Source organism: Methylophilus aquaticus, assembly GCF_030769565.1.
In the GTDB taxonomy this organism is placed as follows: domain Bacteria; phylum Pseudomonadota; class Gammaproteobacteria; order Burkholderiales; family Methylophilaceae; genus Methylophilus; species Methylophilus aquaticus.
The window spans coordinates 1-115,343 of record NZ_JAVCAP010000004.1 but is presented as its reverse complement, the minus strand read 5'-3'; the positions used below and the strand labels follow the sequence as shown (position 1 = coordinate 115,343).

110 protein-coding genes and 2 tRNA genes (1 of these 112 running past the window's edge) are annotated in these 115,343 nt (G+C 50.6%); 49 read left to right on the top strand and 63 right to left on the bottom strand.

Annotated features, from left to right (window positions below; genetic code table 11):
• The 7 genes from Q9291_RS03445 to Q9291_RS03415 all read right to left on the bottom strand — a co-directional run.
• Positions 1-302, bottom strand: partial view of a type I secretion system permease/ATPase gene (locus tag Q9291_RS03445; protein ID WP_306388597.1) — the 5' end (the start) only. Its footprint begins 1,480 nt before the window's first position; the window shows 302 of its 1,782 coding nt (coding positions 1-302); the start codon lies at positions 300-302; its stop codon lies off the left edge, out of view.
• The gene (locus Q9291_RS03440) at positions 299-2,011 is read right to left on the bottom strand and encodes a type I secretion system permease/ATPase (RefSeq protein ID WP_306388596.1); all 1,713 of its coding nucleotides are present in this window, start codon (positions 2,009-2,011) and stop codon (positions 299-301) included. The genes Q9291_RS03445 and Q9291_RS03440 overlap by 4 nt, the downstream gene beginning before the upstream one ends.
• A gap of 65 nt (positions 2,012-2,076) precedes the next feature.
• Positions 2,077-4,260 carry a calcium-binding protein gene (locus Q9291_RS03435; protein WP_306388595.1) on the bottom strand — a complete coding sequence of 728 codons (2,184 nt, stop codon included), beginning with the start codon at positions 4,258-4,260 and terminating at the stop codon, positions 2,077-2,079.
• A 93-nt stretch (positions 4,261-4,353) separates the two neighbouring features.
• Positions 4,354-5,337, bottom strand: a complete 984-nt coding sequence (locus Q9291_RS03430; protein WP_306388594.1) for a hypothetical protein — start codon at positions 5,335-5,337, stop codon at positions 4,354-4,356.
• 237 nt (positions 5,338-5,574) lie between these two features.
• Entirely contained in the window at positions 5,575-9,096 is a 3,522-nt protein-coding gene (locus Q9291_RS03425) for a TonB-dependent receptor (RefSeq protein ID WP_306388593.1), read from the bottom strand.
• Positions 9,097-9,261: 165 nt separating this feature from the next.
• The gene (locus tag Q9291_RS03420) at positions 9,262-10,269 is read right to left on the bottom strand and encodes a FecR family protein (RefSeq protein WP_306388592.1); all 1,008 of its coding nucleotides are present in this window, start codon (positions 10,267-10,269) and stop codon (positions 9,262-9,264) included.
• A gap of 6 nt (positions 10,270-10,275) precedes the next feature.
• Complete coding sequence (locus Q9291_RS03415; RefSeq protein ID WP_306388591.1) at positions 10,276-10,773, bottom strand: RNA polymerase sigma factor; 498 nt, start codon at positions 10,771-10,773, stop codon at positions 10,276-10,278.
• 334 nt (positions 10,774-11,107) lie between these two features.
• On the opposite strand from Q9291_RS03415, the gene Q9291_RS03410 reads away from it, so the two are divergent.
• Positions 11,108-13,090 (top strand): tetratricopeptide repeat protein, encoded by a 1,983-nt coding sequence (locus Q9291_RS03410; RefSeq protein ID WP_306388590.1) that lies wholly within the window; start codon positions 11,108-11,110, stop codon positions 13,088-13,090.
• Between the two features lie 204 nt (positions 13,091-13,294).
• On the opposite strand, the gene Q9291_RS03405 is transcribed toward Q9291_RS03410, so the two are convergent.
• From Q9291_RS03405 to recA, 6 genes are all read right to left on the bottom strand, one after another.
• Positions 13,295-13,371 (bottom strand) — tRNA-Arg (locus Q9291_RS03405).
• 129 nt (positions 13,372-13,500) lie between these two features.
• Positions 13,501-13,594, bottom strand: a tRNA-Ser gene (locus Q9291_RS03400).
• Positions 13,595-13,721: 127 nt separating this feature from the next.
• On the bottom strand, positions 13,722-14,951 hold the full coding sequence (locus Q9291_RS03395) for an aspartate kinase (RefSeq protein WP_306388589.1): 1,230 nt from the start codon (positions 14,949-14,951) through the stop codon (positions 13,722-13,724).
• Between the two features lie 26 nt (positions 14,952-14,977).
• Positions 14,978-17,629, bottom strand: a complete 2,652-nt coding sequence (gene alaS, locus Q9291_RS03390) for an alanine--tRNA ligase (RefSeq protein ID WP_306388588.1) — start codon at positions 17,627-17,629, stop codon at positions 14,978-14,980.
• Positions 17,610-18,074, bottom strand: coding sequence for a recombination regulator RecX (gene recX, locus Q9291_RS03385; RefSeq protein WP_306388587.1), 465 nt, complete (start codon positions 18,072-18,074; stop codon positions 17,610-17,612). Before recX ends, alaS begins: the two co-directional genes overlap by 20 nt.
• 22 nt (positions 18,075-18,096) lie before the next feature.
• Positions 18,097-19,125 carry a recombinase RecA gene (recA, locus tag Q9291_RS03380; protein ID WP_306388586.1) on the bottom strand — a complete coding sequence of 343 codons (1,029 nt, stop codon included), beginning with the start codon at positions 19,123-19,125 and terminating at the stop codon, positions 18,097-18,099.
• A gap of 229 nt (positions 19,126-19,354) precedes the next feature.
• On the opposite strand from recA, the gene Q9291_RS03375 reads away from it, so the two are divergent.
• Entirely contained in the window at positions 19,355-19,753 is a 399-nt protein-coding gene (locus tag Q9291_RS03375) for a hypothetical protein (RefSeq protein WP_306388585.1), read from the top strand.
• Positions 19,754-19,775: 22 nt separating this feature from the next.
• On the opposite strand, the gene Q9291_RS03370 is transcribed toward Q9291_RS03375, so the two are convergent.
• The 5 genes from Q9291_RS03370 to mog are packed head-to-tail and all read right to left on the bottom strand — an operon-like array spanning position 19,776 to position 22,713.
• Positions 19,776-20,312 carry a CinA family protein gene (locus Q9291_RS03370; protein WP_306388584.1) on the bottom strand — a complete coding sequence of 179 codons (537 nt, stop codon included), beginning with the start codon at positions 20,310-20,312 and terminating at the stop codon, positions 19,776-19,778.
• Entirely contained in the window at positions 20,299-20,808 is a 510-nt protein-coding gene (locus tag Q9291_RS03365) for a phosphatidylglycerophosphatase A family protein (RefSeq protein ID WP_306388583.1), read from the bottom strand. Before Q9291_RS03365 ends, Q9291_RS03370 begins: the two co-directional genes overlap by 14 nt.
• A complete protein-coding gene (gene thiL, locus Q9291_RS03360; RefSeq protein WP_306388582.1) occupies positions 20,801-21,754 on the bottom strand; it encodes a thiamine-phosphate kinase in 954 nt (317 codons plus the stop codon). The genes Q9291_RS03365 and thiL overlap by 8 nt, the downstream gene beginning before the upstream one ends.
• A complete protein-coding gene (locus Q9291_RS03355) occupies positions 21,741-22,106 on the bottom strand; it encodes a VanZ family protein (RefSeq protein ID WP_306388581.1) in 366 nt (121 codons plus the stop codon). Before Q9291_RS03355 ends, thiL begins: the two co-directional genes overlap by 14 nt.
• Before the next feature lie 10 nt (positions 22,107-22,116).
• Positions 22,117-22,713 carry a molybdopterin adenylyltransferase gene (gene mog, locus Q9291_RS03350; RefSeq protein WP_306388580.1) on the bottom strand — a complete coding sequence of 199 codons (597 nt, stop codon included), beginning with the start codon at positions 22,711-22,713 and terminating at the stop codon, positions 22,117-22,119.
• Positions 22,714-22,786: 73 nt separating this feature from the next.
• Here mog and Q9291_RS03345 point away from each other — a divergent pair, with 73 nt between their 5' ends.
• Together Q9291_RS03345 and Q9291_RS03340 are read left to right on the top strand one after the other, a co-directional pair.
• Positions 22,787-23,560 (top strand): PDZ domain-containing protein, encoded by a 774-nt coding sequence (locus Q9291_RS03345; protein ID WP_306388579.1) that lies wholly within the window; start codon positions 22,787-22,789, stop codon positions 23,558-23,560.
• 56 nt (positions 23,561-23,616) lie between these two features.
• Entirely contained in the window at positions 23,617-25,587 is a 1,971-nt protein-coding gene (locus Q9291_RS03340) for a site-specific recombinase (protein WP_306388578.1), read from the top strand.
• A 78-nt stretch (positions 25,588-25,665) separates the two neighbouring features.
• Here Q9291_RS03340 and nhaD read toward each other — a convergent pair whose 3' ends face one another.
• The 4 genes from nhaD to yjgA form a co-directional block, all read right to left on the bottom strand.
• Positions 25,666-27,060, bottom strand: a complete 1,395-nt coding sequence (gene nhaD / locus Q9291_RS03335; RefSeq protein WP_306388577.1) for a sodium:proton antiporter NhaD — start codon at positions 27,058-27,060, stop codon at positions 25,666-25,668.
• Between the two features lie 12 nt (positions 27,061-27,072).
• The gene (locus Q9291_RS03330; RefSeq protein WP_306388576.1) at positions 27,073-28,413 is read right to left on the bottom strand and encodes a TIGR00341 family protein; all 1,341 of its coding nucleotides are present in this window, start codon (positions 28,411-28,413) and stop codon (positions 27,073-27,075) included.
• On the bottom strand, positions 28,400-28,651 hold the full coding sequence (locus Q9291_RS03325) for a sulfurtransferase TusA family protein (RefSeq protein ID WP_306388575.1): 252 nt from the start codon (positions 28,649-28,651) through the stop codon (positions 28,400-28,402). Before Q9291_RS03325 ends, Q9291_RS03330 begins: the two co-directional genes overlap by 14 nt.
• A gap of 147 nt (positions 28,652-28,798) precedes the next feature.
• On the bottom strand, positions 28,799-29,323 hold the full coding sequence (yjgA, locus tag Q9291_RS03320; RefSeq protein WP_306388657.1) for a ribosome biogenesis factor YjgA: 525 nt from the start codon (positions 29,321-29,323) through the stop codon (positions 28,799-28,801).
• A gap of 75 nt (positions 29,324-29,398) precedes the next feature.
• On the opposite strand from yjgA, the gene pmbA reads away from it, so the two are divergent.
• Complete coding sequence (pmbA, locus tag Q9291_RS03315; RefSeq protein ID WP_306388574.1) at positions 29,399-30,721, top strand: metalloprotease PmbA; 1,323 nt, start codon at positions 29,399-29,401, stop codon at positions 30,719-30,721.
• 72 nt (positions 30,722-30,793) lie between these two features.
• Here the strand turns inward: pmbA and Q9291_RS03310 are convergent, their stop codons facing one another.
• The 7 genes from Q9291_RS03310 to Q9291_RS03280 form a co-directional block, all read right to left on the bottom strand.
• Complete coding sequence (locus Q9291_RS03310) at positions 30,794-31,981, bottom strand: MlaA family lipoprotein (RefSeq protein ID WP_306388573.1); 1,188 nt, start codon at positions 31,979-31,981, stop codon at positions 30,794-30,796.
• A gap of 227 nt (positions 31,982-32,208) precedes the next feature.
• The gene (locus tag Q9291_RS03305) at positions 32,209-33,633 is read right to left on the bottom strand and encodes a cryptochrome/photolyase family protein (protein WP_306388572.1); all 1,425 of its coding nucleotides are present in this window, start codon (positions 33,631-33,633) and stop codon (positions 32,209-32,211) included.
• Positions 33,634-33,635: 2 nt separating this feature from the next.
• Positions 33,636-34,103, bottom strand: a complete 468-nt coding sequence (rlmH, locus tag Q9291_RS03300; RefSeq protein ID WP_306388571.1) for a 23S rRNA (pseudouridine(1915)-N(3))-methyltransferase RlmH — start codon at positions 34,101-34,103, stop codon at positions 33,636-33,638.
• Positions 34,104-34,127: 24 nt separating this feature from the next.
• A complete protein-coding gene (rsfS, locus tag Q9291_RS03295; RefSeq protein ID WP_306388570.1) occupies positions 34,128-34,478 on the bottom strand; it encodes a ribosome silencing factor in 351 nt (116 codons plus the stop codon).
• Positions 34,479-34,494: 16 nt separating this feature from the next.
• Positions 34,495-34,875: an aspartate 1-decarboxylase gene (gene panD, locus Q9291_RS03290; protein WP_306388569.1), complete on the bottom strand. Its 381-nt coding sequence runs from the start codon at positions 34,873-34,875 to the stop codon at positions 34,495-34,497.
• A 104-nt stretch (positions 34,876-34,979) separates the two neighbouring features.
• The gene (gene panC / locus Q9291_RS03285) at positions 34,980-35,837 is read right to left on the bottom strand and encodes a pantoate--beta-alanine ligase (protein ID WP_306388568.1); all 858 of its coding nucleotides are present in this window, start codon (positions 35,835-35,837) and stop codon (positions 34,980-34,982) included.
• Positions 35,838-36,021: 184 nt separating this feature from the next.
• Positions 36,022-36,444, bottom strand: coding sequence for a hypothetical protein (locus Q9291_RS03280; protein WP_306388567.1), 423 nt, complete (start codon positions 36,442-36,444; stop codon positions 36,022-36,024).
• A gap of 291 nt (positions 36,445-36,735) precedes the next feature.
• Between Q9291_RS03280 and mscL the strand changes: the two genes are divergently transcribed.
• On the top strand, positions 36,736-37,155 hold the full coding sequence (gene mscL / locus Q9291_RS03275; protein WP_306388566.1) for a large conductance mechanosensitive channel protein MscL: 420 nt from the start codon (positions 36,736-36,738) through the stop codon (positions 37,153-37,155).
• 44 nt (positions 37,156-37,199) lie between these two features.
• On the opposite strand, the gene Q9291_RS03270 is transcribed toward mscL, so the two are convergent.
• The 6 genes from Q9291_RS03270 to Q9291_RS03245 all read right to left on the bottom strand — a co-directional run bounded on the left by Q9291_RS03270 (position 37,200) and on the right by Q9291_RS03245 (position 42,126).
• Positions 37,200-37,592, bottom strand: coding sequence for a hypothetical protein (locus tag Q9291_RS03270; protein WP_306388565.1), 393 nt, complete (start codon positions 37,590-37,592; stop codon positions 37,200-37,202).
• A gap of 68 nt (positions 37,593-37,660) precedes the next feature.
• Positions 37,661-38,521 (bottom strand): CorC family transporter, encoded by an 861-nt coding sequence (locus Q9291_RS03265; RefSeq protein ID WP_306388564.1) that lies wholly within the window; start codon positions 38,519-38,521, stop codon positions 37,661-37,663.
• A gap of 175 nt (positions 38,522-38,696) precedes the next feature.
• Entirely contained in the window at positions 38,697-39,899 is a 1,203-nt protein-coding gene (locus tag Q9291_RS03260; RefSeq protein WP_306388563.1) for a tryptophan--tRNA ligase, read from the bottom strand.
• Between the two features lie 54 nt (positions 39,900-39,953).
• A complete protein-coding gene (locus Q9291_RS03255) occupies positions 39,954-40,592 on the bottom strand; it encodes a site-2 protease family protein (protein ID WP_306388562.1) in 639 nt (212 codons plus the stop codon).
• A 64-nt stretch (positions 40,593-40,656) separates the two neighbouring features.
• Complete coding sequence (locus Q9291_RS03250) at positions 40,657-41,268, bottom strand: L-threonylcarbamoyladenylate synthase (protein ID WP_306388561.1); 612 nt, start codon at positions 41,266-41,268, stop codon at positions 40,657-40,659.
• A gap of 6 nt (positions 41,269-41,274) precedes the next feature.
• Positions 41,275-42,126: a 3',5'-nucleoside bisphosphate phosphatase gene (locus Q9291_RS03245; RefSeq protein ID WP_306388560.1), complete on the bottom strand. Its 852-nt coding sequence runs from the start codon at positions 42,124-42,126 to the stop codon at positions 41,275-41,277.
• Positions 42,127-42,238: 112 nt separating this feature from the next.
• Between Q9291_RS03245 and Q9291_RS03240 the strand changes: the two genes are divergently transcribed.
• The 14 genes from Q9291_RS03240 (at position 42,239) to Q9291_RS03175 (ending at position 56,565) form a co-directional block, all read left to right on the top strand.
• Positions 42,239-42,784, top strand: a complete 546-nt coding sequence (locus tag Q9291_RS03240; RefSeq protein ID WP_306388559.1) for a septation protein A — start codon at positions 42,239-42,241, stop codon at positions 42,782-42,784.
• 16 nt (positions 42,785-42,800) lie between these two features.
• Positions 42,801-43,100 carry a YciI family protein gene (locus Q9291_RS03235; protein WP_306388558.1) on the top strand — a complete coding sequence of 100 codons (300 nt, stop codon included), beginning with the start codon at positions 42,801-42,803 and terminating at the stop codon, positions 43,098-43,100.
• Complete coding sequence (locus tag Q9291_RS03230; RefSeq protein WP_306388557.1) at positions 43,101-43,367, top strand: BolA family protein; 267 nt, start codon at positions 43,101-43,103, stop codon at positions 43,365-43,367.
• 56 nt (positions 43,368-43,423) lie between these two features.
• The gene (locus Q9291_RS03225) at positions 43,424-44,233 is read left to right on the top strand and encodes a peptidylprolyl isomerase (protein ID WP_306388556.1); all 810 of its coding nucleotides are present in this window, start codon (positions 43,424-43,426) and stop codon (positions 44,231-44,233) included.
• A gap of 139 nt (positions 44,234-44,372) precedes the next feature.
• Positions 44,373-44,624 carry a FeoA family protein gene (locus Q9291_RS03220; RefSeq protein ID WP_306388555.1) on the top strand — a complete coding sequence of 84 codons (252 nt, stop codon included), beginning with the start codon at positions 44,373-44,375 and terminating at the stop codon, positions 44,622-44,624.
• Positions 44,621-46,411: a ferrous iron transport protein B gene (feoB, locus tag Q9291_RS03215; RefSeq protein WP_306388554.1), complete on the top strand. Its 1,791-nt coding sequence runs from the start codon at positions 44,621-44,623 to the stop codon at positions 46,409-46,411. The genes Q9291_RS03220 and feoB overlap by 4 nt, the downstream gene beginning before the upstream one ends.
• A 261-nt stretch (positions 46,412-46,672) precedes the next feature.
• On the top strand, positions 46,673-47,182 hold the full coding sequence (locus tag Q9291_RS03210; protein ID WP_306388553.1) for a PepSY domain-containing protein: 510 nt from the start codon (positions 46,673-46,675) through the stop codon (positions 47,180-47,182).
• Positions 47,183-47,326: 144 nt separating this feature from the next.
• Positions 47,327-51,238, top strand: a complete 3,912-nt coding sequence (gene purL, locus Q9291_RS03205) for a phosphoribosylformylglycinamidine synthase (protein ID WP_306388552.1) — start codon at positions 47,327-47,329, stop codon at positions 51,236-51,238.
• A 72-nt stretch (positions 51,239-51,310) separates the two neighbouring features.
• The gene (locus tag Q9291_RS03200) at positions 51,311-51,796 is read left to right on the top strand and encodes an ankyrin repeat domain-containing protein (RefSeq protein WP_306388551.1); all 486 of its coding nucleotides are present in this window, start codon (positions 51,311-51,313) and stop codon (positions 51,794-51,796) included.
• A 198-nt stretch (positions 51,797-51,994) separates the two neighbouring features.
• The gene (locus Q9291_RS03195) at positions 51,995-52,345 is read left to right on the top strand and encodes a c-type cytochrome (RefSeq protein WP_306388550.1); all 351 of its coding nucleotides are present in this window, start codon (positions 51,995-51,997) and stop codon (positions 52,343-52,345) included.
• A complete protein-coding gene (locus tag Q9291_RS03190) occupies positions 52,345-53,634 on the top strand; it encodes an NAD(P)/FAD-dependent oxidoreductase (protein WP_306388549.1) in 1,290 nt (429 codons plus the stop codon). Before Q9291_RS03195 ends, Q9291_RS03190 begins: the two co-directional genes overlap by 1 nt.
• Positions 53,635-53,861: 227 nt before the next feature.
• A complete protein-coding gene (locus Q9291_RS03185; protein ID WP_306388548.1) occupies positions 53,862-55,043 on the top strand; it encodes a PQQ-dependent sugar dehydrogenase in 1,182 nt (393 codons plus the stop codon).
• A gap of 50 nt (positions 55,044-55,093) precedes the next feature.
• Positions 55,094-55,678, top strand: coding sequence for a hypothetical protein (locus Q9291_RS03180; protein ID WP_306388547.1), 585 nt, complete (start codon positions 55,094-55,096; stop codon positions 55,676-55,678).
• Positions 55,679-55,686: 8 nt separating this feature from the next.
• Positions 55,687-56,565 (top strand): SMP-30/gluconolactonase/LRE family protein, encoded by an 879-nt coding sequence (locus Q9291_RS03175; protein ID WP_306388546.1) that lies wholly within the window; start codon positions 55,687-55,689, stop codon positions 56,563-56,565.
• A gap of 125 nt (positions 56,566-56,690) precedes the next feature.
• Here Q9291_RS03175 and Q9291_RS03170 read toward each other — a convergent pair whose 3' ends face one another.
• On the bottom strand, positions 56,691-56,876 hold the full coding sequence (locus tag Q9291_RS03170) for a hypothetical protein (RefSeq protein WP_306388545.1): 186 nt from the start codon (positions 56,874-56,876) through the stop codon (positions 56,691-56,693).
• A 184-nt stretch (positions 56,877-57,060) separates the two neighbouring features.
• On the opposite strand from Q9291_RS03170, the gene Q9291_RS03165 reads away from it, so the two are divergent.
• Genes Q9291_RS03165 through Q9291_RS03155 form a run of 3 tightly spaced genes read left to right on the top strand, consistent with a single transcriptional unit; the run spans position 57,061 to position 59,937 of the window.
• The gene (locus Q9291_RS03165) at positions 57,061-57,741 is read left to right on the top strand and encodes a response regulator (RefSeq protein ID WP_306388544.1); all 681 of its coding nucleotides are present in this window, start codon (positions 57,061-57,063) and stop codon (positions 57,739-57,741) included.
• Positions 57,738-59,198, top strand: coding sequence for a sensor histidine kinase (locus tag Q9291_RS03160; protein ID WP_306388543.1), 1,461 nt, complete (start codon positions 57,738-57,740; stop codon positions 59,196-59,198). Before Q9291_RS03165 ends, Q9291_RS03160 begins: the two co-directional genes overlap by 4 nt.
• The gene (locus Q9291_RS03155) at positions 59,131-59,937 is read left to right on the top strand and encodes a ferritin-like domain-containing protein (RefSeq protein ID WP_306388542.1); all 807 of its coding nucleotides are present in this window, start codon (positions 59,131-59,133) and stop codon (positions 59,935-59,937) included. Before Q9291_RS03160 ends, Q9291_RS03155 begins: the two co-directional genes overlap by 68 nt.
• Before the next feature lie 51 nt (positions 59,938-59,988).
• On the opposite strand, the gene infA is transcribed toward Q9291_RS03155, so the two are convergent.
• The 3 genes from infA to serB form a co-directional block, all read right to left on the bottom strand.
• Entirely contained in the window at positions 59,989-60,231 is a 243-nt protein-coding gene (gene infA, locus Q9291_RS03150) for a translation initiation factor IF-1 (protein ID WP_306388541.1), read from the bottom strand.
• A 90-nt stretch (positions 60,232-60,321) separates the two neighbouring features.
• Positions 60,322-60,528 carry a cold-shock protein gene (locus tag Q9291_RS03145; RefSeq protein ID WP_306388540.1) on the bottom strand — a complete coding sequence of 69 codons (207 nt, stop codon included), beginning with the start codon at positions 60,526-60,528 and terminating at the stop codon, positions 60,322-60,324.
• A 260-nt stretch (positions 60,529-60,788) separates the two neighbouring features.
• Complete coding sequence (gene serB, locus Q9291_RS03140; protein WP_306388656.1) at positions 60,789-61,628, bottom strand: phosphoserine phosphatase SerB; 840 nt, start codon at positions 61,626-61,628, stop codon at positions 60,789-60,791.
• Positions 61,629-61,785: 157 nt separating this feature from the next.
• Here serB and Q9291_RS03135 point away from each other — a divergent pair, with 157 nt between their 5' ends.
• Positions 61,786-62,556: an Aq_1264-related membrane protein gene (locus Q9291_RS03135; protein ID WP_306388539.1), complete on the top strand. Its 771-nt coding sequence runs from the start codon at positions 61,786-61,788 to the stop codon at positions 62,554-62,556.
• Positions 62,557-62,617: 61 nt separating this feature from the next.
• Here Q9291_RS03135 and Q9291_RS03130 read toward each other — a convergent pair whose 3' ends face one another.
• Together Q9291_RS03130 and Q9291_RS03125 are read right to left on the bottom strand one after the other, a co-directional pair.
• Positions 62,618-63,154 carry a response regulator transcription factor gene (locus tag Q9291_RS03130; RefSeq protein WP_306388538.1) on the bottom strand — a complete coding sequence of 179 codons (537 nt, stop codon included), beginning with the start codon at positions 63,152-63,154 and terminating at the stop codon, positions 62,618-62,620.
• Complete coding sequence (locus Q9291_RS03125; RefSeq protein ID WP_306388537.1) at positions 63,138-64,430, bottom strand: ATP-binding protein; 1,293 nt, start codon at positions 64,428-64,430, stop codon at positions 63,138-63,140. The genes Q9291_RS03130 and Q9291_RS03125 overlap by 17 nt, the downstream gene beginning before the upstream one ends.
• 154 nt (positions 64,431-64,584) lie before the next feature.
• Between Q9291_RS03125 and Q9291_RS03120 the strand changes: the two genes are divergently transcribed.
• The 10 genes from Q9291_RS03120 (at position 64,585) to Q9291_RS03075 (ending at position 74,079) form a co-directional block, all read left to right on the top strand.
• Positions 64,585-65,985 (top strand): c-type cytochrome, encoded by a 1,401-nt coding sequence (locus Q9291_RS03120; protein WP_306388536.1) that lies wholly within the window; start codon positions 64,585-64,587, stop codon positions 65,983-65,985.
• 24 nt (positions 65,986-66,009) lie between these two features.
• Positions 66,010-67,350 (top strand): c-type cytochrome, encoded by a 1,341-nt coding sequence (locus Q9291_RS03115; protein WP_306388535.1) that lies wholly within the window; start codon positions 66,010-66,012, stop codon positions 67,348-67,350.
• Between the two features lie 172 nt (positions 67,351-67,522).
• Positions 67,523-67,999 (top strand): DUF2244 domain-containing protein, encoded by a 477-nt coding sequence (locus Q9291_RS03110; protein ID WP_306388534.1) that lies wholly within the window; start codon positions 67,523-67,525, stop codon positions 67,997-67,999.
• 265 nt (positions 68,000-68,264) lie between these two features.
• Positions 68,265-69,434: an ADP-forming succinate--CoA ligase subunit beta gene (gene sucC / locus Q9291_RS03105; RefSeq protein WP_306388533.1), complete on the top strand. Its 1,170-nt coding sequence runs from the start codon at positions 68,265-68,267 to the stop codon at positions 69,432-69,434.
• Positions 69,435-69,436: 2 nt separating this feature from the next.
• Positions 69,437-70,318 carry a succinate--CoA ligase subunit alpha gene (gene sucD / locus Q9291_RS03100; RefSeq protein WP_306388532.1) on the top strand — a complete coding sequence of 294 codons (882 nt, stop codon included), beginning with the start codon at positions 69,437-69,439 and terminating at the stop codon, positions 70,316-70,318.
• A 13-nt stretch (positions 70,319-70,331) separates the two neighbouring features.
• The gene (locus Q9291_RS03095; RefSeq protein ID WP_370530732.1) at positions 70,332-71,342 is read left to right on the top strand and encodes an ankyrin repeat domain-containing protein; all 1,011 of its coding nucleotides are present in this window, start codon (positions 70,332-70,334) and stop codon (positions 71,340-71,342) included.
• A gap of 13 nt (positions 71,343-71,355) precedes the next feature.
• A complete protein-coding gene (locus tag Q9291_RS03090; protein ID WP_306388654.1) occupies positions 71,356-72,960 on the top strand; it encodes an NAD+ synthase in 1,605 nt (534 codons plus the stop codon).
• A gap of 50 nt (positions 72,961-73,010) precedes the next feature.
• The gene (locus tag Q9291_RS03085; RefSeq protein WP_306388531.1) at positions 73,011-73,349 is read left to right on the top strand and encodes a P-II family nitrogen regulator; all 339 of its coding nucleotides are present in this window, start codon (positions 73,011-73,013) and stop codon (positions 73,347-73,349) included.
• 65 nt (positions 73,350-73,414) lie between these two features.
• Entirely contained in the window at positions 73,415-73,759 is a 345-nt protein-coding gene (locus tag Q9291_RS03080) for a DMT family protein (protein ID WP_306388530.1), read from the top strand.
• Positions 73,760-73,857: 98 nt separating this feature from the next.
• Entirely contained in the window at positions 73,858-74,079 is a 222-nt protein-coding gene (locus Q9291_RS03075) for a PEP-CTERM sorting domain-containing protein (protein WP_306388529.1), read from the top strand.
• A 77-nt stretch (positions 74,080-74,156) separates the two neighbouring features.
• Here the strand turns inward: Q9291_RS03075 and kdsB are convergent, their stop codons facing one another.
• From kdsB to Q9291_RS03030, 9 genes are all read right to left on the bottom strand, one after another.
• Positions 74,157-74,897: a 3-deoxy-manno-octulosonate cytidylyltransferase gene (gene kdsB, locus Q9291_RS03070; RefSeq protein WP_306388528.1), complete on the bottom strand. Its 741-nt coding sequence runs from the start codon at positions 74,895-74,897 to the stop codon at positions 74,157-74,159.
• A gap of 2 nt (positions 74,898-74,899) precedes the next feature.
• Positions 74,900-75,082, bottom strand: a complete 183-nt coding sequence (locus Q9291_RS03065) for a Trm112 family protein (protein ID WP_306388527.1) — start codon at positions 75,080-75,082, stop codon at positions 74,900-74,902.
• The gene (lpxK, locus tag Q9291_RS03060; RefSeq protein WP_306388526.1) at positions 75,079-76,095 is read right to left on the bottom strand and encodes a tetraacyldisaccharide 4'-kinase; all 1,017 of its coding nucleotides are present in this window, start codon (positions 76,093-76,095) and stop codon (positions 75,079-75,081) included. The genes Q9291_RS03065 and lpxK overlap by 4 nt, the downstream gene beginning before the upstream one ends.
• A 2-nt stretch (positions 76,096-76,097) precedes the next feature.
• The gene (gene msbA, locus Q9291_RS03055) at positions 76,098-77,852 is read right to left on the bottom strand and encodes a lipid A export permease/ATP-binding protein MsbA (RefSeq protein WP_306388525.1); all 1,755 of its coding nucleotides are present in this window, start codon (positions 77,850-77,852) and stop codon (positions 76,098-76,100) included.
• Between the two features lie 83 nt (positions 77,853-77,935).
• Entirely contained in the window at positions 77,936-78,361 is a 426-nt protein-coding gene (locus Q9291_RS03050) for an ExbD/TolR family protein (RefSeq protein WP_306388524.1), read from the bottom strand.
• 40 nt (positions 78,362-78,401) lie between these two features.
• On the bottom strand, positions 78,402-79,004 hold the full coding sequence (locus tag Q9291_RS03045) for a MotA/TolQ/ExbB proton channel family protein (protein ID WP_306388523.1): 603 nt from the start codon (positions 79,002-79,004) through the stop codon (positions 78,402-78,404).
• A gap of 84 nt (positions 79,005-79,088) precedes the next feature.
• Entirely contained in the window at positions 79,089-81,494 is a 2,406-nt protein-coding gene (locus Q9291_RS03040) for a DNA internalization-related competence protein ComEC/Rec2 (RefSeq protein ID WP_306388522.1), read from the bottom strand.
• A gap of 12 nt (positions 81,495-81,506) precedes the next feature.
• Entirely contained in the window at positions 81,507-82,181 is a 675-nt protein-coding gene (gene lolD, locus Q9291_RS03035; protein WP_306388521.1) for a lipoprotein-releasing ABC transporter ATP-binding protein LolD, read from the bottom strand.
• Positions 82,174-83,481, bottom strand: coding sequence for a lipoprotein-releasing ABC transporter permease subunit (locus Q9291_RS03030; RefSeq protein WP_306388520.1), 1,308 nt, complete (start codon positions 83,479-83,481; stop codon positions 82,174-82,176). The genes lolD and Q9291_RS03030 overlap by 8 nt, the downstream gene beginning before the upstream one ends.
• 251 nt (positions 83,482-83,732) lie before the next feature.
• Between Q9291_RS03030 and Q9291_RS03025 the strand changes: the two genes are divergently transcribed.
• Positions 83,733-83,936 carry a CsbD family protein gene (locus Q9291_RS03025; protein WP_306388519.1) on the top strand — a complete coding sequence of 68 codons (204 nt, stop codon included), beginning with the start codon at positions 83,733-83,735 and terminating at the stop codon, positions 83,934-83,936.
• Between the two features lie 123 nt (positions 83,937-84,059).
• Here Q9291_RS03025 and ppc read toward each other — a convergent pair whose 3' ends face one another.
• On the bottom strand, positions 84,060-86,849 hold the full coding sequence (gene ppc / locus Q9291_RS03020) for a phosphoenolpyruvate carboxylase (protein ID WP_306388518.1): 2,790 nt from the start codon (positions 86,847-86,849) through the stop codon (positions 84,060-84,062).
• 395 nt (positions 86,850-87,244) lie between these two features.
• Between ppc and Q9291_RS03015 the strand changes: the two genes are divergently transcribed.
• Positions 87,245-87,550: a hypothetical protein gene (locus Q9291_RS03015; RefSeq protein WP_306388517.1), complete on the top strand. Its 306-nt coding sequence runs from the start codon at positions 87,245-87,247 to the stop codon at positions 87,548-87,550.
• A 30-nt stretch (positions 87,551-87,580) separates the two neighbouring features.
• Here Q9291_RS03015 and Q9291_RS03010 read toward each other — a convergent pair whose 3' ends face one another.
• From Q9291_RS03010 to rsmD, 5 genes are all read right to left on the bottom strand, one after another.
• On the bottom strand, positions 87,581-87,835 hold the full coding sequence (locus Q9291_RS03010; protein ID WP_306388516.1) for a hypothetical protein: 255 nt from the start codon (positions 87,833-87,835) through the stop codon (positions 87,581-87,583).
• A gap of 14 nt (positions 87,836-87,849) precedes the next feature.
• Entirely contained in the window at positions 87,850-88,251 is a 402-nt protein-coding gene (gene gloA, locus Q9291_RS03005; protein WP_306388515.1) for a lactoylglutathione lyase, read from the bottom strand.
• An 81-nt stretch (positions 88,252-88,332) separates the two neighbouring features.
• A complete protein-coding gene (locus Q9291_RS03000; RefSeq protein ID WP_306388514.1) occupies positions 88,333-88,581 on the bottom strand; it encodes a YfhL family 4Fe-4S dicluster ferredoxin in 249 nt (82 codons plus the stop codon).
• A 4-nt stretch (positions 88,582-88,585) separates the two neighbouring features.
• Positions 88,586-89,080: a pantetheine-phosphate adenylyltransferase gene (gene coaD, locus Q9291_RS02995; RefSeq protein ID WP_306388513.1), complete on the bottom strand. Its 495-nt coding sequence runs from the start codon at positions 89,078-89,080 to the stop codon at positions 88,586-88,588.
• 48 nt (positions 89,081-89,128) lie between these two features.
• Positions 89,129-89,677 (bottom strand): 16S rRNA (guanine(966)-N(2))-methyltransferase RsmD, encoded by a 549-nt coding sequence (rsmD, locus tag Q9291_RS02990; RefSeq protein ID WP_306388512.1) that lies wholly within the window; start codon positions 89,675-89,677, stop codon positions 89,129-89,131.
• 33 nt (positions 89,678-89,710) lie between these two features.
• Here rsmD and Q9291_RS02985 point away from each other — a divergent pair, with 33 nt between their 5' ends.
• The gene (locus Q9291_RS02985; protein ID WP_306388511.1) at positions 89,711-89,938 is read left to right on the top strand and encodes a hypothetical protein; all 228 of its coding nucleotides are present in this window, start codon (positions 89,711-89,713) and stop codon (positions 89,936-89,938) included.
• A gap of 65 nt (positions 89,939-90,003) precedes the next feature.
• Here the strand turns inward: Q9291_RS02985 and Q9291_RS02980 are convergent, their stop codons facing one another.
• Positions 90,004-91,317, bottom strand: coding sequence for a M16 family metallopeptidase (locus Q9291_RS02980; protein ID WP_306388510.1), 1,314 nt, complete (start codon positions 91,315-91,317; stop codon positions 90,004-90,006).
• A 122-nt stretch (positions 91,318-91,439) separates the two neighbouring features.
• A complete protein-coding gene (locus tag Q9291_RS02975; RefSeq protein ID WP_370530733.1) occupies positions 91,440-92,801 on the bottom strand; it encodes a M16 family metallopeptidase in 1,362 nt (453 codons plus the stop codon).
• 196 nt (positions 92,802-92,997) lie between these two features.
• On the opposite strand from Q9291_RS02975, the gene ftsY reads away from it, so the two are divergent.
• From ftsY to ftsX, 3 genes are read left to right on the top strand one after another with little or no spacing between them, the layout of a single operon-like run.
• Positions 92,998-94,014 carry a signal recognition particle-docking protein FtsY gene (ftsY, locus tag Q9291_RS02970; RefSeq protein WP_306388509.1) on the top strand — a complete coding sequence of 339 codons (1,017 nt, stop codon included), beginning with the start codon at positions 92,998-93,000 and terminating at the stop codon, positions 94,012-94,014.
• Between the two features lie 33 nt (positions 94,015-94,047).
• Entirely contained in the window at positions 94,048-94,725 is a 678-nt protein-coding gene (locus Q9291_RS02965; protein WP_306388652.1) for a cell division ATP-binding protein FtsE, read from the top strand.
• A gap of 10 nt (positions 94,726-94,735) precedes the next feature.
• Complete coding sequence (gene ftsX, locus Q9291_RS02960; RefSeq protein ID WP_306388508.1) at positions 94,736-95,626, top strand: permease-like cell division protein FtsX; 891 nt, start codon at positions 94,736-94,738, stop codon at positions 95,624-95,626.
• An 870-nt stretch (positions 95,627-96,496) separates the two neighbouring features.
• On the opposite strand, the gene Q9291_RS02955 is transcribed toward ftsX, so the two are convergent.
• On the bottom strand, positions 96,497-98,143 hold the full coding sequence (locus Q9291_RS02955; protein ID WP_306388507.1) for an electron transfer flavoprotein-ubiquinone oxidoreductase: 1,647 nt from the start codon (positions 98,141-98,143) through the stop codon (positions 96,497-96,499).
• Positions 98,144-98,172: 29 nt separating this feature from the next.
• The gene (locus tag Q9291_RS02950; RefSeq protein ID WP_306388506.1) at positions 98,173-99,111 is read right to left on the bottom strand and encodes a LysR family transcriptional regulator; all 939 of its coding nucleotides are present in this window, start codon (positions 99,109-99,111) and stop codon (positions 98,173-98,175) included.
• A gap of 118 nt (positions 99,112-99,229) precedes the next feature.
• On the opposite strand from Q9291_RS02950, the gene Q9291_RS02945 reads away from it, so the two are divergent.
• The 6 genes from Q9291_RS02945 (at position 99,230) to Q9291_RS02920 (ending at position 104,197) form a co-directional block, all read left to right on the top strand.
• On the top strand, positions 99,230-99,982 hold the full coding sequence (locus Q9291_RS02945; protein ID WP_306388505.1) for an electron transfer flavoprotein subunit beta/FixA family protein: 753 nt from the start codon (positions 99,230-99,232) through the stop codon (positions 99,980-99,982).
• Positions 99,979-100,908: an FAD-binding protein gene (locus Q9291_RS02940; RefSeq protein ID WP_306388504.1), complete on the top strand. Its 930-nt coding sequence runs from the start codon at positions 99,979-99,981 to the stop codon at positions 100,906-100,908. The genes Q9291_RS02945 and Q9291_RS02940 overlap by 4 nt, the downstream gene beginning before the upstream one ends.
• Before the next feature lie 16 nt (positions 100,909-100,924).
• Complete coding sequence (locus tag Q9291_RS02935) at positions 100,925-101,701, top strand: ferredoxin--NADP reductase (RefSeq protein ID WP_306388503.1); 777 nt, start codon at positions 100,925-100,927, stop codon at positions 101,699-101,701.
• A 128-nt stretch (positions 101,702-101,829) separates the two neighbouring features.
• Entirely contained in the window at positions 101,830-102,294 is a 465-nt protein-coding gene (locus Q9291_RS02930) for a GNAT family N-acetyltransferase (protein ID WP_306388502.1), read from the top strand.
• Between the two features lie 27 nt (positions 102,295-102,321).
• The gene (locus tag Q9291_RS02925; RefSeq protein WP_306388501.1) at positions 102,322-102,750 is read left to right on the top strand and encodes a YccF domain-containing protein; all 429 of its coding nucleotides are present in this window, start codon (positions 102,322-102,324) and stop codon (positions 102,748-102,750) included.
• Between the two features lie 124 nt (positions 102,751-102,874).
• Positions 102,875-104,197 (top strand): hemolysin family protein, encoded by a 1,323-nt coding sequence (locus Q9291_RS02920; protein ID WP_306388500.1) that lies wholly within the window; start codon positions 102,875-102,877, stop codon positions 104,195-104,197.
• A gap of 12 nt (positions 104,198-104,209) precedes the next feature.
• Here the strand turns inward: Q9291_RS02920 and Q9291_RS02915 are convergent, their stop codons facing one another.
• Positions 104,210-105,625, bottom strand: coding sequence for a DHA2 family efflux MFS transporter permease subunit (locus Q9291_RS02915; protein ID WP_306388651.1), 1,416 nt, complete (start codon positions 105,623-105,625; stop codon positions 104,210-104,212).
• Between the two features lie 318 nt (positions 105,626-105,943).
• Here Q9291_RS02915 and Q9291_RS02910 point away from each other — a divergent pair, with 318 nt between their 5' ends.
• Both Q9291_RS02910 and Q9291_RS02905 read left to right on the top strand, forming a co-directional pair.
• A complete protein-coding gene (locus tag Q9291_RS02910; RefSeq protein WP_306388499.1) occupies positions 105,944-106,594 on the top strand; it encodes a tetratricopeptide repeat protein in 651 nt (216 codons plus the stop codon).
• 19 nt (positions 106,595-106,613) lie between these two features.
• Complete coding sequence (locus Q9291_RS02905; RefSeq protein ID WP_306388498.1) at positions 106,614-107,168, top strand: porin family protein; 555 nt, start codon at positions 106,614-106,616, stop codon at positions 107,166-107,168.
• Between the two features lie 67 nt (positions 107,169-107,235).
• Here Q9291_RS02905 and Q9291_RS02900 read toward each other — a convergent pair whose 3' ends face one another.
• Both Q9291_RS02900 and Q9291_RS02895 read right to left on the bottom strand, forming a co-directional pair.
• Positions 107,236-108,168, bottom strand: coding sequence for a response regulator transcription factor (locus Q9291_RS02900; RefSeq protein ID WP_306388497.1), 933 nt, complete (start codon positions 108,166-108,168; stop codon positions 107,236-107,238).
• The gene (locus Q9291_RS02895) at positions 108,165-111,599 is read right to left on the bottom strand and encodes a hybrid sensor histidine kinase/response regulator (RefSeq protein WP_306388496.1); all 3,435 of its coding nucleotides are present in this window, start codon (positions 111,597-111,599) and stop codon (positions 108,165-108,167) included. Before Q9291_RS02895 ends, Q9291_RS02900 begins: the two co-directional genes overlap by 4 nt.
• A gap of 252 nt (positions 111,600-111,851) precedes the next feature.
• On the opposite strand from Q9291_RS02895, the gene cas13b reads away from it, so the two are divergent.
• Complete coding sequence (gene cas13b, locus Q9291_RS02890) at positions 111,852-115,127, top strand: type VI-B CRISPR-associated RNA-guided ribonuclease Cas13b (protein ID WP_306388495.1); 3,276 nt, start codon at positions 111,852-111,854, stop codon at positions 115,125-115,127.
• The last annotated feature ends 216 nt before the right edge of the window (positions 115,128-115,343 follow it).

Sequence of the window (115,343 nt, the reverse complement as noted above, 5' to 3'; positions counted from 1 at the left end):
TTGATCGCCACCGCACTGCGTATCCAGTCGGCCAGTGCCATAAACAACAACAATCCAATGGTCAGCAAGGTCACCGCCACCAGCGTCAGGGTATTGCGGCTCACCATGACCCGGTCATACAGCTGCAACATATACAACGTGGGCACCAGCATCAGCACATTGGTCAGCATGCTGAGCCAGGCCATCTGCAAAAAAGCACCGCGAAAAGGGGTCATCAATGCCAGCCACGCCGCGCGTGCAGGCAGTGGCATGCGGTCAGGGGTCGCTTTGTCCGCTGTGGAAGTGATGGCCGACACCGTCATTGATGCACCGCCTTTCCGGCATCCGCCTGAAAACTGGCCAGCACCTCTTTAGGTTTGCCATAACGCAACATCTGGCCTTGCGCCAGCACCAGCATCCAGTCAGCCACATTCAGCACATGCTGCAAATGGCTGATCACAACAAAGGTAGTCCCCTGCTGCTTCATGCGCATGATGGCTTGCAGCAAGGCACGTTCGGCAGCGCTATCCAGATTGGCATTCGGCTCGTCGAGCACCACAATGCGCGGCTTGCCATACAGGGCACGCGCCAGCCCCAGCAGTTGTTTTTCGCCCCCGGACAAGTACAGGCCCTCGCGGCCCAACAGGGTGTGCAAGCCCTGCGGCAACTGATCCACCCAGTCATGCATGCCCAGTAGCGCAATCACCTCGTCCAGCGCATCCGGGTCCGGCGTGGCAAACCGGCAAATATTCTCGCGCAGGCTACCGTCAAACACATCGACCTCTTGGGCCAGATACCCAACATAAGGCCCCAGCTGGGTTTTATCCCAGCCATAGACATCCACACCGTCATAGCGCACACGGCCACTGGTCGGCGCCAGCAGCCCCACCAGCAGTTTGGCCAAGGTGCTTTTGCCGGAAGCTGAAGCCCCAGCCACCACCAGCACCTGACCGGCAGACAGCTTGAACTGCACCTGGCGAATAAACGCCTCCTGCGTGGCTTTGCCGGGTTGCGGAATGGCATACGCCAGTTGCTCCACACTGATTTCACCGGTGGGCGGAGGCAACACCAGCCCGCTACGCGGACGCGCAGGCACCGCCAGCAGGCTTTCAATACGGCCATACGCCACCCAAGCCTGCTCAAAAGTTTTCCAGTGGCCGACCAGTTGTACCAGCGGAGAGAGTGCACGTGCAGCCAGAATCGAAGCCACAATCATCATGGCCCCGCCTTGCGCCAGCTCACCACCAATCACCAAGTAACAGGCCAGCCCCAGAATCAGACTGGTTTGCAGGGTTTGCAACAAGCGTGACAGCGCAGCATGTTTGCCCGCCAGCTCGGAAGCCTGTGCCTGTTGCCACAAAAAACCGTGCTGACTGTGCAACCAGCGCTGCTCAATCGGTGCCAGCATCTGCATGGCACTCACCACTTCATGATGGCGACTGACGCTGGAAAAATACCGCTGGGACTCCATCGCATGCTGGTTGGCCGCCTGCATCAGCGGCGTCACACCGGCCTGGTTATGCATGGTCAACACCAGCTGCACGGCCAGCCCCAGCAAGGTCAGCATGCCCAGCGCGGGGTGTATCCAGAACACGGCAAACAGGAATATCAAACAGAAAGGGGCATCGATCAGGCCCAGAAATGCTGAAGAATGCAAGGTATTCTTCAGCACCGAAAAATCAGAAAATACCTGCTGTGCAGGAAACTCATGCATGGAAAGTTTGGAGGCAAACGTGCGCTCAAACACGCGTTGCTGCAACAGCTGCTCAAAGCGCTGTGCGCCACGCTGCAACAAAGTCCTGCGCTGCCACTCGAGGGCTTCCATCACCAGGTAAGCGAATACCGCCAGCAATGTCAGCATGAATAAAGTAGAAAGATTGCGGCTGTTAATGACGCGGTCATACACTTCCAGCATGTACCACGAAGGCACCAGCACCAGCAAATGGGTGACAACACCAAACAACCACACTTTGCGCCAGACAGGCCAAAGCGCAGGCAACGCCTGTTTAATGGTTTCAACTTGGGACAACATACTCACGACAAAAAATTCAGCATAGGAATATGGCAAGCGGGGTTAGCCGCTTGCCAATATCGTGATTAGACGATCACAAAGTCAGAAGTAGACAATGTATTCACACCAGTCAGAATGGCAATATCTACCTTCGCACCGCCACCATTACCATCAGCGTCATAGCTGAGTGTTTTAGTAGTTGTGTTGTAAACCAGGTAGTCATTGGCATCTGTCGGTGTACCCGTTGAGTTCACACGCAGCATGCTGCTGTTAAACCCTGCCAACTGACTGTACTGATCCAGGTGCAATTCGATTTTGTCGTTGCCACGGCTGAAGTCAGTGATGGTATCTACACCAGTCAGGTTGAATGCAGTGTCTGTGTAAGTCTGCACAGTGGTTGAAGAACCGGTGACCACTTCCTCATACACTTTACCGAAGACAAACGTATCCTTACCGCCACCGCCAGTCAACGTATCGTTACCGCCATTGCCCACAAACACATCAGCTTTGGTGGTACCAATAAAAGTCTGCTGGTTCGCATTGCCTTCAAAACGCAGACCATTGGTGGTCACGCCAGAAGCATCAACGACTACATTGTTGATGGTGCCGCTGTTGTTACCCAGGGTGTTGGAAAGATCCGATACAGTGCCATTAGCTTTAAAGTAGTAGTGATCGTTCAACAATTGCAAGTCTGTATTTTCTACATTCAAGCGACCCACCGTACCGCCCACTTGCACGACTTCCATAGATTGGAAGTTGTCATTGTTGAGCACCACAGTCCCGTTAGCTTTGGTGTTAGCGCCAATGCCGGTAGTAATACGCAAAGTATCCACGCCGTCACCACCCACGATTACATCGTGTGTAGCGCCAGTCGCGATCCACTCTTTGTTACCGTCATCTGCTTTAGATGTCGTACCTTGCACACCACTGCCAAACCCGCCGATCACAAAAATGTCATCGCCTTCGCCACCATCCAGATAATCAGCACCGCCATGACCAATCAGCAAGTCATTGCCGCCGTTGCCGTAGACTGTGTCATCACCTAAACGCATGGTCGCGTAATCCACGCCTTCGCTACCCAATACGATTTCATGCGCATCGCTGCCTTCGTTAGCGCCGTCAATGCGAGTGAAGCTACCTTCTTCACCTTCTGAAGCATCGTAGATAATGTCTACATTGTGGAACAGATTTGCAACTGAGTAATCGTCAAATTCGATGGATGCTTTGTCATACTCAACTTCCACAGCACCTACAATAGTATCGCTAGGCTCAAACTCTGCCTCCTCAAACTCAAGCTCAATGGTGACAGACTCGCTTGGACCACCAGCAACACCATAAATATGGGTACCTGGATTCAAGAAGCCTAAACTGAGTGACTCACCGTTTGCTTCCAATTGCTCAGCAGACAGTGTGATATTGACACCACTTGCCAACTCGATACGCTCAATACCTGTAAATGCAAGCCCCTCAAATTCACCCGACTTAGTAAACTCAAGTGTATCAACTGCGTTGTATCCAGCAATCGTTGTGGCAAACGTGCTAATTGCTGAAGACCCTGGGCGAGTAACAATATTCAAGCGAACATCAGTTTCTGCCTCTTCAGACATCTCCTGATCTTCAATTTCGACAAATTGATTTGTTACTGTATCAAAACCGAAGAGCGCACCCTCTTCTTCGCCGCCTTCCTCTTCTTCCTCTTCTTCTTCACTCAAATCTACATAGCGAGCAGCCTCGCCATTATTATCCAAGCCTGATACACCACCTACAATAAGTATTGACTCAGACTCTTCTTCATCACCAATGACAAAGCTATCGTTGCCGCTTCCTCCAACCAAAATATCGTTTGAAGTGGCAAAGTAAATATTTCCATCAACATCTTCATCACCCAATGTCGATCCTTGACCTTCAATATAATCAAAACCTTCACCTCCGATCAAAATATCATCACCATCACCAGCAAAGATTACATCGTCACCATTGCCTCCACTGATAATGTCATTTCCATCCCCGGTTTGAATATAGTCAATTCCATCTCCACCAGAAACTGCATTATTGCCGTTCCCCGCAACGATGATGTCATCACCTGCTTGACCAAGTATCACGTCATCACCATCTGAGGTAATAACGGTGTCATTACCAGCTCCAGCAAGAATCACGTTTGTACCGCCAAGATCAGTGATAGTGTTGTCTAACTCATTACCAATAATCACATCATTTCCTGCGCCACCCTCATATGAAATATCAGTTGCATTAAAAACTTTAATAGCCATTTCATGACTCCTTAATTAATTAAATACCCAAAGTATTATTTGGCTGGATAAAGCAACATCACTTTATCCAGCTGATTTAGTTAATTACCAATGTTAATAAGGTGATGTTGGTGTTGGAGTTACAGCCCCATTCGGAGGCACAAAACCAGTTACAGGCACCTCAATAAAGCGTTGATTCGCCGCTGGATTGGCGCCATCAGTACTTTGTTCTTGGAAGGTTTGGCGTAAACGGATCGCATTTGCTACTGCTGTGGGTGCCGCTGATGAACAAGAAGTTTTCACATAAAACATTGCAGAACTTGCCGTTGTAGACCCATCATCGTCACGAGCATTAACATCAGTTGTAAACTCTACCCAATTAGAGTTTAGATCAGCTTGCTGTTGAGCAGCGCTAGCTGAACCAGGCCAAGAATCTAGACCATTAATTGAAGGGCTAGAACCCAAACCCGTTAAAGGTTGTGCTACATCTCCAGGGCGATGTTGGACTGAGGTGAATGTGCGGCCTGCACGATAAACAACATCAGCTGTACTAGATGAACGAGAGTATGCTACCTCCACTGTTCTTGCGGTACTCGTAGATGTATCAACAAAACCACCACGCGCAATGCCATTTGCTTCAAAATATTGATTGCCAGCATTACCAGTATTGTAATCTGTTGTATTGGCAGTAAATTTCATGCCATAGATGCATTCTGTTTGTGCAGCATTCCGCCAGACAACATCAAGTAAAGTGCCAATATTTTTATTCGTATTACCTGAGTAGGTATTGTTCAATGTTACCTGGCGATTTGCAGTACTCACTAGACTAAATCCAGAAATTGGTGCAGTTAAATCCGTCGTTGGAGCAGGACTGATGTAGCAGGCATTATCTGGAGACGTCGTCGGATTCTTTACACTTGCGCCACTACCAGAACCTGAACCGAAATCTCCGGTAGGATTACAAATAATATAAGCTGTCGTCCCTCCAGAAATGGTAATTGGCGTGGTGGTTGGAATTGATTCAAATCCTGCCATGGCTTGCGAATAAACAACACCAAAAATGCCCAAAACCGCTAACCTTAATGTAGAAGCTTTCATTGTTATCTCCTAAAGAGTTAAAATAAGCGGGCATTTGTGGCTGCCCGACACCAATTCACCACAACTCTTTTAGTTCCTTGTAAGCGCTAAGTCAGTTGCAGTCGAATTCTTGTATTAATACATTAGTGTGGCTAACCACAAATGCACCATTTACTACCATTCGTTAATTTCTTTGTTCACCTAAGAGTTTGGTAACGTTAAATAAACTAAGCCAAAGTTTCATCAGGACTTTTCCCGCTATTGTTTATCCGGCACAAAGTGCCAGTTCAAGCTAAACCAAATACCTCTTGGCGCGCCTGGAGCAACAAAATTGGTAGTTAACCAGTCGCCGGAATTGTGGTTATATCCGTCAGGTCCAATGGCACCATTAATACTTGGTGAAAATGGGTTCACCCCTAAACGGCCTGCACTGAAATACTCTCGATTAAATAGATTGTTGATGAGTAAGTTTGCTGTCCACTCTTTACTCAGTTTGTAACTAGTTTGAAAATTGAATACTGCATACCCAGGGATTTTTCCGGGATTAGTAGTTGGCTGGCGATACGCTGTCTGGAAACTGTTAAAAGTCCCATCGGGATTAAATGTCCTTATGATTACTGGTCTTGCCACACCTTCGCGATGTTCATTATTTTCATTACCTCGCAGATAAGACCAAGAATGCAGCACAGCGCCTAAACCAACCGTCCATTCTGGAGTAACATCAAAACTAAAGTTTGCATTAAGGTTATGTAAAGGTACACCAGGGATACGGTCGCCAGGCTCGACCTCAATAAGCCCTCCTAAAACATCTCCACCGGAAACGAACTGAGGAGTTGCAGCACTATTCGAGGCGCTACCCGTGATGAACGAGCTACGAAATTTCGCATCAGTCATTGAGTAATTTAAACTGAAGCGCGCTCTACCCAAGTCGCCTTTAAGTCCCATCTCAACCCCTTGGCGACGCGTCTTACCAATGCTGTCAAAAAAGTTTTGGTTGGTGTTGTAAGTCACCAGGTAAATATCGTCTTTGAGTTCGGTACGGTAGTAACCCAAGTTCCATTCAAATTTATCAGCTAAACGGCCACGTGCGCCAAAATCGAATGTTTCAGCTTTTACTTGTGGCAAGTAAGGGTCGCCTGCCAATGTGCTTGGTAATTGACAGGAGCGTCCCAACGCAACACTTCGAGGAATAGTCAAGCCACTATCGGTGGTATAAGGTGTTTTATCAAGAGCACAACCAAGTTCAATGACACTTGGTGTTCGTGTACCTTGAGACCAATTTGCATATAAATTTAAATTTTCCTGGGCTTGCCAAGTTGCACCTAGTGATGGGTTTAAAGAGTAGTAAGAAAACCTCTCGGTTTCGGGTGGAAGAATATTATCTACAAATGGCGTGCGATAACCTGTTGGGATGCTGACCAAACAATCTGCTATTGACATCCCAACTGGGCACACATCGAATTCATTTGGTGCGTTTAGGAATCCAGAAAGATTAATTTCCGATTGGCCATAATCTCTTGCTGCGAGTGTATTGCGTACTTGCGTTTCGTTATAACGCATAGCTCCTGTCACATGAACAGTGTCAATTGGTGTCCAGGTTTCGCTTGCATATAAACTTTTGGTGATTGAAGTGCCATCAAAATTATTATTTCTGATTGGGACATCCGCAGCTGCGTAAATATCTAATGCACGATCGGGATCAAGTGTGCCATTACGCTGTGCATCAAAGAAGCCCAGCTGTTGGGAATTATTATATTCTGCATAATTTTTATCAATCGAAGCACCCATCATGAATTTGTGCTTTTCGAGATTCCAGTTTAACTGGAAAGACGCACCATCGACCTTTTGGTTGATACGACTATCTGTAATGACAGCTGTGGGTACTCCCTCAACATATCCACTTTTTCCATCATAAAGACCATCCACCGCTACCGGCTTATTGGTAACGGGATCCAGTAAAAGGTTGTAGGCAATACCAACATTCGCATTCGCATTTAATTGAGTATTTTGGCAGTTGGTTCCATTGATTGCCTGTTTAAAAGCAATAACGTGCTTGGCACCATCTGGGGTGTAATAGTAAGTGTTCGCGATACCCGTAAAGATACCGTAGTCAACGCCAAAACCCGCCATATCAGAAACAGCATTGTTATATCCAAACTGAACTGTATTGATCAGGTAGGAAACTTCAAAATTAGAATAGGATTCTTCAGGCCCATTAAACTCATTAAATGTGGGAAATTTATTTTGATAAACATATTGAGTTGTATTTGCATTGTAAGCAAACTGGTCTTTTGCTAGAGCCTCAATATAATCTGGTAAATCTTGATCCCCTAACAACGAATAATCTGCATTTCCATTATTGAACAACTCTGCCAAAAAAGGACTGGAACTAAAATCATTAGGATTGGGGATATCAATAACAATATAGTCCGGAATACCATATTGATTGTTACTTTCAAATAAGCACGTGTATTGATCTCCAGCGGCAAAGTTCTGACTGACCGCCTGATTACCATAGTCAGTGTAAACATCGGCGTTATTTTGATGGCGCTTACTATTTCTGCGATAAACCTGCCCCGTTACAGTAAAGGTGTCGTTTACAAAGTAGCTTCCCGATAGCTGAAACTGTGACAGTCGGTTTTTTGTCTCGTCTGGACTTGTAAAATTACTTCGTCGATCCTGCTCATAAAAGTTAGTCGGGACTAAACCATTCCCAGTCAAGTCAGTACCAACCCATAAGGTACTTAAATTAAGATCAAGCTTATCTCCACGATAACTTGCCTTACCGAAAAACTGATTTACCTTACTTGGAGAATTATTACGCCAGCCATCCTCCATAAAGAAATTACCTGCGCCGAACAACCCTACTGTACCGTTATTCCAGCCCGCCTCTGCCTGCAGATACTTACGTCCATAAGAACCCGTCAATACTTCCGCATCTGCACCAGCATTGTTAAACCCATCCTTAGTCTTCATGGCAAATGCACCGCCCAAAGTATTCAAACCAAAAATAGGATTTGAACCAGGAAACACATCAACACCAGCAAGCGCATTCATTGGGATCATGTCCCAGTTCACAACATCACCAAACGGTTCGTTCATACGAATCCCGTCCAAGAATACGCTTAAGCCTTGCGGAGTACCAATTTGCGGACCTGCCGTAAAACCACGATATTGCACATCCATTTGGAATGGGTTGCCTTGGTAGTCATTGACCGTCACTGATTGCAGCTTGCGGTTCATCAAGTCAGTAATGCTTAACGAATGCGCCTCTTTGATTTCTTTAGCTGAAATACTCTGTACGTTGCCAGGGATTTCATCTTTAGTGAGCGCCAAACCAGGCAGCGGGCCAATCTCATAAAACCGCTTGGCGCGTACTTCAACCTTTTCAACATTCACACTTTTATCCTCAACCTTTGGAGGAGCCTTTTGAATGTAGACGTTCTCGCCTTCAATTTTTGGCACTAGTCCACTGGTATCAAGAAGCCGTTGCAAAGCCTCTTTACGGGACATGCGACCACGCACTTCGGGCGCGGTTTTACCGGATACCAGATCATTAGGGAATGAAATGCTCATGCCTGCAGCTTTCCCAAGCGCGTGCAGCGAGGTTGCCAAAGGCTGTTTTGGGATATCCACATTAATCGGAACACTGAATGATTCCTCCTGCTGTTTTGGTATCGCGGTATTGAGCGTATCTGCAACACTTTCCATTGCAGATATCACCCCCATTGCGGCAATTGCATAGTGCATTGCCTGTCTATTTATTTTTTTTATACGCATCACTTTCTCCTCCATGCTGACTCATCGAGGAGAGAGGCAAAACCCTGATGTCGATTACAAATATTTACATAACTCAGTGATAGAGGGGCGCGACTGAGCAAGCGATTCATATGGGGAGGTTGAGTGCGTGGCGCTGGCGCCAGCACGTGTGGCGACCAGCGTTAGTTAGCGTTGGCTATTCAGCAAGGTGTATTGCGGGGTTTCTTGCACTTGTACGGCTGCGATATTGGGCAGGCCATGCAGAAACTGATCAATATTGTGAATATTGATATCGGCAGAGATATTACGGATTTGTCTGCCTTGTGACTGCACCGGCTTGAGGCGATAACGTGAAACGGTGCTGGCAATTTCACCCAGATCTGCGCGGTCAAACACGAGACGTCCGGTGAGGAACGCAAAGGCATCGGCAGCAGGGCGATTGACCAGCACGGTGGCGTGATTGGGATAGACTTCTACCACCTGGCCGTTGGTAATTTCGCGTGACTCTAAAGGGGCCTCTGTTGCAGTAGCCTTGCTCGGCGCGGCCAGCTTGGGCGCGACTTTTACTCGGCCATGGTCAACACTCACCCGGACCAGTTGGTCTAGCCGGTTCACGGCAAAGCGTGTGCCCAATACAGTGACGACTGCGGTATCGGTTTCGACCACAAATGGGCGCTCGGGGTCTTTTTCAACGTCAAACACCGCCTCACCTTCTTTGAGTAATACGTGGCGTTCGTGGCGATAGTAAGTCACTTCCATTTCGCTCTTGGCGCTCAAGGTCACTTTGGTGCCGTCATCCAGTGTTTTAATCGCGATTTGACCAACCGGGTTGAGCGCAGCCATTTGCATGACTGGCGCAGCTTGCCACACCTGATATTGCTGATGGGTAAAATAGCCGATCACACAGAACATGCCAATGACCATCAGTTGCCCGACACGACGCTGTTTAAGCTTGCGCTTGCTTTCCTGAGCCATAAAGGCTTGCTGCTCGGCGGCATCAGCCAAACTGGACAGTGCCTCTTTGGAATCGAGCTGACGCATGAGCCCTGCAATACTTTCGTATTCAGCCGCATGACGCGCATCAAGTGATAGCCATTGCTCAAACTCGCGACGCTCAGGAGCATCCTGCTTGGTATGCCGCATGCGGATATACCAGCGGGCAGCCAGTTCACTGAGGGTGAGCGGTTTGCGCATGACTCTTTATTGGGTTTGTTGAAAAGCGCGAATATCGAGCATGGCGCGGATCAGGTGTTTTTCCACCATATTAGTGCTGATGCCGAGATGGTCAGCAATTTCACGCTGTTTCATATCATCGACATGAAACAGCCAGAAGACCTGGCGGCATTTGATAGGGAGTTGATCCACAATCCGTTGCAGGTGAAACAGCTTTTGCCGGGTTTCGTACAATTGCTCGGGCGAGCATTCAAGCGCCATGGCCGATTCGTCGATTTGCTCTTCATCGACAAAGCGATTCAGGTAGCGGAACTCGTCCACCAGCAGGTGGTTCACAATGCCGTTAAGATAGGCTTGCGGAGATTCTTCGCGCGCAGGATGGCTGGACACGGCAAAAAACACCAGGGCATCATGCAGAATATCTTTGGCACGATGTATACAGGCCGTTCGGCGACCAATGCGCCGGAGGACATCGGAATATGCCCAGTTTAAATCGATACCGCACCACGCCAGAGAATCATTCATACCGCACCACCAACATCTTGATAGACTTGGTAATGGTTGCAAAACATGTGCCATGATGGTGCGTAAGCTATAAGCGATTGATTCTCAATTATAAAAAATTAGACCAGTGAATTTTTCCCGAAATAATATTGGTTTATATCAACCGCTTTGGATAATTATGGTTTATTTAAACCAACCAAAAGCCTAAAAATGGCCTTTATCTTGTAGCGGTTTATTTCCAGAAGTCCATGCCAGGGTCATCTGCTCATGCTTGGTATTTAGCATCAAAGCCGCTATATTCCCCCATCAACAGACCCGTTTCTTCATGTTCAGTCCAAGGCTCAGAGGAGATCAAATGAAGGATTTACAGCAAGAAGTTCAATTTAAACAAGCGTTAAAGCTCCATCAAGTTGGCAGCTTGACAGAGGCAAGGGGCTTATACCTCGATTTATTGAACGCTTATTCCAATCACCCACGTCTTTTAAACAATTTGGCCATGATCGAATTCCAACTTGGCCAGTTCCTGATGGGATTGGAGTACATAGAAAAATCAATAGACATTGACCCAACCCAATTTTCTGCTTACGGCAATCGAGGCGCCGCCTTATTTGCGCTTAACCGGTTTGAGGAGGCATTCAGTGACTATAATCAAGCAATTAGCTTGAATAAAAACTATGCTGAAGCGTATTACAACCGTGCAATCATAAACGAGAAATTTGGCAATCTGGCTGATGCACTTAAAGACTATGATCAAGCAGTAGCATTAAAACCAAACTATGCCAACGCATACAATAATCGAGGCAACCTACTCAAAGAGCTGAGAAGATATGATCAAGCAATATTGAGTTACGCGCATGCACTCAAGTCCAACCCGCGGCATGCAGAAGCATATTTTAACCGTGGTGTAATATTAAAAGAGCTAAAAAAATATCCAGAAGCCATCTCTGACTTTGATCAGGCGATCAGCTTAAAAAGCAATTATGTGGATGCTTACAATAATTGTGGCAATGCGCTTATTGAACTCAGAAAGTTTGAAGATGCATTAAGTTATTTTCAGAAAGCAATACAACTTAATCCAGATTATGCGTATGCCTATAACGGACAAGGCAATGTATTGATGGAGCTTAAAAGGTTTGATGAGGCGCTGTTAAGTTACGAGAAAGCGATTGCACTAAACACAAACTCCTCAGATGCACTTAACGGTAAAAGCAACGCACTACAAGCATTGAATCGGTTTGATGACGCGATAACTGGCTATGAAGAGGCCATCGCATTAGATCCCGCCTCCGCTGACACGTATGCAAACCGTGGCTTGGCTTTGCAAAGCCTGGAAAAACTAGATGAGGCAATTCAAAGCTTTGATAAAGCCATTGCATTGAACCCAGAAATCGCTGACCCGTATTGGAATAAAGCGCTACTCAAAATACTAATGGGAGAGTATGAAGAAGGTTGGAGGTTGTATGAATACCGCCGCCACAGAAAGGGACAAAAAGAAGCTTACCCAGTGTATGAGCAACCTTTATGGCTGGGTCAGGTACCGCTACATAATAAAGTTCTATATATTTATCCAGAGCAAGGCTTAGGAGATTTTATTCAGTTTTGCCGCTATGTACCTTTAGTAGAAAAGCTTGGCGGGAAAGTCATTCTGAGTGTGCCAGCACCATTATACTCAATAGTCAAAGCCATGGGACTCAATGCCAAGATTGTCAAGAAAGATGAAAAGATTGATGCATTTGATTTGCACTGCCCGATAATGAGCTTACCTCTGGCATTTAAAACTTCATTAGAAAACGTTCCCAATGCAGTTCCATATTTTTATGCTGACCAAGCAAAAAAGCGTGATTGGGAGCAGAAATGTCCGGTAACATCCAAAACGCTTCAAGTGGGATTGGTATGGTCAGGTTCAGCAGCACATAAAAAAGATCATGACCGCAGCATTCCGTTAGAAAAATTACAGCCTTTATTTAGCCTGCCAATAGCATTCTATTCCTTGCAAAAAGAGGTTAAAGAACAGGACATGGCGGGACTACACGGACTAAAACAACTGCACCAATATCAAGATGAATTCGTAGACTTTTCTGATACCGCAGCACTGGTAGATTGTTTAGATTTAATAATAACGGTTGATACCTCGGTAGCGCATTTGGCGGGTGCCATGGCTAAAAAAGTCTGGATACTGATTTCATATTTACCAGATTATCGTTGGATGTTGAATAGAGATGATAGCCCATGGTACCCAACTGCGACATTGTTTAGACAGCAAAATGTAGGAGATTGGGATCGCGTTATCAACGAGGTTAAACATGCATTAGAGAAACTATTGATAACAAAAACTTAATGGTCAGCAATTTTCTTGAAGCATCAAAACAAACGCAAAAAATAATTGCTCAATTACGATACTCATGGGTGATCGGTACCGTTTCTATCATGATAAGTGCGAAACTTGGCTATTCAGATGATCAACTAAAACCTCAAGTGATACCCACCAAAGAAAAAACCGGTTAAGCTTTGAAGCCTAACCGGTTGATCTAATTGCTAAATTTGGCGCGCCCGGAGCGATTCGAACGCCCGACCCTTTGGTTCGTAGCCAAATACTCTATCCAACTGAGCTACGGGCGCTAGGGTAGTTACAACCGTGTTGCAACAAGACCAGCATTATAACACCATTTTAAGATTTGTGGCATGGAACCAAGGTTCTGATTCATCCATTTTCCAATATTATGCAATGCTTTTTGCATTAAACAATATTGGCGGTGAGCGAGGGATTCGAACCCTCGATACAGGTTTAAGCCCATATGCTTCCTTAGCAGGGAAGTGCCTTCGACCACTCGGCCAGCTCACCGTTTTACAACCTTATCGCAGTGCTAACTGCTGTTCAACACCGCACTGAGTACTGCATTGAAGGGCGCCATACTACGCGAAAACCCTTCAAAAATCAACGCAAAATTAAAGAATGTTTTATGTGCTTTTTAAGCGTTTTCAAGATCAAACGCTTTGTGCAGAACACGCACTGCCAGCTCCATATATTTCTCTTCAATCACGACTGCGATTTTAATCTCGCTGGTCGAGATCATCTGGATATTGATGCCTTCTTCGGCCAATGTGCGGAACATCTGGCTGGCAATGCCGACATGTGAACGCATGCCTACACCAACCACTGAGACCTTGGCAATTTTGTCGTCGCCATGAATCTCGCGCGCCTGAATATGTCCCTGCACTTTTTCACGCAGAATACTGAGCGCCTTGTTCATTTCATTTTTGTGTACGGTAAAGGTAAAGTCAGTGGTGCCGTCTGCCCCTACGTTCTGGATAATCATATCGACATCGATATTGGCATCGGCCACCGGGCCTAAAATCTGATAGGCAATGCCTGGTTTGTCAGGCACGCCTGCGACAGTGATTTTCGCCTCATCGCGATTAAATGCGATCCCGGAGATGATTGGATTTTCCATGCTTCCCTCATTTTCTTCGAATGTGATCAGTGTGCCATCGCCTTCTTCTTCAAAGCTGGAAAGCACACGTAATTTGACTTTGTATTTACCGGCAAACTCGACTGAGCGAATCTGCAACACCTTGGAGCCTTGCGAGGCCAGCTCCAGCATTTCTTCAAAGGTGATTTTATCCAGACGGCGCGCCTCGGGCACAACACGCGGATCAGTGGTATACACGCCATCGACATCCGTGTAAATCTGGCATTCATCAGCGCCCAGTGCCGCCGCCAGTGCGACGCCCGTGGTATCTGAACCACCGCGACCCAAGGTCGTGATATTGCCGTTGGCATCGACCCCTTGAAAACCGGCCACCACACAGACGTAACCGGCATCCAGATCTTTTTTCAGGTTGTGTTGGTCAATATCCAGAATCCGCGCCTTGGTGAAGGCATCATCGGTCAGAATTTTGACCTGGCTACCGGTATAACTTTTGGCCTTAATGCCTAACTCCAGCAGGGCCAGTGCCGTCATGCCGATGGTGACCTGCTCACCCGTAGAGACCATGACATCCAGTTCACGTGGATCGGGGTCCGGCATGATTTCTTTAGCCAGGCCAATCAGGCGATTGGTTTCACCAGACATCGCCGATACCACCACCACTACCTGATGGCCCAAGGCCTTGTAGCGCGCGACGCGATTAGCCACATTGCGGATACGTTCGGGGTTAGCCACCGAGGTACCACCATATTTTTGTACGATTAATGCCATTATTCCGCTCTTGAAAACAATATAGATTAATTAAGTTTTTGCCCAACCCACTCAGCCACACCCGTCAGTGCTTGTGGTAGCTTGCTGGCATCTGTGCCACCCGCCATCGCCATGTCTGGCTTACCACCACCCTTGCCCCCTACTTGACCCGCCACATGGTTGACCAGTTCACCCGCCTTCACTTTGGCGATCAAATCGGCAGTGACGCCAGCAGCAAGGCTGACTTTACCGTCAGCAACACTCGCCAACACAATGACGGCAGATTTGAGCTTGTCCTTGAGCTTATCCATGGTTTCGCGCAGGGTATTGGCATCCGCACCTTCCAGTGTGGCCGCCAGCACTTTGACGCCGTGGACATCCTGCGCCTGGTTAAGTAATTCATCGCCTTGCGCACTGGCCAGTTTAGATTTCAGCCTGGCCAGTTCTTTTTCAAGGCTACGGCTGGCGTCAACCAGTTGTGTCACGCGCTCGGCAGCTTCAGCCGGCGTGGCTTTTACGGCGGCGGCAATCGCCTGCAGGTTTTTCTCGGTTTCACCGATATACGCGAGCGCACCCGTACCAGTCGTCGCCTCGACGCGACGTACCCCGGCAGCCACACCGCTTTCAGCTGTAATCTTGAACAGACCAATGTCGCCGGTACGACTGACATGCGTGCCACCGCACAATTCACGTGAGGAGCCAATGTCCAGCACGCGCACTTCGTCGCCATACTTTTCACCAAACAGCATCATGGCGCCAGTCTTTTGCGCGGATTCAATATCCATGACACGCGCCTGCGTGGCCTGATTGGCCAGCACTTCAGCATTCACCAAAGCCTCAACCTGCGCAATTTCGGCATCGGTCATTGGGGCATTATGTACAAAGTCAAAGCGGGTTTTTTCGGTATCGACCAGACTGCCTTTTTGCTGCACATGCGCACCCAGCACCTCACGCAAGGCTTTGTGCATCAAATGGGTAGCCGAATGATTGCGCATGGTGCTCGCGCGTGCCAGCAGATCGACCCTGGCCGTTAATGCATCGCCGACCGACAAGCTGCCCGTTTTAAGTACGCCATGGTGACCAAATACCGCCGCCTGAATTTTTTGCGTATCTTCTACAGCAAAAATACCGTTGGCAGACTTGAGTTCGCCGCTATCACCAATCTGGCCGCCGGATTCGGCGTAGAAAGGCGTGTCATCCAGCACCACCACACCCAAGTCGCCTTCACTCAGGGTATTGACCGGGCTACCATCTCTGTACAAAGCCAACACCTTGGCGGCTGTTTCAAGCTTTTCGTAACCGTGGAATGTGGTCGCAGCACCTTCATATTCCAGATTGAGCGCCATTTTAAATTTACCAGCCGCACGCGCCTGCTCTTTCTGGCGCGCCATGGCGGCATCAAAACCAGCAGTATCCACCGCCACACCACGTTCACGGCAGATGTCGGCGGTCAAATCCAGCGGGAAACCAAAGGTATCGTGCAGCTTGAAGGCCAGATCGCCGTTGAATACGACTGGCTTGGTTGCCAGTTCAGCTTCCAGAATCTGCATACCGTTTTCAATGGTTTCAAAGAAACGGTCTTCTTCCTGCTTGAGCGTGTCGGCAACGCGTGTTTGATTGCTGGCAAGCTCAGAATAGGCCTCGCCCATCTCAGCGACCAGATCAGGTACCAGCTTGTGGAAGAAGGCAGCGCGACAGCCCAGTTTGTAGCCATGACGAATGGCGCGGCGGATAATGCGGCGCAGCACATAGCCACGGCCTTCATTACCGGGGATCACACCATCGGCAATCAGGAAAGAGCAGGCACGAATATGGTCAGCCAGCACCTTGAGGGATGGACTGTCCAGATCGGCGGTATGGGTTTCACGCGCGGCCGCTTTAATCAATGCCTGGAACAAATCGATTTCGTAATTGGCATGCACGCCCTGCAGCACCGCAGAAATACGCTCCAGGCCCATACCGGTATCGACCGAAGGTTTTGGCAGCGGATGCATGACACCGGCTTCATCGCGGTTGAACTGCATGAACACGTTGTTCCAGATTTCGATAAACCGGTCGCCGTCTTCGTCTGGAGAGCCTGGAGGGCCACCGGGAATATGGTCGCCATGGTCATAAAAAATTTCGGTACAGGGACCACAAGGACCCGTGTCGCCCATCATCCAGAAGTTATCAGAAGCGTAGCGCGCACCTTTATTGTCACCAATACGTACAATCTTATCAGCCGGTACGCCGACCTCTTTATTCCAGATATCGTAGGCTTCATCATCTTCGGCATACACGGTGACCATCAGCCGCTCTTTGGGCAGTGCATACACCTCTGTCAGCAACTCCCAGGCGAACTGAATGGCATCACGCTTGAAATAATCGCCAAAGCTGAAGTTACCCAACATTTCGAAAAAAGTATGGTGACGTGCGGTATAACCGACGTTTTCCAGATCGTTGTGTTTACCTCCGGCCCGGACACATTTCTGGCTGCTCGTAGCACGGGTGTAAGCGCGTTTATCAAACCCGAGAAAGACGTCTTTAAACTGGTTCATGCCCGCGTTGGTAAATAGCAAGGTGGGGTCACCGTGCGGCACCAGCGAACTGGAAGCAACAATCTGGTGGCCTTTGGAGGCAAAAAAGTCTAAAAACGCCTGACGAATCTGTTTGCTGCTGGGTTTGCTGCCGTAACTAACTTTAGTCTTCTGGGCTGTCATCTTCTGCGTGTCTATTCAAAATTTTTTTAATTACATCAAACGTAAATCCGCGACTTTGCAAAAAGCGGGCCTGTTTGGCCCATTCTTCGCGGGTGGCCGCGGCCACTTTAAACTTTTTGCGCCAGACTTCTCTGGCGCGTTCAAACTCATTGCCCTGCAACTGCTCGACGGCCTCCGCAATCAGGCCATCATCGATGCCTTTTTCACGCAGTTCTTGTGCCACGCGCGCACTGCCAAATTTGGCTTGTCGCGCATGCACCATTTGCTCAGTATAGCGCGCATCACTTAACCAGCCACGCTGCTTGAAATCGGCCAGCAAGGCGGGAATATCATCCGTTTCACTGGCATACCCCTTGAGCTTTTGTCCGAGTTCGGCAAACGAATATTCACGCTTGCTTAAATACTCCAGCGCACGCTGGCGCAGAGATTTTTCAGGCTGCGCCATAATGCTTCAGACGAGGCCGGAATTAATCATCCTCACCACGGGGCGCCGCCATGACATCAGCCAGCACTTTGGCGTTATCACGGATGCGGGTTTCGATTTCACCTGCAATTTCCGGATGCTCACGCAGAAACTCCTTGGCGTTTTCTTTGCCCTGGCCGATCTTTTCACCATTGTAGCTGTACCATGCACCGGCTTTTTCAACCATTTTCAGGTTGGACCCCAACTCGATGATTTCGCCCAGCCGTGAAATACCTTCGCCGTACATAATGTCAAATTCGGCTTGCTTGAAAGGCGGCGCGACTTTGTTTTTAATCACTTTTACACGGGTTTCAGAGCCAGTGACTTCATCCCCTTTTTTAATCGCACCCGTGCGGCGGATATCGAGACGGACAGAGGCATAAAACTTCAATGCGTTACCGCCGGTGGTGGTTTCCGGGTTGCCAAACATGACGCCGATTTTCATCCGGATCTGGTTAATAAAAATCACCAGGGTATTGGTACGTTTAATATTACCGGTCAATTTACGCAGGGCTTGTGACATCAGGCGGGCTTGCAGGCCCATGTGACTATCACCCATTTCACCTTCAATCTCGGCACGCGGTGTCAACGCTGCTACTGAGTCCACCACCACGATATCGACAGAGCCTGAACGCACCAGCATATCGGCAATCTCAAGCGCTTGCTCGCCTGTGTCTGGCTGCGAAATCAGCAACTCGGGCACATTTACCCCAAGTTTAGCGGCATATTGTGGATCCAGTGCATGCTCGGCATCAATAAACGCGGCCGTCCCACCCAGCTTTTGCATTTCGGCAATCACTGACAGCGTCAATGTGGTTTTACCTGATGATTCCGGGCCGTAAATTTCGACGATACGGCCACGTGGCAAGCCACCTACCCCCAAGGCGATATCCAGCCCGAGCGAGCCAGTGGAAACCACCTGCAAGTCCTCACCAATGTCGGCGTCGCCCATGCGCATAATGGACCCTTTGCCGAATTGTTTTTCAATTTGTGAAAGAGCGGCGGCGAGTGCTTTGCTTTTGTTGTCATCCATGCTGGGTGCCTTTTTTAAATACCGTTGGGTGGGTAAAATGCGTTTAATCTGTAAACGCTATATAATCAAATAAATAACTGCTAATTATTTCATAAATCGACCATCAAGTGAAATGGCAAAGCCATGTTTTGTAGCATGCTACTTTCAACCCGTTGAGTGTCAACCAGTTGACTGCAACAACGTTAATGGTTAAGGGAGTATGATTTTGTTCCGCGAGAGGAGAGATTCAGTGAAATCAATTAAATGGATATCAACCGCAGCACTTGGTGTTTTGGCTGCCGCCAGTGCTTTTATGGCGTCCAATGCACAAGCGCATGACAATAACTGGTCAGTCGGAGTGGTGGTCGGAAATCCTTACCCACCTCCAGTCACGTATTACGCTGCACCGCCAGTATACTACGGACCGCCACCAGTCACGATTTATCGTCACCCGCACAGTACCCGCTATTATGGCCCTGCAGCTTACGGTCAGCCGATATATGCGGCACCAGTGATGGCTTATCCGCCTGCAATGCCGGGTGTGATTCAGTTTTCATATGGCAGCGGCGGCTACCGCAACTACGCGCCTGCCCCGCGCGGATATGGCAATGGCTGGGGGCATGGTCATGGCGGTCACCATCACCGCTAATCTGAAATTCGCTTAGCCGTAGTCAAGGCGACTGTTTTGACAGCCGCAGCAAACCGGCCAGCAGCGTGCTGGCCGCCTGCTGACGCACCAGCGCCCTATCCCCTGCAAAATGGCAGGTTTCCACGATCACTTTAACTGGTTTACCGGTTGACTCATGCATTGCCCAGGCGAAACACACCATGCCCACCGGCTTGAGCGGTGAGCCGCCGCCGGGCCCAGCCACACCTGTAATTGCCCCACTGAGTTGCGCCACACTGCGTGACAATGCACCGCGCGCCATGGCCTCAGCCACCGCCTCACTCACTGCGCCATGGGTATCAACCAGCGAGGCAGGCACCGCCAGCATGTCAACTTTTGCGGCATTACTATAAGTCACAAACCCGCGATCAAACCAGGCTGAACTGCCTGCAATGGCCGTAACCGCCTGCGCCACCATGCCACCAGTACACGATTCCGCCAACGCCAGTTGCCAGCCACGGGCCTGTAACGCCGGCCCCAACTGCAGGGACAACGTCTCCATTGGCAACGCTTCAGGACGCAGGCTTTCAGGGGAGGCCATCAAAATAACCTTTCGCCACTTGCAGGACGGCAATGGCCATGGCTGCCGCCAGCACATCATCCAGCATCACGCCCAGCCCCCCTTTCACACGCGCATCCACCCACGCAATCGGAAACGGTTTCCAGATATCAAACAGTCGAAACAAGCCAAAAGCTGCCAGCCCCCAAGCCAGACCGACCGGCACACTGACCAGCACCCAGGCCATTGCAACCACTTCGTCCCAGACAATCGCGCCATGGTCACTCACGCCCAGTGCTTTGCCAGTGACATGGCAACACCAAATACCCAGCAAGAACAACACCAGTAAACTGGCGTGCTGCTGCCACACGGGCAAGCCCATGAGTAACCAGAACAATGGAAAGCCAAGCAAGCTACCCACCGTACCAGGGGCTGTTGGCGCAAGACCGGTACCCATCCCCAGGCTCAAGAAATGCAGCGGATGTGACCACAATAAACACCAGTCAGGTGCGCGCAGCGTTGCGTTTTTGTTAGCCAAAATGATTGTAGCCTTTCTGCTGCAAGGGCATCTGTTTATCACCATCAAACACACTCAGTTCTGCTGCTGCCGTGACCACGCCAATGCGCGTTAATGGTAACGCCAGTGTCTGTGAAAGCGTGCTCAAGCGTGCTCGTTGATGCAATGGTGCAGTAAAACATAGTTCGTAGTCGTCCCCCCCCGCCAGCACCACTGAAGAAATCAAGGCTGGGGCAAGGGCGTCACCTGTGAGAACCGGTTTGGGAAGCGCCTGCCAATCCAATTGCGCACCCAGTTTAGATGCACGCAGAATATGTCCCAAATCTGCCAGCAATCCATCCGAAATATCCAGCGCAGCGTGCGCCAGATCACGCAGCGCCAGACCAAGCGCCACTCGCGGTTGCGGGTGATGCATCGCGATTGCGAAGCGACGCGCATCCTCTGCAGACAGTTGCATTGTTCCTAAACGCGACTGCAACCAGAGCGCGGCCTGGCCAAGCGTGCCGCTAACCCAAATATCATCCCCCGCTTGCGCAGCATCGCGCCGCAATGCCTTACCGGTCGGCACTTCCCCCATAATAGTAATCGCAATATTCAGCGGGCCGCGCGTCGTATCTCCGCCAATCAGGCTGACACCATACGCATCAGCGCAGGCAAACAAGCCGCGACTGAAGCCATGCAACCAGTCATGGTCGATTTCAGGCAGTGCAATCGACAGCGTTGCCCAGCGGGGGTCTGCGCCCATGGCCGCCATATCACTGATATTGACGGCCATGCTTTTCCAGCCAATCGCTTCAGGGTCAGCATCCGCAAAAAAGTGAGTACCGCACACCGACATGTCGGCAGACACGGCCAGCTGATAGCCGGCACGCACGCTGAGCAAGGCAGCGTCATCGCCTACACCGACGGCTACTGAAGGCGGTGCAGGACGCGTGAAATAGCGCGCAATCACATCAAATTCGGCCACTGCGTGTCTTCCACCATCGTTTCAGGATTGCCGCCAGCCACCAGGCGAGCAAGATGCCAACAATATCAGCCAACCAGTCAAACACACTGGGCTGGCGTGTGACGGTCAGCAGCCCTTGCAGCACCTCCATCAAGCCACCAAACAGGATCAACCCGACGAGCACCCATCGCTGGTAGTTGGCAAAAGCCCACACACCCCAAAACGCCACTCCGCCAAATGCCACAATATGCTGAAGTTTATCTTTATAGAGTGACGCATGCGGCGCAGGTGCCATTTCAATCAGCAGCAGATAGGTGAGCAGCACAAAACAGGCCAGAAAGATGCATTTGAATAATGTGTTATAAGCGGTCATCACTGGTCCATTAACGCGCAGCTGACTTGGGTCTGAATGCTTTGACCACACTGTCGACTGTTTCAAGATAAGGCATGGTTTGCTCGGGCGTTGCCAGCAAATCCAGGCAATAAGGCACCGCCGCAAAAATACCTGGGACGAGCACCTTGCCGGCCTCATCTTTTAGCCCTTCCAGCGTTTCCTGTATCGCTTTCGGTTGTCCTGGCAAATTAATGATCAAGCATTGCTTGCGCACCACAGCTACCTGACGCGACAAAATTGCAGTAGGCACAAAGCGCAGACTGATTTGACGCATTTGCTCACCGAAGCCCGGCATTTCACGGTCGGCAATCGCCAGTGTCGCCTCTGGGGTTACATCGCGCAAGGCAGGTCCAGTGCCCCCCGTGGTCAAAATCAAATGGCAGTCTGCTTCATCCACAAGTTGCCGCAAGGTGTCAGCAATCTTGGCCTGGTCATCGGCAATCAACCGACGCTCGACTTCGAAAGGTGATGCAATGGCTTTTTGTAACCATTCCTGCAATGAAGGCAGGCCTTTATCGGGATAAATACCTTGAGAAGCGCGGTCACTGATGGACACTAATCCTATGCGAGTGAATTGTTTTTGCATAACTCTGTCTGTGTTAATGTAGCAATACATCATAACACTACAAACAAAAATTATTTATCACGGAGAGCACTTCATGACACGCACCTGGGCACCCCTAGTTTCACGCATACCCGCAGTTTCAAGCGTATGTTTAATGATTGCTACATGCCTGACCAGCGCAATTTTGCATGCAGAAGACAATCCTTACACTACAAATTACCAGTCGCAAAATCAAGGCAATCTGCGTTCCATGCAATCCGAGCCCATCCCGCAATTATTCAGTGGCAAAAACCGTGATGACGACAATATCAGCATGCTTGAAAATGGCTTTGATCTGATGGGCTTTAGCAACTTTGAATCTGAAGAAGTTTCGCCGGACCTGGCACTGGCCCATGGCAAAGTTATACAGTCAGACGCAATTCTGGTGTACGTCAAGAAAGCACCTAACGCCTCCCCTTCGGCCAGAATGGAAGTTATCAAAGAAGCGGCCAAAAAAGGCAAAGCATTGACCGAAAAAGATGTTGCAGCACCCGGAAAATTTCGTTACTACGCCAGTTACTGGGCCAAACTGCCCGCCCCTGTACTCGGGGTGCATGTGATTAAATTGGTCCCTCGCAATGCGCTCGATGAGGATGAAAAAACAGAAGCGAAAACAGATGCAGAGGGCGTTAGACTGATTGCAGTGATTCATGACTCGGCCGCTGAAAAAGCAGGGCTGCAACGGGGCGATCAACTGCTCACGATCAATCGCGAAAAAGTGGAGGATGCCGCAGGACTTTCCAGCCTGGTCAGACGCTATCGTGGCAATGCAGTCAGCCTGCAAATCAAGCGCCGCGGCGAGCCCATGCAACTGGATGTACAACTTTAAATTGCGTCATCTCTATTTTCCGTCAACAATAAGAGCACTTCCCAACGGAGAGTAGCGTGTTTCAAACCGTATTTGAACAACAGGCCGCGCAAGAAGCGGCCGGAAAAATAGATGACGTTGCCTTTCTGAAAGCGTTATTTGATCATATCAGACCGCAGAAAAGCGACAATATTGAAGAAGCCGGCAAGGCGATTCAGGCACTGTGTTTCTTACTGCAGCAATACCCGGCATTTGCGGTCGCCTTGCGCAACAGCATATTGCGGCTGCTGGATGAGAAGAGTGTCATTTCGCTGTATTCGGACCATGGCATTCAATCGGACCTCGGCTTTTTCACCGAAATTTACCGGCGTATTTCGCGAAAACTGCTGCCTGACGTACCCGATCCCAAGTATCTCAAAGATGTGTTTGGCCAGATTTTCTACCGGGTAGATGACGCTGAGTGGGTGAGCGGCGTGCCAGACATTGTCTGGCGAGATTTCATGTATACGCTGGCATTACACGAGGGTGCACAGACATTACAGTTGGCGTGCGTTCAGGAACTCAAAGATGCGTTGCAAGTATTGTCTTATCGATTATCCGCCTCCGGCTTCGACCCGGAGCTGATATTACAGCATGAAGATCTGGAAAATAATGACTCCCCTTTCATTACCCAGAATATCGAAATCCAGAAGTTTTTATCGCTGGCAACACCCAATGCGCAAGACATCCAGCATTTATATGATGTGCTCAAACGCTGCGAGCAACTGACGCAGCAGATCCGCAAGGCGAACGCAAAAACCGGTACCAGCATTTCGCTGACCGCGCTGATGCAAAGAATGCTCCAGCAGATTGAGCGCATGCAGTTGCTGATTGATATTTTGCATGGCCTTCTGCTTAAACATGATGTCACGGATGCCATCACGCGGTTGCTCAAACGCCTGGTCTATGCCGAATGCAAGAAAAATAATTTAGCTGAGTATCTGCGCCATAATACCGAGTTGCTCGCCTTGCGTGTCACAGAGAATGCCAGCCACACCGGCGAACATTACATCGCACAGCACCGCAAAGAGTATTACAAACTCATGGGCTCGGCGATGGGCGCAGGCATCATTATCGCCTTCATGGCCATGTTCAAAGTCATGATTGCCAGCCAGCATCTGGCACCACTGACAGAAGCTATTTTGTTCAGTCTTAACTATGGATTGGGCTTTGTGATTATTCACATGCTGCACTTTACGGTGGCCACCAAACAACCTGCGATGACGGCTGCGACCATTGCTGCCAGTATGGATGACCACGGACATGACAGTAAAAACATCGGCAATCTGGTGAATATTGTGGCGCAAACCACCAGCAGCCAAACCATCGCCATTCTGGGCAATGTGCTGGTCGTGATTCCGGTGACCATGCTGATCGACTGGCTGATTGTGCAATACACTGGCCAGCATTTTATAGGGGTGGAAAAAGCGCACAGCTTGCTCGATAGCAACAATCCGCTGATCAGCCTGAGCCTGTTTTATGCTGCAGTCGCTGGCATCTGTTTATTCTTGTCCGGGCTGATTGCCGGTTATCACGACAATCTGGCCGCTTACAACCGCATTCCGGAGCGGATTGCACATTTATCATGGTTGCAACGACTGCTGGGCAAAGAGCGGCTGACGCGGGTTGCCGAATATATTCGTAATAACCTGGGAGCGCTGGCAGGAAACTTCTATTTTGGCTGCCTGCTGGGCTTTGCTTCAGGTCTGGGGGTTATGCTGGGCTTGCCACTGGACATACGTCATGTCACGTTTGTAGCTGCATTTTCCGGATACGCATTCTCTGCACTGGACTTTCAAGCCAGCTATGCCTTGATTGGCTATGCAGCATTGGGCATTTTCCTGGTAGCTACCATCAATTTGCTGACCAGCTTTGGGTTGGCCATTTATGTCGCCATGAAATCGCGTCAGGTGCGTTACCGCCACTGGAAGGCATTTGCCAAAGAGTTACTTGGCGCGGTGTATCACCAGCCGGGCAGATTTTTGCTCCCCCCAAAAAAATCACCCTGATCTGATGACACCCGAAGATGCGCTGGCAGGCAGTTTGCCCACCAGCGCCTGTCGCTGTTTTAAAACTGGCCTGCTTTTTTAAAATAGCCCATGGTTTAACCACATATGAGCCAGAATACTGGCAACGTACCCCAAGGCAATCGCAGGCATCCAGCGCAAATGTCCAAAAAACGTATAGCTGCCATGGGCCTGCCCCATCAGGGCCACACCGGCTGCGGAGCCAATCGATAGTAATGAGCCGCCGACGCCAGCTGTCAGGGTGACCAGCAGCCACTGCCCGACACTCATGTCAGGCATCATGCTCAATACAGCGAACATGACAGGAATATTATCCACCACAGAGGAAATTAGCCCGACAGCAATATTGGCAGTGGTTGCCCCCAAATCACCGTAAATGGTATGTGATAACAGGGAAAGATACCCAATAAAGCCCAGCCCTCCCACACACAGAATTACCCCATAAAAGAAAAACAGAGTGTCCCACTCGGCTTGCGCCACACGATTGTAAATATCATAGGGAACGGGATTACTCAGGTCACCCGATTTTTCACCTGTCATTTGCAGGTAATAAGAGAACAACTGTAACAAGCCCAGCCCTGACAGCATTCCGAGCACTGGCGGCAAATCGAGCAGGCTATGCGCCATGACAGCCAGTGCGATGGTCAATAGAAACAATCCAAGAATCACCAGCGCACCCCGTCGCATGGGCAACTGCACACTACTACCCTTGGGCTTATCTCGTGGCAAGGCAACATGCATGCATAGCGCGGGCACCAGCCAGTTTACAAGCGCTGGCAAAAACAGACTGAAGAAACTGGAGAACCCAACCACACCATTTGACGCATGTATATTTTTTTGCCAAACCATGAGGGTGGTGATATCGCCAAATGGGCTAAAAGCGCCACCGGCATTAGCAGCAACAACCAGATTGATACAACACAACAGCACAAATTGCTTGTGGCTACCACCCACAGCCAACACTACCGCGCCCATCAACAAGGCGGTGGTCAGGTTATCTGCAATCGGCGAGATCAGAAAAGCGAGCAAGCCGGTCACCCAGAACAAGCCACGATAACTCAGTCCCATACGAATCAGCCAGGTTCTTAATGCCTCAAACACTTGTCGCTCATTCAAAGCATTAATGTAGGTCATGGCTACAATCAGAAACAGCATCAACTCCGCGTATTCGAGCAAATTGTGTCTAAATGCTTCCGCCACGACGTGAGGCATCTGCTGTGACTGATAATAACAGGCGATTAAAGCCCATATTAGCCCGGCGGCCAGAATGACAGGTTTGGATTTTCTGAGATGAATAAATTCCTCGGCCATGACCAGCACATAGGCCACCAGAAAAATCACCAATGCTGCCACACCGGTCTGCGTACTGGCCAAGTCCAGTGCATGCACTGCCTCGGCATGCACTGAGCCTGAAAATACACTTAATACACACAGCCACATGAAACGGGTAAACATAGTCAAACTCACTTAATTGGTTGTCACAATCACTCTGACTTTCCCGGTCTTGGTTCTGACCTTCAGCCAATTTACAATTTGTTGCTGATGCCCTTGGTCCAGCGGCTGACTGCGCATAATAATCGCCACCAGCACCGGCGACTCTGCGGCAGAAGCACCCACCACTTCACCCAGCGAAACTTCTCCGAGATCAGGATACTGCACATGCAACTCCTCAATAGCATCCCGCCATATCTGATATCTGGCGGCCATCGCCAAAGATATTTTCTTCTGCTCCAGGGCCGCATCCGGGACCTGGGCTTTGGTGATCCGGTGATAGAGGTCGCTCAATATGGAGTCTCGGACCGCCGCCTCATTCATCACCTTGGATTTATTCTGATGTATAAGCAGGCGGCTATCGACATCCAATGCTTTCAACCTTTCCTGAATCTGTGCGATCGTAGCATCGTCCATTTCTTCACCGATCAAGGTCAAATCCACCACATGCTGACGATTGTCAATTTTGCTCGAGACGATGATATTGTTTTTAAGCAAAGGCTCTTGTGCCAAAAACTGGGTGACTCGGTTTTGATACACCTCCTCTTGCACCAGTTTGGTCGCCAGATAAATGCTGGGCGCAATGGTGAGCACAAGCACAGTGGAAAGAATATTTTTAATTCGTCTATGCTGCCGGGGATCGCTGTATTTTTTATGTGCCGGGTTCAGCACGCGAATAATCAGCATGGTCGACACTGCAATGTAGACGGTATTCACCGCAAACAGATAAAAAGCACCGAGAAAAAATCGCCAGTCCAGATTGGCCAGGCCATAGCCTGCAGTACATAAGGGTGGCATCAATGCCGTGGCAATCGCTACCCCGGGAATGACGTTTGACTTTTCTACGCGCGTCACACCGATGATGCCAGCCAACCCGCCAAAAAAGGCAATCAAGACATCCCAAATCGTCGGCGTTGTCCTGGCCAGCAATTCAGAGTGCGCATCTGATAACGGTGTCACCAGAAAGTATAAGGTTGACACCAGCAAGCTGATTCCTGCAGCAATCAGCAAATTGCGAAACGACTTGCGCAACAACTCGGTATCATCAATCCCCACCGCATAGCCAATGCCCATGATAGGCCCCATCAACGGTGAAATCAGCATGGCACCAATGATAACAGCAGCAGAATTGACATTCAGACCAATCGACGCCACTACGATGGCAAACATCAATACCCAAAGATTGGTACCTCTGAGTTCAACCCCGGCACGAATGGTGGTATCAATATGTTCGTCGGAGGCTTTATCCTCAGTCAGACTAAAGCGATGTGTAAACTCTTTTAACCAGTGCACAAGACCCGTGTCACTGCTGCTCATGCATCGCATCCTTCTCAATCACAAAGTGAAACACGCCATTTTCTTTGTTGAGTGACAACAAGGTGACAGGGTGATTGTCGATCAGATTACGAATATTCTGTTCACTGCCCACAGATGTGGTTTTCACCAACACAGTTTGCCCTGGTGCCATCGCATCAATGGTTTCTTTGGTTTTCAACATCGGCACCGGGCTGTCCAATCCGGTTAAGTCCAGTTCCATATCAATTTTTTTGTGCATGCTACCCTCCTAATAGTATGCGCCTTGATGACGTCTCTAAAGTGATGTCACTTAATCGCATTTATTTTAAATTTTTTTGGTTGTGAAACCCATGTGCGTTTTCACACAGTATGTTTTTGTACAACGCATACCCTAAAACTTTATGACTTATTGTTGTAAGCGGCTTACAGCCTCGGGCTTCTCCATAATCTCACGGATCATTTTAAATAGCTCACGACTGCTTTTTGGGGGCTTATTTGCCAAATGCTCTTTTTGCGCATTGCGAATCAATGTTCGCAGGCGCTGCACTTCCACTTGTGGATACATTTGAACAAACTCTTCCAAGGCTTTCGCATCTTCCAGCATTCTGGTACGCCAACGCTCCATATGGTGAAAACGGGCATTTTCCTCCTGATGTTTGCCCTCCCATTTTTGCAACTGCTCAACAATTGGCGCTAAATCTGTGTCACGCATCAAGCGACCAATATATTGTAATTGTCGGCGAATAGCGCCATTCGCAGTTAAGCGTTTTGCCTCAGCAATCGCATCACGCAATGACTCTTCCAGTGGTAATTTGTTAAGTTTATCTTTAGGCAACTCGACCAGTTTGCGGCCAACCTCCTGTGCAGCATCCGCCTCGGCTTTCAGCTTGGTTTTACTGGGTTGGGAATCTTCAAAGTCTTCAGTTGTCATGTTAAAAGCAATCTCTGCCAAATCACGGTATGATACCAGCTTTACCTGCCAACCAAAAAACAAGCCCCGTACAGCATGCAACCAGAACAACTTAAACAGATCGCGCAAGATATCATCCAATTGACAAAAGCTGCTGGTGCCAGCAGCGCCGAAGCAGAGGTCAGCTTTGGCACTGGACAAAATGTTTCAGTCCGCCAGGGAGAAACAGAAAATATCGAATACAACCGTGATAAAGGCTGCTCGGTCACCGTTTATTTTGGTCAACGCAAAGGCTATGCCAGCACATCTGACTTAGGATTACAGGCACTTAAAGATACTGTTGAGGCCGCATGCAATATCGCAAAATACACTGCCGATGACCCCTATTGCGGCTTAGCTGAAGCAGCACTGATGGCGACTGAGTTTCCAGACTTGTCACTGCATCATCCCTGGCAGATTGATGTGGATGAAGCATTAGCACTGGCCAAGCGTTGCGAGGCGGCTGCCCTGGCGGTAGACAGCACCATTACCAATAGTGAGGGCGCCAATGTTTACAGCCACAGTGGTGCATTTGCCTATGCTAACAGTCATGGGTTTATTGGCGGCTATCCGAGTTCGCGTCACAGCCTCAGTTGCTCGGTCATTGCCGAAAACTATGGCACCATGCAGCGTGATTACTGGTACTCCAGTGCGCGCGATGCCAACGACTTAAGTTCACCCGAGCAAGTCGGCCAGATAGCAGGTGAACGCACTGTCAAACGTCTGGGCTCACGCCCAATTAAAACAGGGCAATACCCTGTACTTTTCGAAGCACCATTGGCGAGCGGCTTGATCAACACTTTGATCAGTGCCATCTCTGGCGGCAACCTTTATCGAAAGTCCTCATTCTTGCTCGACAGCTTGGGGCAATCAATCGCAAGCCCTAAGCTGCACATTGAGGAAGATCCTTTTATTCTGAAAGGTGCAGCCAGTAGCGCCTTCGATAGCGAAGGGGTGGCATGCAAAGCGCGCACGCTGATAGATAACGGCGTGCTGCAAGGCTACCTACTTGGCAGCTACTCCGCGCGCAAACTCGGCATGCAATCAACTGGCAATGCTGGCGGTGCACATAACCTGCTTGTGCGTAGTACAGGGCAAGACTTCAAGCAGTTACTGCACACGATGCGGACCGGCCTGCTGGTCACTGAGTTATTGGGGCATGGCATTAATATGGTGAGTGGCGATTACTCACGCGGTGCGGCTGGTTACTGGGTTGAAAATGGCGTCATCATGCATCCAGTGGAGGAAGTCACGATAGCAAGCAATATGAAAGAAATGTTGCAGCATATCATCGCCATTGGCACGGACAGCATCCCGAACAGCTCAAAGCTCACCGGCTCTATTTTGATAGAACGCATGACGGTAGCCTCTTCAGATTAAATTTGCCTGAACAGTAAAAAACAAAAAGGCTTTGCAATGCAAAGCCTTTTTTACAATCATCAATACCGTCTGTTACTCTGTTGCTTCGAGCACCAGCAAAGTTTCATCAATAGCAGCCACCATGGCGGCCTCTGTCTCATCCATCGTGTTATTGCCAAGCTTGACGGACAATTCAGCAGATTGGACATTCAACACATCACCACTGGCGGAAGGTGTCGGCACATCATCTTGATGCACAGGCTCTTCTGCTGGTAGTTGCAATTCACCAGCCACATCAGCAGGCATCACGGACGTCGTCGCTTCAACCGCAGAGGATGTTGACTGATCATCTGGCACCACAGCGAGGGCATCCGTTGAAGCTGGGGCAGCCTCCTCTATAGCGGTCATGCCGATAGATAAAGCATCCTCACTCTGAGAGAGGGATGGTTGCTGTTCAGACACGACCTCATCAGCGATTGGACTGTCAGACTGCAGCAGCACGACAGCAGGCATATCCGCAGTGTCCTCCTGTGACTGGGCAGGCTGATCTGCTGGCTCATCATCGGCAGGTTCAAAATCATCTTGCAGTAACTCTTTAGGTACCAGTCCATCCTGCACCAGGCTTGCACGGCGTTGCAGATAGGCGTCACGCATAAAGGCGTATGGATCAATAGAGGCATTGTCAACCAGATCGGTTGCATCCAGCAACTGCGTCCTTCTGTCCAGCAACTGCACCGCACGCACCTGATTGTAGGTTCGCACCTCACCAATATTATGCAGATAGGTAATGGGGTCAGAGGTGGATACATCAACGACCAGACCACCTGCATCTCTCACTGTGCTAGGCCCCAAAATTGGCAACACAAGATAAGCGCCTGGACCCACGCCCCAGTGGCCGAGCGTTTGACCAAAATCTTCGTTGTGCTTCTCGATTTTATCCATGCTGGCAACATCAATAAATCCTGCCAGGCCGAAAGTTGAATTGATGACGAAACGTCCAGCGTCAGTGAATGCCTGTGCGAACTTGAGTTGCAACAAATCATTCACCACTGTGGTTAACGTGCCCAGGTTGCTGAAAAAATTGCTGATACCCGTGCGTACCGGTGAAGGTGCCACCGTTTTATAGGCTTTGGCAACCGGTTGCATGGCATAACGGTCAGCCACGTCATTGAATTTGTAAATCCCCCTGTTGATGCCTTCCAACGGGTCTTTATTGGCTGTTGCACAACCAGTGAGACCACACATCACAAGCATTACAGTAATGGCCTTAATTTTTTTCATATTAGTCATTTGTTAGATTACTCGTGCCAGGCACACTCGAAAGTACTGCATTAAATCCAGCCATAAAGCGCATACAAGCATAAATCAGCTGATACACACTTAGCAATTATTTTTATCGGAGCGAACACGACAAAATTGAGGCCCCCCGCATTATTGCTACCCTAACCACAACCTGTGACCGCCCGCTTGCTGGCGTTCAGTTAAATGTGATTATTTTACAACAAATGTCATTTTTGATTCACATTATTTTTGTAAAGCGACAATGCCAGCGCCCTTTGCCTAGCGTGATCAACCAATGGCAATGGATAGTCACCCACCTTGGGAGCAAATAACCGATCGCCCTTAAGTTGCCATGGCGCATGAATCGCCTTGTTATCCAGCGCCATCAATTCCGGCACATATTTACGAATAAACTTGCCTTGTGGATCAAATTTTTCTGACTGTGATTGCGGATTGAAAATGCGGAAATAGGGCTGCGCATCACAGCCGGTAGAGGCTGCCCATTGCCAGCCACCATTATTGGCTGCGAAGTCAAAATCAATCAGCCTCTCCGCAAAATAACGTTCCCCCCAGCGCCAGTCAATCAGCAAGTCTTTCACCAGAAAACTGGCAACCACCATACGCAACCGGTTATGCATGTACCCGGTCTGATTCAGTTGACGCATGGCTGCATCCACAATCGGGAATCCGGTACGCCCCTCGCACCAGGCCGCAAACCAGTCAGCATTATTGGCAAAGGGCAATTGATTATAGTCGGCTTTGTACGCCGACCCCTGTTGCAGGTCCGGGCGGTGGTACACAATCTGAAAATAAAAATCTCGCCAGATCAACTCACTCAACCAGGTAGCAGCGCCCGCATTGCCAGTCTTCATTAACTGAAATGCTGCACGCGCTAATTGACGGATAGAGATCGTCCCGAAGCGCAGGTGCACAGACAAATAGGAGACGCCTTTGACTGCAGGAAAATTACGCGCCTCATGATACTCGTCGATACGTTGCAGGAAGTCATTAAATAGCTGCTGTGCCCCTGCGAGCCCAACCGGCAAGCGCATTTCATGTAAATTGGTGCGCGAGAACCCCATCGATTCAAGCGCTGGCATTGGCTCAGGCGCACACCGGGCCAGGGAAGCGAAATATTTTTTTACCGGATACGCTCGCAGATAAAATGCATTCAGCTTGGCGAGGTGGGCATTTTTATAAGGCGTGAACACACCGTAAGGCTTGCCTGCTTGTGTCAGCACTTCATCTTGCTCAAACAGCACCTGATCTTTAAACAAATGCAGTGTTTTACCAGTGCTGGCCAGGAGCTCGGCCACTTGCGCATCACGTGCAATCGCAACCGGCTCATAATCGCGGTTGGCATAGACATCCGAAGCATGCAATTGCACGGCCAGCCGCGGAATCTCCTCTGCGGCACACCCATACCGCACCAGCACATCGCCTCCGGCCTGTTGCAAAACAGCTTTCAGGGCACGCACACTTTCCCAGATAAACTCGACACGACGATCCTGTTTGTCAGTCAAGCGGTTCAGAATGTCGGTATCAAATACAAAGGCGACACTGACGTGCTGATGTTGCCTGAGGGCGTAATAGAGGGCAGCATGGTCATCAGCGCGTAAATCGCGACGCAACCAGACCAGAGCGTTAGACATGATTATTCCCGGTGATAAGGATGTCCGCTTAGAACCGTGTGGGCACGATAAAGTTGCTCGGCCAGCATCACGCGCGCCATGCCATGTGGCATAGTCAGTTTGGACAGGCTGAACAGCCATTGCGCCTGCGCCTTAAGTGCCGCATGCAGACCGTCCGCACCGCCAATCACCAGCGAGACATCGCGCCCCATTCCCTGCCAGGATTTAAGTTTTTCCGCCAGCTGCAGGGTAGTCACTGCCTCTCCGCGCTCGTCCAGCGCCACCAGATAATCACGCCCAACGACTTCCAAGATGCGCTTGGCTTCTGCCTCTTGTACCACTTCGCTGTTTTTACCTGCGGCGCGCTTATCAGGCTTAATTTCAATGATGCGGCTTTCGAGCTCGCGAGGCATGCGTTTGAGGTATTCAGTGCAGGCTGATTCTACCCAGTCAGGCATTTTATGCCCAACCGAGATGATATTCAGCTTCATGCGCGAAGAGAAGTATAGGGAGAATTAAGCAGCAGAGGCAGCACGGCGCGTTTGTGACTCGCTCCACAGCTGTTCCAGATTGTAATAGGCACGCGTGGTTGGCACCATCACATGGACCACAATATCTTCGAGGTCAACCAGTACCCACTCGCCCTCTTTTCCACCTTCCACACCACGTGCCTCTACCCCTTTTTCCTTGAGTTTTTCGCGCACGTTATCGGCAATGGCTTTGCATTGGCGGGTAGAGTTACCACTGGCCACAATCATGTAGTTAGTGACCGAGGTCATTTTCCGCACGTCCATCACAGTGATATCAAAAGCTTTAATATCTTCCAGCGCGTCAATGACGGCCAATTTCATCTCTTCAAGTTGCATAGGTCAATTCTTATGATTAGGCGGCTTGGGCCGGAATATGGTTTTTCTGTTCGACGATACGGTTTTGCGCATCGACATAGACCAGTTGCGGATGATAATTACTGAGTTCAGCCTCTGTATATTGCGAGTAACTAGCAATGATAATCAGGTCATCGGGGTCGGCTTTGTGCGCCGCCGCGCCATTGACTGAAATCACACCGGAATGACGCTCAGCACGAATGGCGTAGGTGGTAAAGCGCTCACCATTGTTGATGTTGTAAATCTGAATCTGCTCGTATTCATGAATATTGGCAGCTTCCAGCAAGGCCTCATCAATGGCGCAACTACCTTCGTAGTGCAGCTCACTGTGCGTCACCCGCACCCGATGCAGCTTGGATTTCAACATGGCTCTTTGCATTGCGTCCCTTCGACTGAAGTTCCCGCCAAGGCGGAAAAGTTCGTAATTATAAGGTTATCAATAGCTTAGCGCAAAATAAATTTACACAAAAGAGCCCAATCGGGTTAATCCAGCAGCACCTCGATATTGTCTATCAGGCGTGTATTGCCCAGCCTGGCTGCCGCCAGCACCACGCAACCTCGAGTCTCCGGTGCGGGCCGACTCAGGTCCTGTTGGGCGCGAATCTCTACATAATCCACCTGCCAACCCCATTGCTGCAAACGGGCGACTGCTTTTGCCGTGATGCCAACATAGTCGCGCTCACCCGCCAGCAAGGCACTTTTAATCTGTTGCAACTGTGCATACAACTGCGCCGCCTGCACTTTTTCATCTGCACTCAAATAGCCGTTGCGCGAACTCATGGCCAGCCCGGAAGCCTCGCGCAGTGTCTCGCCCGCCACGATCTCAATGTCAAAATTGAGCTGCCTGACCAGTGCCCGAATCACCAGCAACTGCTGATAATCCTTTTTGCCAAACACCGCCAGATGGGGCATGACTAGATGAAATAATTTGGTCACCACCGTTGCCACTCCGGCAAAATGCCCGGGACGGCTGGCACCGCACAACATATCAGCAAACGGCGGCGGCTGCACCAGCACCGTCTGTTTCAAGTCTGCCCCATCAAAATCCGGATACATCTCCTCAACCGCAGGCGCAAACACCACATCCGCCCCCACCTGCTCTAGCTGCGCGCAATCTACCTGCAAGGTCCGCGGATAGTTGCCAAAGTCTTCATTGGCACCAAACTGCAAGGGATTCACAAAAATACTGACCACCACAATATCAGCCTGTGCCTTGGCCAAACTGACCAATTGGCAATGCCCGGCATGCAAATTGCCCATGGTCGGCACAAAGCCGACCCTTTTACCGCACTGACTATCCAAAAACGCCCGCAACGCGCGCGTGGTGTGAAAAACATGCATGAGACTTACCTGCAACTTAGCAATAAAACCAGCGCGCACTATAGCATGGCATGATGTTGGCTAAACAGCTTGAACATTGTTTTGAAATGCGTTGACCATATAGCGTGCACTCGATGTAAGCGTAAACGATTACAGTGAGAAAACCACCTTGCCTCGCGAGACTTCAAACCATTCAGCCATGTACCTAAAGCATATGCTGAAACATCGCCAATCCAAGATACTTCGAGATGATGCGGATTCCAATCAAATTCAACACAGTTAATATCAATGCGCCTATATTGCCCATATTAAGCACATTTTTAACCGGTATAAACAATGAAAGAAAGATGAGAGGGATGGCAAGATACATCAATGCGGGCGCAGTTTGCATCATTTGTATAATAAACAATACACTTAATACCAAACAAATTGTGCCCAGCATTGCTGCTTTTAACACCTCTGAAAGAGTGACATCGACCTCTGCTAATTGAAGAGCAAGCACACTCGAAATAACAATCGCAGCAGTAGTTATCCCTATAGCCATCATCACCATTAATCCGGCTTCCAATGAATAGTTAAACACAATCGCCAGAACGCACATAAACACATACATCATTGAAATCAACAAAACAAACTCCCCAATCCCCTTAATGAACTTTAATACCATGATTAAAGATGGCTCGAATATCGATGACTAAATCGCTAAAAAGGAGTTTTGAAAAATCACGCATTTAACAAAATCCTAACAACTCCGCGTCTTTAGTGAGTATCACATCCAATACTGAGCGTTGAGAAAGTTTACATCATCCGCCAGCGCAAAGCCCAAAACGAGCCCTCAAGCCATTGACAAGCCGGTATAGCACCCCCTATAGTCTCCCTGCAATCGCAAAAAAACATTAAAAAAACAGGAGAAGAAAATATGAGCATGGCGTCTGAATTCAAGCAGTTCGCACTCAAGGGTAATGTGATGGATCTGGCAGTCGGCGTGATTATCGGCGGCGCATTTGGCAAGATTGTAGACTCGATGGTCAACGATATTATCATGCCGATTGTGGGCAAGATTTTTGGCGGGCTAGACTTCAGCAACATGTATCTTCCGCTCAATGGCCAGGCGGGAGACCTGGCGTTGGCAGAGGCCAAGAAACTGGGGGCTGTACTGGCTTACGGTAACTTTATTACCATTGTGCTCAACTTTATAATCCTGGCATTTATTATTTTCCAGATGGTCAAGTTCATGAACAGCCTGAAGAAAGAAGAACCGGCTGCACCTGCCGCACCCGCAGCTACACCAGAAGATATTGTATTGCTGCGTGAGATTCGCGACAGTCTGAAAAAGTAAGTCAAAAAGGGCGTTCATGCGCCCTTTTTAGTGCTTAATACATGCTAAATGTCTGCCGGATTGGGTGCAACTTCATAACTTTGCCCACTACTTGCATCGCTACCGTCATTATTTAAAAAGACGACGACACTGACCTGATCGTCAATAATATCCAGCTCAGTGGTCGGATAAAACGCACCTTGCGCATCTTTGTTAATATTGTGATAGTGCCAGATCGAAGCCACAATCCGGCCAGAATCCTTGAGCTTCACATCTTCGGCTCTGGCTGGCTCGCCGAGCAATGCGATTATTTGAGAGCGATTTAATTTACCAACCGCATCCACAAACCCCTGCTCATCCGCCGGTAGTGGTGCCGGGGACTCGCCTGACCAAACAGACAAACTGACTGTTGCGAAGCTTGCTGCCAAGACTGCTTTCAAACAAAAATTTGTTTTCATCACGTGCTCCTTTGCAGGTTGTTAGGCGACTCACACAGCATTTAGTTCACGCATGAACTAAATAATCATTACACAGATTCCACAGGGTAAACCTCTTCAGGCAACTGTTCGATCAACAACGCATGCACGCGACGACTGTCAGCGCGCACTACGGTAAAACTCAAGCGATCAATATGAATATGCTCACCCCGTTTTGGCATATGCCCAAACCGGTTCACAACTAACCCGCCCACTGTTGAAAACTCTTCGTCACTGAATGCAGTGCCTATCGCCTCATTCAATTCAGCAATTTCGGTAAGCGCCTTGACTCGATATTTTCCGGCAGACTGCTGGATAATATTATCCTCATCCTCATCGTAGTCATATTCATCTTCGATATCGCCGACAATTTGCTCCAGTACGTCTTCGATGGTCACCATGCCAGCCACACCGCCGTATTCATCGACCACAATGGCAATATGATTACGATTACTCCTAAACTCTTTGAGCAGCACATTCAGACGCTTGGATTCAGGAATAAATACCGCTGGGCGCAGCATATCGCGCAACTCGAATTCCTCGCCGGCGTAGTACCTTAGTAAATCCTTAGCAAGCAATATGCCAATCACATCATTTTTGTTATCTTCAATGACTGGAAAACGGGAGTGAGCCGTTTCGATGACAAACGGCAGAAAGCTTTCTGGTGGACGGGCAATGTCAATCACATCCATTTGCGAGCGTGGAATCATGACATCACGCACTTGCATCTCGCTGACTTGCAACACGCCTTCGATCATGGACAGCGAATCACTGTCCATCAGGCGGTTTTCATAAGCACTGTGCAACAAAGTAACCAGTTGCTCACGATCCTCAGGCTCACGTAACAAAAAGTGACTGAGTCGTTCTAAAAGGGAGGGTTTATGTACTAATTTATCCGGCTCAGAAGCCATAGACTATGCTGAAACAGCATCCTGTATAACGAGACAGCTTTAAGGATACCTCAATTTAAAAAAAAGTGTCACCCTATTCCAGCAGAAAAACCGGACAATATCGCTGGCCAAACGCACCAAAAATGGGCGCGCCAGGCCAGTTTATGGCACAAGCGCGAGGGCCGACCCGCGCGATTTACCCGTAATTCAACCCCATGACATCCCGTACTTCACGCATGGTTTCGCGCGCCAGTTTACGGGCTTTTTCACACCCTTCAGCGACGATGTTTTTAACCAATGTAGGATCTTCTGCATATTCTGCCGCGCGCGCCTGTATGGGGGTCAGTTCGGCGACCACTCCATCGATTACCGGCTGCTTGCATTGAATACATCCAATCCCCGCCGTACGGCAGCCTTCCTGCACCCAAGACTTGGTGATTTCATCTGAATACACTTCATGCAACTGCCAAACAGGGCATTTGGCCGGATCGCCAGGATCCGTGCGGCGGATACGGGCCGGATCAGTAGGCATGGTTTTAATTTTGCGGGTGACTTCGTCAATAGGTTCCCGCAATGAAATCGTGTTGTTATAGGACTTGGACATTTTCTGTCCATCCAGCCCATACATTTTGGAAGCCGGCGTGAGTTTGTAATCAGGCTCGACCAAGATAATTTTGCCGCCGCCTTCAAGGTAACCCAACAAACGTTCTTTATCACCCAGACTCAGGTTTTGCTGCTCTTCGATCATGGCACGTGCCGAGTCCAAGGCCTCATCATCACCGTTTTCCTGATACGCGGCACGCATTTCATCGTATAAGGCCGCACGCTTGGAACCCAGCTTTTTGATTGCCGCTTCGGCCTTTTCTTCAAAGCCTTTTTCGCGCCCGTAAATATGGTTGAAGCGCCGCGCAATTTCTCGGGTCAGCTCAATGTGCGGCACCTGATCTTCACCCACCGGCACCTGCGTCGCCTTATAAATCAGGATATCGGCACTTTGCAACAGCGGATACCCGAGAAAACCATAAGTGGAAAGGTCTTTGCTGCTGAGTTTTTCCTGCTGATCTTTATAAGTAGGCACACGCTCCAGCCAGCTCAATGGCGTCATCATACTGAGTAGGGTATGCAGCTCCGCGTGTTCAGGCACCCGTGACTGGATAAAAATAGTTGCGTTGGATGGGTCAATACCCGCCGCCAGCCAGTCAATTACCATATCCCAGACGCTGGCTTCAATAATCTCCGGCGTATCGTAATGCGTGGTCAGTGCATGCCAGTCTGCTACAAAAAAAAGGCACTCGCACTCGTGTTGCAATTTCAACCAGTTTTTGAGCACGCCATGATAATGGCCCAAATGTAATTGCCCGGTGGGGCGCATCCCCGATAAAACGCGTTCGACCGCCATAATAAGGTATTCCTAATCCCGAATAATTTTTTAAAAAGGTCAATACGCTGGCAATTACATCACCAGCGCATACAGTAATTGTTGAAAAAATCTTAACACAGGAGACAGGATCACACCCAGTATTCCGGTAAATAACAAGGCAATCAGGATAATCATGCCATAGCGCTCTATGCGCGCAAATTTTATGGCCGCCTGCATGGGAAGCAGACTCACCGCAATGCGGCCACCATCGAGCGGTGGCAGTGGAAACAGATTCAATACCAGCAACACCAGGTTGATCTGTATACCTGCCACACTCATTTGAGAAAGAAATTCCTGCGCAGATATTGGGAAAACCGCCACTCTAGTGAGCAATACGCCCCAGCATAAGGCCATGAAAAAATTGGAGGCGGGCCCCGCCAGTGCCACCCACAGCATATCCTGCTTTGGATGTCGCAGATTGGAGAAATTAACTGGTACGGGTTTGGCCCAGCCGAACAAAATTCCCCCAAGTAGCACACTGAGCGCCGGTAGCAAAATGGTGCCTATCGGGTCAATATGCTTGAGCGGGTTCAGTGTGATGCGCCCCAGACGCTCTGCAGTGAGGTCACCAAAATATTTGGCTGCATAGCCATGTGCAGCTTCATGCACAGTAATAGCAAACAGAATTGGCAGCGCATAAGCGGCCACTTTTTGTATCGCGGTTAGTTCCATTTCATACTTTCCAAAAAACTTACAGCTTTAAATACTGCGGCACCCAATCATGCATCGCAAAACGTCATGGCCATGGCGACACCCCGGAGCGCACAAGCTCGGGTGGCTCCTGTGTCAAATCAATCACAGTCGTCGCACCAACGTGAACGATGTCACTGTCTATGACAGCATCCAGGTGATGCTCCAGCGTTTCACGAATTTCCCAGCCGACCGAGAGTGGTACATCATCACCAGGCAATTGCAAGGTCATAGTGAGCAGTGGCGCACCCAGAGCCTCCAGCAAAGCCTGTGTGACGATATGTCTGGGAACGCGCAAACCGATGGTACTGCGTTTGGGATGATGCAAGCGCCGCGGGACTTCTCGGCTGGCTTCAAGCAAAAATGTATAAGGTCCAGGCGTATAGGCCTTCAACAAGCGGAATTGTGCATTGTTGACTTTGGCATAGGTGCCAATTTCTGCCAGATCACGACACACCAGCGTAAAAGGATGTTCATCATCGACCTGCCGAATACGACGGATACGGGTTTGCGCATCTTTATGATCCATCAGACAGGCCAGTGCATAACTCGAGTCTGTCGGACAAGCAATGACGCCGCCCTGCTGCAATAGCTGCACAGCCTGCTGAATCAGCCTTGACTGCGGGTTCTCCGCATGAATGACAAAATACTGCGCCATCAGGCATCAACCTAATACTGACGCCTCGGGCCAATCTTGCCAGACTGGCACACAGCCATCAGGCAAGTCAGGCAAACGCCCCATTTCCATATAAGACATGCCCGGACCATGATAGTCAGAGCCTTGCGAGGCTTTAAGATCAAACCGATGCGCCAATTTGGCAAACTGCTGATACTGCGGAGGCTGATGACTGCCAGTTACGACTTCAATCGCCGTGCCGCCATAACTTTTAAACTCATGCAACAGCAAATGCATATTAATAAAGCCCAAATCATAGCGGCCAGGATGCGCGAGCACTGCGACACCTTTACTTTCTGTAATCAAGCGCACCGCTTGCTGTAAGGACATCCACTGATAATCCACATAGCCAGGCTTGCCCTTGACCATATATCGTTTAAACACCGACTTCATGTTTCTGGCATGCCCGGCCTGCACAAGATGCTGTGCAAAATGACTTCTGGTCATAATCGCATCACCAGCCAGAGCTTTGGCACCTTCATAAGCGCCATGAATACCCGCTTTTGCAAGACCAAGTGCGATCTCTTTGGCACGCATCTCTCGCCCAGTACGAACAGCTTCAAGCGCTTGTTGCAGTTCCGCATGCTCGGGATCAATGTTTAAACCTACAATATGTAACGTCTGCCGCTTCCATGTCACAGAAACTTCCACACCATTGATAAAGTGAATACCTGCATTATTCGCAGCAGCGCGCGCCCGCGCAAGCCCGCCCAATTCATCATGGTCAGTCAGTGCCATCACTTTTACGCCCTTGCTAGCCGCATAGGCAATCAACTCTTCCGGGGTAAGCAACCCGTCAGAAATCGTGGAATGGCAATGTAAATCAATCAGTGCTGGCATAACAGACTAGGTTTGCTCTCAAGAAAATGCTGCAGAACTTTGCAATCATAGCTAAATCATAGCAAAATAGTGCTTTCGCTCCTAGCAGTGATTCAGACCACTGAACAAACGCATGCAAGTTATTACCGATTTACTACCCGTCATTCTTTTTTTTATCGCTTATAAAAAAGCTGGCATTTTCGTGGCCACCTCGGTCGCCATCCTCAGCACGCTGGCACTGATGCTGTACAGCTGGTTCAAGCATGGCAAGATCGAAAAAATGCTGATGATTAACGGGATTGTCATTACCGTGCTTGGCGGCATCACCCTGCTACTGCATGACAAAACCTATATCATGTGGAAACCTACGGCGATCTACTGGATTGCCGCATTGGGCTTGCTGATTAGCCGCTATGGCATGCAACGCAACCTGATTCAGAACATGTTGGGTAAAATGATGGCACCGCCTGCCCACCTTTGGGACAAGCTGAATCTTTACTGGGTTGCGTTTTTACTGGCACTGGGCGTGCTGAACCTGTATGTTGCTTTTCATTTCGAAGAGGCAGATTGGGTTAACTTTAAATTGTTTGGTGTCACCAGCCTGATGTTCGTTTTTATCATTGCACAGGTGTTTGCGCTAAAAGCTTACTGGATTGAGCAAAACTCACCACCCGCCTGACACTGGAGCTTAAAAAATGTTTTATATGATTTACGCCCAAGATACGCCAGACAGCCTTGCGCTTCGCCAGCAACACCGGCCACAACATCTGCAAAGATTACAAACATTGCAAAGCGCGGGAAAATTACTGTTGGCTGGCCCCCTGCCAGCGATAGATAGTCCAGACCCTGGCGACGCAGGATTTAGTGGCAGCCTGATTGTCGCAGAGTTTGAATCATTGGAAGCCGCCACTACCTGGGCCAATGACGACCCGTTTGTGCATGCCGGAGTGTATGCACAAGTGACAGTCAACCCTTTTAGAAAAACATTGCCCTGAATGGAATTGCGAGACGAAATCATTGCACGCTTGCAGCCACTGCAACCACTGCAACTGGACATTCAGGATGACAGTGCTTTGCATCGCGGTCATGCTGGTAACAACGGTGGCGGGCACTTTGAACTGACAGTCAAAAGCTCGCTATTTTCTGGAAAATCACAGATAATGCGCCATCGAATGGTGTATCAATATCTGCAAGATTTAATGCCTCATCGTATACATGCGCTCAGTATTAACGCGCTTTCTGCTGATGAGTCATCAGTTTGAAACAATCCTATTTTTTAATAACGCACCACTTTCCAAATCGTTTTAAAGGATATTGCATGAAATTTATTAAGTGTTTGTTGGCAATAGCTTGCTTAAGCGCATTACCACATGTTTACGCAGCTGACGCAGATGCGCTTGCCACGGTAAATGGCAAGCCTATCAAAAAATCGTGGGTAGAGTTTATTCTGCGCGATGCTGAAGCACGCAGTGGTCAAAAAGCCAACGACAACATGAAGGCTGCCGTCATTAACGAACTGGTCGGCTCCGAGCTTGCTTATCAGGAAGCGCAAAAAGCAGGGATTGACAAGTTACCAGATTTTGTTGCAAGCGAAGAATTGGCACGCCGCAAATTACTGGTGAATGCCTTCTTGGCCGACTTCATTAAGAAAAATCCGGTGACCGAGGCCGAGAAAAAAGAAGGCTACGAGCAGTACAAAAAAGAACTGGGCGACAAAGAATACAGTGCACGCCATATTCTGGTTAAAACCGATACCGAAGCCAAAGCTATTATTGCCGAACTGAAAAAAGGTGCAGACTTTGCCAAACTGGCGAAGGACAAGTCGCTGGATCCAGGCTCTAAAGACAAGGGCGGTGATTTAGGCTGGTTCTCCCCTGCTGGCATGGTCAAACCTTTTGCCGATGCGCTCACCACCCTGAAAAAAGGCGACACTACACCTGAACCAGTGCAATCACAGTTCGGTTGGCATATCATTAAATTGGTAGACACCCGCCCACTGCAAGCACCTGCTTACGACAAAGTGAAAGATGGCATTGAGCGCACACTTCAGCAACGTAAACTGGAAAAATACATGTTGAGCCTGAAAGACAAAGCTAAAATTGAAGTGACTGGCATAGAGAAAAAATAATCATTTAAATGCAAGTCCCGTTAAAGCCAGCGCAAGCTGGCTTTAACGCTTAATGCACCAATGCTAAGTATTTTTTACGCAAGGCCAACTTTCTAAGCTAAAATAAGAACTATTCTCATTCATATCATTCTATGCATTCATGCAACTGAACAGTCTCAACCCCGGTGAATCTGCTGTGATTGACAGCATCGAAGCTGACCAGGCACTTTATCAACGACTGAATGCATTAGGTTTCCGACCGGGAAAATATTTACAAGTGATCCGGCAAGCAGCGTTTAACGGTCCACTGCATGTCCGCATTGGTTCAACAGATGTCATCATCCGCACCCATGACGCACGTGCAATTCACTTACGTCCCTCACCACAACATCCCGAATCTCCAATTGTATGAAACGTGTTGCCCTCCTTGGCATGCCCAACACGGGCAAATCTACCCTGTTTAATCGCTTGAGCGGCGCCTCTGCACGCGTTGGCAACTGGCCGGGCATCACGGTAGACCTGATGAGCGCCAAGATACTGTTGGGAGGGCATATTGCAGAACTGGTCGACTTGCCTGGCCTATATGATTTACATGGATTTTCTGATGACGAGCACGTCGTCAGGCACTTCCTGAGCCACCACAAAGTGGATTTAGCCATGATCATTCTGAACGGTGCACAGATTGATCGGCAACTTTCATTGGCCCTGCAAATTCGCAGCCTGGGTTTACCCGCTATCTTGCTACTCAATATGGAAGATGAGGCAAAACGCGCTGGCATCACTATTGATACACAAGCCATGGGACGTCAACTGAACATGCCAGTCCTCGCCATCAGCGCAAAATATGGTAGCGGCTGCCAGCAGGCACTTCAGCTCGCCGCAAAGACGATTGCCGAGCACCCATCGCCATCACAACCACAGTTAATTGCCAGCAAACTGGAAGCAGATAACCAGATTGAACAGGAAATGCACCAGATTGTTGAAAGCACGGTACAGATGCCCTTGCAATTAAATGATGCGACCACAGACCGGATTGACCGAGTGTTGCTTCATCCATGGCTAGGGCTACCGCTATTCTTTGCGTCCATTTTTTTGCTATTTCAGTTTATTTTTACCATAGGCGCCCCGCTGCAAGAAGGCATGGCGTGGTTCTTTGACACCTTGCGAAGTGCAATACTTGAACCTGTGCTTGCCAGTTTACCTGCCTGGCTAAACGGCTTGCTGTTAGACGGCTTGTATACCGGCTTTAGTACCGTAGCGGCTTTTGTGCCTATTATTGTGCTGTTCTTTCTGGTCATGAGCATGGTCGAAGACAGTGGCTATCTGTCTCGTGCAGCCTTCCTGATGGACACCATCATGGCAAAAATGGGGCTGGATGGACGCGGCTTTGTCATGGTGCTGATGGGCTTTGGTTGCAATGTGCCAGCACTGATGGGCACACGCGTTATGCGCAGCCGCCCCATGCGTTTATTGACGATGCTGGTCATCCCGCTTTCACTGTGCTCGGCACGACTACAAGTGTTTTTATTTATGATTGCCATTCTGTTTGCCCCCTCGCAGGCCGCACTCGTCATGTTCTCGCTCTACATGGTCAGCTTTGGCACCATTTTTCTCACCGCTATCCTGTTCAAGGGAAAATTCAAAAGCCACGAACCTTTCGTACTTGAACTGCCGCCTTATCGCTTTCCGACCCCCAGACAAATCTGGCTGCGTGGCTGGCAAGAGGTGAAACATTTCCTGCAACGCGCCACCAAGTTTATCGTGATAGGGGTCGTCATGGTCTGGCTGCTGACCCACCTGCCCATGGATGCCGTACCCGCGAGCCCGGAAACATGGGCAGGCAGTATCGGACGCTTCTTTGCCCCCGTGCTTGATCCAATAGGCATCGATACACAATTGGCGATTGCACTGATTTTTGGCTTTGTTGCCAAAGAAATCGTCGTCGGTTCATTGGCGGTGATTTACGGATTGCAGGGTGATGCATTAACCCAGCAAATCGCCATGCACATCGATTGGGTGCAAGGCATGAGCTTTATGCTGTTCACACTGATTTACACACCCTGCCTGTCCACCATCGCCACACTCAAATCCGAAGGCAAGAGCGCAGGTTTTATGTGGCTCTCACTGATATGGTCGCTAGGATTGGCCTGGGTGATCAGTTTTATTTTCTATCAGACTGCACGTGCACTGGGATATTAAAAACACCCAATACCATCTTCTGCAATGCAGCACATTTAACAAGTACTAACGCATACAAACCTGGAGCACATAGCCAGCGCTCGATTTGCAAGCCGCCTGAAAAAGCATCACAGGTGCAGAGCCAGGCGACTGATCGAGAGGGATATTACTGCATGCCAAGCCGAGCCTACATGACACACTTGATGCTGCTCAAAAGCATTTATCGGGAATTTATGCCATTATAATAAGTGAGATATTCACAACCCGTCAGGAGATTATGTCATGCAAGCAAAACTACTGTTCATTGCAATCACCACGCTGTTAAGTACTGCTGCTCTTGCCAATAACCATGGCCACAATGGTCAGATGGAAAAATGCATGAACGCGGCGCTGGCCAAACATCCCGGCAAGGTCGTGTCACTGGAAGCCGAAATCGAAAAAGGGCGCGGAGCCATTTATGAGTTTGATATCGTGGGGACCGATGGTAAAGAATGGGAGGTCGAGTGTGAGGCCAAGACCGGAAAAGTATACGAAGAAGAACTCGATGTAGACCCCAATAGCGAGGAATTTAAATCCAAGGCCAAAGTCACCATGGAGCAAGCCAAGAAAACTGCACTGGACAAGTTTCCTGGCGACATTGAAAGCATAGAATACGAGCTTGAAAACGGTAATCCTGTTTACGAATTCGACATCAAACAAGCCAATGGCAAGGAAATCGAAGTCGAAGTGGATGCTGTGACAGGTAAAATAGGCGAGACCGAAGAAGAAGTATACGAAATTGGCAAAGACTGATTAATTCTAAAACTGGACAGCAGCTCAAGGGCTGCTGTTTTACTTTAGCCTTCATAGCACAGCTTCTGTAGAACAGCTAAGGCGTTTCACCTCGGTTTCTGCTAAAATAATGGTTTGAATTTTCATTAAAAATCCAATCGCCTCATGTCTAGTCAAGCCCATTTCCTCAGTCTGCGTGGCAGTGCCGCATTATCGCAATTCCGTTTAGACAAACTCTACAGCACCCTCAAACAAACGGCGCCCGATATCGCGCACATTGCGACTGAATTTGTGCACTTTGCTTTTAGCGAGCAGGCACTGGATAGCAGGACAAAAAATACGCTACAGCAAATTCTGACATACGGTCCCAAAACCGGTCATGAATCACCACAAGGTGAGTTGTTTTTGGTGATTCCGCGCATTGGGACGATTTCACCCTGGGCTTCTCGCGCGACGGATATTGCACACAATTGCGGGCTAGAAAATCTGTTGCGACTTGAACGCGGGATTGCTTATTATGTGACGACCCACAGCGGTCAACCGTTAAGCACGGCAGAAAAAAAGGCATTGCGCACAGCCATTCACGACCGCATGACAGAAACCATCGTCCCCGTTCTGGCTGACGCCGAAAAACTTTACCATCATGCGGATCCCAAGCCCTTGTCCAGCGTGGACATTCTGGCGGGTGGCAAAGCAGCACTGGAAGCCGCCAACAGTGACATGGGGCTGGCGCTCTCCCCGGACGAAGTCGATTATCTGCTGGAGAATTACGTCAAAATGGGCCGCAACCCGACCGACGTTGAGTTGATGATGTTTGCCCAGGCCAATTCTGAACACTGCCGCCACAAGATTTTTAATGCAGACTGGGTGATTGACGGCGTTCAGCAAGAGTTGTCGCTGTTCAATATGATCCGCAACACGCACAAGCTTAATCCAGGCACCACCGTAGTGGCGTACTCTGACAACAGTTCGATTGTGCAGGGCCAGAAAACCAAACGCTTTTACCCGGCGCCTGATCACAGCTACCAGTTTGTCGAAGACGACATGCATTACCTGATGAAGGTAGAAACACATAACCACCCGACGGCGATTTCACCGTTTGCCGGGGCGGCGACCGGTGCCGGTGGTGAAATCCGTGACGAAGGAGCGACCGGCATCGGCTCCAAGCCAAAAGCAGGCTTGACCGGTTTTTCGGTCTCCAACCTCAACCTGCCTGACTTTACACAACCCTGGGAAACCTCCTACGGTAAACCTGGCCGTATCGCCAGTCCGCTGCAAATCATGATTGACGGTCCACTGGGTGGCGCTGCCTATAACAACGAGTTTGGCCGCCCCAATATTGCCGGCTACTTCCGCACTTTTGAACTGGAAGCACCCGCAGCCGACGGCAACACCGAAGTGCGTGGCTACCACAAGCCGATCATGCTGGCAGGGGGTGTGGGCAATATTTCTGACAGCCACAGCTTTAAACACAGCATCCCGCCAGGTGCTGCCCTGATTCAACTGGGCGGCCCGGCCATGCTGATTGGCCTGGGTGGTGGTGCCGCCTCCAGTATGGACACTGGTGCCAATACCGAAAATCTGGACTTTGACTCGGTACAACGCGGCAACCCCGAACTGCAACGCCGGGCACAGGAGGTCATCGACCGCTGCTGGCAACTGGGCGACAAAAACCCAATCGTAAGCATCCATGACGTCGGCGCGGGCGGGATTTCCAACGCCTTCCCTGAACTGGTGAATGATGCCAAAGTCGGCGCCGTGTTCCAGTTGCGTGATGTGCATAACGAAGAACCGGGCATGAGCCCGCGTGAACTGTGGAGCAACGAAGCGCAAGAGCGTTACGTGCTCGCGGTGACACAAGACCAATTACCCTTGTTTGAAGCCATCTGTGCGCGTGAGCGCTGTCCGTTTGCAGTCGTCGGTATTGCGACCGAAGCGCGCCACCTGACCGTGGCCGATCGCCATTTTGAGAATCATCCGGTGGATATGGAGTTATCCGTCCTGCTGGGCAAACCGCCAAAAATGCTGCGTGATGTGAAATCTACCAGCAAACACTTGCAGGCGTTCGATTCCAGCAAGATTGATCTGCAGGATGCAGTCGCCCGCGTACTGCGCCTGCCAGGCGTCGCTGACAAGACCTTTTTAATCACGATTGGTGACCGCAGTGTGACCGGATTGATTGCGCGTGACCAGATGGTCGGGCCATGGCAAGTGCCAGTGAGTGATGTGGCCGTGACCTGTGCCGGTTTTGAAACCAATATCGGCGAAGCGTTTGCCATTGGCGAAAAAGCACCGCTGGCGCTGATTGATGCGCCCGCTTCTGGCCGCATGGCGATTGGCGAAGCGATCACCAATATTGCCGCAGCCCGCATCAGCGACATCGGTAATTTAAAACTCTCCGCCAACTGGATGGCCCCAGCGGGCCACCCCGGCGAAGATGCCGCCTTGTACGAAACAGTGAAAACCGTTGGCATGGAACTGTGCCCGGCACTGGGCATCAGCATCCCGGTCGGCAAAGACTCGATGAGCATGAAAACCGTCTGGCAGGAAAATGGCGAAAACAAGGCAGTGACAGCGCCCATTTCGCTAGTGATTTCAGCGTTTGCCAATACGCCGGATGTCCGTAAAACGCTCACGCCGCAATTACGCACGGACCTGGGCGACACCGAACTGATCCTGATTGATCTGGGCAACGGCCAAAACCGCATGGGCGGCTCATCGCTCGCTCAAGTCTACAGCCAGCTGGGCAATCAGGTGCCTGATGTAGACCAGCCAGCGCAACTCAAGGCCTTCTTCGCGGCGATACAACAGTTTAACAGCGAGGGCAAACTGCTGGCCTACCATGACCGTTCGGACGGCGGCTTGTTTGCCACGCTTGCAGAAATGGCGTTTTCTGGCCACTGCGGGCTGGATGTCGCGCTGACTTCCCTGTCCGGCGACACGCTTTCCGTGCTGTTCAATGAAGAGCTCGGTGCCGTCATTCAGGTACGCGCCAGTGATGCAGCGAACATTGCAGACGCACTGTCCACCACACTGGGGCCATGCGTCCACCGCATTGCCAAGGTCAATGATGGTCAGGACATTCACATCAGCCATGGCAACACCCGCTATCAGGCTTCACGCATCGCGTTGCATCGCCTATGGTCAGAAACCACTTACCGCATGCAAAGCCTGCGCGACAACCCGCTGTGCGCGCAACAGGAATATGACCGACTCCTGAATGCCGATGATACCGGCTTGCACGCCAAGCTGACATTTGACCTCAACGACAATATTGCAGCACCTTACATCAACTCGGGTAAACGTCCCAACATGGCAGTGTTACGCGAGCAGGGTGTCAACGGGCAAACCGAAATGGCGGCAGCGTTTGACCGCGCAGGCTTTAACAGTGTCGATGTCCATATGAGCGACATCATCAGTGGTCGCGTTTCGCTGCAGGACTTTGCAGGCCTGGTGGCTTGTGGTGGCTTCTCGTATGGCGACGTGCTAGGCGCTGGCGAAGGCTGGGCAAAATCCATTTTATTCAACAGCCGCGCACGTGATGCATTCAGCACATTCTTCAACCGCGCAGACACCTTTGCACTTGGCGTGTGTAATGGTTGCCAGATGATGAGCAACCTGCACAGCATCATTCCAGGCGCCGAACACTGGCCGCACTTTGTACGCAACAAGTCCGAGCAGTTCGAAGCGCGTGTCGCACTGGTTGAAATTTTGCCGTCTCCTTCGATCTTTTTTGAAGGCATGGCAGGTAGCCGTATGCCGATTGCAGTGGCCCATGGTGAAGGTTTTACGGAATTTACTGATGCTAATGCTGTCACAAGTGTGCTAAAACAGCAATTGGCTACAGTGCGGTATATTGATCATGCCTCAACACCTACTGAAGTGTACCCGTTTAACCCGAATGGTTCACCACAAGGGCTCACCGGATTCACCACGCAGGATGGCCGGTTCAGCATCATGATGCCGCACCCTGAACGGGTGTTCAGAGCGGTTCAGCATTCATGGCGACCAGACGACTGGCAAGAGGATGGTCCATGGATGCGTATGTTCCGCAACGCACGCAAGTTTGTCGCTTAAGATTTAAAACGAAACGATCCGGGCAAGATACACAAGTCCGGATAAAATTAAAATCAGGTGTTTGGAGAAATTATGAAATCGATTAAAGTTTTACTGGCCTTATTTTCCCTGTCATTCGCTTTACAGGCTTTTGCTCTGAGTGATGAGGATTACATGGAGTTTACCGAAGCACTGACAGGTGGCAATGTCAAAGTCGTTAAAAAGTTTGTAGAGGCAGAACCGTCACTGGTGAATCAGAAATTTTTCGCGTGGGAGCCACTGCAAATGGCAGCCTCCAAAGGGCGTCTGGATGTTGTGAAATATCTGATTTCCAAAGGCGCTGACAAAGACTATGTGCATCCTGCCAGCAACAACACCGCTTTTCATATGGCGGCGTTTATTGGCGACACGGCTACCATGAAATATCTGGCCTCCATTGGTGCTGATGTCAATAAAAAGCTGAAAGGTAACGTTTCTCTGATGCGTTACTTTAAAGAAGAGAAAAATCAGCCTATGGTGGATCTGTTGACACAACTGGGCACCAAAGATGATGGCTGCCAGGAAGAAAAATGCTTCTAAGCGTAGCTATCGAAGTGCACTGAATCAGAACGGTCATGCAATGCATGGCCGTTTTTTTATGTGAGGATCACAAGATGGTCACTTACAAAGCTCAAGCCAGTATTGTGTCCACTATGTAACGATGGTCACACACTTTTATCAAACCGGCTTTAAAATACAAACATCATTCAGGTTGGTTTACAACTTTCGGGGGAAGAGATGAAAAGTCACTTTAAAGCCACTGCATGGAGCCTTTTATGCATGCTGCTTGGCTCGAATATCTGTTACGCAATCGATCCAGCCATACCACTGGCAGCCTCCTGTGCTGCCTGCCACGGCCCACAAGGAAACAGCATGGGCGTCACCCCCACCCTGGCCGCGTTGAACCAGGATTATTTTATCCAGCGCATGCAAGGCTTTAAAGATGGATCTGTACCATCGACCGTGATGCACCATCATGCCAAAGGATTGACCAATGACGAGATTTCGGCATTGGCCTCCTATTTTGCAGCACAACCACGGCGCACACCAACTCCGTTGCCGCATCAAACCTTTCAGGGAGCACAATAATGCGTGAATTCCCGCAACATAATCTTTCCGCTGCATCCCGCAGACAATTTGTCCGCGCAGTGATTTATGGTGGACTGGCCTTTGCCGGACTCCCCGCCTTTGGTCGCGCAAGCAGGCCGCCACTGGGGCATGTGGTCGTGATTGGTGCAGGCTTTGCCGGATTGACTGCAGCCAAGTATCTGCGTGACTGGAGTGGTGGCAATATTGCTGTCACCCTCGTAGAACCCAATTCCCAATTCGTTTCCTGCCCGCAAAGCAACCTGGTACTGGGTGGCAGCAAAACACTGGATGACCTGAGTTTTTCGTACCAAACGGCTAGAAAGCGTCATGGGATAAACTGGGTAAAAGACAGCGCGATCGCCATTGACGTGCAGAACAGGCAATTACAATTAAGCCGGGGAACGCTGGCTTATGACAAACTGATCCTGGCGCCAGGCGTAGACTTTGATTACAGCCATATTCCTGGTATGGCGATACCAGTCGCGGATATTCCGCACGCATGGAAAGCAGGCAAGCAAACACTGCAACTGCGCCAGCAACTGGAAAGCATGCCTGATGGCGGCAATTTTGTCATGACCATTCCCAGAGGCCCTTACCGCTGCCCGCCCGGCCCTTATGAACGCGCTTGCCAGGTGGCACATTATTTCAAACAGGCAAAACCACGCAGCAAAGTGATTATTCTGGATGCCAATCCGGATATCACCTCAAAAAAAGGGCTGTTTCTGCAAAGCTTCAAAAATCAGTATGACGGCCTCATTGAGTACCACAATAACAGTGAAATTATCTTGCTGGATCCTGTCAAAAAGACAGTTAAAACAGATTTTGAACAGGTGCAGGCAGATGTGCTGAATGTGATTCCGCCGCAACTGGCTGGCAAAATTGCACAATCGGCAGGCTTAAACAATGTCGATCAGCGCTGGTGCGAGGTCGATTTTGTGACGTATGCTTCCAGTGCACATCCGGACATTCATATCATTGGTGACAGCATTTCCGCCGGGCTGCCCAAGTCTGCACACATGGCGACTTCACAGGCCAAAATCTGTGCCGCAGCCATTGTGGACATGCTGGCAGGACAATCGCCCAATCCGCTGCCCGTATTTGCCAACACCTGCTACAGCTTTGTCGATGACAAACAAGCCATCCATGTGGCAAATGTCTATCGCTATGATGCGCAGAAAAAAACCATGGTTTCAGCAGAGGGCGGGGGCGTATCTTTACAAGCCTCGGTGCAGGAAGGAGATTTTGCGCAAGCTTGGGCACAAAATATCTGGACAGATACGCTGAACTAATTGGTGATTACAAGCCTCGAAGTAAAGGGCACCTCTATTCATTCAAATTCCGTTGCGATACTGCGTTGCGCATAAAAATTTTCTCCTTACATATCCACTATATGCAGCGTCTAATTTTTTAATCGCGCCAAGGCTTGCTTAGCAATTTGAATGAATAGAGGCGCCCTAAACATAGATACTCCTCACAAGTTCGCATGCGTATAACAAAAGATGACTCAACATCGCACATGATCAAACTGTCAACACTAGTGGCAATGGTATGCACCAGTGTGATTTTTGCCGTCAGCTTGCATTATGTACGCGCCCAATCACCAGAGGTAGATGCATCTTTATCCAGCCTGCAAGTGCCGGATGGATTCAAATTAGAGCGGTTTGCAGATGTCAGCCAACACGGCATGCCGCGCATGATGATCTTCGATAAACAGGGCAATCTGTACGTCACGCTTGTCAATACCGGGCGTGTGTTACAGTTGGATACGGCAGGAAACAGTATCGTCATTGCGCAAGGATTAAACGCACCGAATGGGATTGACCTGCTGCAAGAGGATTTACTCGTCGCCGAACAAACTGGCATTGTCAGATTACATCGACACAATGATGGCTGGTCCGCACCTGTTCCATTCATACGCAACCTGCCTGCCGGCGGCCACGGCTTAAAGTCGGTAAAAGTTTCACCAACAGGCGATATATTTGTGAATGTAGGTTCCAGTTGCAATGTGTGTGTCGAAGACAACCCCATGCGGGCCACTTTGCTCAGGTTTACGCAGGATGGCCGTCCAGCAGGCGCTCTGCTGACCGTTGGTCGTCATACGCAAAGCGCCATCTGGGCGCATGGACTGCGTAATAGCCAGGGGCTGGCATGGCACCCGCAAACTGGCGAGATGTTTGCCACCAATGAAGGGGCTGATAACCGCAGTGCCGTGAAAAACGGGCAGATCAACGACGACACTCCTCCTGAACATTTAAATCGCATAGAGGCCGGTAAACACTATGGCTGGCCTTATTGCTGGGGCAATCTTGCGCAACCTGACAAGCTGTTTCAGGACCCTAATTTCACAAGTGATTCGAATACTTGTGCTGTCTCGCAAGCACCTGCACTGATGTTTCCAGCCCACAGCACGCCCATAGGCATCAGTTTTTTACACAACAGTAAATTTCCAGCGGATTACCAACCAGATGCCATAGTTGCACTGCATGGATCATGGAATCGTAAACAGCCCAGTGGTTATGCGCTGCTACGTGTACAATTCAGGAACCAGCAACCAGTGGCAGCCTTTCCTTTTGTGACAGGTTGGCTGCAAGGCACCCAAGCCTGGGGCAGGCCAGTGGACGTGATTGTGGGTCCTGATGGATGGCTTTATGTGAGTGACGATAAAACCGGCTGGATATACCGCATTCGCAGGCGTTAATAACCCAATTTAATCACACCCTGACCAGCGTTTTTGAAGGAGTTTTTAACATGAAATTTTTTACGCTTACCGTGAGCACACTGCTGCTCACATTAACCTGGCATGGCGCCATGGCAGAAACCAGTTCTTCCTTAGTCATTCAGGTACCTGAGTCTTTTTATAAACACCCAGTGCGACTATTAAACCCCTATCTAAACTATTGGCATAACCGCGCTGAGGCAGCCGAAGCTGTTGGACTAAGCAGTTTTCAGTCGCAACACTTTACCACTTCAAGTTGTGAGACAGAAGCCAAAGGCCAGGCACTGGTAGTCATCGAACCCAATATGTTTTACAACCCGCAAACCGGGGTCTTTTACAGTGAAATCACAGCCAAAGTGTATACCCAGTCAGCGGCGGACAGTGCACTTGGCAAACCGCTGATGACCGTCAAAGGCCAGGGCCAGTCACGCGGCTGGCTAACGCACAATGTTGAATATTTCACGCATCAATCCTACCAGCAAGCATTTGACCAGATCATTCAGCAGTTGCAGCAAAGCACAGCTTTCCAGCAGTCTGTAGCGCAGGCCCCCGTACAAACGTATCAAGCCTTGTGCACCAGTATTGATACGTTAAGCCAACCCAAACTCTTTTTTTAGGAGACTGTATGCCTTTGCAAAATTACGCACGATACCTGCGTCAACTATTACCTGTACTGCTACTCGGCAGCAGTCCTCAGTTGTATGCGCAGGCGCTGGAGCCAGTCAAGGGATTACTCACCCCTGAATCGGTCGTCCAGGACACGGATGGCAAAATCTATGTATCAGAAATCAATGAATTTGGTAAGGATGGGGATGGTCAGATTCGCGTCATTGATCATGGCAAAAATACAGTCCTGATCAAGGGCTTGGATGATCCCAAAGGCCTGGCTATCTCAGGAAAAATGCTTTATATCGCGGACAAAACAAAAATTCTGCGTGTGGCGCTTGACCACAAACCGGCCAAGGCCGAAGTGTTTGTAGCCGCCGTAGACTTTCCAAGAATACCCCAATTTTTGAATGATCTGGATGTCGATGCACATGGCAATCTGTATGTCAGTGACAGCGGGGATATCATGGGTGCTGGCAACGGCGGCGCGGTGTATAAAATCACCCCCAACCACACATTGAGCTTACTGATAGATGGCAACCAGGATCCGCGCATTCTCGCGCCGAATGGCTTGTTGTCTGATGCCAAGGGCACGCATTTGCTGATGCTGGATTTCACTTCCGGCGTGTTGTATGACTATACACTGGCGAACAAACAGCTGACAGAAGTGGCCAATGGCTTCGGCGGCGGTGACGGGATCGTGAAACAAACCGATGGAACGATTTATGTCAGCGACTGGAAGTCAGGCAAGGTATTCCGCGTCAATTCGGACCATACCATCACCCTGATCAAGGAAGGCTACCAGTCCGCTGCGGATATTGCATTGAGCCATGACGGCAAACATCTTTTGGTGCCAGACATGAAAGCTGGTGTACTGGATCCTCTGCCTTTAAAATAATCGCCCTCTCACAGCACAAAAAAAGCCACGCATGAAGCGTGGCGAATGTGAGAGGATACACATGAAACAATCAATCATTCGGGGAGTATCCCGCAGGGAATTCGGTCACCCCCCGAAGTCATGACTTACTTGCTTTGCGCAGACTTTTTATCAAGCTCCTTTTGAGAGTTGACCGCTGGCTGCGCGACAGCGTGTTTGGCGACCTTGCTATGCTTGTTAATCTCAATCTGGTCGTGCGGGGATGGGTTAGTCCCGGCCAGTACATGCAGTGAAAGTAATAGACCCAACATTGCCAATGCAGTTGTTTTCATCGTCTCGCTCCTTGAATCAATTATGATTTTGATCATGTGTGAGCCACCATCTGTCTGCCCACGATGAAACAATACGCCAAGCGCCTTACATGCAACTTACGCTTTTCTTGCACGAAACTTACAAATCAGAAAAGTCAGCAGAGTGCGATACACTGGCGTTGATTGAACTTGGGAACCATTTAGCATGCGCTTACTAATAGTGGAAGATGACTTTGTGATTGCCAACGGCCTGGTACGCGCGCTGACGCAAGCGCAATATGCCGTGGATCATGTGGCAGATGGCAAACTGGCACTGCGGGCCATACAGGATGGCGTATATGACCTGGTAATACTTGATCTGGGCTTGCCTGCAATGGATGGCGAACAAATACTGTCGCATCTCAGGCAACATGCCAACCCAGTAGCGGTACTGATCTTGACGGCCAGAGAGGATGTGGCCACCAGAGTCCAGGCACTGGATTTGGGCGCAGACGACTTTTTAACCAAACCTTTTCATCTGGAAGAGTTGGAAGCCAGAGTGCGCGCACTGATACGCCGCAGTAAACTGGGCAATAATTTACCCCTGCAATGTGCCAATCTTAACCTGGATATTGCCAACAAACTGGTGAGCATCGGCGACCAACCCATCACCCTCTCTGCACGCGAGTTGCATTTACTCGAGACCTTAATGCTGCGTATGGGAAAAATCATTACCAAAGACCAGATCATGGAGTCCCTGTGTAATTGGGATGAATCATTGGGAGACAATGCCATTGAAGTCTACATTCACCGACTGCGAAAAAAAATAGAACCGAGTGGTGCTAAAGTGCGTACCATACGTGGACTAGGCTATCTGCTTGAAGCGGAACAAACATCAGCCTCATGAAAGCCCCTAGCTCCCTCAAAAACCAGTTGCGCCTGTGGCTGTTGTTAACCATGCTGGCCGTACTTGGGTTTTCTGCTGCCATTTCCTATTCACGCGCCCTGCACTACGCAACCCAGGCTTACGATCAGGCATTGTTACGCACGGTACTCGCACTGTCTGACGAAGTCGTGATTGATGCTGATAATCGCGTAAAAATTGAACTGCCAGAAGTGGCAAGCCACTTGCTCAGTTACAACGATGGCGACACCATTTACCTGCGCATTACGGCCCCGGATGGCAGCCTGGTGTCTGGCAGCCCAGCCTTACCATTGCCAGCCAAGCTGCCAGCAAGCAATGAACATGTCTATTTTAACAGTGCCATTCAAGGCAAACCTATACGCGCAGTCGCTTTTGCATTACCAGTCAGTGCCGCGGCTAACGCAAGCAACATTCTGATTGAAATGGCCGAAACCACCGGCACACGTGATGCCATGGTCGCAGAAATGGTGGAAGAAATGCTGTTGCCACAAGTGCTGATGATGCTGTTGGCAGCTATCGTCATTGAAATAGGCATTCACTTTGCGCTCAAGCCCATGCATGACCTTAAAGAAGCCTTGCATCAGCGCTCACACCGCGACCTGAGCCCGCTAGAGACACACACTACCCTGCTGGAAATGCAACCATTGATTCACGCCATGAATGGTTTGCTTAAGCGCGTTAAAACCGGCATGCAACAACAGCAGCAATTTATTGCCGATGCCTCTCACCAACTACGCACACCGATAGCAGGCCTGCAAACCCAGGCAGAACTAGCGCTCAGAAATGTAGAACATCCGGCACAAAGAGAAACGCTCAGCTTTATGCTGCGCAGTGCAACACGCCTGTCACACCTGATTCAACGGCTGCTGAGCATGGCCAGAACAGATGCTGCCAGCACACAACTCAGACGAGACCCTGTGTCTCTCACCAGCATTATTCATGAAGAATGTGCGCGCTGGATAGGCGCGGCCACCGACAAACAACTGGAATTGGAAGTACAGATTGAAACCAGCCATGACCAGATTTTGGGCGACGCGCTGATGCTCTCCGAAATGCTCAACAACCTGCTAGAAAACGCCATTGAATATACGCCCGAACAAGGCGTGATCCAAATACGCCTCTGGAAACCGGACAAGCAACTGCTATTGCAGGTTACCGACAGCGGCATCGGCATTCCAGAGGATCAAATAGAACGTGTGTTTGAGCGTTTTCATCGCCTGGACCCCAATCAGGGAAATGGCTGTGGCTTGGGATTAGCAATTGTGGCTGAAATTGCAGAACATCATGATGCAGAAGTGTCCATTTCTGCAGGTTTAAGGCATCCACAGACACACACCACAGGCAGTCAATTCACGGTAAAATTCAATTCTTATGACCCATTGCCTGAGAACGCTCGCCTTGCAAGCGCTGACCCACAGCGACCCATCACAAAAATGTAGCCGGGTCGAAGCCTTGTGGCAAGGCTTGATCACAGGCCAATACAGTATTGTCGCTGATAAACACATGACACCCTCAAGCGCTATTCCTGGTCGGCCGCCACAGCCGGCACTGGTGCCGCCAGGCCAGGTTAAACGACGCGCAATGCATACAGCAGAAGGCCGAGCGGCACTGATTCATGCCCTTGCCCACATTGAATTCAATGCGATTAATCTGGCTCTGGATGCTGTCTGGCGCTTTGCAGGCATGCCGGATGACTACTATCGCGACTGGCTGCAAGTGGCCAAAGAAGAGGCTTATCACTTCACCTTGTTACGTGCGCACTTGCAAAGCCTGGGCAGTGATTATGGAGCCTTTGACGGCCACAACAGCCTGTGGGAAATGGTCGAGAAAACACAATCGGATGTATTGGCGAGGATGGCTCTGGTGCCCCGTACGCTCGAAGCGCGTGGCTTGGACGCCAGTCCGCCACTTAAACAAAAGCTGGTGCAGGCAGGAGACCATGCTGCCGCCAGTATTCTGGATATTATTCTGCGTGATGAAATTGGGCATGTGGCGATTGGCAACCGCTGGTACCACTGGGTCTGTAAGCAGCGTGCACTCGACCCACTCAGCACCTTTGAACAGCTATGTAGGCAGTTCCAAGCACCTAAACTCAAGCCTCCATTTAATATGGAGGCGAGGAAACAGGCCGGATTCAGCGAAGCCGAGCTGGCATACCTGAATGGGGAGTATTTGTAAAAACGAGGGGCAAACTAAAAAAGCCGGGGCTGACACAGACGCCGCTGATGATCATCTGGTGAACGGTTTTCTTGGTTCGAGATGCCTGAATGTAATTCTACCCTTACCCATGTCATAAGGTGACATTTCAATGGTAATTTTGTCGCCTGCCAAAATGCGGATTTTGTGTTTGCGCATTTTGCCGCCGGTATAAGCGATCAGTTTATGACCGTTATCCAATGTGACTCTGTAACGTGCGTCGGGCAGAATTTCCGTCACAGATCCTTGCATTTCAATGAGTTCTTCTTTAGCCATGTAGATAGATTCCTTTAGCAAATAAAAAAAGCCCGGATATCCGGGCTTTTTCCGGTGGATTAGTGACCTAATCCATGGAGTCGCGCTAACTTATTCAACGATTTGAATGTTGGCGGCTTGTTTGCCTTTAGGCCCAGTCGCTTCTTCATAAGAAACGCGCTGATTTTCTCTCAAGCTTTTGAAGCCAGCAGATTGAATTGCAGAAAAGTGTGCAAACAAATCTTCGCCGCCATTGTCTGGAGTGATGAAGCCGAAACCTTTTGAATCGTTAAACCATTTAACTGAACCTGTTGCCATGAAAATATCCTTAAAAAAATAAAAAATGGGAGCTATACCCAAGGACGAGGATCAAGATGGCGGGAAGTAACGATAAAACCAAAAGATAAAACCAGAAAACAACAACACTACTTGAGCTTCGTAAGGACGCACTATGCACGTTATATTTGAGAATAGCAACAACTATTTAACAGAAATTGAAAATAAATCAATTACATAAACATGCAAAGCGCGCAATTTTCAGAAAATATTTAATAAATAAGAGCTATATCCATATTGCATCAGGCAGAAAGCAGATTAGCCACCCCGTCCAACCCGACTACATTGAGCGCATACGTCGCCTGCTGCTGAACAACCGGTTTTGCGTGATAAGCCACACCGATTTCCGCTACTGACATCATTTTCAGATCGTTGGCACCATCACCAATGGCGATGGTTTGCGACGCCTGCAGGCCGAGCTGATCACGCAATTTAAGCAGCTCTTCTGCCTTGCGCTGTCCATCTACAATATCTCCAAGTACCTGACCGGTCAGTTTGCCATCGATAATTTCCAGAGTATTAGAAACGGCGTAATCCAGTCCCAGCGTTTGTTTCACATAGTCAGCAAAAAAAGTAAAGCCGCCGGACACCACCAAGGTTTTGATGCCGTGTTGTTGGCAGGTGTTGATCCACGCTTGCGCACCAGGATTAAATTGCAGACGTTCGTCTATCACTTGCTGCAGGGCCGATTCTGGCAGTCCTTTGAGCAGCGCCACGCGTTTGCGCAGGCTGGCGGAAAAATCCAGTTCGCCGCGCATGGCGGCTTCGGTGATTTCAGCTACTTGCGACTTGATGCCCATCATATCTGCGATTTCATCTATGCATTCGATACTGATCAGTGTCGAATCCATGTCCATCACGCACAGACCAAACCTGGGCAAGCGATGCGCGTCCTGCACCAGCGTGCAGTCAAGACTTTGCTGTACACAAAACGCATTCACTTCATCGTAAACGCCTTCTGCCACAGGTAAATAGTAGGCTTGTTCGGCTATTTGCATAAACTGTGCATGCCCGCCGACCAAGCCGTGAATGTGAGTGAGATGTGCCAAATGAATACTGGAACCTTGGACGACTAAACGCATCATACTCACCGCTTGAAAGTAAAAAGCTAATTATACCAGCAGCTATTAGAGTCGCTGATTTAAACGCATTTTTGGGATTTAATCCGTTTATAGTTTGCGGCAAGCAATGGTATTCTTGCAAAAATTGTAAAAACAATCAAAACCCCCGGGGAAAGTAATGAAACAAGATTCACAAACCTTGCAATGGCTCAACTTGCCTAACCTGCCTGTGCCACTCAAGGCTTTATTTGTCGGTTATTTGCTGGTGATTGGCGTTGGCCTGTGCATGGCTGGCTTGCAGATCATGCTCACACACGGCATGGCGGACGGCAAGGTAGGATTATCTGTGAATGATATTGTGTACAGTTACTACGGTGACCGTAGCGGCACCAAACTGGCCAGCAAACTGAATGGCTCCATGTCAGACAAGGCTCCCTTGGAAGTGCGTCAAGACATTATCAAGTGGGCACAACAAGGCGCACCAGAAGACCAGTGGGCACCGCACTTCAAAGAGGTGTTTGCCAAGCACTGTGTCATGTGTCATAGCCAGATTCCGGGGATTCCCAACTTCACCAAGTACGAAGAAGTGAAATCACGTGCCGAAGTGAACGAAGGGGCCACGATCAGCGGATTGACAAGGGTTTCACACATTCACTTATTCGGCATCAGTTTTATTTTCTTCTTTATCGGCCTGATTTTCAGTTTTGCAGTGAACGTCCCCAGAACACTCAAAGTGGTTGCGATTATTTTCCCGTTCGCATTTTTGATTGTGGACGTGATGTCGTGGTGGCTGACCAAGCTATCACCGCACTTTGCCTGGCTGACGATCATCGGCGGCATAGGGTATAGCCTGGCATCGAGTTACATGTGGGTGGTCAGCATGTACCAGATGCTGGTGTTGTCGCGCAATGGCAAAGTCTATGGCAATGCCTGGGCAGAGGATTTGTAACGGCTCCAATCACTTAAGAGAGCATCTGGCTTTAACCATAAAACCGCGCAATCGCGCGGTTTTATTTTTTGGCCGGGTATTTGGCCAGTTTGCGCTGCAAGGTGCGGCGATACATATTCAGGCTTCGCGCAGTGGCTGAAATATTACCTTGATGTGATTGCAGCACACGCTGAATATGCTCCCATTCCAGTCTGTCCACCGACATCGGATTGGGCGCGATTTCGGCCTGGGTATTGCCTTCGGTTTTGTGTAAGGCTTCTACGATATCGTCAGCGTGAGCGGGTTTGGATAAGTAGTGGGTGGCGCCCAGCTTGACCGCTTCCACGGCGGTGGCAATGCTGGCATAGCCAGTCAGTACCACAATGCGCGTCTGTGGGTCGCGCATGTGCAATTGCTTGACCAGCTCCAGCCCGGAGGGGCCGGGCATCTTTAGATCTATCACCGCGTATTCCGGCTCAAACTGGTCGGCCAGCACCATTGCGGAGGGCACGTCCTCGGCGGTTTCCACCGCAAACTGGCGCTTGCGCAAGGCGGTTGCCAGCACCTGCCTGAACGTTTCATCATCATCCACCAACAGCAGTTTAGGCAGTTCTGTCATGGTTGACCCTTAGTATCAGACTATCCAGTGGCAACACGATATGGGTGAGCGTGCCTTGTTGCGGATGCTTGCTTAATGTGACCGAGCCGCCAAATCGCTGAAAAATCAGGCGTGACAAGTACAAGCCCAGGCCCAGCCCTTCTTGCGCCTTGGTACTGTAAAACGGTGTTCCCAGTTTTTTGCTGGCATTTGCACTCAAGCCAGGGCCGAAGTCACGAATATCCACATGTAACTGCAGGCTGTCATCAAGCACAAGCCAAGTGGCGTGTACTGCAATTTTTTCTGGCGAAGCATCCGCTGCATTATCCAGCAGATTAATCAGGGCATGGCGCAAGGTACGGTCAACGCTGATCACCGGGGGTTGCAGTGTTGAAGCGCACTGGTATTCAACCTTTACGGCGGGACGGATATCCTGCCAGCGATGCAGGGTTTGCAATAAAAAAGTATACACATCCACCGGACTACCTGACTCGGCTTTGGCCTGTCCAACAGAAGAGGATAATGAAGTCAGGATTGTTTTACAGTGTCGAATCTGCGCTTGCAGAATCTCAAGCGAAGTCTTGAGTTGCGCATCCTGCGGATAATCATGCAGCAACTCCTGCGTGACCACAGCCATGGTCGACAGCGGGGTGCCCAACTCGTGGGCAGCCGCAGTCGCCAAGGTACCCAAGGCCAGCACCCGCTCGCTTTCCAGCACTTTTTCACGCGCATGCGCCATGCGCAAATCAGACTCGCGCAAATTCTGGCCGATGCCTGTCACAAACAGGGCGATGATGCCTGCACTGATCACAAACCCCAACCACATGCCGACCAGATGAATATCCAAACTGCGGCCATTGATAAAGTGCATGTGCAAATGCGAAATCGGCTGGTAGTAAAACACCAGCAAGGTATAGCTGACAACCATCAGCCCTGCCAGCAACAATACGCGACTGCGTTTGAGGGTGACAGTCGCCACACTCAGCGGTAACAAATACATCCATACCAGCGGATTGCTATATCCGCCTGTAAAGTAAAACAGCAAGGTCAAGGCGCATACATCAGCCAACAATTGTAAAAACAGTTCTGCCTCGTGGATGGCACGATTGCGTTTCAGCCTGTAGAGCGAGATGACATTGAGCAACACCATGCCAGTCATTGCCAGTGCAATTGGCAGCTTGGGCAAGGGAATATGCAGGCTGAACAAGATCGCTGCAATGATCAACAAAAACAAAATCATCACGGTGCGCAACATAAACAGGCGCATCAGGTTGGAGCGAGAAGGTTTGTCAGGCATGGACAGCATAGCCGCCATTATAGGCAACTGACAGAAAACCGCGACTGCGACAGATTGTCACGCGACGTTATGTCACTTTCTGTGCACCCCCTATTTTCTTAAGATGCGCTACCCCAAATGCCTTTTCTAAAACACGATTCAAGGGAGCGCAACCATGTTTGATTACCCGATTTTTGAAATGCCCTTGCTTGGGCATCGATTTCTGTTTGCATTCGATGCCATTTTGCATGTGTTTATTTCACACGGCGCCGCCGTAGGCGGTAGCATCATTTTAATGCTGAGCCAATGGCTGGCGATTCGCAATAATGATCGAAAATTAGATGAACTTTCATACAAAATATTATTTACCTTTTTCATTCTGGCGACGGCAGTAGGCGCACTCACAGGCATCGGCATCTGGATTCACATCAACATCATCAATCCCGCCGCCATTGGCGCGTTGCTGCGGGTGTTTTTCTGGAAATGGTTTATCGAATGGATTGTGTTTAACGTCGAGATGATTTTCTTGCTCTGGTGGTTCTTGAGCTGGAAATCTGCACCATTGGGCACGCCTGCCAAGGCCAAAAACTTTAAACTCGGCATGACCTATGCCATTGCTTCATGGTTCACCATGGCGATTATTACTGCCATTTTGGGCTTTATGATGACGCCAGGCAATTGGCTAAAATCGTACTTTCCCGCAGAGCCGGACTATTTAGCCGCCTTATTCAACCCGTCATGGATTCCGTCTTTAGGCTTCCGTACGTTCTGGTCAATTGCCTGGGCTTCAGCCATGGCCATGTTGCTTTCTTGGCTATTTACCCGCAACGACACTGAACTGCGCCAGAAGGCTATGCGTTTATATGGCACCGTGCTGTTGGCGTGTATTCCGCTATTCTGCCTGTTTGGTGCCTGGTATTACGACCAATTTCCGCAAGCAGCCAAAGACTTGTTCTGGATGGGGGCGATTACCCGCCGTTTGGCCGCACACCCTGAGTATGCCACCTATCTGATGGTCGGTTTGTCCTCCATGGTATTGGCAGGGGCAGTTTCGCTGTATGCAAAACCCAAACGCACCCCCCTGGTGATGGCCGTCATCATGTTGTTTGGCTCCATGGGTTTGATTGGCGAATTTGAACGCGTGCGCGAGTTTGTACGCAAACCTTACATCATTTATGACTATATGTACGCCAATGGCGTGCGCGTGGCCGATGTGCCTTACCTCAACAAGGACGGTTATTTGAAACATGCGGCATTTGTGCCGCCTGAGTTCCGTAGCGTGACGCCAGACAACAAACTGATGGCAGGCAAATACTTGTATCAGATGCAATGCCGCTACTGCCATACCGTCAACGGCATCAACGCGATACGCACGCGCATTCAAGGCATGGACGAGCAATCTATTTTCATCCGGATTGGTGCCCTTAACTCGCCAGCCACGCCTTTTATGCCACCCTTTACCGGCACTGAAGAAGAGCGTCACGCCCTGGCTGCCTATCTCGATTACATCCGCGTCAACAAGGTGGAGTCAGAAGATGACCTGGTCAAATCCTCCGCCCCTGTCTACGCCCATTAACCGTATTGTTGAAGGAAGATCACAATGAAATTTAATATTATTCCAGGTGACATCCCCTTGCCACTGCCCACAGGTGGGCTGGAGTTCATGGAGCCCGTGTTTCATGCCTTGCTGGTGGTGTCATGGGTAATCCATATTTTATTTATCAACGTCTTGCTGGGGGCTTCATTTGCCTCGGTCTATTTTAATAAACGCGGGGTCAACGAGAAAAACCCAGTCTTTGACAAAGTGGCCTATTTACTCACCACACCTGTGACAATTTCAGAAAACATGGGGGCCTTATGGGGCGTGGCACCGTTGTTGCTGGTGAGTATTTTGATTACACCTTTGTTTTACTCGGCCTCTATCATGAACTCGCCGCACTGGTTACACATCATCTACGGCAACATCGTGGCTTTTTTGCTTTCTTATTTGTACAAATACACTTGGCATACCCTGCATGCGCGCAAATCCTTGCACATCCTCATCGGCACCATCGCCGTGGCCATGTTTTTCACCCTGCCATTGGCGTTTATGAGCACCGTGCAATTGGCGATGACGCCAAGCACCTGGACCTACCACACCCATTTTTGGGACATTTTACTCAGGTCTGATACTTTCTTCCGCCTAGTGCATTTCTATTTGGCCAGTTTTGCTGTGACAGGTGTATTTATGCTGGTTTACGGCATGTATAAACGCCGCAGCGACGACCCTGAAATTGTAGAAGCTGGCAAAGTGCTTACCCGTACAGGTAAAAGCTGGTTTTTAGTGCCTACTGTCATCAACCTGTTTATCGGTCCACTGGTGCTGTTCAGTTTCCCTGACTACGGCATTGAAGCATTTTTCAACCACGGCTTTCACTGGCTCATTGTGCTGACGGTGCTGGTGGTGGTGTATGCAGGCTATCAGCTACTCAAGGATTTTTTTAACGATGACCTGCCAGCCAGCAAAGTATGGTCGGTGGTAGCAGTGATGTTCATCGCCGTGGTGTCGATGGCGACCTTGCGTCATGGCATGCGTATGGGCTTGATTTCTCCTGTGTTGGCCGCCTCAAAAGCCAAAACCGAAGCCTTCCAGAAAGAATCCTTGCTGGCGTTTGAAGCTGCGCAAAAAGCCCAAAGCGAAGCACCTGTGGTCACACAACCTGCTGGCATGGCTTTGGCAGAGAAACACGGCTGCCTGGCTTGCCACAATGCCGAAGTCAAAGTCGTGGGGCCTGCCTACAAAGACGTGGCGCAAAAACACTACAGCGCTACACAAATTGTGCAGCTGGTGCATCAGCCCAAGCCCGAAAACTGGCCTGGCTACATGCCTATGCCACCGATGCCACAAGTACCGCCTGCGGATATTGCGCAGATTGCGGATTGGATTAACAGTCTGAAATAAGCAGCGCAAAACAGACGCACCTTGCTCACCCAAGGTGCGTCACCTTACTGCGACAACATGCCGCATGGGCAAGCTGACTTGCCATGACTACAATGGGGTTTGTGACGGTGATTTGTGGTGAGCCAACCCCTGAGATTGACACATCGTTACTGAATCTGCCGAAAGCCCAATCATGCTGCTGTTTGAACACCCATCCGACACCCATACGCGTATCGTCATTCAACACAATCAATCCTGCTCGCGCACGTTGATGCATAAAATCATCACGGGTTTTTCAGTGTGGTTTTTGCTGATGCTTCTGGTCTGTCTGCAATTCAATGCTTGGCCTGTGATGCTATTTGCGTTTTTGAGCATCCTGGCGGTGACCTTGTCATTTCAATATAGCCTACAACAAGCGGCCAACCATGAGCAAATGACCTTACAACCGCCACAATTGGTATGGGAAGAGAAAAAGAACGGACAATATCGCCGCCATACCTTTGTCAGTGGCTGGCTGAAAGTGGAGGCCGCATTTGCCACCAATGGCGATTGCGAGCAACTGATGCTCTCTGTCTCGGGCAAACGTTTGACCATTGCCCAACACGCCACCTATGAAGAACGCGCGCAACTCTATCAATTTTTAAAATCAAACGTTGGTCAAGCCCGCTAACTCATTTAAGGGTGCCTCTAAAAATTCAAATTACTAAGCCAGACAAGGCGCGAGTAAAAAAATTTGACGCCGCATATAGTTGATATGTAAGGAGAAATTTTTTATGGGCAACGCAGTATCGCAACGGAACTTGAATTTTTAGAGGTGCCCTTAATGCCGATCTCAATGTAACCTGCCTGATGGCAGGTTTTTTTTCACCTCAAGCTAGCCTTGTGCCCGCATTTGCGCGAAAATAGCCCCTTAATCATCAGAATTAATTTTTTTCATGAATCTGCACGAATATCAAGCCAAACAACTGTTACAAAAATACGGTTTGGCCATCCCGACCGGCCTGGTCGCCCAATCAGAAGAAGCTGCCGCTGCCGCCACCAAGGAGATTGGCGGGGAAGCCTGGGTAGTAAAGGCGCAAGTCCATGCCGGGGGACGCGGTAAAGCGGGCGGTGTAAAAGTCGTCAACTCTGCGCTCGAAGCACAAACTGTTGCCGGCAGCTTGCTGGGCAAGCATCTGGTCACCTATCAAAACGCACCTGATGGTCAACCTGTTCATCAGGTACTGGTGGAACAAACCTTGCCCATCGCGCGTGAACTGTATTTATCCATGCTGGTAGATCGCAGTCTGGAACGGGTGGTGATGGTAGCCTCGAGTGCTGGCGGCATGGATATTGAAGAAATTGCGGCAACACAGCCGGAAAAAATATTGCAGGAAGTCTGCGACCCGCTCAATGGACTGGTGGATTTTCAGGCACGTAATCTTGCATTCGGTTTAAGCTTGGCTGGCGAGCAGATTGCAGCCTTCACCAAGCTGGCCAAAGGACTGTATAAACTGTTTAAAGAAAATGATTTGTCCTTGCTCGAAATCAATCCGCTGATTGTGACGGCCGAGGGCAAGCTGGTGGCACTCGATTGCAAAATGACGGTGGATGACAATGCTTTGTACCGCCAGAAACAGTTTGCAGAAATCCGCGACTGGTCACAGGATGATGCCAAAGAAGCCGAAGCCCACCATGCTGGCCTCAACTATATTGCATTGAATGGCAATATTGGCTGTATGGTGAATGGTGCTGGCCTGGCGATGGCCACCATGGATTTGATTAAATTACATGGCGGCATGCCAGCCAACTTTCTGGACGTAGGGGGCGGTGCTACCGCAGAAACCGTAACAAAAGCCTTCAAAATCATTCTGGCCGACCCGCAAGTCAAAGCGATTCTGGTGAATATTTTTGGTGGCATCATGCGGTGTGACATTATTGCCACCGGCATCATCACCGCGGTCAAAGAAGTGGGCATGACGATTCCGGTGGTGGTGCGCCTGGAAGGTACCAATGTCGAACTGGGCAAACAAATGCTGCGCGACAGTGGCTTGAATATTATCTCGGCAGAGGGGCTGACCGATGCAGCCAAACAAGCCGTTAAAGCAGTGAATGAAGGTGTGTAGTCATGGCGATTTTAGTCAATAAAAATACCAAAGTATTGTGCCAGGGCTTTACCGGCAAACAGGGGACCTTCCATTCCGAGCAAGCGCTTGCTTATGGCACGCACATGGTGGGAGGCGTAACGCCTGGCAAGGGGGGCCAGCTGCATTTAAACCTGCCGGTGTTTAACACCATGCGTGATGCCGTACGTGAAACACAGGCCAATGCCAGCGTTATTTACGTGCCACCACCGTTTGCTGCCGACTCGATTCTGGAAGCTGCCGATGCCGGTATTGCACTGATTGTATGTATCACCGAAGGCATTCCGGCGCTGGATATGCTGAATGTCAAAGCAGCCCTCAAAGCCAACGGCGTCAAACTGATCGGCCCGAACTGCCCCGGCGTGATTACCCCGGATGAATGCAAAATCGGCATTATGCCGGGCAATATTCACCAACGCGGCAAAGTGGGTGTGGTTTCGCGTTCTGGCACGCTGACATACGAAGCGGTGCACCAGACCACGGCATTAGGTCTTGGGCAAACGACCTGCGTGGGAATTGGGGGCGATCCGATCAAAGGGCTGAACTTTATTGAATGTCTGGATCTCTTCCAGAAAGACCCTGAAACTGAAGCCATTATCATGGTGGGCGAAATTGGTGGCAGCGATGAAGAGGCTGCAGCCGACTTTATCAAACACCACGTCACCAAACCGGTAGCCGCTTATATTGCAGGCCTCACTGCCCCCAAAGGTAAACGTATGGGCCATGCCGGGGCGATTATTTCCGGGGGCTCCGGGCGTGCAGAAGATAAAATTTCTGCACTGGAAGCGGCTGGTTGCGTAGTTGCAGACTCCCCGGCTGGTCTGGGCAAAGCCGTGCTGCAAGCCATGCAGCGCGCTAAACAATAATGCTGGAGGCTGCATGAACCATACGCAATGGACTAAACACTTACTCTGCCAGTTACTGATTGGCTTGGGCCTAGTGTGTGGATTGTCGCTGAACGCAATAGCTGCGGACAAGCAAAATACAGAGGAAGTCAGCATGAGCACAGATGCGGATGTGCCCTACCTGATGATTGCTGCATCCAAGGGCGATGTGGCCACCGTCAATGCCTTGCTTAAAAGCGGTGCCAACCCGAATATTACCGACGCTGACAAAATCACCGCATTGATGTACGCCGCGCGTAAAAACCGCGCGGAGGTGATTCGCACACTGATAGACCATGGTGCCGAAGTTAACACCAGGGACCAGGGCGGCTGGACGGCACTGATGTTTGCCGCAAAAAAGAACAATATTGACGCAGCCAAAGCTTTGATGGAAAAAGGGGCTGACGTTAAAGCACGTGACCCGGCAGGTTGGAGTGCCTTGGGCCTGGCAGCCACTTCTGGCTTTAGTGAGCTGGTTGACTTGATTATTGCGCGCGGGTTTGATGCCAATGTTAAAAGTAGCGATGGCAAAACAGTATTGATGTATGCCGCCCAAAGTGGAGACGTGCCGACCATTACTGCAGTGTTATCTCATGGTGCGGATGCTAACCTGAAGGACAAGCTGGGCACTACGGCACTGATGATTGCCGCCCGCGAGGGCCATGCACCAGCCGTGACCTATCTGGTGGAGCATGGTGCAAAAGTGGACGAGGAAGATGAGCAAGACTGGACAGCGCTCACATGGGCTGTTAAAAAAAACCAGTTCGAAGTGGCCAAAACGCTGCTTGATCACCAGGCCGATGTCAATCAGAAAGATAGTCAGGGAACACCTCTGCTGCATATCGCTGTCAGTAACAACGCGCCCGACATGGCGAAACTGCTGCTGGAAAACAAGGCGAATGTCAAAACGCGCGACCAATATGGCCTGACCGCCTATGTGTATGCACTGAAGGCACAAAACCCTGCCTTGGTCGAACTGATCAAAGCCGCAGGTGGCCGCTATTAATGCCATTCGCAGTATGAAACTCGCCATTGCCCAAATGAACAGTGTAGTTGGCGCCATGCAGGCCAACGCCGAACATATTCTCGTCTGTGCGCAGGAAGCCTATGCACAAGGTGCGCGCATGCTGCTCACACCAGAACTTGCATTATGTGGCTACCCACCCGAAGACCTGTTGTTCAGACAAGACTTTTATGCCGCCAATCAACGCAGCCTCACCTGGCTGATCAGCCATTTACCTTCAGACATGGCAGTAATTATTGGGCATCCACATGCGGTTTCCGGCAAACGCTACAACGCTGCCTCAGTGATCCACTCTGGCAACATTCAGGCAACCTACCACAAACACATCCTGCCAAATTACAGTGTATTTGACGAAGAGCGTTATTTTGAAGCAGGGCATTTACCGGTAGTGTTCGAATGGCAAGGCACACGTTACGGCTTGATGATTTGCGCTGACAGCTGGGAGCCCGGCCCCGCGTTACAAGCCTTGCAAGCCAACGCGCAAGTCCTCCTCACCATCAATGCCTCACCCTACCACATACAAAAACAGCTGACCCGCTATCAGGTATTGCGGGACAGGATCAAGGAAACCGGCTTGCCGATGATTTATGCCAATATGGTAGGTGGGCAGGATGAACTGGTATTTGATGGCACATCGTTCGCCATGAACAGCAAAGGCGAACTCATGCAGGAGCTGCCAGCTTTTGAAAGCCATCTGGGATATATCAGTTTACAGCAGGGCCAGCCTCTGGCGGCGGACATCCCCGACACACTTAGCCCTGAAGCTGCCGTTTACACAGCACTAAAACTGGGCCTGGCTGATTACGTCAATAAAAACGGCTTTCCTGGCGTGGTATTGGGCTTGTCCGGGGGCATAGACTCGGCACTGACACTGGCGATTGCGGTAGATGCCCTGGGCAAGTATCGCGTCAAAGCGGTCATGATGCCCTCTGAATTCACTGCAAGCATCAGCCTGGAAGATGCCGCCTTGATGGCAAAACTGCTCGGCGTAGAGTATAGCGTGCTACCGATCAAGCCCTTGTTTGAAGGGTTTTGCAGCACACTGGCTGAAGAGTTTGCAGGCCAAGCATTTGATACAACCGAAGAAAACCTGCAGGCGCGCATCCGCGGCATGTTGCTGATGGCGATCAGCAATAAATTTGGCAGCATGGTGATCACCACCGGCAACAAATCAGAAACTGCGGTGGGATACAGCACCTTGTATGGCGACATGGCTGGCGGGTTTGCGCTGATTAAGGATGTGCCTAAAACGTTGGTCTACAAACTGGCAGAATATCGCAACAGGCTGGGCATGGTAATTCCAGAACGCATCATTACACGTGCGCCCAGCGCCGAGCTGCGTGCAGATCAGACCGACCAGGACAGCCTGCCATCCTACGAGATTCTGGATGGTATTATGGAGGCCTACGTCGAGCGCGACAAAAGCCCGGAAGACATTATCCGCATGGGGTATGCTGCCAAAGATGTGCAGCGCGTCACCCGCCTGATTGATCGCAATGAATACAAACGCAGGCAGGCTGCCGTCGGCGTGCGGATCACTGAGCGCGGCTTTGGCAAAGACAGGCGCTACCCGATTACTTGCCGCTTGGCATTTGAATAAAACCCTACCCTTGCGTAGAATGACAAAAAAGAAATAAACACGGAGCACATATGAAAAAAATCGAAGCCGTCATCAAACCCTTTAAACTCGATGAAGTTCGCGAAGCCTTGTCTGCGATTGGCGTAAATGGCCTAACCGTGACAGAGGTTAAAGGCTTTGGCCGCCAGAAAGGGCATACCGAACTCTATCGTGGTGCCGAATATGTCGTCGACTTTCTGCCAAAAATCAAAATTGAAGTGATTTTGGCTGGGGATATGGTGGACAGTGCCATTGAGGCAATTATCAAGGCAGCGCACACCGGCAAGATCGGTGATGGCAAGATTTTTGTCACCAGTGTTGAGCAAGTCATTCGCATCCGGACAGGTGAAACTGGCGAAGCTGCAATCTAGAACTAAATTCCTTTCACGCGACCAGCCGCCGAAAGAGTGGCAGGTCACCCTCACTAGGGTCAATCATGTCCCCTGTCCTGATTAAAACCATCCTGTTGCTCAGTATTTCCAATCTGTTCATGCTGTTTGCATGGTATGGTCACCTGAAAAATCTGGCGAGCAAGCCCTGGATTATTGCAGCGCTGATCAGCTGGGGTATTGCCCTGGTTGAATACCTGTTTCAGGTGCCAGCGAATCGCATCGGCTACACCGAGCTAAATCTGGCACAACTAAAAATTCTGCAAGAGGTGATTACGCTCACACTATTTGTCCCCTTTGCGCTGTTTTACATGCAGCAACCGTTGAAATGGGATTATGTGTGGGCAGGATTGTGTCTGCTCGGGGCGGTCTATTTTATTTTCAGGAGCTAGCCTCAGACACTGACCCGAAAGAGCTATTTATTTGCATGAGCATGCTGTTCATAATTGTACTCATCAAATAGACGAAGTCATCCAATCGGGAGTGTTGCATGTTTATCAAATTATTAGTGTCTGCCCTGCTCCTGATTCAAACAAGCAGCTTTGCAGCGACAGCAACAATGTTTAACACTGACCCGCTCATGGCAACCGACTATCGCTCTACGCATGCAGACACTGCAAAACCTGTTGCAGAACCAGAAACAGAAGAGATGATACTGATGGGACTCAGTTTGATGGGAGTGATCGCTTTCCGTCGCAAAGTAAATGCATAAGCACTCGAATGCTTGGCAAGCTTTTTCAAACCAGCTATAAATAACCCAAAAAAAAGTAATCTGGTTAAAAACTCTATTTAATTTTCGGTAAACAGCTGGCGTACAGCCTGCAGATCCTCAGGGGTATCGACACCAGTAGCAGGGGCTTGATCTGTGACAGTAACGGCAATTTGATAGCCATGATACAAGACCCTTAACTGCTCCAGACTCTCGACTTTTTCGAGTGTAGTCGTGGCCAGGGTCGCATATTGTTTGAGAAATCCGACCCGGTAGGCATAAATACCGATATGTCGATAAGCTTGAATAGCCTGTTGATAAACCGTATCACGTGGGTAAGGAATTGCTGCGCGACTGAAATACAGCGCTTGTTGCTTGTGATTTAACACCACTTTAACAATATTAGGGTTATGCAAAGCATGCGCATCATGCACCGGGTGGCATGCTGTAGCCATTACAGCTTGTGTGTCCATAGCCAACATTTGAGCCACATCGTTAATCAATGCAGGGGAGATCAGCGGCTCATCGCCTTGCACATTGACGACAATCATCTCATCTGCCCACCCTAACTGCGTCACCACCTCGGCAATTCTGTCGGTGCCTGAACTATGATCTTCACGCGTCATCACCGCCAAATAACCATGCTCCGCAGCCACCTGCATAATCAGCGAATAATCGGTAGCAATCACTACAGAGGCTGCCAAACTTTTGCTGGCCTGCTCAGCCACCCGCACCACCATCGGTTTACCTGCGATATCCAGCAGCGGTTTTCCCGGCAGGCGGGTACTGGCATGACGGGCAGGAATGACAACATTAAACATGTTTACTCACTATACTCATGCTCTTCAAGGCGTCGCGCTTCGTCTTCAAGCATAACCGGGATACCATCACGTACTGGATAGGCCAATCGTGCATTTTTTGAAATCAACTCTTGTTTTTGTTTATCATAGACCAGAGGCCCTTTAGTCACAGGACAGACTAAAATTTCTAATAATTTAGGATTCATATTCGCACTCCATTGCGTTGTTCCAACAAGCCCAGCACACAGAACATCAGCGACTTGGTGTGGCCTATCGGCTTTAATTCAGCATCCACCGGCAAATACCAGGCATTTTCCAAGCCCAGATGCCGACATTTTACGGCATCCTTCTCGGTCATCAGTATGGTTTTTTTTCCAGTTTCGGCAAAGTCCTGTGGGGTATACATATGATGATCGGCAAAGACACGTGACTCAAATTGCAACCCCTGCTGCTTCAGGGTATCAAAAAAGCGTTGCGGGTGGCCGATACCGGCCACTACAATTAACGACTCGCCACGCAAAATATCAACGGTAGCATGTCGTGAAGAATCGCTCACGGCCAGCCAGTGTGCACTGTGCAACTGAAGTTGAAAACTTGGCAGGGTGTGTGCCGAATCGGGCAAATCACCGCTTTCAATAATCAGATCAACGCTGGCCAATCTCTGCAAAGGCTCACGTAATGGACCCGCAGGGAGTAATCGATGATTCCCCAAGCCTCGAGGACGATGCACCACAGCAATTTCTATCGTACGTTGCAAGGCATAATGTTGCAGGCCGTCATCACAAATCAATACATCACAAGCAGGATAGGCGTCTAACAATGCTTGTCCTGCCAGCACACGCTTGGCATGCACCCACACAGGACACCCGCTGCGCTGCGCGAGTAACACAGGCTCATCACCAAATAAGACCGGGGCACTGCAAGCACTTACTTCTCCGTGGTGCTTTCCGCCGTAACCGCGACTCAAAATTCCGGGTTGATAGCCGGCAAGCAGTAATTGTTCAGCAAGCCACAATACTACGGGGGTTTTACCCACTCCACCGACTGAAATATTGCCAACCACAATCACCGGGACCGCCAGACGAGTACTGGAAAACACTCCACACTGGTATAAGCGTTTACGGCAGGCCGTCAATGCTAAAAACACCCATGAAAGTGGCAACAACAGGCATTGCGCCCATCCAAGCTGTTGCCATTGTTGTTCAAACCATGTGCGCAAAATTAATCTTCTTGGAACTCTTTATGATAAAGCTTGCTGTAATAGCCATTCATTGCCAGCAACCCCTGGTGTGTGCCTGTTTCTACGATTTTTCCATGATCCATGACAATAATGCGATCGGCATTTTCAACAGTGCTGAGGCGATGGGCAATGACGATGGTGGTCCGCCCTTGCATGACGGCATCCAGCGCTGACTGCACATGCAACTCAGACTCACTGTCCAGTGCCGAGGTCGCTTCATCCAGTAGCAGGATAGGCGCATTTTTGAGGATGGCACGCGCGATGGCAAGACGCTGCCGCTGCCCGCCAGAGAGCCTGACACCACGGTCGCCAATTTCACTGTGTAACCCAAGTGGCATTTGCTGGATAAACTCCCAGGCATTCGCCGCTTTGGCTGCCGCAATCACTTCAACCTCAGACGCAGCGCGCAAGGCACCATAGGCAATATTGTTGAAAATCGTATCATTAAACAAGACGATATCCTGACTCACCAGCGAGAACTGGGCGCGCAGATTCTCAAGTTGGTAGCTGCGTACATCTTTACCATCGAGCAGGATAATGCCTTCTTGTAACTCATAAAAACGCGGCAACAAATTAACCAGCGTAGTTTTTCCACTGCCAGAACGGCCGACCAGTGCCACTTTTTCACCACTACGAATATCCAGACTCAAATCATTCAATGCATTACGCTTGGCCTGCGGATAACGAATGGTCACCCCTTTGAAAGCGATTTCGCCGGCTGCACGCACGGTATGGTGCTGGCCTTCATCGAGCTGGCTGTCCAAATCCATCAGGTCAAACACACTTTGTGCCGCAGCCAGGCCGATTTGCAAGTCTTCATTGGCAGAGGTAATGTGTTTGATGGGTGCAATCAGCATCAGCAAGGCGCCAATAAATGCAGCAAACTCACCCACGGTAAACTGCTCGAATGCATAATAAACAACCATCGACAGTGCCAGTGCAGACAACACTTCAATTACGAAGCTATTAAGGCCGGAAATACGGGCGGTACGCAGTTCGAGCATGCGGTTTTTACTTACGACTTGTGAAAAACGCTCATTTTCAAACGCTTGAGCGCCAAAGATCTTCACAATCCGCTGACCGGCAATCGCTTCTTCTGCTGTTTTGGTAATTTCACCCACGGCCTGTTGCACACGCTTGGCATTGGCCCGTAATTTGGGCGTAGACTTGGACAAATACCAGCCCATTAAAGGGGTGACTGTTGCAAAAATAAGGGTCAGGCGCCAGTCCAGGTAAAGCATGTAGCCCACAAGGCCAACCACCGTCAACACATCGCGCAGGACATTTAATGCGGTACGTGTGACAACGGTAGAAAGCTTTTCAATATCGTAGGAAAGTTTGGAAACCAGAATACCGTTTGAATTCGCATCAAAAAAATTGACGGGGAGTAACATCAGCTTGGCAAACACTTCTGTACGCAAGGTTTCCACCACCCGCCTTGCAACCACACGCAAGCTGTATACGGAGAAAAAGCCAGCCAGTGCGCGAACAAACATCAAGCCAAACAGCATTAGCGGCAGGAGATGCATTTCTGCAGAAGCCCCTTTGGAAAAGCCCTCATCAGTCAGCTTTTTAACCATGGCCAGAAAAGCAGTATTGCTCGATGCCAACACTGCCGTCGCCAGCATAGACAACAAAAAATGCAGCTTGTAATGCCAGGCATAGGCAAACAAGCGTTTATAAAGCTGCCTGGAATGCGCCACTGGCGTAAATTCTTTTTTCTGTTTACGTGCCATCCGTCTAACCGGCCTCATTAAAAACAAATAGCCCGCCAATATAGACGGGCTCGTTGAACATACAAATCGTATCAGGCATGCAATTAGTGGCTGTTAGCCTGGGTAGCAAAAGTAATATGACTATAATTGGCCATACGCGCCGCCTCCATGATATTGATCACAGACTGATGGGTAGCCTTGGCATCGGCATTAATCACAATGGTCGGCTCCTTACCATTATTTTCGCCTGCGGCCTGCGTCATTGCAGCCGACAACTCCGAAACAACCGCACCATTGGCTTCTTTGCCATTAACGGTATAACGGCCTTGGGCGTCCACTTCGATATCGATCGTGACTGGCTTTTCCTGTGGAGCACTGGCATCAGCTGTTGGCAAATTGATTTGTAATTCGCTGGTGCGGGAAAAAGTTGCGCTGACAATCAGGAAAATAATAATTACCAGCAGCACGTCGATGAGGGGAATAAAGTTGATCTCCAGCTCTTCATTCCGCATACCACGTTTAAAATTCATTGTTTACACCCTTGAGAGTTTACTCGGCTGAGACTGCGAATTAGCGGTCACCATGCATGATTTCTACCAGCTTGATGGCCTGCTGCTCCATATCCACCAAAAAACCGTCAACCTTGCTGCGGAAGTAACGATAAGCAATCATGGAAGGGACGGCCACTACAATACCCGCTGCCGTGTTGTAGAGGGCCACTGAAATACCGCGGGCGAACTGGGCAACATCATGGCCGCTATTGGTAAACGAACCAAACAGTTCCACCATCCCGATCACGGTTCCTAGTAAGCCGAGCAATGGTGCTACGGTCGAAATGGTGCCCAGTGTAGGCAGGTACTGTTCAAGCTTGTGTGCCACGGCACGGCCAGTTTCCTCAATCGCCTCTTTAGTCACTTCACGCGAGTTGTTTGCGCTGGACAATGCGCTGGCAAAGACTTTACCAAGCAGGGAATGCGCTTCAAGACGTCCCAATGTTTCCTTGGTCACGCCGCCCTGCTTCAGCCAGTTTTGCACTTCAGGAAGCAATTGTTCCGGGGTCACCACCGAAGCACGCAAGGCCCAGAAACGCTCAACAATAATTGCCAGAGCAATGACCGAAGCAATAATCAGAGGCCAGATAGGCCAGCCGGCCGCCAAAATAATTTCCCACACAGCAGATACTCCCTTTAATTTCAAACTTCCGCTACTTTAGCGTTAAGTAGGCTTAAGGGCAAGTTCTGACGGGTATCCAAATCGTTACAGGGCCGGGGCTTCCCAATAATGCGGCGCGATCACCCGCCATCTTTGTACTGCAGGTGTTTCGCCGGTCAAAAAGCTAAGCAACACTGCACCATCCATATCCGAGCGTAAAACCTGTGCACCCACCGCCTGATAGCGGGCCAGAATTTCGCGTTTGGGATGCCCAAAACGATTCAGATACCCCGCAGTGGCTATTGCAAGCCTGGGCGAAACCGCATTGACAAAGGCATGACTAGAGGAGGTTTTGCTGCCGTGATGCGGCATGGTGATTACCGTCGCTGCAAGATCTGCAGGTGAAGTTTGCAACAGATAGCGCTCAGCCACTTTTTCAATATCCCCAGTCAACAACAGGCTACCATGTGCCGAGCGTATATGCAGCACACAACTCTTATCGTTATCCTTTGCGGTCATCAATAAGGCTGTATCTGGCGAAAGCAGTTGAAACTGCACCCCGTCCCATTGCCAGCGGGTGCCAGTCAGACAGGGCTGGTGCACTGGTTGATGTCCCCGTATAGGCGTGGTTTGCGCTATTTGCTTAAAAAACACAGCTTCCGGCGTGAGTGAACTGAGGATGCCCAGTGCAGGAACACCTGCCAGCACAGAGGCCATGCCCCCTACATGGTCACTGTCATCATGCGAAATCATGGCAATATCAAGCTGCCGGACCCCAAGGTGACGTAAATAGGGCAAGACAATGCGTTGCCCGGCATCACTGTCTGCACTGTAGGCGGGGCCAGCATCATACAGCAGAGTATGGTGTGCCGTTTGCACCATCACACTTAAGCCCTGCCCGACATCCAGCACCGTGACCTGCATTTGACCGGGTTGCAACACCGGGGCTTGTGGCATACATACAGGCAAGCACAGGCAAAGTCCTGCCCAGCGAAGGGGCCAGCCTCGCGGCATCAGTAGCATACCTATCCCCAGCAAGGCAAGCAGCCATGCCCACGTGGGTGGCGTGGCTTGATACCAGACCGCCCAAGGCAAGTGTTGTAGCCACTGCAACGCCTGCATACACCCATCCAGCACACTGGCTGCACAGCGCAACAAGACATCCAATGGCAGAAGTGCACCGGCAATCGCGACAGGGACAACCGCCAGACTGATCAGTGGAATCGCCAGGGCATTGGCCAACGGTGAAACCAGCGACACTTGATTAAACATGGCAATCAGCAACGGCAAGAAAGCAACCGTCACTGCCCATTGCGTTTTACCGGCCGCCACCCACCATGGCGGCGGCTTTAAACGGCCACCCATGGCAAAAGCCAATACGGCAACAGCACCAAAGGAAAGCCAGAACCCGGGAGCCAGCACAGCCCACGGATCGCGCAACAACACGACCCATAAGGCTACACAGAGTATCCACGAAAAAGGCAAACGCTGCCTGAGGTTAAGCATGGCCGCGACGGTGAGCAGCATATACAGGGTGCGCTGGGTTGGGATTGAAAAACCGGCCAGCGCAGAATATAGAATGGCAACGATGGCGCCACCCATACTCGCGGCCTGACGCGAGGGAATGCGCAACGCCCATTGCGGCTGCCGACGCCACAACCAGCCAATCAGTCCATAGCCCAGCGAGGCAAGCATGGTGATATGCAGCCCCGAAATACTGACCAGATGATTGATGCCGGTATCCACAAACAATTGCCAGTCTGCGCGCGAAATCTGACTGTCATCGCCGATCACCAGCGCCCGCAACACAGCACTTTGCGGGGTGTTGCCCAACACATGGCTGAGTCGACCACCCACGTGTTCACGCCAGCGCGCAATGAGTGTGTTTGGTTGCCAAACCAGCGCATCCAGTCGCTGCATAGGCGCTTTGCTGACAATATTGCCTACCGCGCCGATATGGTTAGAGAGGCACCACGCGGCATAATCAAATCCATGTGGATTCCGTGTGGCGTGCGGTCGCTTCAGCCGCACTGAAAATTGCCAGCGCTCCCCCGCATGCACTATCGGTAAAGCCGCAATCGTTTCAGGCGACGCCTGTCGATACTGCTGCTGATACAGGCTCAGATGCACCCTGGCGGGAACCGGGCAGTGCTGACTGTACACATGTTCGATCAGTGCATCCACATGCTGCCCACGCTGATCGCGTGCGGGGACCCCCACAATGCGCGCCTGCACGATGATCACCTGCCGTTCACAGGCGACAGGCAGTGTATCTTGCAAGCGCCAGTAGGCACGCCCTTGCGCATAGACAAAGCCCAGACTAGCCACACTCCATACGCATAGCGCATAAAAAATCATTTTTTTAAAGGATTGAAAATACCTGATACGCAGCAGCCCCATGCCCAACACCACCGGCAACAGAAGTGCACAAAAAGCAACAGGCGACCACACGGTCGCCTGTTGCTGAAACAGCCACACACCGAACAACCACCCCACTGTGATGCCCGGCATAGTTACGTAACCTTAAAGAGGTATCAGTGTGCCGTCCTGCAACCGGTATTGCCTTTGTAACCGGGCGGCCAGCGACAAATCGTGGGTCACGACCACCATGGCGGTGCCCAGTGTGGACTGAATCTGCAGCAGCAACTCAAAGACTTGCGCCGCGGTCTGCCGGTCCAGATTGCCGGTGGGCTCATCCGCCAGCAAACAGCGCGGCTCGGTCACCAGTGCGCGCGCCAGTGCGGCACGCTGGCGTTCACCCCCGGACAACTCTCCCGGCGTATGCTGCAAGCGATGCGACAAGCCAACTTGTGTCAGATAATGCTCGGCCTGCGCAAGCGCCTGCTTGCGCGGCATGCGCCGGATCAGCAGTGGCATGGCCACGTTTTCCAGCGCAGTAAATTCTGGCAACAAATGGTGAAACTGATAAACAAAACCCAGATACTGGTTACGCATGGCGCTTTTCTCGGCTTCGGCAAGAGTGGCCAGCGGCTTGCCCATCCACTGCACTTCACCCTGCGTCGCACTATCCAGTCCGCCCAGCAAATGCAGCAAGGTACTTTTGCCGCTGCCTGAAGCCCCGACAATCGCCACATGTTCGCCTGCGGCCACCTGCATATCTACGCCAGTGAGCACCGAGGTCTCAAGCCCATGGTAAATTTTGGCCAGACCACTGCACTGCAATACATGATCAGTCATAACGCAAGGCCTCCGCGGGATTCATGCTTGCGGCACGCGCACTTGGGTACAGGGTGGCCACCAGACTGAGAACAATTGACAAAGCAACGATGGTACCGACATCTGACCACATCAGCTTGGAAGGCAAGTCACTGATGTAATACACATCTTTAGCCAAAAACTGTACGTTAAATGTTCGCTCAATCCACGGCACCACGGTTTCAATATTCAGAGCGAGCAATACGCCCAACAACGCGCCCGACACGGTGCCAATCACGCCGATCATTGCGCCCTGCACCACAAACATCCAGCGGATGGCCTGCGGCGTTGCGCCCATGGTGCGCAAAATGGCAATATCCGCACGCTTATCAGTCACGGCCATCACCAGGGTAGACACGATATTAAACGCAGCCACCGCCACGATCAGCGCCAGAATAATAAACATCACCCGTTTTTCCAGCTGAATGGCTTTAAAAAAATTGGCATGCTGCTGCGTCCAGTCCGTCACATAATAATTGGGGCCCAATGCCTGGACCAACTCGCGGCTGACGCGGTCAGCCATAAACAGATCTGCAAGCTTCAGGCGCAAACCGGACACCTGGTCACCCATGCGATACAACTTGGCGGCATCTGCCAGATGAATCAGCGCCAGGCCTGCGTCATACTCATACATGCCGACCTGAAAAATGCCGGTCACATTAAACTGCTTGATACGCGGCACCAGCCCGGCCGGGGTCACCTGCCCTTGCGGGGCCATTAACACCACCTTGTCGCCAATATGCACACCCAGGGCCTGTGCCAGATCGGCACCCAGCACGATATTAAATGCGCCCGGCTGCAAGCCCTGCAAACGGCCCGCTTTCATTTGGCTGGACAAATCAGAGACTGTCGCTTCCTGGTCAGGCAACACCCCGCGGATCAACACGCCCTGTACGGCCTGATCGTAGGTCAGCATGCCTTGCGCCAGCACATAAGGGGCCACCCCCTCAATCTTGCTGGAGACGGATTTGGCAGGCAGAGCACGAATCTGTTGCTGTACTGCCGCCCACGCCGGCAAACCGGCATCATAACCACGCACTTCTATATGCGAAGCCACACCCAGAATCCGGTTGCGCAACTCCTCCTGAAAGCCGTTCATCACCGACAACACCACGATCAGCGCCATGACCCCAAGTGCGATACCCACCATACTGGTCAATGAAATAAACGAAATAAAATGATTGTGACGCTTGGCGCGGGTATAGCGCCAGCCTATCCACCACTCATAAGGCAGGCGCTGCACCAGTCGGTCCAGAAGCGCAGATAAATAAACATTCTTCATGCGCGCATGTTAACAGTTTTAAATGCCTGTGCGATATAAGCAGGCAGATTTTGAGGCCTCGCAATGCCCTACGTGCCAGGATACCGCACGCGAAAAGCAAACACCCCCAGGCCTGCAGCGTCAGTCAACTCCGACGCAAGATTGGGTATTTCACCGACTGATGGCTTAGCCAGCAGCCTCTACAATGTGCCTCAGGTCAATCACATCTCGCAATGACCTGCCTACGTATTCTAAAACTGAGGAGAGCGCACATGAATAAAGATATTTTCGAAGGTAACTGGAAACAACTGAAGGGTAAAGTACAAGAACAATGGGGCAAGTTGACCAATGATGATCTCGACGTCATTGAGGGCAAACGCGATCAGGTAGCAGGCAAAATCCAGGCGCGCTACGGCATCACCAAAGACGAAGCCGAGAAACAAATTCAGGCGTGGGAAGAAAAACGCAATCACTGAGTTAACTAGAGCGAGTTAACTAGAGCATGTAAAAAAGCAAGCGCTGGCTTGCTTTTTTACATGCTGAGGCCACAGGCACCGGGCTTAATAACCAAAGCACCAGCACCTCCGCTGATCCGCCCATTAACCAGTATTTCTCAATCCGGCAGCAATGCCGTTAATCGTCAACGGAATCGCCAGCTTCAGCTTTTCATCCGTTTCACCATTTCGATAGCGCTGTATCATTTCCACTTGCAAATGGTTGAGCGGATCCAGATATGGCAAGCGGTCTCGGATGGATTTTGCCAGCACAGGCTGGCTAGCCAAGCGCTCAGTGGAGCCCAGCAGCACATTGACGGCATGGGTCGTCAATTTATGTTCCTGTTCAATACGGCTGAAGATTTCTTCCCGCAAGGCACGGTCAGGCAACAGGTGTGCGTAATGCCTGGCGACAATCAAATCGGTTTTAGCCAGCACCATGTCCACATTATTAATCAGGGTGTTAAAGATGGGCCAGCCTGCCAGCATTTCCCTGAGCAAGCTCAGGCGCGCCTCTTTGGCGCTGCTGTCCTGCGTGAGAAACTGATGGATGGCACTGCCCAGACCAAACCAGCCAGGCAATAGCAGGCGGCATTGACCCCAGGAGAACCCCCATGGAATCGCGCGCAGATCTTCAATGCGACGCGTTGACTTTCTGGCTGCAGGACGGCTCCCCAAGTTCAGCCCGGCAATTTCATCGATGGGCGTGGTATGAAAAAAATACTCGGCAAAACCGGGGGTTTCATAGACCAGGCTACGGTAACTGGTCATGGCTGTGGCTGACAGGGTTTCCATCACTCCTTCAAAGCTCCGGCGTTTGGCCGGTTCCAGCTGATCCGAGGGAAACAGACTGGCATCCAGCGTAGCCGCAATCAAGGTTTCCAGATGCTGCCGTCCGACCACTGGATCGGCATATTTGTTGGCAATAATTTCACCTTGTTCGGTGAGGCGAATCTGGCCGTCAACGGTACCTTGCGGCTGGGCCATAATGGCCTGATATGTTGGGCCGCCGCCCCGACCGACCGTACCGCCGCGGCCATGAAACAGCCGCAACTTGACTTTGGCCTGAGTGAACAACTCCACCAGGGAGATTTCGGCTTTATACAACTCCCAGTTCGAGGTGAGAAAGCCACCGTCTTTATTGCTGTCAGAGTAGCCCAGCATCACCTCCTGCTCGTTGCCCTGGTAGCGGATGACATGGCGGATGCCGATCAGGCTGAGCCATTTGCCCATAATCATGGGCGCATCGCGCAAGTCGGCTATCGTTTCAAATAGCGGGACAATATTGAGATCTACCTGAATATTGGCCGAGCCCCACACGCCACGCAGCAAGCCGGTTTCTTTTTGCAACAGGGCCACTTCCAGCAGGTCTGACAAGGTTTCAGTGTGCGAAATTATATATTGGCACACCGTATGGTCACCAAACCGGGCGCGCATTTCACGTACGGCTTCGAGCACACCGATTTCCTTGTGCACCAGCTCAGAGTATTGCTGAAAAGGCGAGAAAAGCAGACGGGGCTGCTTGAGTTCTTCAAGTAACAGCCCTATTTTCTCGTCTTCGTTAAAGCTGGCGTAATCAAAATCGTAACCGGCCTTTTGCAGCAACTCGCTAATGACCGCCTCGTGCACATCAGAAGACTGGCGAATATCGACGGTGGCCAGATGGAAACCAAAAGTGCCAATGGCTTTCATCAACTTGCCCAGTCGCGGATAGATCAGAGATTCCCCCTGATGCTGCCGCAGCGAGTCCGCAATCACCTGCAAAACACTCAGCAAGGCCTCCGGGCTGTCATAGGGCAAAATATCCATCGTCTTGTCCATCGACCACTCAGCTTCTGGCAACAGCGTGGTCGCAGTGCGCAACAGGCGATCATAAATGCCATTGAGCGCCAGACGGTAAGGCTCATCCAGCCGGTGCGGTGACTGGTCTTGCGAGTGTTTGGCCAGCGCCAGCACTTGGTCATCCACACCCACCAGCCGGGTGGAAATCGCCAGCTCACGCCTGAGCATGGCCAGTTCCTGTAAATAAAACCGGAACAGGGTCACTGCCTGTAAGCGCACGCCTTCACGCAGCGTCATCCCATTCACAAACGGATTACCGTCACGGTCACCGCCTATCCAGCTGCCCATACGCAAAAAACTGGGCAGGCTGTAAGCGGACTGGTCGGGCATCAATGCCGCCAGATCACGCTCCAGGTCTTGTAACAAGGCCGGAATCACATGTAGAAATGTACTGTCGTAATAGGTCAGTGCATTTTCAATTTCATTGATCACGGTCAGCTTGGAGAAGCGCAGCATGCGGGTTTGCCACAAGGCACACACCGCCCCTTGCAGCAGCAGGCTATTGCGTTCAAGCTGACGCGCGGAAACCAGTTGTGCCCGCTCACCGAGCAACTCCGCCAGTGACCGTTCAATATCCAGTACACTCTTGCGTTGCACCTCGGTCGGATGCGCAGTGAGCACTGGCGAAACCAGCGCATCGGCAAAAAACTGCTGAATGGTTTCTGGGCTGACCTGTGCGCTGCGCAACTGCGCCAGCGAATGGGCCAGCATGCCTGCAGCGGGTGCGTTTTCATTACAATTGGCCAGTTGCTGGCCATAAAGGTCTTCAGCAAGATTCACCAGATGCTTGTAATAACTGAATGCGCGGACCACACACACGGTTTGAGCAGGCGTTAACCCGGCCAGCAATTGTTCCAGTTGCAAAGAGGCTTGCTGATCATGTGTCTGATGAAACTTGATGGCCGTCTGCCGGATCGCATCGATATGCTGAAATGCTTCTTCCCCCTCAATGCTACGAATGGCATGCCCCAGCAAGTCGCCCAGCAATTGGATATTCTCGGCCAGCCGGGTTTCTGCAGAAACCGCCGCTGTTGCCGCCAGTTTTTTGATCATGTGGCCTCTCCTCGTGCGCTTTGGAAAATCGACGATCGATTCAGCGCTTATATACGCTATAGCAACAAGCAGACCACGATCAACAAGAGGCCTTTTTCAATATTTGGCAACTGCCTTCAACGCAAACACCACCGCCACATCGCATGAAATGCATACACTTTCTTATTACACATCAAACAGTTATCACAGATAACACGTACAATCACACTGAGGCCAACATGGCAGTCTGATGGTATTAAAGAGACTTAAACGCGATGGCATTCAAAACAGCATGCATTAAAATGCACCGCAACGCAGCCCGTAGTGCACCGATTTGATGCCGTCATTCGCCACAAGCCGGTTTGGGCAAAGCAGCGTATTAGGTATACTGATTATGTTTGTATTCTCTGGGAAAAATGATGTGGCTGCATCTGGATCTACCCGGCATTCATTTCGCCAGGATTAGCCTGCACAATACACCTTTGCAAGCATCCCACCTGGAAACCTGGATCGATCATAATCCGGTACTGTTGCGCCTGCTGGAAGTATGGCAATCTCTGGGACACCATGGTGAATGGCAGCAAGACGCGTTTATGTTGTGTGTGTGTCTGGCGATGTGCGTCATGCTGTTTCTGGCGGGCACGGTGTTCGCCTTGTTTGTACAATCACTTTGGGGAATTTTTACCACAGTCACTCAACAGTCTGAAAGCGAGCAAAAGTAGTTTCGTCCAACACACCACCCAACATTTTCTTTACTGCAATTGAAGCAACTGCTGACGGATCACCTGCAACTCCTCAGTAGCATCAGCAAATGTTTCATATTGGCGCCCGGCAGTGCGTGCATACCAATACTTGCTATTCCAGACGTCGCCTTCAATTTTATGTAACACCGCATGAATCCAGTTGGCGAGTGGGTCGCTATCCTCTTGCGCAATCAGGTGTGCGCCTTCCCAGTCACCCGCCAGTGCAAGCTCCACAGCGTATAACCATTGCGTTCTCCTGGTCATCCGTCAATACCTGATTAACGTGGGTACTCGATGGTGCCTTTTTGAATAAACTCAATTTTGTAGCCGTCAGGATCTTCTACAAAAGCAATCACAATGGTGCCATGTTTCATCGGCCCTGCTTCGCGCACCACCTTGCCTCCCTTGGCCTTGACCAGATCACACGCAGCATAGGCGTCATCCACTTCAATAGCCATATGTCCATAAGCCGTGCCCATGTCATAGCTTGTTTTACCGTAGTTGTAGGTCAATTCCAGCACAGAGTGCTCATATTCGTTACCATAGCCGACAAATGCCAGCGTAAACTCGCCATCCGGATAGTCTTGTGTACGTAGCAACTGCATGCCCAACACCTGCGTATAGAAATCAATCGAGCGCTGCAAATCGCCCACGCGCAACATGGTATGTAAAACTCTCATTCTGGTCTCCTGATTAATAGAAGGCATTTCTGTCTGTGCACATGGCAATGACAGAAACACACTTAAGCCAATATCCAGCCTTTAGCCCTGGGTAATGCGTATATATTTTTCCATCAGCGCCTCCTGCGTTTCGCGGTGATCCGGATTGAGCGGAATGCAGTCTATCGGACACACTTGCTGACATTGCGGCTTGTCATAATGCCCGACACATTCTGTGCACAGGTCAGGATTGATTTCATAAATCTCCACCCCTTGCGAAATGGCCTCGTTCGGACACACCGGCTCGCATACATCGCAGTTGATGCACTCATCAGTAATGATCAAAGACATCGTTTTAACCTTGTACAGCTGCTATTTTCTGTTTAATTGCCTGCTCAACCACAGGCGAGACAAACTGGTGAACATCGCCCCCCAGTCGCGCCACTTCACGCACCAGACTGGAGGAAATAAACATATATTCTTCGGCGGGCGTGAGAAAAAGGGTTTCCAGCTGAGGAAACAATTTTCGGTTCATGCCCGCCAGCTGGAACTCATATTCAAAATCACTGGCGGCACGCAAGCCACGAATCACCATTTGCGCGCCTTGCGACTGTACAAACTGCATCAGCAGACCGTCAAACCCCATGACACGAATATTGTCGCCATGAAACACCGATTGCGCCAGAGCGACCCGCTCCTGCAAACTGAACAGGGTTTGTTTGCTGGTACTGCCCGCCACCGCCACAATCACCTCGTCGAACAGGTTGGCAGCACGACGCACGATATCTTCATGGCCCATGGTAATGGGGTCAAATGTCCCTGGATACACTGCAATTCTGATTTTATGCATGACTATTTTTCCTGACTGAAGGCGATTGACCACCTGCAGGCGTTCTTATCACTCGAGACTGGCCGGGGCGGCTTGCAGTAAATGATAAAATACTTGCCCGGCTTTGCCGGATTTTACCACCTGCCAGCGTGCATCGGATTTTAACGCATATTCGGCTTCTACATATACATAGCCATCAGTCGCAAGATGCGACGCCAGTTGCGGTAACAATCTGTCCAGCCACCCTTTGTGATATGGCGGATCGCAAAAGATCACTTCAAAGCGTTGCCGATTTTGCGCCAGAAACTGCAGTGCATCCTGCTGCAAAATATGGGCTTGCGTCGCCCCCAACACCTGTCTATTTTGCAGCAGGGCCTGGGCAGGCAAGCGCGCCAACTCCAGCATGGTCACGCTGACCGCGTTCCGTGACAGGGCTTCAAAGCCCAGGGCGCCCGTCCCGGCAAACAGATCCAGACAATGTTTACCCGTCAGTTCCTGACCCAACCAATTGAACAAGGTTTGCCGTACCCGGTCCGGTGTTGGCCGCAAGCCTTCGGCATCGGGAAATTTAATGTTCCGGCTACGCCATTGTCCGGCATTGATTCTGACCTGATTCATAAGTAGTGGCATCGGCTTTGCTGATTACGGAACATGCATTATAAAGGCACTCTGCAAAAAGCCGAATGCCGACAGCAAGCAGCATCCGCAGATGCTGCCATGCCGCACAGTAAAACCTTGCGTTCAAGAAATTGGGGGGCGCACAAAAAAATAGAATGGATGCCGTCTGACTGCCAGGCAGACCCATCCGAAGACAATCTGACCTGGTTTCCGGTGATTTTTTGTGGCACCTGCCAGGTGCTCTTTTATCTGACTGGCTAGCCTGCAGAAACCGTTTGCGCTGATGGGCATGTAACAGAAACAGCGCTGACTGTTTCTACCCTTGCTTACTCTTCAGCACCCACAATCACTGTCACAAAATTTTCAGGCTGAACTCTGCGCTGAAATGCATCGTGTATTTGCTGCGCAGTGACTTTACGCACGTTGTCATTAAAGCTGTCGAGATAATCCAGTGGCAGCTTGTAAAAGCCGATCACATTCAGATACTCGAGAATTTTATTGTTGCTGTCTATGCGTAACGGAAAACCGCCGATCAGGTTGTCTTTGGCGGCTTGCAACTCTTGTGCAGTCACGCCTTTTTCGACAAACTGACGCACGGTTGCGTTGACCAGTTGCAAAGCCTCTTGTGCTTGTTCTTTTTTGGTTTGCAAACCAATCTGAAACGGCCCCAGCTCTGCCATCGGCATAAAGTAGCTGTAAACTGTATAGGCCAGTCCACGCTTTTCACGCACCTCTTCGGTCAGGCGAGAGACAAAACCGCCGCCGCCTAAAATATAGTTGCCTACATATAACGGAAAAAAATCAGGATCGCCGCGTTTATTGCCCGGTTGCCCCAGCAGAATATGCGCCTGTGTTGCCGGATGTGGCAATTGCTTCATGACTGGCGCACGCAATGGCTTGACTGGCGCAATCGGTGGAACTGCATGCGTTTGTGGCAACCCGTCGCTGAGCTTCTCGGCAATCGCATGTGCCTGTGCCACACTCAAATCACCCATCATGGCGATGACCGCAGATTTGGCAGCATAATGCTGCTCATAGAATGTGCGCAAATCAGCAGTCTGCGCTGATTGTATTGTGGCCACCTCGCCACTTTCATCCTGGCTGTAGGGGTGCATGCCGTACACAGCCTGCATAAAGGTTTTTTTGGCGATGCTGTCCGGTTCGATTTCAGCTTCCTGGATCCCGGCAATCACCCTGCTCTTTTCACGCTCCAGCACGACAGCAGGAAAATCTGGTCGATGCAATAGAGTGGTGAAGGTTTCCAGCGCTTTTTCCTGCTCACTGGTCAGCGTGCGCAGTTTAAAGCTAGCGCGGTCCGCATCAAAGCTGCCACCGAGAATCGCGCCGATATCGGCGAAACGATTGGTAATAGTTTCTTCATTCAACCCTCCCGCACCCAGTGTCATTAAATAGTGTGTGAGCGCAGCAACGCCTGAAGTTTCAACAGTATCATGCGCCTGCCCTGCCGGAAAATTGACACTCACATCCACAATGGGCAGATCATGATTTTCAACAAAATAAACCTCGGTCCCTTGGGCAGTGGTCCAATGCTGAATATCGAGCGCGGCTTGAGCACTCGGGGACCAAGCCTGTAAAGTAATGGTTAACACACTGCTGGCGATTAAGTCTAAAACCTTCATTATATTTCCTTGCGGATGCCCCACACAGGGTGGCATCGTTTTTTTGCTGTTAAATACGTTATTTGACTGCCATGCGACAGTCTTTTTAAACCACCACTCGCAATCCATCTTGGCCAAGGCAGTTAATGTTGATGCGGCCGTCCTGCTGGCTTTGCATTTGGATCCAGCGGCTGCGGATCCAGGCTGACAAAGGACATCTGATCTGGCACCAGGTATTTTCTGGCCACCGCCTGCACTTGCTCTGACGTCACAGCATTGACTCTTGCGGCATTGTGCTGCAACAAGGTCAAAGGGTAGTGCGCGGTTTCGAGCTGCCCAAGCTGCATGGCCTGATAAAACATGGAATCACGCTTATACACATCCGCGGCTACCACGGCGGCTTTCACCCGACGCAATTCATCATCCCGCACACCGTTTTCCTTGACCTCGTCAATTTGTACCCAGATCGCTTTTTCCAGGGCTGAAATGGTGACACCTTCGACAGGAGATGCGCCAATTTCAAACAATGCGGCCTGACCACGCGAGGTACTGTCGTAACCACTGCCCATATCCAGCGCGATGGCTTGCTCGCGCACCAGTTTCTGGTTCAGCCGGGCAGAATCATTACCACTTAAAATGCTAGACAAGACTTCCAGTGCATAGGGCTCCCAATCCTGTTCGCTGTATGCCTGACTGTTTTTGAGTACCGGGGCATGAAAACCCATGACAAAATAAGGTAACTTGGCCGGCGCTTTGACCACGGCACGGCGCTCACCCATCTGCACAGGCTCGACCTGCGGTTTGCGGACGGGCAAGGGCTTGGCCGCCAGCTTGCCAAATGTGTTTTCTGCCAAGGCAAACACGGTTCTGGCATCGACATCGCCTACCACCACCACCGTCGCATTATTTGGCGCATACCAGGTTTGGTACCACTCGCGCGCATCCTCTGCCGTCATGTTTTCGAGATCGTTCATAAAACCGACAATCGGCCGACCATAGGGATGCGCATGAAAGGCGGTGGCTTGAAATTGCTCACTGACGCGCGATTGCGGTTTATCCTCTGTCCGCCAGCGACGCTCCTCCTTGACCACTTCAATCTCTTTGGCAAACTCGGCATCGGTAATCTGCAAATGGGCCATACGGTCCGCTTCCAGTTCAAACGCCAGCGGTAGTCGTGATTTTTCCAACTGCTGAAAATAGCAGGTCGCATCCATGCTGGTAAAGGCGTTTTCCTTGCCGCCAGCGGCAGCAATCTTGCGTGAGAACTGCCCTGCGGGGACCACCTTGGTACCTTTAAACATCATATGTTCCAGCACATGCGCCACCCCGGTTTTGCCATTGACTTCATCCAGCGCACCGGCACGATACCAGACCTGCGATACAACGACAGGGGCACGATGGTCTTCCTGCACAATAATTTTGAGGCCGTTCTTTAAGGTTTTCTGAACCACCTCTGCCTGCGCCTGCATTGACAAGGTGGTGAGGCATACAGAGGCCAGCAGCATCCGCTGCCAACGCTTAGGGAATGATTTTTTCATGATGTGATTAATAGTGTGAAGGTGGCTTTACTTGCTAAAAACAGTCGTCTGACCGTGAGGGCGAGCGCTAAGTTCGCCCGCGCAGTTGGTATTGTCCGGCTTTGTCATGGCGATAAAATGCGATTGGGCTTAAAATAGTCATATTAATCCGTTTTGACCTGCCATGTTCAATCCATTTGCTAAAAAATCTGCCGAGACTGCGCCTGCGCACGTCGAAGAAAAAAAGACAGCGCCAGTGCCTGTCGAAGAACAAAGTACCAGTTGGACGCAACGCCTGAAAAATGGCCTGGCGAAAACCCGGCAACAACTGGGCGGACAACTGAGTGCTTTATTCGGTGGCGGCAAAATCGATGAAGACATCTATGAAGAGCTGGAAACCATCCTGCTGACCTCAGACGTGGGCATCAATGCCACGCAACATCTTCTTGCACAATTGCGCGCGCGCGTCAAACGTCAGGACCTGCAAGATACACACGCACTCAAGGGCGCCCTCAGAGAAACCTTGCTGGAACTGCTGAGCCCTTTACAACAGCCGCTGAATGTGAAAACCCACCAGCCATTTGTGATGATGATTGTAGGGGTCAACGGCGCTGGTAAAACCACCACCATTGGCAAACTGGCCAAGCGCCTGCAAGCAGAAGGAAACAGCGTACTGATCGCGGCGGGTGATACTTTCCGGGCCGCGGCCAGAGAGCAGCTGCAAGTCTGGGGGGATCGCAATGACGTGCATGTGGTGGCTTCAGAAAGTGGCGATCCGGCGGCGGTGATTTACGATGCAGTGAATTCAGCCATGGCAAAAAAAATAGAGGTGGTGATTGCCGATACCGCAGGCCGCCTGCCCACCCAGTTGCACTTGATGGACGAAATCAAGAAAGTGCAGCGCGTGATCGACAAAGCACTGCCGGGCGCACCGCATGAAATTTTACTGGTTCTGGATGCTAACACCGGGCAAAACGCAGTCAATCAGCTCAAAGCCTTTCATGACGCGCTGGGCGTCACTGGCCTGGTGCTGACCAAACTCGATGGCACGGCCAAAGGCGGCGTGATTGCAGCGATTGCCCACCTGAGCCAGCAATCTGCGCGCCAGATTCCTGTCAGGTTTATCGGTGTAGGTGAAAGCATCGATGATCTGCGCCCTTTTGATGCGGCAGCGTTTGTTGATGCCCTGCTGGATGATTAATTCGCTATGAGTATTGCACCCAAACAACCTGCCATGATTGTGTTTGACAACGTCGGCATGCGTTATCCCAATAGCGCGCATTTGTTTCGCCAGGTCAGTTTTAAAATAGACAAAGGCGACTTTGTGCTGGTCACTGGCCACTCTGGCGTCGGAAAAAGCACATTGCTAAAACTGATGGCGGGCATAGAGTTGCCCACCGGCGGCAATATTTTAATCAACCAGCAAAATATCGGCCAATTGCATGCGAATGCCATGCCTTACTTGCGCAGGCGTTTTGGCCTGGTATTTCAGGACCACAAACTGCTTTATGACCGCAACAGCTTTGACAACGTGGCGCTGCCACTGAGCATCCAGGGCATCACCGGCGATGAAGCGGCCCGCCGGGTGCGTGCTGCGCTCGACAAAGTCGGCCTGCTCAACAAAGAAAAAGCCCTGCCCATCACCTTGTCCGGCGGTGAGCAACAGCGGCTGGCCATTGCGCGTGCCGTGGTGAGCCGCCCTTCGATTGTGATTGCAGATGAGCCGACGGGTGGTCTCGACAAAACGGCGGCGCTCGAAATCATGCAATTATTAAAAGCATTTAATGACGTGGGCGTGACCGTGGTGATTGCCATGCATGATGTCACGCAAGTCAGCGCGATTGCCTACCGCACACTCCATATCGACCATCAGATGGTCAGCACCCTGCCTGCGCAGGGGGCGATCTTGTAAGGATGGCAGGATGAAGAACTGGTTCAATCAACATATGCACACCATGCAACTGGTCAGCCTGCGGCTGCGCGAACACTGGCTGAATACCCTGATTATCTGGATGGTGATCGGCATTACGGTCACCCTGCCAGGCTTACTGTTTGTCAGCATAGACAATCTGCAAGGCGTTGCCCGCAATATCAAGCAGGACGCGCAGATCAGTGTATTTCTCAAAGCGGACCTGAATGGCAACCTGACCCAGCGGCTGATCAATGACACGCAGGCCCTGCCGCAAGTGAAAGAAGTGCGCTATGTCTCCAAAGATGATGCACTGGCCCAACTCAGCCAGCAGTTCTCGCAAAAAAACATGCTGGCGGACCTGCCACAAAACCCGCTGCCGGATGCCTTGTTTGTGACCCTGGTGGACACCCAGCCAGCCACCGTCAAGCCGGTACAGGATGCCTTGCATAAACGCAGCGAAGTCGAAGAGCTGGTGGTGGACAGTGTATGGATAGAGCGGCTACACAGCATGCTGAATCTGGGCAAGCGGATTGCGCTGATTTTTGCCCTATTGCTGGGGATTGCCATGATTACAGTGATCAGCAATACCGTGCGCATGCAGGTACTTACCCATGAGGCAGAAATTGAGGTCAGCCGCCTGATCGGCGCCACCCACAGCTTCATCCGTCGCCCATTTTTGTATATGGGTAGCGCCTACGGTCTGGGCGGAGGCATCATTGCCGTGCTGTTGCTGGCTGGGATTGTATGGTCACTCAAACAGCCTGTACAACTCCTGGCCAATAATTACCAGAGTGACTTCCAGTTGGTGTTTCACCTGGTGAATATCGGTGGATTTATCTTGTGTATCTCCACGGTCATCGGCTGGATTGCTGCCTTTATAGCGCTCAAGCAAAAACGCTGAGCGCTTACATTCCTTTTTACTTTTTTTAGCTAACAAGGATTGTATTCACTTTTGAGTGGTGGCTGGATGAATGCATTATTTATTTCGCCCTTATTAAGAGTGCTTTTCTTTGATTGGATAAGCATTGGCTCTTATATAGTGAGTAATAGGTGACGTTGCTTTTCGCCTATCGGCGAGTCACTTTTCTTTGCTTGCACAAAGATAAAGTCACCAAAAGAAAGTGCACCTCAACTTCCGCTTTTATCCTGCGTTGCTCACCAAAATAAGCGCTCGCGAAACTCATCCTAGTGGGCTGCACACACCGCAGCCCACTGCGGGATTCAGACAACCGCTCGCTTGATCTTATTTTGCCTGCGCTACTCGGCGCGGCAGATGGGGACCCCACCACCTCACCCCGGCCCTCTCCTGCAAGGAGAGGGAGAAAACTAGATGTTGTGTGTTTGATTGAAACAACTCACCACAGTATAAATTGATAAGCTGCTTGTAAAATGCAAATCTCGCACGCATCCATTCCGGGGGCCCCATCTGCCGCACGCTTTGATTAGATCAGTGCAACGCAGGGTTGGCGCGAGTTCTCGGTCATAGGCTGTCCGAATCACGCAGCAGCTCACGACTTTTGTGAGCTGCCAGGTTGAGTTTCGATGGACGCCCGACAAACCGAGTAGCGCAAGGATAACGCGGAAGCTGGGCTGCACTTTCTTTTGGTGACTTGTTCTTTGTGCAAGCAAAAAAAGTGACTCGCCGAGAGGCGAAAAGAAACCTCACAACGCAATACAAACAGTCATGACATTGGATCCCTCTTGGCAGTGGGCCGTCTACACAATCCTAATCATTAGCAAGCGTGAGTGATTAGGAGGTAAATATCCTCAGTTACTGTGACACGTAATTCGGCCCACTGCCGCCCTCAGGGGGCACCCAGGTAATATTCTGGGTCGGGTCCTTGATATCGCAGGTTTTGCAATGAATGCAATTCTGCGCATTGATCTGCAGGATTTTCTCACCCGCCTGTTCAACAAACTCATACACACCTGCCGGGCAATAGTACTGTTCAGGCCCAGCAAATCGCGGCAGATTAACGCGCACAGCCCGGTCGGCCACGGCCAGTTTCAAATGACACGGCTGCTGATCATCATGGCTGATATTGCACAAGCTGACCGAGCTGAGTTTATCAAACGTCAGCACGCCATCCGGTTTGGCGTAGACCGGCTGACGGCTTTGCGACGCTTCAGCCAGCGTGGCATGATCCGCAGCATTGTGTTTGAGTGTCCACGGCAAACGGATATCCCAGCTAGCCAGCCACATCTCGATACCGCCCAACAGCGTTCCCGCCCAGGTACCCCAGCGGGACAGATAAGGTTTGACATTGCGCACGGCAAACAACTCTTGCCAGACCCAGGAAGCACGTAGTGCTTGGGGATAACTCGTCAACACTTCCGGGCTGCCCTCGACAATGCCTTCAAAGACGGATTCGGCCGCCAGCATGCCGGATTTCATGGCGTAATGCGTGCCCTTTATTTTAGGCACATTGACCAGGCCCGCACTGCAGCCCAGCAACACCCCACCCGGAAAAACCATTTCCGGCAAGGATTGCACGCCGCCTTCGGAAATCGCGCGCGCGCCATAACTCAGGCGTTGGCCGCCTTGCAGCAAGGCCTTGAGTTTGGGGTGTGTTTTATAGGTCTGGAACACATCAAAGGGTGACACATAAGGGTTGCGGTAATCGAGGTGCACCACGTAACCGACCGACACCAGATGTTCGCCATGGTGATATACAAAGCCGCCACCGCCCGTGCTGGCATCCAATGGCCACCCCAAAGTATGCGCAACCAGGCCTTTCTGGTGATGTTCCGGTTTTACGCGCCACACCTCTTTAAAGCCGATACCATACTTGGCTGGGCTGGAGGCAGCACGCAACCCGTAACGGGCCTCCAGTTGTTTGGTCAGCGAGCCGCGCGTGCCTTCGGCCACCAGGGTGTATTTGGCACGAATTTCAATGCCCGGCGTGTAATTGGCCGTGGGCTGGCCTTGCTTGTCCAGCCCCATATCACCGGTGATCACACCGCTCATGCGCCCTTGTGCATCATAACTGGGGCTTTGCGCAGAAAACCCGGTATAAATTTCCACGCCCAGCGCTTCCGCCTGTCCTGCCAGCCAGCGGCAGACTTCGCCCAGGCTAATGATGTAATTGCCATGATTACGCATGAGGGGCGGCAAACTCCAGGCAGGCAGGGGCCATGCCTTTTCTTCGCCCAGCACCACAAACGTGTCTTGATTGACGGGCGTGTGCAACGGCGCGCCCAATGCCTGCCAGTCTGGAAACAATTCCTGCAACGCTTTGGGGTCAAGCACGGCACCCGAGAAAATATGGCTGCCAACTTCGGCACCTTTTTCCAGCACGCATACGCTGAGCTCCTGATTGTTTGCCTGCGACAATTGTTTCAGGCGTATGGCTGCCGACAACCCGGCGGGGCCCGCCCCTACAATCAACACATCATATTCCATCACATCTCTGGACATTTTGTTCTCCAAGGCATTAGGGACCTTTCTCAGGCAATTTCAGGGAGCGGGATCAGGTCGCTGCGGCTTACCCCTGCGGTAAAGGCCTGACACAACGCCAAAAACTGACGCATGCCTGCGGTTTGGTATTTTTGCCTGTGCCATAAAAAATAAAAATTTCGATTAAATTGCAGCGAATCACAGCTAATTGGCACCAGACTGCCACGACGAAAAGCATCTTTAAGCGCCAGCCGGGAAATGCAGCCGATGCCCAAACCCGACTCTACGGCCCGTTTGATGGCTTCGGTATGCTCAAGTTCAAGCGCAATATGCAGCCGCGAATAATCCTGCTGAAAAGCGCGGTCGAAAGTCTCACGCGTACCAGACCCTTTTTCACGCAGGATCCATGGCTGTTGCAGCAGGATTGCCCGATCTATGTGCTGCGCGCCTTTGATGTTGCGCACCAGCGGATAGTCGGGCGCTGCAAACATCACCAGTTCATCGGCGATCCATGGCACCACCTCAAGATCCGGATGGTTACACTCGCCCTCAATCATGCCGAGATCCAGAGTATGGTTGGCAATTTGTTCGACGATGGTGCGGGTGTTATGCACCTGCAACTGAACCCGACTTTGCCGGTTTTGCTGTAAAAATTTAGCCACCAGCAACGTCGCCAGATAGTTGCCTACCGTCAGCGTTGCCCCGATCTTCAGATGACCAACACTTTGCTGCCCCTGCAACATCTGCTCTATTTCGCTGGCGCGGTCCAACAACTCCACGGCTCTGGGGAGCAACTGCTGACCAGTTTCGTTAATGCGCAAAGTTTTACCTACCCGGTCAAACAATTGAACTTCAAATTGCTTTTCCAGCTCAATCAAAGCGGTGCTGGCCGCCGACTGCGAAAGCGCCAGTAATTCACAGGCCCGGGAAACACTGCCTGTGCGGCTGATCGCTACAAAAATTTCTAATTGCCTGAATGTATATCTCATCGCATTTTAAACTCGGCATCATTAATCTATTAAATAGATATATATTATTTTAATTATCAATTTAATAAATATTATACGTGAGCCTATAATGGCCAGCAACTGATTCAAGGAGTCTTAAATGAAAATATTGGTCGCGATCAAACGGGTCGTGGATTACAACATTCAGGTCCGTATCAAGCCTGACGGTTCCGCTGTGGATATTGAAGGCGTCAAAATGGGCGTAAACCCGTTTGACGAAAACGCGATTGAAGAAGCCATCCGCCTCAAGGAAAAAGGCATCGCCACCGAGATTGTCGCCGTCACCATCGGTACGCAGGTCAACCAGGACATTTTGCGTCACGCGCTGGCCATGGGTGTAGATCGTGCCACGCTGGTGGAAACCTCGGACAGCCTGCAACCGCTGGCGGTGGCCAAGGTACTGAAAGCGGTGGCTGAGCGCGAACAACCTGCATTGATTTTGCTAGGCAAACAAGCCATCGATGATGATGCAGGCCAGACCGGGCAGATGCTGGCGGCCTTGCTCAAGTTGCCGCAAGCCACTTATGCATCACAGATCAGCATTGCCGACAATCAGGCGACCGTGATCAGGGAAATTGACGGCGGCACGCAAACCCTGAGCGTCAATCTGCCAGCAGTGATCACTGCCGACCTGCGCTTGAACGAACCGCGTTATGTCAAATTGCCTAACCTGATGATGGCACGAAAAAAACCGATTGAAACCCTTGCACTGGACACGCTCAACTTGTCACTGACCAACAGTGTAGAGCTACTGAAAGTAGCCACCCCCACCGAGCGCCCGGCGGGTGTGATGGTCAAAGACGTGCATGAATTACTGAGTAAATTGCGGGCGCATGAGGGAATCCTGCCATGAGAACATTGATTATTACCGAACATGACGGCCAGCATTTGAACGCACAAGTGGCGCGTGCCATCACCGCAGCCCAACACTGGCAACAGCCAGTGGACGTATTCATTGCGGCATCACACACGGAGACACTGGCCGCGCAGGCAGCTGCCTTGCAAGGGGTCAGCCAGGTGCTGGTCGCGACCGATGCGGCTTTGCAGCATGCCACAGCAGAACACCTGGCTGCGCTGATTGTACCGCTGGCGGCTAATTACAGCGTCGTGCTGGCTGCGCATAGCGCCTTCAGCAAAGACCTGTTGCCACGTGTGGCGGCCTTGCTCGATGTGAACATGCTGTCCGACGTGCTGGAAATCCTTAACGCCAACACCTATGTGCGCGGCATGTATGCCGGTAACGTACTGGCCACCGTGCAAAGCAGCGATGCCAAACAGGTATTGACCGTGCGTGGCAGCAAGTTTGCAGCCGCCGCCACTGGCACCAGCGCAGCCACGCAAACCGTCACAGTGCCTGCCGCGCCACAGGGCAGCCGCTGGGTGGCAGAAGCCTTCAACACATCCGAGCGTCCACCATTGGCCGCCGCCAAAGTGGTGGTTTCCGGTGGTCGCGCATTAGGGAGCGCGGATGCCTTTACCCAGGTACTGGCACCTCTGGCCGATAAATTGCATGCGGCCATCGGCGCCAGCCGCGCCGCGGTGGATGCAGGCTTTGCGCCTAACGACCTGCAAGTCGGCCAGACCGGCGTGGTAGTGGCGCCTGAGTTGTATATCGCGGTGGGCATTTCTGGTGCCATCCAGCACGCATATGGCATGAAAGACAGCAAAGTGGTGGTTGCCATCAATCAGGATCCAGATGCGCCTATTTTTAAAATTGCCGATTACGGGCTGGTGGCAGACCTGTTTGAAGCCATTCCGCAATTGACAGCGGCCTTGTAAGGAAAGAGATTCACCCATGAGCAAATTTTCGAGCGAAACCATCCTGAGCGTGCACCACTGGAACGACAGCCTGTTTAGCATTAAAACCACCCGCGAAGACAGCCTGCGTTTTGAAAATGGCCAGTTTGTCATGATCGGCCTGGAGGTCGATGGCCTGCCACTGACACGTGCCTACAGTATTGCCAGCCCTAACTATGCAGAGCATCTGGAGTTTTTCAGTATCAAAGTGCCGAATGGTCCGCTCACTTCCCGTTTACAGCATGTCAAAGTGGGTGACCAACTACTGGTTGGGCGTAAGCCAACTGGCACCCTGGTGATTCATGACCTGAAACCCGGCAAACACTTATACCTGCTTTCTACCGGGACAGGCCTCGCCCCGTTTATGAGCCTGATTCAAGACATCGAGGTGTATGACCGCTTTGAAAAAGTGATTCTTGTGCATGGTGTGCGTACCGTCAGCGAGCTGGCGTATGCCGAGTTTATTAGCCAAACCCTGCCACAACATGAGTTCCTCGGTGAAGAAGTCAGCCAAAAGCTGATTTATTACCCCACAGTGACCCGGGAACCGTTTAAATACCAGGGCCGACTCACCGATTTAATTGAAAACGGCAAACTGTTCACCGATATCGGCCTGCCGCCACTGAACCCGGCAGAAGACCGTGTCATGATTTGCGGCAGTCCGCAAATGCTCAAAGACACCGAAAACCTGCTGGATGCACGTGGCTTCCAGGTCTCGCCCAAAATCGGTATCCCCGGTGACTACGTCATCGAAAAGGCGTTTGTCGAAAAATAAACCCGCACGCCTCAGAGACAGCGCGTCCGACCCGGCGATCCTGATGGAAACGCCAGGGTGACGATGGCCTGTTGCTGTGGTTTAATCAAGGGCTCCTCATTCAATGCCACGACGCCTCACCCAGTCTTATGATGATTGCCATTGCCACCCCCGCCGATATCCCCGCGCTCTGCGGGCTGCTCTCGGACCTGTTTGCACAGGAAAGCGAGTTCCAGCCTGACCCTGAGGCCCAACAGATGGGGCTCAGTGCCATCCTCCATGACGCTGCTGTCGGGCATGTGATCGTTGCAAGAAACCCCGCAGGGGAAGTCATCGGCATGCTCAGCCTGCTTTACACCATGTCCACCGCGCTGGGTGGGCGGGTGGCCCTGCTGGAAGACATGGTGATACAGGCTGCACATCGCAACCAAGGCGTCGGTAGCGCGCTGCTGCACTATGCCATTGCCATGGCGCAAGAGCAGCAAATACGCCGTATTACCCTGCTCACCGATGCCGACAATAGCGCGGCCCAGCGCTTTTATCGCCGACAAGGATTCCAGCCCTCGCCCATGCACCCCTGGCGGTTGCTGCTGACAACCGCCCCCGCCGCGTGATATGGTCAGGGTTTAAAGGATAGGCACATGCGTACACTTGGCAATATTCTCTGGTTTATTTTAGGCGGCGGCCTCATGGGCCTGGCCTGGTGGCTGACGGGTCTCGTCGCTTTTATCTCCATCATCGGCATCCCGTGGGGCAAAGCCTGTATTGTCATGGGCAATTTTTCGTTCTTTCCGTTTGGCAAAGAAGCCGTTAACCGTGACCAGCTCACGCAAAGAGAGGATATCGGCACCGGTGTGTTTGGCTTGATAGGCAACCTGTTATGGCTGCTGTTTGCCGGTTGGTGGCTGGCGCTCGGCCACCTGGCGTCTGCACTGTGTTGTGCCGTGACGATTATTGGTATTCCGTTTGCCATCCAGCATATCAAACTGGCCGTCATTGCCTTGTTCCCGATAGGTAAAACCATCGTCAGCAAAGAAGTCGCCGAAAAAGCCCGTGGCCCGTTTTTTTAATGGGCGGTATGGCGTTGCCCGCCCCTGTCCACAACCCGATCTCTGCCAGTCCTCAAGCCGGGCTATCGGAGATACGTGCGCACTTTAACCACAGGCAGATGCATTAAAAAAGGACATTGACTGCATGGGAGAACATGTACTCGCGATTGTATTTGCACTTTTTCTGGTATTGCTCAACGGTTTTTTTGTCGCCGCAGAATTTGGCATGGTCAAGTTGCGCAGCACCCGCGTGCGCACCATTGCCAAAAGCCTGGGCTGGCGTGGCAGAGTATTGGCCAAGGTACACGGCAACCTCGATGCCTATTTATCCGCCTGTCAGTTAGGCATTACCCTGGCATCGCTGGGGCTGGGCTGGATAGGCGAACCTGCCTTTGCGGCTTTGATTGAGCCTGCACTGGTAAGTGTTGGCATTCAGAGTGAAAAACTAATCTCCGGCATTGCCTTCGTCACAGCTTTTTTCAGTATTTCCTATTTGCACATTGTGGTGGGGGAACTGGTGCCAAAAACCCTGGCGATCCGCATGGCCGAGCGCATCGGCTTATGGACGGCTCCCGGGCTGTTTGCATTTTACTGGGGGATGTTTCCTGCCATCTGGCTGCTCAATCAGAGCGCAAATCTGGTGATCAGAGCGCTCAAGCTACAACCCAAAGAGGGGAACGATGGGCAATACTCGCTGGAAGAGCTCAAGGTTATTTTAAGAAGCTCGCGGCCGACGGCGGACTTTAGCGCAAGCGAGTGGAAAGTGCTGGCGCAATCGATTGATTTTCGCGAACTGGAAGTCTCTGACCTGATGCGCCCGTTTCAGGAGGCTGCCGTATTGTTTAAAGAGGAGTCATTCAAGCGCACGCTGGCACGTATCGCGCAACATCGCTACAGCCGCTACCCGCTCATTGCCAGTTCAGGCCAAGTGGTCGGCATTGTACATATCAAAGACCTGTTTATCGCCATGAGCAAAGACCCTGCATTCAACGACCTCTGCAGCATGATCCGGCCTGCGCACTTTGTCACCCCTGAAACACCCGCAACGGCGCTATTTCGACGGCTACAACAAGGCGCGCCGCATTTAACGCTGGTGGCCTACGATGATACCTCACCGGTTGGATTTATCACGCTGGACAATCTGCTCTCGGCGCTGGTCGGCGATATCCGCGACGAATTCAGACCATCCCAAAGCGAGTGGACAAGGCTGGATGACGGCTCCCTGCTGGGTAAAGGCACCTTGCCGATTAACACCCTTGAACGCGCGCTGGGCATCGATATTGCCTCTGAAGAAGCCGATACCGTGGCCGGGCTTATTCTATGGAAGCTCACCGAGTTGCCTAAAGAAGGTCAGCGCATTGGGTTTGATCAGTTTGATGTGGTGGTCAAAAAAATGGCGGGGCCCAAAATACTGCTGGTGCGGGTGTATCCAAGTACACAACACGCGGACCTTGCTAGCCACCATTAAGAGGCATGCAAACTATCGCCTCACGTGATCTTTCATGCCCAGCGCAGCCACAATCGCCAGGAAAAACACACTGGAGAGCAAGAGAAAGCCCTGCGCATAAGCTGTAAAAATACCGGGGGCCACGCTGCCAAGCACATGCTCACGCCACTCTACAAATACGGCAATCATGGTCACGCCGACCACGCCACCTAGTTGCCGGGCATAGCTGACCACCACGGATGACTGGCCAAGTTCGTGCGCCTCCATTTCATGCAGGGTAGCGAGGTTCAGCGCAGGCAGGATCAAACCTAAGCCAATGCGGCCAACCACAGTGGCCGCCACAATTTCCCAGTATTGCAGTGTGTGTGCGGCGAATACAAACATCAGAAATGACAGACCAAACACCCACAAACCCCAGAGCGTGATGCTGCGCGGTGAATATACATCAGCCATGCGTCCGGCCAGCGGAATCGTCAGCACCAGCGCAATGCCTGACGGCAGCAATAACACCCCGGCAGCGGTCGCGGTGTAGGCCAGAGTATGCTGCAAAAATACCGGAATCAGGTAGGTCGAGGCATACAGGCCAAAGCCGTAGGCAAAGGCCACCCAGGTGCCACGGCTAAAGGTAGGCTTGTCAAACAGATGCAACTGGATAATGGCGTGTGGCAGACGACGGGCGTGGCGACGGTAAATCACCACCAGCCCGACAGCCAGCAGGAGATGACTCCAGGTCCAGCCTGCGTAAAGGCCGCTGTGATGCAAACTGGAAACAAACTCAATCAGCGAAATAGTGGCCATGGCCAGATACACCAGACCCAGCCAGTCAAAGGGTTTCACTGGCTTTTGTTGTGGAGCAGGCAGCCACTTCCATGCAGAAAATATTGCCAGCAAGGCAAACGGCACACTCAGCAGAAAAATGGCAGACCAGCCAAACTGGTCGAGCATCCAGCCGCTGATGGAAGGCGCAATCGCCGGGGCAAATGCGATACTGACAATCAGGATCCCGGAGGCGCGGCCTTGCACATCCGGCGGGAACAGTCGCATGAGCGCCATGATGCCCAGTGGTTGCAAGACACCAGCGGCCAATCCCTGCAACAGGCGGGCAATCACCACCAGCGTAAACGATTTGGCGAGAAATCCGGCAATACTGGCTAGCACCAGTAACCATAAACTGGCAGTAAACACCCGGCGCAGTCCAAAGCGTTCCATCAGCCACGCAGCGGGCAGCATGCTGATGGTCATGGCCGCGAGAAAAGCGGTCATCGCCCACTGCACACGGTCCTGCCCCAGGTGGAAGTCACGGGTGAGTGCTGGCACGGCCACGTTAAAACTGGACGTGCACAAGACACCGGCAATCGTGCCAATCCCGACGATAGACAACACCATCCATTTATAGCGCGCACCATACTGTTGTGAAAGTGCTTCAAACGATTGCGCCGATTTAAACATGCTCACCTGTCATGATTGACCTCCTGCAAGATAGACCTCACACACGCAGCAGAGTGCCACACCTCAATGTGTTGTGGCACAAAGGCAAAGTGAGCGTGCTTTGCAGACCACCTTATCATGCATTTTTTGCAGAGTCACCTGCTGAATGTCCTGCAAAAATGACAGGATTGATTAACCAATCGGCCCAAAGCGTGTCATCGCCTGGCGAGCCCATTTCTTATCTATTTGATTTTTATAGGCAATCGCTACCGGGCCAGGCATGACCGCACACTGGCACCGATTTTGCTGGATTGGGCTTATTACCCTGAGGAGAATGTTGTGAAAAAATGGATCATGATTGCCAGTTTGGCACTGTTTGGCAGTAGCGCGCTGGCGGAGGAAACGCTGAGTTCTGAAATTGCGAACCTGCAGCACAATTGGGCCAAGGCCACCTACCAAACCGCCAAAGACCAGCAGGAACCAGCATTTAAGTCCCTGGTTGAGCAAGCACACCAGTTGTCTACACGCTATCCGGAGGCCAGCGAGGCGATGATCTGGGAAGCCATCACCTTGAGTGGTTACGCTAAAAGCATGGGCCCCCTGCACCCGGTCAATGCTTTGAAAGCAGCCGAACAGGCCCGTGACTTATTGCTGGCCAGCATTAACACCAATCCACAAGCCTTGCATGGCTCAGCTTATACCACGCTGGGCTCCCTGTATTTCCGCGTCCCCGGCTGGCCGATTGGCTTTGGCGACAAGAAAAAAGCACGTGAATATCTTGAAAAAGCACTGCAACTGAACCCGACCGGCATAGACAGCAACTATTTCTATGCAGATTTTTTACGCGCCCAGGGCGAGTATGCACAGGCCGTGACCTATTACCAGAAAGCCTTGCAAGCCCCCGCCCGCGCCGGACGTGAAGATGCAGATGCAGGCCGCAGACAAGAAGTCGAAGAAGGCCTGCGCCTCGCGCAAAGCAAATCCAAATAACGTAAAGGCCAATCCATTCATGAAAGCAATCAGCAGCCTGATCATCACCGGTGCCTTACTGGCAAGCACCTCGTTTCCCGCCAGTGCAGAAGGCTTTTATGGCGGCCTCAACCTTGGCCTTGGCATGCCGGATTTGCGCACACCCAGCGGCGTTGATAAAGACAAGCAGGCGGTGGTCGGCGCATTGGCTGGCTATAAATTCAATGACTATTTTGGCATAGAGGGCCAGTACACCGGCATTGGTAAAGTGACAGATAACGTAAGTGGCAGCGTCAAGGCCGATGCACTGAGCCTGACCGCAGTGGGCTTTGTGCCACTCAATGACGGATTCAACCTGTATGGCAAACTCGGGGTAGCTTCGACCAAAAGCAAGGTGAGCGGTGACCTGCCTGTTTACAGCGATGCCACGCACACCGGTGCAACCTATGGCCTGGGGGCCGAATACCACTTTGATAAAAATATCGCCATGCGCGTGGGCTGGGACCGCTACAAAGCAGCAGTCGATGTCACCGGTGGCGGCTCAAAAACCTTTGATTCAAACGTCACCAGCGTGGGCTTTACCTACAGCTTCTAGGCCAAGACGTAGCCGCAAAGCAAACAGGCCAGCAATTGCTGGCCTGTTTTTTTAATACACAGTCTGCCTAAAATTTGATTTTAGACGCGACCAGAGAAGCTGCCGCTGTGCGCGTCTCAACGCCGAGTTTTTGAAACACGTGCTCCAGGTGTTTGTTGATGGTGCGCGGGCTGGTACCCAGGATCTCGCCGACATCCTTGTTGGTTTTACCTTTGACGATCCAATACAACACTTCGGACTCCCGTTTGGTCAGCTGGAACAACTTGCCCAGCGCCTCGATCTGCGCGTCATCCGAGTGCTCGCGCAACACCACCACCCACTGCTCCTCCGTGGTGTTAGCCACGCTCATGCTGAGCCTGGCATTGCCCTGGTTAACGTTGAGGCCCTGCATGGGCAAGCCACTGGCAAACTGCTGCACGCAGCTTTCCAGCCACTGGTAAATCATGGGCGGTAATCCAGGTGCGCTGTTACCGGCCTCTTTGGCCGCCCATTCGCCAAAATACTGCTGCAGGTAATGCTTGGCCAACGGCGTTTGCCAAATCAGGCGCTTGTCCTGAGGTAAAATTGCAATCGTGGCCTGGCCAAATGCGTCCAGGGCCGAGGTGGCCTGCTGCATTTTGGTCGCATTCTGGATGTGCGCCCGCAAGCGCGCCAGCACTTCTGCCGGACGCACTGGCTTGGTCACATAGTCTACACCGCCAGCATCAAACGCCATGGTGACATGCTCGACCTCAGTCAGGCCGGTCATAAAAATCACGGGAATGTGCTGGGTTTCTGCGGCCGCCTTAATACGGCGACAAGTGGCAAAGCCGTCCAGGCCCGGCATCATGGCATCCATCAAAATCACCTGTGGCTGCATCAGGTGTGCGACCTGCAAGGCCATTTCACCCGAATTGGCAACGTAAACATGGTAACCGGACTCATCCAGCGCATCATGCAGATAGGCCAGATTTTCCGGCACATCATCTACAATCAATACGGTATGGTTTGGACTGGTCATTTTTTCTGGTACTCCTCAATCAAGCTTTGCAGTTTAGCAAAATCAAAGCGCTCCATGGCCTGTTGCAATGCGTTAATCATTGTATGGTGCTGCGGATACTGGCGCGTGAGGGTCGCCAGCACCTCACGCGCACCCTTAACGTACCCCATGCGGGCAAATTGCATCAAATTTTCCAGCAATGCGGGCGCAATCACCGGCAAATCTGCCGCTGCCATGTTGCTAGTCGTCTCAGGCAGCGGAAGTGGCGCAGTCACCGCATACTGCCACTTCAATGCCAATGATTTACCAATCCAGTCCAGTATTTCGGCCAGGTTCACCGGCTTCACAAAAAAATCCTGCGATGGAATCTGCGCCTGATTATCCAGATTTTTATCGTAAGCATTGGCCGACACAATCGCTATCGGAATGGCTGACTGGTGGACCTGACGGATGATATAAGCGGCTTCCCAGCCATCCATCACCGGCATGGCCAGATCCATCAAAATCAAATCTGCACGCACCTGCTGGTAGGTGTTAACACAGACCTGACCATTGCCCGCTTCATGCACAATAAAACCCAGCGGTTCCAGCGTATTTTTCAGCAGCTCCCGGTCTACGGCTTCGTTATCCACCACCAGAATAGTTTTGCGCGGTCCTTCATAGCCAACATGTTGACGGACCGCCTGCTTGGCCAGATGTGCCGTTTCGCGGATTTGTGACAGGAACAGGCGAATCTCGAAACGCGTGCCCTGCCCGACCACGCTGTCAAAATGAATCTCGCCGCCCATCAACTCGGTCAGCAGCTTGCTGATGGTCAAGCCAAGGCCCGTGCCGCCAATGCCCACATTGTCTGCCGCGCTCCCACGTTCAAATGGTTCGAATACTTTTTCAACCTCATCAGGCGCAATGCCCGGCCCGGTATCTTCAATGTCGATTTGCGCAATTTCACGCGCATAACTGACTTTAAACCGCACACTGCCCTGCGTGGTAAATTTCACCGCATTGCCGAGAATATTCACCAGTATCTGCATCAGGCGTTTGTGGTCTGCACGCACATACTCCGGCAACGTACCCACCTGCTCAAAGTAAAAAGACAAGCCTTTGTTTTGCGCCTGAATTTCAAACATGCTGACGATATGGGTAATAAATTCGGGGAAATTTAACGGCTTGATATCAAACGTCATTTTGCCGCTTTCAATGCGGGCAATGTCCAGCGTGCTTTCAATCAGCGAGAGTAAATGCTCACCACCACGGCTGATCGTTTTAATTGCCTGCCGCCGGTGCGCCGGAATACTCTCGTCATTGGTCAGCAACTGGGCGTAACCGAGAATACTGTTCAAGGGCGTGCGCAACTCATGGCTGATGCCCGTGATATAACGACTCTTGGCCTGGTTAGCCTCTTCAGCCAGTCGACGCGCTTTTTGCAACTGCACATCGGTTTTCTTGTGCGACTCAATCTCTTCCAGCAAGAGTCCGGTCTGGCGGTTGGATTCCTCCTGCGCCACCCGCCGACTGGCTGAAGTAAGCACTAACCACCATGCCACAATCCCGCCCAAAAACAGCAACGCAACAAACACTTTCAAATACCCTGAACGAAAATACTGCATCAGCTCGGGATATTCGCGGCCGATGGTCAGCGCATCATGCAGGTAAATCAGACCGATGGTGGCTCCAAACAAAATCATTGCAATCACCATCAACAGCAAAAAGTGCGCAACGCCTCCATTTAAATGTGGCCATAAACGTTGAGGCAAAAACTTTTTGTTCAAGGCCTCCCATTGCGCACTCAGCCGCCCCTGTGGTTTGCAGGCATCGTGGCAACGTGCATCCAGACAGCAACACAGCGAACAAATCGCGCCGCCATAAGCCGGGCAATGCGCCATATCATTCATTTCATATTCACGTTCGCAAATCACACATTGCTGCGTCTTGCTGGGTTGCAAATATTTAGGGCGTTGCCGTGCCAGATAATATTTTCCCTTGGTATACCATGCAATCAATGGCGAAAGCAGCATGGCCGTGAACAGCGAAATAAACGTCGAGAATGACTGAGCCAGCGGACCCATGGCGCCTGTATAGGCAATGATAGAAACTGCCGAGGCCACAAACATCGCGCCGACCCCGACCGGGTTAATGTCATACAAATAAGCCCGCCGAAACTCGATGCCTTTCGGGCTTAAACCAAGCGGCTTATTGATCACCAGATCCGCCACCACAGCCGCAATCCAGGCAATCGCAATATTGGCATACAGCCCTAATATTTCTTCCAGTGCCTGAAACACATTGAGTTCCATCAGCACAATGGCAATCATCACATTGAACGCCACCCACACAATGCGGCCAGGATGGCTATGCGTAAGCCGTGCGAAGAAATTCGACCACGCCAGAGACCCGGCGTAAGCGTTAGTCATATTGACCTTGATTTGTGACACACACACAAACAGCGCGGTCACCGCCAAAGCCACCTCAGGGTTACTAAACACCTCGCTAAACCCCACCCAGTACATATGGGTTGGGTTAACCGCCGAAGTGAGTGGCATATCACGGTTAAACACCATATACGCCAGCAAGGCCCCGGCAAACATTTTGAGCATGCCCAGAATCACCCAGCCCGGTCCCGCCATTAACACACCCAGATTCCAGCGCCAGAAGTTTTCCTTGTTGCGCGCCGGCATAAAACGCAAAAAATCCACCTGCTCGCCAATCTGCGGAATCAGCGCCACGCCCACGGCCGTCGCCGCGCCAAACAACATCCAGTTAAACTGCCCACCCTCCGCATGCACCCCGGCAAAACTACTCAAGCGGTGCAAAATATCGTGGTCGGCATGCAAAATCGCGAAAAAAGGCAAAAACATCAGCGCAATCCACACCGGCTGCGTAATCATTTGAATACGGCTAATCAGCGTCACCCCATGCGTGACCAGTGGAATCACAATCAGCGCACTCACCAGATAGCCCAGATATAAAGGCAGATGAAAATAAAGCTCCAGCGCATAGCCCATAATCGCCGCTTCGAGCGAAAACAGAATAAACGTAAAACTGGCGTAAATAAACGAAGAAATCGTCGAGCCGATATAACCAAACCCGGCCCCCCGCGTCAGCAAGTCCATGTCCAGACCATAGCGTGCAGCGTAGTAACTGATAGGCAGCCCGGTTAAAAAAATCATCAACCCCACCGCCAAAATCGCCCACATGGCATTGGGAAAGCCATAATTAATCGTAATCGTCCCGCCAATCGCCTCCAGCACCAAAAACGAAATCGCCCCCAAAGCGGTATTGGAAACCCGCAAAATAGACCACTTGCGAAACGCCCGCGGCGTATAACGCAAGGCATAATCCTCTATCGTCTCATTCGCCACCCAATTGTTATAGTCGCGACGAATTTTCACGATACGCTGTATCGGCTCGGCATGGGTTTCGGTAGACAATCCAGAAGCGGACGGGGTAGACAATCAACAATCCTTCAGTATTAATAGCCAAGTTGGGAACAAGGCACGGTTTTTCCCGAGCATATACTAGGATAGTTAGATGATGCAATCACTACGTTAATTGACGTAGGCACCCCAACATTATTGGGGTCAGATTGATTTAGCATAAAGCAGTTGCTAACATCAATCTGGTTAAGCTACACAAAGCCAACTAATATAAATAAATTGTGCTTAATGAAAAGAATAAAAAACTGTCCATTCGGAAAGGGGCGACCGGTGTTAAACAAACATGTCTTTGCAGCTTATTTAAATCAAGCCACGCACAACTATCATTTATTGCTGAATGATATCGCTCAACGAATTGGCAAAAAAGTAATTGATGAAGAAAATCTACAGAGCCATCCTATAATTCAACTGCTATCAGACAGTAAGGATGCGAGGCAACCTCTACGAGCAATTAATGCCTTAAATAAAGGCTTGGGGTTTATAGAGCGTCTTCAACGTCGAATCATGGCATATCGCTATTTCAGTTCAGTTAAAACGGAAACAGCAGAGACCGACCAAAAGAAAAAGCATATTAGAAAATCTCAAGAATACAGCTTGCTACCAAATGATTACGCATTTCTACTTAAGCTACTTGCAAGCACCTTAAACTATGAGCGTAACTATGCTACTCACGCCTATCATCCACCAAAGTCGCCAGACCAAAATCTGGTTGGCTTTCTTTATGACATTTTCGATATGGCGGTTCGTGTCTGCAAGACACGCCATCAGCTAAATGAACATGACCTCAAACATTTGCGCCGAAAAATTCGGAATCCAGACAAATCAAAAGACGCGCCGAAATCAATTATCGATCCAGGATTCAAATACTGTTTTACAGACAGTGAAGGCTTTTTTACGGACTATGGTCGTGCTTTTCTGACTTGCTTATTCCTGAACAAACAGGACAGCTATCATTTTTTAAAACAGCTTAGTGGTTTCAAAAGTAGCCATACAGCTGCGCATAAAGCCACGCTTAAAGTATTTACTTGTTACAGCATTCGGCTACCAAACGAACGTATAGACAACTCTACTGATACGCAAACATTGGGGTTGGATATGCTAAACGAACTCGCTCGCTGCCCTTCATTATTATTTCCAGTCTTGTCAAAAGCTGACCAAGCGGCTTATGAAATCCCAGTAGAAGATGCAGAGCAAAATCAGACAGATGATGGTAACGAGATTCTTTTTATTCGTCATGGCGAACGTTTTATACCTTTGATGATGCGCTATTTTGATGAAACCAAGGCATTTGAAAAGTTACGTTTCCATATTGATTTAGGTGATTTTTATTTTGCTGCCTACCCAAAAACGCTCTATGACGATGTGAAAGACACCCGCAGGCTCAAGCAAAAACTGCATACTTTCGCGCGTTTAAACGAGGTGGAGCAGGCCCCAATTCCGCAAGAGTGGCAAGCTCTGATTAAAGACAATAGGGAAATCACCAATGCTGATTTAAATCCATATTTGGTAGACACTACGCCGCACTATCATCTGCTTGATGACAATGTTGCACTTAAAGTAGTTAAGCCCAACCAAGCAATTTATCCACAACTTTTACCACATGAAACCATTGAAAATCGTTACAAATCACCTTCAAACGAGCAACCCGACTTTTGGCTAAGCAAACATGAAATGTTGCATCTGTCGTTTTTTCAGCTACTACGTGAAAAGCATCCCGCACTTCATCAAGGTTCAATAGAGCAATTGGTGTTTCAACAGTATAAAGAGGCTTTGCATCGTTGCTTTGATAAACTTGCTGAACAGCCCGCGCGATACACAACATCGCAAGCCATCTTTGACCTTACACAACAATATACATACAGTCCGCTCAAGCAAGCAATCATGCCGGATGAAATACCAAAAGTGATTAGAGATGCGTTGATGAACAAGCGCAGTCGTTATCAAGCCAACGCGCTCTCAACCATTAGCACCCTAATGAACATTGGTGAAAAGCGATTAGCTGCGCTTGAACGCAGTACCAGTGCGGACAAAAAAGATAAAAGCAACCGACCCGGTGATAAAAAACAACGTCCAGTCAAAGCAGGCGTGATGGGCGAAGATTTAGCAGATGACATTGTGCGTTTTCAGCCACCGCAAGATGAATCGGACAACAAAGGTAAGCCAACAAGCCTGATTGTAGCCGAGCTACAAGCAAGATTGGCTTTTTATGGCCGAGACAAAGCCCAACTGCCTAATTTATGCACAGCGATGAAGCTAATAGATAATGCTGATGCATCAAAAAACCATCCCTTTTTAGCTACTGTGCTTAAAGAAAGTCATGCTGGCATTATTGGCTTTTATCAAAGCTATTACCGCGCACGAACCCATTATTTGCAAAGGGTAGAAACCGATATTACACAAAACGCCAGTCATATCAGCCATTACCACTGGTTAAAAACCCCCACCCGAGACAAGCCAGACTTTAACGTCAAACGACATATTGAAAAACTCAAAGCTCAACCTGTGAACTTACCACGTGGTCTGTTTTTTCCGTATATCAAGCATGCATTGCTGCAACTCAACCATGCCGTACTCACACACGCGATAGAGCAAAGCGAAAAACTCAATACAAGCTATTTAATTGCCTTGTATTACACACACGTGTTGCAAGATAAACCACAAGTAGTTTATGAAAAAAAGCGTGAATACAAACTTGTAGCACAAGCATATGACAACAGAACCAATCAGTTTCAAGCGTTATCCGCACATGCTATTAACACACAACAGCCTTACGGCTCTGCGAACGCGTTACACACAAAAATTAAAGAGCATTTGCAAGAAAAGTACCCGACAGAATCTAAAACTCAACAACAGGCTGCCTACCGTAAGTTTGAACAGAACGAGAAAAACATCCGCGCAGTACGCACTCAAGACCAAGTGCTATTTTTAGCCAGTCAACAACTATTGGCGCTCAATCATGGCCTTAATCAAGAAATCAGCCAGCTCAAACTGCACCAGTTAGATAAAACACTGCTAGACAAACAAACGTCTTACCAATTGGCCATACACGGGAAAACCATTAGCCAAGCACAAATACGCATTAAAAAAATTGGCGAGTTTCGGCGATTTTTAAAAGATCGCCGCCTAAAAGGCTTGCTCAATTATTACGCGTCTCACAACATCCCGCGCGAAGTGATTGCCAAAGAGTTAGAAGCGTACCAACGTTGCCGCCTCCAAGTATTTGAACGCTTGCATGCGTTTGAGCTGCAAAGTCACCAGCGTTACGGACTAGATGCTCATTACAAAGGCAGTGAACATGGACAATTGCTCAGTGCTTACTTTAAAGCCCAGCCCCAAGCAGATGCCGAAACCAAAATGCACTGCATGCTGGTATTGCGTAATGCCTTTGCACACAACCAATACCCTACGCAGCAAAGTCAATACCCGCGGGCGAACACCATGCTCGACCTGGCAAAACAGCAATTGGCCGATACCAGTGCACCACAAGTGGCAGAATATTTTTTAAACCAAATTGAGTCGCTATATCCAGCGCCACTTAACTTATAACTTAGGGTCATCGATATGGAATGCCTACTCAAACTACTCAATAACGAAGTTACTGCAAGTTACTTTCAAGGCTTCGCCACTTTAGTCGCGGTGTATTTAGAGGTGGACCCGGAAAACTGGACAGTGTTTTAAGTGATATTCTTGCTTAACCTTGCAGCCGATAGGCGGCAGAAAGCAGAGAAAGAAAGCAATGAAACGTACCCGAAGAACCCACGC

What these genes read in the sequence shown, in the direction of transcription:
- Q9291_RS03440 (WP_306388596.1), bottom strand. Translation starts at nt 2,011, where the DNA reads ATGTTGTCCCAAGTTGAAACCATTAAACAGGCGTTGCCTGCGCTTTGG.
- Q9291_RS03435 (WP_306388595.1), bottom strand. Translation starts at nt 4,260, where the DNA reads ATGGCTATTAAAGTTTTTAATGCAACTGATATTTCATATGAGGGTGGC.
- Q9291_RS03430 (WP_306388594.1), bottom strand. Translation starts at nt 5,337, where the DNA reads ATGAAAGCTTCTACATTAAGGTTAGCGGTTTTGGGCATTTTTGGTGTT.
- Q9291_RS03425 (WP_306388593.1), bottom strand. Translation starts at nt 9,096, where the DNA reads ATGCGTATAAAAAAAATAAATAGACAGGCAATGCACTATGCAATTGCC.
- Q9291_RS03420 (WP_306388592.1), bottom strand. Translation starts at nt 10,269, where the DNA reads ATGCGCAAACCGCTCACCCTCAGTGAACTGGCTGCCCGCTGGTATATC.
- Q9291_RS03415 (WP_306388591.1), bottom strand. Translation starts at nt 10,773, where the DNA reads ATGAATGATTCTCTGGCGTGGTGCGGTATCGATTTAAACTGGGCATAT.
- Q9291_RS03410 (WP_306388590.1), top strand. Translation starts at nt 11,108, where the DNA reads ATGAAGGATTTACAGCAAGAAGTTCAATTTAAACAAGCGTTAAAGCTC.
- Q9291_RS03395 (WP_306388589.1), bottom strand. Translation starts at nt 14,951, where the DNA reads ATGGCATTAATCGTACAAAAATATGGTGGTACCTCGGTGGCTAACCCC.
- alaS (WP_306388588.1), bottom strand. Translation starts at nt 17,629, where the DNA reads ATGACAGCCCAGAAGACTAAAGTTAGTTACGGCAGCAAACCCAGCAGC.
- recX (WP_306388587.1), bottom strand. Translation starts at nt 18,074, where the DNA reads ATGGCGCAGCCTGAAAAATCTCTGCGCCAGCGTGCGCTGGAGTATTTA.
- recA (WP_306388586.1), bottom strand. Translation starts at nt 19,125, where the DNA reads ATGGATGACAACAAAAGCAAAGCACTCGCCGCCGCTCTTTCACAAATT.
- Q9291_RS03370 (WP_306388584.1), bottom strand. Translation starts at nt 20,312, where the DNA reads ATGGCCTCCCCTGAAAGCCTGCGTCCTGAAGCGTTGCCAATGGAGACG.
- Q9291_RS03355 (WP_306388581.1), bottom strand. Translation starts at nt 22,106, where the DNA reads ATGACCGCTTATAACACATTATTCAAATGCATCTTTCTGGCCTGTTTT.
- mog (WP_306388580.1), bottom strand. Translation starts at nt 22,713, where the DNA reads ATGCAAAAACAATTCACTCGCATAGGATTAGTGTCCATCAGTGACCGC.
- Q9291_RS03345 (WP_306388579.1), top strand. Translation starts at nt 22,787, where the DNA reads ATGACACGCACCTGGGCACCCCTAGTTTCACGCATACCCGCAGTTTCA.
- nhaD (WP_306388577.1), bottom strand. Translation starts at nt 27,060, where the DNA reads ATGTTTACCCGTTTCATGTGGCTGTGTGTATTAAGTGTATTTTCAGGC.
- Q9291_RS03330 (WP_306388576.1), bottom strand. Translation starts at nt 28,413, where the DNA reads ATGAGCAGCAGTGACACGGGTCTTGTGCACTGGTTAAAAGAGTTTACA.
- Q9291_RS03325 (WP_306388575.1), bottom strand. Translation starts at nt 28,651, where the DNA reads ATGCACAAAAAAATTGATATGGAACTGGACTTAACCGGATTGGACAGC.
- yjgA (WP_306388657.1), bottom strand. Translation starts at nt 29,323, where the DNA reads ATGACAACTGAAGACTTTGAAGATTCCCAACCCAGTAAAACCAAGCTG.
- pmbA (WP_306388574.1), top strand. Translation starts at nt 29,399, where the DNA reads ATGCAACCAGAACAACTTAAACAGATCGCGCAAGATATCATCCAATTG.
- Q9291_RS03310 (WP_306388573.1), bottom strand. Translation starts at nt 31,981, where the DNA reads ATGAAAAAAATTAAGGCCATTACTGTAATGCTTGTGATGTGTGGTCTC.
- Q9291_RS03305 (WP_306388572.1), bottom strand. Translation starts at nt 33,633, where the DNA reads ATGTCTAACGCTCTGGTCTGGTTGCGTCGCGATTTACGCGCTGATGAC.
- rlmH (WP_306388571.1), bottom strand. Translation starts at nt 34,103, where the DNA reads ATGAAGCTGAATATCATCTCGGTTGGGCATAAAATGCCTGACTGGGTA.
- rsfS (WP_306388570.1), bottom strand. Translation starts at nt 34,478, where the DNA reads ATGCAACTTGAAGAGATGAAATTGGCCGTCATTGACGCGCTGGAAGAT.
- panD (WP_306388569.1), bottom strand. Translation starts at nt 34,875, where the DNA reads ATGCAAAGAGCCATGTTGAAATCCAAGCTGCATCGGGTGCGGGTGACG.
- panC (WP_306388568.1), bottom strand. Translation starts at nt 35,837, where the DNA reads ATGCATGTTTTTCACACCACGCGCGCGTTGCGGGCGTTTTTGGATAGT.
- mscL (WP_306388566.1), top strand. Translation starts at nt 36,736, where the DNA reads ATGAGCATGGCGTCTGAATTCAAGCAGTTCGCACTCAAGGGTAATGTG.
- Q9291_RS03270 (WP_306388565.1), bottom strand. Translation starts at nt 37,592, where the DNA reads ATGAAAACAAATTTTTGTTTGAAAGCAGTCTTGGCAGCAAGCTTCGCA.
- Q9291_RS03265 (WP_306388564.1), bottom strand. Translation starts at nt 38,521, where the DNA reads ATGGCTTCTGAGCCGGATAAATTAGTACATAAACCCTCCCTTTTAGAA.
- Q9291_RS03260 (WP_306388563.1), bottom strand. Translation starts at nt 39,899, where the DNA reads ATGGCGGTCGAACGCGTTTTATCGGGGATGCGCCCCACCGGGCAATTA.
- Q9291_RS03255 (WP_306388562.1), bottom strand. Translation starts at nt 40,592, where the DNA reads ATGGAACTAACCGCGATACAAAAAGTGGCCGCTTATGCGCTGCCAATT.
- Q9291_RS03250 (WP_306388561.1), bottom strand. Translation starts at nt 41,268, where the DNA reads ATGGCGCAGTATTTTGTCATTCATGCGGAGAACCCGCAGTCAAGGCTG.
- Q9291_RS03245 (WP_306388560.1), bottom strand. Translation starts at nt 42,126, where the DNA reads ATGCCAGCACTGATTGATTTACATTGCCATTCCACGATTTCTGACGGG.
- Q9291_RS03240 (WP_306388559.1), top strand. Translation starts at nt 42,239, where the DNA reads ATGCAAGTTATTACCGATTTACTACCCGTCATTCTTTTTTTTATCGCT.
- Q9291_RS03235 (WP_306388558.1), top strand. Translation starts at nt 42,801, where the DNA reads ATGTTTTATATGATTTACGCCCAAGATACGCCAGACAGCCTTGCGCTT.
- Q9291_RS03230 (WP_306388557.1), top strand. Translation starts at nt 43,101, where the DNA reads ATGGAATTGCGAGACGAAATCATTGCACGCTTGCAGCCACTGCAACCA.
- Q9291_RS03225 (WP_306388556.1), top strand. Translation starts at nt 43,424, where the DNA reads ATGAAATTTATTAAGTGTTTGTTGGCAATAGCTTGCTTAAGCGCATTA.
- Q9291_RS03220 (WP_306388555.1), top strand. Translation starts at nt 44,373, where the DNA reads ATGCAACTGAACAGTCTCAACCCCGGTGAATCTGCTGTGATTGACAGC.
- feoB (WP_306388554.1), top strand. Translation starts at nt 44,621, where the DNA reads ATGAAACGTGTTGCCCTCCTTGGCATGCCCAACACGGGCAAATCTACC.
- Q9291_RS03210 (WP_306388553.1), top strand. Translation starts at nt 46,673, where the DNA reads ATGCAAGCAAAACTACTGTTCATTGCAATCACCACGCTGTTAAGTACT.
- purL (WP_306388552.1), top strand. Translation starts at nt 47,327, where the DNA reads ATGTCTAGTCAAGCCCATTTCCTCAGTCTGCGTGGCAGTGCCGCATTA.
- Q9291_RS03200 (WP_306388551.1), top strand. Translation starts at nt 51,311, where the DNA reads ATGAAATCGATTAAAGTTTTACTGGCCTTATTTTCCCTGTCATTCGCT.
- Q9291_RS03195 (WP_306388550.1), top strand. Translation starts at nt 51,995, where the DNA reads ATGAAAAGTCACTTTAAAGCCACTGCATGGAGCCTTTTATGCATGCTG.
- Q9291_RS03190 (WP_306388549.1), top strand. Translation starts at nt 52,345, where the DNA reads ATGCGTGAATTCCCGCAACATAATCTTTCCGCTGCATCCCGCAGACAA.
- Q9291_RS03185 (WP_306388548.1), top strand. Translation starts at nt 53,862, where the DNA reads ATGATCAAACTGTCAACACTAGTGGCAATGGTATGCACCAGTGTGATT.
- Q9291_RS03180 (WP_306388547.1), top strand. Translation starts at nt 55,094, where the DNA reads ATGAAATTTTTTACGCTTACCGTGAGCACACTGCTGCTCACATTAACC.
- Q9291_RS03175 (WP_306388546.1), top strand. Translation starts at nt 55,687, where the DNA reads ATGCCTTTGCAAAATTACGCACGATACCTGCGTCAACTATTACCTGTA.
- Q9291_RS03170 (WP_306388545.1), bottom strand. Translation starts at nt 56,876, where the DNA reads ATGAAAACAACTGCATTGGCAATGTTGGGTCTATTACTTTCACTGCAT.
- Q9291_RS03165 (WP_306388544.1), top strand. Translation starts at nt 57,061, where the DNA reads ATGCGCTTACTAATAGTGGAAGATGACTTTGTGATTGCCAACGGCCTG.
- Q9291_RS03160 (WP_306388543.1), top strand. Translation starts at nt 57,738, where the DNA reads ATGAAAGCCCCTAGCTCCCTCAAAAACCAGTTGCGCCTGTGGCTGTTG.
- Q9291_RS03155 (WP_306388542.1), top strand. Translation starts at nt 59,131, where the DNA reads ATGACCCATTGCCTGAGAACGCTCGCCTTGCAAGCGCTGACCCACAGC.
- infA (WP_306388541.1), bottom strand. Translation starts at nt 60,231, where the DNA reads ATGGCTAAAGAAGAACTCATTGAAATGCAAGGATCTGTGACGGAAATT.
- Q9291_RS03145 (WP_306388540.1), bottom strand. Translation starts at nt 60,528, where the DNA reads ATGGCAACAGGTTCAGTTAAATGGTTTAACGATTCAAAAGGTTTCGGC.
- serB (WP_306388656.1), bottom strand. Translation starts at nt 61,628, where the DNA reads ATGCGTTTAGTCGTCCAAGGTTCCAGTATTCATTTGGCACATCTCACT.
- Q9291_RS03135 (WP_306388539.1), top strand. Translation starts at nt 61,786, where the DNA reads ATGAAACAAGATTCACAAACCTTGCAATGGCTCAACTTGCCTAACCTG.
- Q9291_RS03130 (WP_306388538.1), bottom strand. Translation starts at nt 63,154, where the DNA reads ATGACAGAACTGCCTAAACTGCTGTTGGTGGATGATGATGAAACGTTC.
- Q9291_RS03125 (WP_306388537.1), bottom strand. Translation starts at nt 64,430, where the DNA reads ATGCCTGACAAACCTTCTCGCTCCAACCTGATGCGCCTGTTTATGTTG.
- Q9291_RS03120 (WP_306388536.1), top strand. Translation starts at nt 64,585, where the DNA reads ATGTTTGATTACCCGATTTTTGAAATGCCCTTGCTTGGGCATCGATTT.
- Q9291_RS03115 (WP_306388535.1), top strand. Translation starts at nt 66,010, where the DNA reads ATGAAATTTAATATTATTCCAGGTGACATCCCCTTGCCACTGCCCACA.
- Q9291_RS03110 (WP_306388534.1), top strand. Translation starts at nt 67,523, where the DNA reads ATGCTGCTGTTTGAACACCCATCCGACACCCATACGCGTATCGTCATT.
- sucC (WP_306388533.1), top strand. Translation starts at nt 68,265, where the DNA reads ATGAATCTGCACGAATATCAAGCCAAACAACTGTTACAAAAATACGGT.
- sucD (WP_306388532.1), top strand. Translation starts at nt 69,437, where the DNA reads ATGGCGATTTTAGTCAATAAAAATACCAAAGTATTGTGCCAGGGCTTT.
- Q9291_RS03095 (WP_370530732.1), top strand. Translation starts at nt 70,332, where the DNA reads ATGAACCATACGCAATGGACTAAACACTTACTCTGCCAGTTACTGATT.
- Q9291_RS03090 (WP_306388654.1), top strand. Translation starts at nt 71,356, where the DNA reads ATGAAACTCGCCATTGCCCAAATGAACAGTGTAGTTGGCGCCATGCAG.
- Q9291_RS03085 (WP_306388531.1), top strand. Translation starts at nt 73,011, where the DNA reads ATGAAAAAAATCGAAGCCGTCATCAAACCCTTTAAACTCGATGAAGTT.
- Q9291_RS03080 (WP_306388530.1), top strand. Translation starts at nt 73,415, where the DNA reads ATGTCCCCTGTCCTGATTAAAACCATCCTGTTGCTCAGTATTTCCAAT.
- Q9291_RS03075 (WP_306388529.1), top strand. Translation starts at nt 73,858, where the DNA reads ATGTTTATCAAATTATTAGTGTCTGCCCTGCTCCTGATTCAAACAAGC.
- kdsB (WP_306388528.1), bottom strand. Translation starts at nt 74,897, where the DNA reads ATGTTTAATGTTGTCATTCCTGCCCGTCATGCCAGTACCCGCCTGCCG.
- Q9291_RS03065 (WP_306388527.1), bottom strand. Translation starts at nt 75,082, where the DNA reads ATGAATCCTAAATTATTAGAAATTTTAGTCTGTCCTGTGACTAAAGGG.
- msbA (WP_306388525.1), bottom strand. Translation starts at nt 77,852, where the DNA reads ATGGCACGTAAACAGAAAAAAGAATTTACGCCAGTGGCGCATTCCAGG.
- Q9291_RS03050 (WP_306388524.1), bottom strand. Translation starts at nt 78,361, where the DNA reads ATGAATTTTAAACGTGGTATGCGGAATGAAGAGCTGGAGATCAACTTT.
- Q9291_RS03040 (WP_306388522.1), bottom strand. Translation starts at nt 81,494, where the DNA reads ATGCCGGGCATCACAGTGGGGTGGTTGTTCGGTGTGTGGCTGTTTCAG.
- lolD (WP_306388521.1), bottom strand. Translation starts at nt 82,181, where the DNA reads ATGACTGATCATGTATTGCAGTGCAGTGGTCTGGCCAAAATTTACCAT.
- Q9291_RS03030 (WP_306388520.1), bottom strand. Translation starts at nt 83,481, where the DNA reads ATGAAGAATGTTTATTTATCTGCGCTTCTGGACCGACTGGTGCAGCGC.
- Q9291_RS03025 (WP_306388519.1), top strand. Translation starts at nt 83,733, where the DNA reads ATGAATAAAGATATTTTCGAAGGTAACTGGAAACAACTGAAGGGTAAA.
- ppc (WP_306388518.1), bottom strand. Translation starts at nt 86,849, where the DNA reads ATGATCAAAAAACTGGCGGCAACAGCGGCGGTTTCTGCAGAAACCCGG.
- Q9291_RS03015 (WP_306388517.1), top strand. Translation starts at nt 87,245, where the DNA reads ATGATGTGGCTGCATCTGGATCTACCCGGCATTCATTTCGCCAGGATT.
- Q9291_RS03010 (WP_306388516.1), bottom strand. Translation starts at nt 87,835, where the DNA reads ATGACCAGGAGAACGCAATGGTTATACGCTGTGGAGCTTGCACTGGCG.
- gloA (WP_306388515.1), bottom strand. Translation starts at nt 88,251, where the DNA reads ATGAGAGTTTTACATACCATGTTGCGCGTGGGCGATTTGCAGCGCTCG.
- Q9291_RS03000 (WP_306388514.1), bottom strand. Translation starts at nt 88,581, where the DNA reads ATGTCTTTGATCATTACTGATGAGTGCATCAACTGCGATGTATGCGAG.
- coaD (WP_306388513.1), bottom strand. Translation starts at nt 89,080, where the DNA reads ATGCATAAAATCAGAATTGCAGTGTATCCAGGGACATTTGACCCCATT.
- rsmD (WP_306388512.1), bottom strand. Translation starts at nt 89,677, where the DNA reads ATGAATCAGGTCAGAATCAATGCCGGACAATGGCGTAGCCGGAACATT.
- Q9291_RS02985 (WP_306388511.1), top strand. Translation starts at nt 89,711, where the DNA reads ATGCATTATAAAGGCACTCTGCAAAAAGCCGAATGCCGACAGCAAGCA.
- Q9291_RS02980 (WP_306388510.1), bottom strand. Translation starts at nt 91,317, where the DNA reads ATGAAGGTTTTAGACTTAATCGCCAGCAGTGTGTTAACCATTACTTTA.
- Q9291_RS02975 (WP_370530733.1), bottom strand. Translation starts at nt 92,801, where the DNA reads ATGCTGCTGGCCTCTGTATGCCTCACCACCTTGTCAATGCAGGCGCAG.
- ftsY (WP_306388509.1), top strand. Translation starts at nt 92,998, where the DNA reads ATGTTCAATCCATTTGCTAAAAAATCTGCCGAGACTGCGCCTGCGCAC.
- Q9291_RS02965 (WP_306388652.1), top strand. Translation starts at nt 94,048, where the DNA reads ATGATTGTGTTTGACAACGTCGGCATGCGTTATCCCAATAGCGCGCAT.
- ftsX (WP_306388508.1), top strand. Translation starts at nt 94,736, where the DNA reads ATGAAGAACTGGTTCAATCAACATATGCACACCATGCAACTGGTCAGC.
- Q9291_RS02955 (WP_306388507.1), bottom strand. Translation starts at nt 98,143, where the DNA reads ATGTCCAGAGATGTGATGGAATATGATGTGTTGATTGTAGGGGCGGGC.
- Q9291_RS02950 (WP_306388506.1), bottom strand. Translation starts at nt 99,111, where the DNA reads ATGAGATATACATTCAGGCAATTAGAAATTTTTGTAGCGATCAGCCGC.
- Q9291_RS02945 (WP_306388505.1), top strand. Translation starts at nt 99,230, where the DNA reads ATGAAAATATTGGTCGCGATCAAACGGGTCGTGGATTACAACATTCAG.
- Q9291_RS02940 (WP_306388504.1), top strand. Translation starts at nt 99,979, where the DNA reads ATGAGAACATTGATTATTACCGAACATGACGGCCAGCATTTGAACGCA.
- Q9291_RS02935 (WP_306388503.1), top strand. Translation starts at nt 100,925, where the DNA reads ATGAGCAAATTTTCGAGCGAAACCATCCTGAGCGTGCACCACTGGAAC.
- Q9291_RS02930 (WP_306388502.1), top strand. Translation starts at nt 101,830, where the DNA reads ATGATGATTGCCATTGCCACCCCCGCCGATATCCCCGCGCTCTGCGGG.
- Q9291_RS02925 (WP_306388501.1), top strand. Translation starts at nt 102,322, where the DNA reads ATGCGTACACTTGGCAATATTCTCTGGTTTATTTTAGGCGGCGGCCTC.
- Q9291_RS02920 (WP_306388500.1), top strand. Translation starts at nt 102,875, where the DNA reads ATGGGAGAACATGTACTCGCGATTGTATTTGCACTTTTTCTGGTATTG.
- Q9291_RS02915 (WP_306388651.1), bottom strand. Translation starts at nt 105,625, where the DNA reads ATGTTTAAATCGGCGCAATCGTTTGAAGCACTTTCACAACAGTATGGT.
- Q9291_RS02905 (WP_306388498.1), top strand. Translation starts at nt 106,614, where the DNA reads ATGAAAGCAATCAGCAGCCTGATCATCACCGGTGCCTTACTGGCAAGC.
- Q9291_RS02900 (WP_306388497.1), bottom strand. Translation starts at nt 108,168, where the DNA reads ATGACCAGTCCAAACCATACCGTATTGATTGTAGATGATGTGCCGGAA.